This is a genomic window from Pseudochrobactrum sp. XF203 (assembly GCF_020341615.1).
Lineage (GTDB): Bacteria > Pseudomonadota > Alphaproteobacteria > Rhizobiales > Rhizobiaceae > Pseudochrobactrum > Pseudochrobactrum saccharolyticum.
Window position 1 is genome coordinate 2,648,015 of the sequence record NZ_CP084392.1, and the last position, 115,343, is coordinate 2,763,357.

108 protein-coding genes, 2 tRNA genes and 1 other annotated feature (2 of these 111 running past the window's edge) are annotated in these 115,343 nt (G+C 50.9%); of the genes, 51 read left to right on the top strand and 59 right to left on the bottom strand.

Annotated features, from left to right (window positions below; all coding sequences use genetic code 11):
* Window positions 1–979 carry the 3' portion of a DNA recombination protein RmuC gene (locus LDL70_RS12025; protein ID WP_370637671.1) on the top strand. It extends 209 nt beyond the left edge of the window, so the window shows 979 of its 1,188 coding nt (coding positions 210–1,188); the start codon falls outside the window, past its left edge; the stop codon is at window positions 977–979.
* Between the two features lie 575 nt (window positions 980–1,554).
* Here the strand turns inward: LDL70_RS12025 and LDL70_RS12030 are convergent.
* Window positions 1,555–1,806 carry a SelT/SelW/SelH family protein gene (locus tag LDL70_RS12030; protein ID WP_116088892.1) on the bottom strand — a complete coding sequence of 84 codons (252 nt, stop codon included), beginning with the start codon at window positions 1,804–1,806 and terminating at the stop codon, window positions 1,555–1,557.
* A 170-nt stretch (window positions 1,807–1,976) separates the two neighbouring features.
* Window positions 1,977–3,785 carry a translation elongation factor 4 gene (gene lepA, locus LDL70_RS12035; RefSeq protein WP_022712466.1) on the bottom strand — a complete coding sequence of 603 codons (1,809 nt, stop codon included), beginning with the start codon at window positions 3,783–3,785 and terminating at the stop codon, window positions 1,977–1,979.
* Between the two features lie 261 nt (window positions 3,786–4,046).
* On the opposite strand from lepA, the gene LDL70_RS12040 reads away from it, so the two are divergent.
* A complete protein-coding gene (locus LDL70_RS12040; RefSeq protein ID WP_225685150.1) occupies window positions 4,047–5,036 on the top strand; it encodes a complex I NDUFA9 subunit family protein in 990 nt (329 codons plus the stop codon).
* 66 nt (window positions 5,037–5,102) lie between these two features.
* Here LDL70_RS12040 and LDL70_RS12045 read toward each other — a convergent pair whose 3' ends face one another.
* Window positions 5,103–5,909, bottom strand: a complete 807-nt coding sequence (locus LDL70_RS12045; protein WP_022712464.1) for an undecaprenyl-diphosphate phosphatase — start codon at window positions 5,907–5,909, stop codon at window positions 5,103–5,105.
* Window positions 5,910–6,361: 452 nt separating this feature from the next.
* On the opposite strand from LDL70_RS12045, the gene LDL70_RS12050 reads away from it, so the two are divergent.
* From LDL70_RS12050 to LDL70_RS12105, 12 genes are all read left to right on the top strand, one after another.
* On the top strand, window positions 6,362–7,054 hold the full coding sequence (locus LDL70_RS12050; protein ID WP_075657062.1) for a glutathione S-transferase family protein: 693 nt from the start codon (window positions 6,362–6,364) through the stop codon (window positions 7,052–7,054).
* Window positions 7,035–8,234, top strand: a complete 1,200-nt coding sequence (queG, locus tag LDL70_RS12055; RefSeq protein ID WP_370637672.1) for a tRNA epoxyqueuosine(34) reductase QueG — start codon at window positions 7,035–7,037, stop codon at window positions 8,232–8,234. The genes LDL70_RS12050 and queG overlap by 20 nt, the downstream gene beginning before the upstream one ends.
* Window positions 8,234–9,145, top strand: a complete 912-nt coding sequence (locus LDL70_RS12060) for an NAD-dependent epimerase/dehydratase family protein (RefSeq protein ID WP_225685151.1) — start codon at window positions 8,234–8,236, stop codon at window positions 9,143–9,145. Before queG ends, LDL70_RS12060 begins: the two co-directional genes overlap by 1 nt.
* Window positions 9,146–9,237: 92 nt before the next feature.
* Window positions 9,238–10,248, top strand: a complete 1,011-nt coding sequence (gene mepA, locus LDL70_RS12065; RefSeq protein ID WP_225685152.1) for a penicillin-insensitive murein endopeptidase — start codon at window positions 9,238–9,240, stop codon at window positions 10,246–10,248.
* Window positions 10,249–10,400: 152 nt separating this feature from the next.
* Window positions 10,401–11,414 carry a glucokinase gene (locus LDL70_RS12070; protein WP_225685153.1) on the top strand — a complete coding sequence of 338 codons (1,014 nt, stop codon included), beginning with the start codon at window positions 10,401–10,403 and terminating at the stop codon, window positions 11,412–11,414.
* A gap of 157 nt (window positions 11,415–11,571) precedes the next feature.
* Entirely contained in the window at window positions 11,572–13,380 is a 1,809-nt protein-coding gene (locus LDL70_RS12075) for an ABC transporter ATP-binding protein (RefSeq protein WP_225685154.1), read from the top strand.
* 3 nt (window positions 13,381–13,383) lie between these two features.
* The gene (dapB, locus tag LDL70_RS12080; RefSeq protein ID WP_225685155.1) at window positions 13,384–14,226 is read left to right on the top strand and encodes a 4-hydroxy-tetrahydrodipicolinate reductase; all 843 of its coding nucleotides are present in this window, start codon (window positions 13,384–13,386) and stop codon (window positions 14,224–14,226) included.
* Window positions 14,227–14,264: 38 nt separating this feature from the next.
* The gene (locus tag LDL70_RS12085; RefSeq protein ID WP_022712454.1) at window positions 14,265–14,885 is read left to right on the top strand and encodes a 2,3-bisphosphoglycerate-dependent phosphoglycerate mutase; all 621 of its coding nucleotides are present in this window, start codon (window positions 14,265–14,267) and stop codon (window positions 14,883–14,885) included.
* 224 nt (window positions 14,886–15,109) lie between these two features.
* Window positions 15,110–15,196 (top strand) — tRNA-Leu (locus LDL70_RS12090).
* 109 nt (window positions 15,197–15,305) lie between these two features.
* Complete coding sequence (locus tag LDL70_RS12095) at window positions 15,306–15,515, top strand: hypothetical protein (protein ID WP_225685156.1); 210 nt, start codon at window positions 15,306–15,308, stop codon at window positions 15,513–15,515.
* A 174-nt stretch (window positions 15,516–15,689) separates the two neighbouring features.
* Complete coding sequence (locus LDL70_RS12100) at window positions 15,690–16,742, top strand: sensor domain-containing diguanylate cyclase (protein WP_225685157.1); 1,053 nt, start codon at window positions 15,690–15,692, stop codon at window positions 16,740–16,742.
* Between the two features lie 185 nt (window positions 16,743–16,927).
* Entirely contained in the window at window positions 16,928–17,770 is an 843-nt protein-coding gene (locus LDL70_RS12105; RefSeq protein WP_175576120.1) for an endonuclease/exonuclease/phosphatase family protein, read from the top strand.
* Here LDL70_RS12105 and cls read toward each other — a convergent pair.
* A complete protein-coding gene (gene cls / locus LDL70_RS12110) occupies window positions 17,767–19,239 on the bottom strand; it encodes a cardiolipin synthase (protein ID WP_075657070.1) in 1,473 nt (490 codons plus the stop codon). The genes LDL70_RS12105 and cls overlap by 4 nt on opposite strands.
* A 267-nt stretch (window positions 19,240–19,506) precedes the next feature.
* Here cls and LDL70_RS12115 point away from each other — a divergent pair, with 267 nt between their 5' ends.
* Both LDL70_RS12115 and LDL70_RS12120 read left to right on the top strand, forming a co-directional pair.
* Window positions 19,507–20,076, top strand: a complete 570-nt coding sequence (locus LDL70_RS12115) for an HdeD family acid-resistance protein (protein WP_022712447.1) — start codon at window positions 19,507–19,509, stop codon at window positions 20,074–20,076.
* 132 nt (window positions 20,077–20,208) lie between these two features.
* Window positions 20,209–21,798 (top strand): peptide chain release factor 3, encoded by a 1,590-nt coding sequence (locus LDL70_RS12120; protein ID WP_022712446.1) that lies wholly within the window; start codon window positions 20,209–20,211, stop codon window positions 21,796–21,798.
* A 96-nt stretch (window positions 21,799–21,894) separates the two neighbouring features.
* Here the strand turns inward: LDL70_RS12120 and LDL70_RS12125 are convergent, their stop codons facing one another.
* The 4 genes from LDL70_RS12125 to ubiE form a co-directional block, all read right to left on the bottom strand.
* A complete protein-coding gene (locus tag LDL70_RS12125; protein ID WP_225688548.1) occupies window positions 21,895–23,067 on the bottom strand; it encodes an ammonium transporter in 1,173 nt (390 codons plus the stop codon).
* A gap of 447 nt (window positions 23,068–23,514) precedes the next feature.
* A complete protein-coding gene (gene coaBC, locus LDL70_RS12130) occupies window positions 23,515–24,894 on the bottom strand; it encodes a bifunctional phosphopantothenoylcysteine decarboxylase/phosphopantothenate--cysteine ligase CoaBC (RefSeq protein ID WP_225685158.1) in 1,380 nt (459 codons plus the stop codon).
* Window positions 24,895–24,978: 84 nt separating this feature from the next.
* Window positions 24,979–26,547 (bottom strand): 2-polyprenylphenol 6-hydroxylase, encoded by a 1,569-nt coding sequence (gene ubiB, locus LDL70_RS12135; protein ID WP_225685159.1) that lies wholly within the window; start codon window positions 26,545–26,547, stop codon window positions 24,979–24,981.
* Window positions 26,548–26,623: 76 nt separating this feature from the next.
* The gene (gene ubiE, locus LDL70_RS12140; protein WP_022712442.1) at window positions 26,624–27,451 is read right to left on the bottom strand and encodes a bifunctional demethylmenaquinone methyltransferase/2-methoxy-6-polyprenyl-1,4-benzoquinol methylase UbiE; all 828 of its coding nucleotides are present in this window, start codon (window positions 27,449–27,451) and stop codon (window positions 26,624–26,626) included.
* Between the two features lie 411 nt (window positions 27,452–27,862).
* Between ubiE and upp the strand changes: the two genes are divergently transcribed.
* Window positions 27,863–28,489, top strand: a complete 627-nt coding sequence (upp, locus tag LDL70_RS12145) for a uracil phosphoribosyltransferase (RefSeq protein WP_183956655.1) — start codon at window positions 27,863–27,865, stop codon at window positions 28,487–28,489.
* 45 nt (window positions 28,490–28,534) lie between these two features.
* On the opposite strand, the gene deoA is transcribed toward upp, so the two are convergent.
* The 7 genes from deoA to LDL70_RS12180 all read right to left on the bottom strand — a co-directional run bounded on the left by deoA (window position 28,535) and on the right by LDL70_RS12180 (window position 35,468).
* Window positions 28,535–29,848, bottom strand: a complete 1,314-nt coding sequence (gene deoA, locus LDL70_RS12150; protein ID WP_225685160.1) for a thymidine phosphorylase — start codon at window positions 29,846–29,848, stop codon at window positions 28,535–28,537.
* A 19-nt stretch (window positions 29,849–29,867) separates the two neighbouring features.
* The gene (locus LDL70_RS12155; protein WP_022712439.1) at window positions 29,868–30,677 is read right to left on the bottom strand and encodes a purine-nucleoside phosphorylase; all 810 of its coding nucleotides are present in this window, start codon (window positions 30,675–30,677) and stop codon (window positions 29,868–29,870) included.
* Between the two features lie 4 nt (window positions 30,678–30,681).
* Complete coding sequence (locus tag LDL70_RS12160; protein ID WP_022712438.1) at window positions 30,682–31,074, bottom strand: cytidine deaminase; 393 nt, start codon at window positions 31,072–31,074, stop codon at window positions 30,682–30,684.
* 176 nt (window positions 31,075–31,250) lie between these two features.
* Window positions 31,251–32,222, bottom strand: a complete 972-nt coding sequence (locus LDL70_RS12165) for an ABC transporter permease (protein ID WP_220160214.1) — start codon at window positions 32,220–32,222, stop codon at window positions 31,251–31,253.
* 5 nt (window positions 32,223–32,227) lie between these two features.
* Entirely contained in the window at window positions 32,228–33,364 is a 1,137-nt protein-coding gene (locus tag LDL70_RS12170) for an ABC transporter permease (protein WP_225685161.1), read from the bottom strand.
* Complete coding sequence (locus LDL70_RS12175; RefSeq protein ID WP_022712435.1) at window positions 33,361–33,918, bottom strand: cysteine hydrolase family protein; 558 nt, start codon at window positions 33,916–33,918, stop codon at window positions 33,361–33,363. Before LDL70_RS12175 ends, LDL70_RS12170 begins: the two co-directional genes overlap by 4 nt.
* A complete protein-coding gene (locus LDL70_RS12180) occupies window positions 33,918–35,468 on the bottom strand; it encodes an ABC transporter ATP-binding protein (RefSeq protein ID WP_122093547.1) in 1,551 nt (516 codons plus the stop codon). The genes LDL70_RS12175 and LDL70_RS12180 overlap by 1 nt, the downstream gene beginning before the upstream one ends.
* Window positions 35,469–35,722: 254 nt before the next feature.
* Between LDL70_RS12180 and LDL70_RS12185 the strand changes: the two genes are divergently transcribed.
* Window positions 35,723–35,935, top strand: a complete 213-nt coding sequence (locus LDL70_RS12185) for a SlyX family protein (protein WP_022712433.1) — start codon at window positions 35,723–35,725, stop codon at window positions 35,933–35,935.
* A 70-nt stretch (window positions 35,936–36,005) separates the two neighbouring features.
* Here the strand turns inward: LDL70_RS12185 and LDL70_RS12190 are convergent, their stop codons facing one another.
* The 3 genes from LDL70_RS12190 to LDL70_RS12200 all read right to left on the bottom strand — a co-directional run bounded on the left by LDL70_RS12190 (window position 36,006) and on the right by LDL70_RS12200 (window position 38,249).
* Entirely contained in the window at window positions 36,006–36,998 is a 993-nt protein-coding gene (locus tag LDL70_RS12190) for a BMP family protein (protein WP_225685162.1), read from the bottom strand.
* Between the two features lie 187 nt (window positions 36,999–37,185).
* Window positions 37,186–37,830, bottom strand: coding sequence for a peptide-methionine (S)-S-oxide reductase MsrA (msrA, locus tag LDL70_RS12195; protein WP_210246333.1), 645 nt, complete (start codon window positions 37,828–37,830; stop codon window positions 37,186–37,188).
* Between the two features lie 110 nt (window positions 37,831–37,940).
* A complete protein-coding gene (locus LDL70_RS12200) occupies window positions 37,941–38,249 on the bottom strand; it encodes a hypothetical protein (protein WP_022709275.1) in 309 nt (102 codons plus the stop codon).
* A 517-nt stretch (window positions 38,250–38,766) separates the two neighbouring features.
* On the opposite strand from LDL70_RS12200, the gene LDL70_RS12205 reads away from it, so the two are divergent.
* The 10 genes from LDL70_RS12205 to arsK all read left to right on the top strand — a co-directional run bounded on the left by LDL70_RS12205 (window position 38,767) and on the right by arsK (window position 47,848).
* A tRNA-Ser gene (locus LDL70_RS12205) sits at window positions 38,767–38,856 on the top strand.
* A gap of 80 nt (window positions 38,857–38,936) precedes the next feature.
* Window positions 38,937–40,295: a DUF6538 domain-containing protein gene (locus LDL70_RS12210; RefSeq protein WP_225685163.1), complete on the top strand. Its 1,359-nt coding sequence runs from the start codon at window positions 38,937–38,939 to the stop codon at window positions 40,293–40,295.
* Between the two features lie 750 nt (window positions 40,296–41,045).
* The gene (locus tag LDL70_RS12215; protein ID WP_151160139.1) at window positions 41,046–41,738 is read left to right on the top strand and encodes a hypothetical protein; all 693 of its coding nucleotides are present in this window, start codon (window positions 41,046–41,048) and stop codon (window positions 41,736–41,738) included.
* A gap of 97 nt (window positions 41,739–41,835) precedes the next feature.
* Window positions 41,836–41,891: a sequence feature (sul1 is cis-regulatory element that is thought to sense ions involved in sulfur or methionine metabolism; They are found in Alphaproteobacteria), on the top strand.
* A 61-nt stretch (window positions 41,892–41,952) separates the two neighbouring features.
* The gene (locus LDL70_RS12220) at window positions 41,953–43,440 is read left to right on the top strand and encodes a SulP family inorganic anion transporter (protein ID WP_151160140.1); all 1,488 of its coding nucleotides are present in this window, start codon (window positions 41,953–41,955) and stop codon (window positions 43,438–43,440) included.
* 113 nt (window positions 43,441–43,553) lie between these two features.
* A complete protein-coding gene (locus LDL70_RS12225; protein WP_225685164.1) occupies window positions 43,554–43,922 on the top strand; it encodes a helix-turn-helix transcriptional regulator in 369 nt (122 codons plus the stop codon).
* Between the two features lie 30 nt (window positions 43,923–43,952).
* The gene (locus tag LDL70_RS12230; RefSeq protein WP_151160142.1) at window positions 43,953–44,477 is read left to right on the top strand and encodes an arsenate reductase ArsC; all 525 of its coding nucleotides are present in this window, start codon (window positions 43,953–43,955) and stop codon (window positions 44,475–44,477) included.
* Window positions 44,477–45,526, top strand: coding sequence for an ACR3 family arsenite efflux transporter (arsB, locus tag LDL70_RS12235; protein ID WP_151160143.1), 1,050 nt, complete (start codon window positions 44,477–44,479; stop codon window positions 45,524–45,526). The genes LDL70_RS12230 and arsB overlap by 1 nt, the downstream gene beginning before the upstream one ends.
* Complete coding sequence (gene arsC / locus LDL70_RS12240; RefSeq protein WP_151160144.1) at window positions 45,526–45,939, top strand: arsenate reductase (glutaredoxin); 414 nt, start codon at window positions 45,526–45,528, stop codon at window positions 45,937–45,939. Before arsB ends, arsC (LDL70_RS12240) begins: the two co-directional genes overlap by 1 nt.
* Complete coding sequence (gene arsH, locus LDL70_RS12245) at window positions 45,936–46,646, top strand: arsenical resistance protein ArsH (protein ID WP_255618317.1); 711 nt, start codon at window positions 45,936–45,938, stop codon at window positions 46,644–46,646. Before arsC (LDL70_RS12240) ends, arsH begins: the two co-directional genes overlap by 4 nt.
* Complete coding sequence (arsK, locus tag LDL70_RS12250; protein WP_151160146.1) at window positions 46,643–47,848, top strand: arsenite efflux MFS transporter ArsK; 1,206 nt, start codon at window positions 46,643–46,645, stop codon at window positions 47,846–47,848. The genes arsH and arsK overlap by 4 nt, the downstream gene beginning before the upstream one ends.
* Window positions 47,849–47,902: 54 nt before the next feature.
* Here arsK and LDL70_RS12255 read toward each other — a convergent pair whose 3' ends face one another.
* Entirely contained in the window at window positions 47,903–48,163 is a 261-nt protein-coding gene (locus tag LDL70_RS12255; protein ID WP_022709229.1) for a helix-turn-helix domain-containing protein, read from the bottom strand.
* A 221-nt stretch (window positions 48,164–48,384) separates the two neighbouring features.
* Here LDL70_RS12255 and LDL70_RS12260 point away from each other — a divergent pair, with 221 nt between their 5' ends.
* The 3 genes from LDL70_RS12260 (at window position 48,385) to LDL70_RS12270 (ending at window position 49,987) form a co-directional block, all read left to right on the top strand.
* Window positions 48,385–48,699, top strand: a complete 315-nt coding sequence (locus tag LDL70_RS12260; protein ID WP_210215520.1) for a hypothetical protein — start codon at window positions 48,385–48,387, stop codon at window positions 48,697–48,699.
* Window positions 48,700–48,747: 48 nt separating this feature from the next.
* Complete coding sequence (locus tag LDL70_RS12265) at window positions 48,748–49,521, top strand: outer membrane protein (protein ID WP_151160147.1); 774 nt, start codon at window positions 48,748–48,750, stop codon at window positions 49,519–49,521.
* A gap of 82 nt (window positions 49,522–49,603) precedes the next feature.
* Window positions 49,604–49,987, top strand: coding sequence for a YbhB/YbcL family Raf kinase inhibitor-like protein (locus LDL70_RS12270; RefSeq protein WP_075657090.1), 384 nt, complete (start codon window positions 49,604–49,606; stop codon window positions 49,985–49,987).
* Window positions 49,988–50,053: 66 nt separating this feature from the next.
* Here the strand turns inward: LDL70_RS12270 and LDL70_RS12275 are convergent, their stop codons facing one another.
* A complete protein-coding gene (locus tag LDL70_RS12275) occupies window positions 50,054–50,674 on the bottom strand; it encodes a recombinase family protein (protein ID WP_225688556.1) in 621 nt (206 codons plus the stop codon).
* 202 nt (window positions 50,675–50,876) lie between these two features.
* Here LDL70_RS12275 and LDL70_RS12280 point away from each other — a divergent pair, with 202 nt between their 5' ends.
* The 5 genes from LDL70_RS12280 to arsC (LDL70_RS12300) all read left to right on the top strand — a co-directional run bounded on the left by LDL70_RS12280 (window position 50,877) and on the right by arsC (LDL70_RS12300) (window position 55,666).
* Window positions 50,877–52,208, top strand: coding sequence for a hypothetical protein (locus LDL70_RS12280; protein ID WP_225685165.1), 1,332 nt, complete (start codon window positions 50,877–50,879; stop codon window positions 52,206–52,208).
* Window positions 52,209–52,224: 16 nt separating this feature from the next.
* Window positions 52,225–52,560, top strand: coding sequence for a nucleotide pyrophosphohydrolase (locus LDL70_RS12285; protein ID WP_225685166.1), 336 nt, complete (start codon window positions 52,225–52,227; stop codon window positions 52,558–52,560).
* Between the two features lie 2 nt (window positions 52,561–52,562).
* Window positions 52,563–53,747: an HNH endonuclease gene (locus tag LDL70_RS12290; RefSeq protein ID WP_225685167.1), complete on the top strand. Its 1,185-nt coding sequence runs from the start codon at window positions 52,563–52,565 to the stop codon at window positions 53,745–53,747.
* A gap of 254 nt (window positions 53,748–54,001) precedes the next feature.
* Window positions 54,002–54,946 (top strand): metallophosphoesterase, encoded by a 945-nt coding sequence (locus LDL70_RS12295; RefSeq protein WP_225685168.1) that lies wholly within the window; start codon window positions 54,002–54,004, stop codon window positions 54,944–54,946.
* Window positions 54,947–55,252: 306 nt separating this feature from the next.
* On the top strand, window positions 55,253–55,666 hold the full coding sequence (gene arsC, locus LDL70_RS12300) for an arsenate reductase (glutaredoxin) (RefSeq protein WP_225685169.1): 414 nt from the start codon (window positions 55,253–55,255) through the stop codon (window positions 55,664–55,666).
* Between the two features lie 62 nt (window positions 55,667–55,728).
* Here arsC (LDL70_RS12300) and LDL70_RS12305 read toward each other — a convergent pair whose 3' ends face one another.
* The 14 genes from LDL70_RS12305 to LDL70_RS12370 form a co-directional block, all read right to left on the bottom strand.
* Window positions 55,729–56,940, bottom strand: coding sequence for a lactate oxidase (locus LDL70_RS12305; protein ID WP_225685170.1), 1,212 nt, complete (start codon window positions 56,938–56,940; stop codon window positions 55,729–55,731).
* A gap of 31 nt (window positions 56,941–56,971) precedes the next feature.
* Window positions 56,972–57,538, bottom strand: coding sequence for a YceI family protein (locus LDL70_RS12310; RefSeq protein ID WP_225685171.1), 567 nt, complete (start codon window positions 57,536–57,538; stop codon window positions 56,972–56,974).
* Window positions 57,539–57,890: 352 nt separating this feature from the next.
* Window positions 57,891–58,481: an NTP transferase domain-containing protein gene (locus LDL70_RS12315; protein WP_225685172.1), complete on the bottom strand. Its 591-nt coding sequence runs from the start codon at window positions 58,479–58,481 to the stop codon at window positions 57,891–57,893.
* A complete protein-coding gene (locus tag LDL70_RS12320; RefSeq protein ID WP_225685173.1) occupies window positions 58,474–59,397 on the bottom strand; it encodes an XdhC family protein in 924 nt (307 codons plus the stop codon). Before LDL70_RS12320 ends, LDL70_RS12315 begins: the two co-directional genes overlap by 8 nt.
* A gap of 76 nt (window positions 59,398–59,473) precedes the next feature.
* Window positions 59,474–60,736, bottom strand: a complete 1,263-nt coding sequence (locus LDL70_RS12325; RefSeq protein ID WP_116088920.1) for a cytochrome c — start codon at window positions 60,734–60,736, stop codon at window positions 59,474–59,476.
* Complete coding sequence (locus LDL70_RS12330; protein WP_022710574.1) at window positions 60,733–61,272, bottom strand: (2Fe-2S)-binding protein; 540 nt, start codon at window positions 61,270–61,272, stop codon at window positions 60,733–60,735. The genes LDL70_RS12325 and LDL70_RS12330 overlap by 4 nt, the downstream gene beginning before the upstream one ends.
* A complete protein-coding gene (locus LDL70_RS12335; protein ID WP_225685174.1) occupies window positions 61,269–64,025 on the bottom strand; it encodes a xanthine dehydrogenase family protein molybdopterin-binding subunit in 2,757 nt (918 codons plus the stop codon). Before LDL70_RS12335 ends, LDL70_RS12330 begins: the two co-directional genes overlap by 4 nt.
* Window positions 64,026–64,528: 503 nt before the next feature.
* Entirely contained in the window at window positions 64,529–64,852 is a 324-nt protein-coding gene (locus LDL70_RS12340) for a GNAT family N-acetyltransferase (protein ID WP_022710576.1), read from the bottom strand.
* Between the two features lie 30 nt (window positions 64,853–64,882).
* On the bottom strand, window positions 64,883–65,533 hold the full coding sequence (locus tag LDL70_RS12345) for an NADPH-dependent F420 reductase (protein ID WP_225685175.1): 651 nt from the start codon (window positions 65,531–65,533) through the stop codon (window positions 64,883–64,885).
* Between the two features lie 121 nt (window positions 65,534–65,654).
* Window positions 65,655–66,692, bottom strand: a complete 1,038-nt coding sequence (locus LDL70_RS12350; protein WP_022710578.1) for an LLM class flavin-dependent oxidoreductase — start codon at window positions 66,690–66,692, stop codon at window positions 65,655–65,657.
* A 75-nt stretch (window positions 66,693–66,767) separates the two neighbouring features.
* On the bottom strand, window positions 66,768–67,442 hold the full coding sequence (locus LDL70_RS12355; protein WP_225685176.1) for an FMN reductase: 675 nt from the start codon (window positions 67,440–67,442) through the stop codon (window positions 66,768–66,770).
* Window positions 67,443–67,505: 63 nt separating this feature from the next.
* Complete coding sequence (locus LDL70_RS12360; RefSeq protein ID WP_075657102.1) at window positions 67,506–68,633, bottom strand: LLM class flavin-dependent oxidoreductase; 1,128 nt, start codon at window positions 68,631–68,633, stop codon at window positions 67,506–67,508.
* 114 nt (window positions 68,634–68,747) lie between these two features.
* A complete protein-coding gene (locus tag LDL70_RS12365) occupies window positions 68,748–71,177 on the bottom strand; it encodes a PIG-L family deacetylase (RefSeq protein ID WP_225685177.1) in 2,430 nt (809 codons plus the stop codon).
* 24 nt (window positions 71,178–71,201) lie between these two features.
* Window positions 71,202–72,431: an ROK family protein gene (locus LDL70_RS12370; protein WP_225685178.1), complete on the bottom strand. Its 1,230-nt coding sequence runs from the start codon at window positions 72,429–72,431 to the stop codon at window positions 71,202–71,204.
* A 306-nt stretch (window positions 72,432–72,737) separates the two neighbouring features.
* On the opposite strand from LDL70_RS12370, the gene LDL70_RS12375 reads away from it, so the two are divergent.
* From LDL70_RS12375 to LDL70_RS12400, 6 genes are all read left to right on the top strand, one after another.
* A complete protein-coding gene (locus tag LDL70_RS12375; protein ID WP_225685179.1) occupies window positions 72,738–73,985 on the top strand; it encodes an extracellular solute-binding protein in 1,248 nt (415 codons plus the stop codon).
* A 229-nt stretch (window positions 73,986–74,214) separates the two neighbouring features.
* Complete coding sequence (locus LDL70_RS12380; RefSeq protein ID WP_022710584.1) at window positions 74,215–75,138, top strand: carbohydrate ABC transporter permease; 924 nt, start codon at window positions 74,215–74,217, stop codon at window positions 75,136–75,138.
* Entirely contained in the window at window positions 75,135–75,986 is an 852-nt protein-coding gene (locus tag LDL70_RS12385; RefSeq protein WP_075657105.1) for a carbohydrate ABC transporter permease, read from the top strand. The genes LDL70_RS12380 and LDL70_RS12385 overlap by 4 nt, the downstream gene beginning before the upstream one ends.
* Before the next feature lie 10 nt (window positions 75,987–75,996).
* Window positions 75,997–77,511 (top strand): argininosuccinate lyase, encoded by a 1,515-nt coding sequence (gene argH / locus LDL70_RS12390; protein ID WP_225685180.1) that lies wholly within the window; start codon window positions 75,997–75,999, stop codon window positions 77,509–77,511.
* Window positions 77,511–78,557, top strand: coding sequence for an ABC transporter ATP-binding protein (locus tag LDL70_RS12395; protein ID WP_225685181.1), 1,047 nt, complete (start codon window positions 77,511–77,513; stop codon window positions 78,555–78,557). The genes argH and LDL70_RS12395 overlap by 1 nt, the downstream gene beginning before the upstream one ends.
* A complete protein-coding gene (locus LDL70_RS12400; protein WP_225685182.1) occupies window positions 78,554–79,468 on the top strand; it encodes a carbohydrate kinase family protein in 915 nt (304 codons plus the stop codon). Before LDL70_RS12395 ends, LDL70_RS12400 begins: the two co-directional genes overlap by 4 nt.
* A 20-nt stretch (window positions 79,469–79,488) precedes the next feature.
* Here the strand turns inward: LDL70_RS12400 and LDL70_RS12405 are convergent, their stop codons facing one another.
* From LDL70_RS12405 to LDL70_RS12445, 9 genes are all read right to left on the bottom strand, one after another.
* Window positions 79,489–80,268 carry an SDR family oxidoreductase gene (locus tag LDL70_RS12405; protein WP_225685183.1) on the bottom strand — a complete coding sequence of 260 codons (780 nt, stop codon included), beginning with the start codon at window positions 80,266–80,268 and terminating at the stop codon, window positions 79,489–79,491.
* Between the two features lie 27 nt (window positions 80,269–80,295).
* Window positions 80,296–81,444, bottom strand: coding sequence for a galactonate dehydratase (dgoD, locus tag LDL70_RS12410; RefSeq protein WP_225685184.1), 1,149 nt, complete (start codon window positions 81,442–81,444; stop codon window positions 80,296–80,298).
* Window positions 81,445–81,456: 12 nt separating this feature from the next.
* Window positions 81,457–82,362 (bottom strand): aldose 1-epimerase, encoded by a 906-nt coding sequence (locus tag LDL70_RS12415; protein WP_225685185.1) that lies wholly within the window; start codon window positions 82,360–82,362, stop codon window positions 81,457–81,459.
* Window positions 82,363–82,374: 12 nt separating this feature from the next.
* Window positions 82,375–83,253, bottom strand: coding sequence for an SMP-30/gluconolactonase/LRE family protein (locus tag LDL70_RS12420; RefSeq protein WP_225685186.1), 879 nt, complete (start codon window positions 83,251–83,253; stop codon window positions 82,375–82,377).
* The gene (locus LDL70_RS12425; protein ID WP_370637676.1) at window positions 83,246–83,887 is read right to left on the bottom strand and encodes a 2-dehydro-3-deoxy-6-phosphogalactonate aldolase; all 642 of its coding nucleotides are present in this window, start codon (window positions 83,885–83,887) and stop codon (window positions 83,246–83,248) included. The genes LDL70_RS12420 and LDL70_RS12425 overlap by 8 nt, the downstream gene beginning before the upstream one ends.
* Window positions 83,888–83,903: 16 nt before the next feature.
* Window positions 83,904–84,827: a 2-dehydro-3-deoxygalactonokinase gene (locus LDL70_RS12430; RefSeq protein ID WP_370637833.1), complete on the bottom strand. Its 924-nt coding sequence runs from the start codon at window positions 84,825–84,827 to the stop codon at window positions 83,904–83,906.
* A gap of 3 nt (window positions 84,828–84,830) precedes the next feature.
* The gene (gene araH, locus LDL70_RS12435; RefSeq protein ID WP_225685188.1) at window positions 84,831–85,781 is read right to left on the bottom strand and encodes an L-arabinose ABC transporter permease AraH; all 951 of its coding nucleotides are present in this window, start codon (window positions 85,779–85,781) and stop codon (window positions 84,831–84,833) included.
* A gap of 3 nt (window positions 85,782–85,784) precedes the next feature.
* Entirely contained in the window at window positions 85,785–87,320 is a 1,536-nt protein-coding gene (gene araG, locus LDL70_RS12440; RefSeq protein ID WP_225685189.1) for an L-arabinose ABC transporter ATP-binding protein AraG, read from the bottom strand.
* A 94-nt stretch (window positions 87,321–87,414) separates the two neighbouring features.
* Entirely contained in the window at window positions 87,415–88,416 is a 1,002-nt protein-coding gene (locus tag LDL70_RS12445; RefSeq protein WP_225685190.1) for an arabinose ABC transporter substrate-binding protein, read from the bottom strand.
* 274 nt (window positions 88,417–88,690) lie between these two features.
* Here LDL70_RS12445 and LDL70_RS12450 point away from each other — a divergent pair, with 274 nt between their 5' ends.
* Window positions 88,691–89,416: a FadR/GntR family transcriptional regulator gene (locus LDL70_RS12450; RefSeq protein WP_122093514.1), complete on the top strand. Its 726-nt coding sequence runs from the start codon at window positions 88,691–88,693 to the stop codon at window positions 89,414–89,416.
* Window positions 89,417–89,461: 45 nt separating this feature from the next.
* On the opposite strand, the gene LDL70_RS12455 is transcribed toward LDL70_RS12450, so the two are convergent.
* A complete protein-coding gene (locus tag LDL70_RS12455) occupies window positions 89,462–90,220 on the bottom strand; it encodes a gamma-glutamyl-gamma-aminobutyrate hydrolase family protein (protein WP_225685191.1) in 759 nt (252 codons plus the stop codon).
* A gap of 373 nt (window positions 90,221–90,593) precedes the next feature.
* On the opposite strand from LDL70_RS12455, the gene LDL70_RS12460 reads away from it, so the two are divergent.
* Window positions 90,594–90,848, top strand: a complete 255-nt coding sequence (locus LDL70_RS12460; protein ID WP_028233546.1) for a YjhX family toxin — start codon at window positions 90,594–90,596, stop codon at window positions 90,846–90,848.
* A 40-nt stretch (window positions 90,849–90,888) separates the two neighbouring features.
* Here LDL70_RS12460 and LDL70_RS12465 read toward each other — a convergent pair whose 3' ends face one another.
* From LDL70_RS12465 to lysA, 6 genes are all read right to left on the bottom strand, one after another.
* Window positions 90,889–91,575 carry an amino acid ABC transporter permease gene (locus tag LDL70_RS12465; RefSeq protein ID WP_225685192.1) on the bottom strand — a complete coding sequence of 229 codons (687 nt, stop codon included), beginning with the start codon at window positions 91,573–91,575 and terminating at the stop codon, window positions 90,889–90,891.
* 4 nt (window positions 91,576–91,579) lie between these two features.
* Complete coding sequence (locus LDL70_RS12470) at window positions 91,580–92,278, bottom strand: amino acid ABC transporter permease (protein ID WP_022710602.1); 699 nt, start codon at window positions 92,276–92,278, stop codon at window positions 91,580–91,582.
* A 107-nt stretch (window positions 92,279–92,385) separates the two neighbouring features.
* Window positions 92,386–93,195 carry an ABC transporter substrate-binding protein gene (locus LDL70_RS12475; protein ID WP_151160177.1) on the bottom strand — a complete coding sequence of 270 codons (810 nt, stop codon included), beginning with the start codon at window positions 93,193–93,195 and terminating at the stop codon, window positions 92,386–92,388.
* A gap of 95 nt (window positions 93,196–93,290) precedes the next feature.
* Window positions 93,291–94,037 (bottom strand): amino acid ABC transporter ATP-binding protein, encoded by a 747-nt coding sequence (locus LDL70_RS12480; RefSeq protein WP_022710604.1) that lies wholly within the window; start codon window positions 94,035–94,037, stop codon window positions 93,291–93,293.
* A 140-nt stretch (window positions 94,038–94,177) separates the two neighbouring features.
* Window positions 94,178–95,092 carry a diaminopimelate epimerase gene (dapF, locus tag LDL70_RS12485; RefSeq protein ID WP_225685193.1) on the bottom strand — a complete coding sequence of 305 codons (915 nt, stop codon included), beginning with the start codon at window positions 95,090–95,092 and terminating at the stop codon, window positions 94,178–94,180.
* A gap of 116 nt (window positions 95,093–95,208) precedes the next feature.
* Window positions 95,209–96,486: a diaminopimelate decarboxylase gene (gene lysA / locus LDL70_RS12490; protein ID WP_225685194.1), complete on the bottom strand. Its 1,278-nt coding sequence runs from the start codon at window positions 96,484–96,486 to the stop codon at window positions 95,209–95,211.
* A gap of 169 nt (window positions 96,487–96,655) precedes the next feature.
* On the opposite strand from lysA, the gene LDL70_RS12495 reads away from it, so the two are divergent.
* Together LDL70_RS12495 and LDL70_RS12500 are read left to right on the top strand one after the other, a co-directional pair.
* A complete protein-coding gene (locus LDL70_RS12495; protein WP_121992349.1) occupies window positions 96,656–97,579 on the top strand; it encodes a LysR substrate-binding domain-containing protein in 924 nt (307 codons plus the stop codon).
* Window positions 97,580–97,725: 146 nt separating this feature from the next.
* Window positions 97,726–98,886 carry an aminotransferase gene (locus LDL70_RS12500; RefSeq protein ID WP_225685195.1) on the top strand — a complete coding sequence of 387 codons (1,161 nt, stop codon included), beginning with the start codon at window positions 97,726–97,728 and terminating at the stop codon, window positions 98,884–98,886.
* Between the two features lie 6 nt (window positions 98,887–98,892).
* Here the strand turns inward: LDL70_RS12500 and LDL70_RS12505 are convergent, their stop codons facing one another.
* Window positions 98,893–99,498: a CDP-alcohol phosphatidyltransferase family protein gene (locus LDL70_RS12505; RefSeq protein WP_225685196.1), complete on the bottom strand. Its 606-nt coding sequence runs from the start codon at window positions 99,496–99,498 to the stop codon at window positions 98,893–98,895.
* 110 nt (window positions 99,499–99,608) lie between these two features.
* Between LDL70_RS12505 and LDL70_RS12510 the strand changes: the two genes are divergently transcribed.
* The 4 genes from LDL70_RS12510 (at window position 99,609) to LDL70_RS12525 (ending at window position 104,364) form a co-directional block, all read left to right on the top strand.
* Window positions 99,609–101,384 (top strand): bifunctional alpha/beta hydrolase/class I SAM-dependent methyltransferase, encoded by a 1,776-nt coding sequence (locus LDL70_RS12510; protein WP_225685197.1) that lies wholly within the window; start codon window positions 99,609–99,611, stop codon window positions 101,382–101,384.
* Window positions 101,384–102,676, top strand: a complete 1,293-nt coding sequence (locus LDL70_RS12515) for a phosphatase PAP2/dual specificity phosphatase family protein (RefSeq protein WP_225685198.1) — start codon at window positions 101,384–101,386, stop codon at window positions 102,674–102,676. Before LDL70_RS12510 ends, LDL70_RS12515 begins: the two co-directional genes overlap by 1 nt.
* Window positions 102,677–102,776: 100 nt before the next feature.
* On the top strand, window positions 102,777–103,439 hold the full coding sequence (locus LDL70_RS12520; RefSeq protein ID WP_022710611.1) for a 1-acyl-sn-glycerol-3-phosphate acyltransferase: 663 nt from the start codon (window positions 102,777–102,779) through the stop codon (window positions 103,437–103,439).
* Complete coding sequence (locus tag LDL70_RS12525) at window positions 103,432–104,364, top strand: phosphatidate cytidylyltransferase (protein WP_022710612.1); 933 nt, start codon at window positions 103,432–103,434, stop codon at window positions 104,362–104,364. Before LDL70_RS12520 ends, LDL70_RS12525 begins: the two co-directional genes overlap by 8 nt.
* Here the strand turns inward: LDL70_RS12525 and LDL70_RS12530 are convergent, their stop codons facing one another.
* From LDL70_RS12530 to LDL70_RS12545, 4 genes are all read right to left on the bottom strand, one after another.
* The gene (locus LDL70_RS12530) at window positions 104,365–105,189 is read right to left on the bottom strand and encodes a helix-turn-helix domain-containing protein (protein WP_221720091.1); all 825 of its coding nucleotides are present in this window, start codon (window positions 105,187–105,189) and stop codon (window positions 104,365–104,367) included.
* 10 nt (window positions 105,190–105,199) lie between these two features.
* On the bottom strand, window positions 105,200–105,595 hold the full coding sequence (locus LDL70_RS12535; protein WP_225685199.1) for a hypothetical protein: 396 nt from the start codon (window positions 105,593–105,595) through the stop codon (window positions 105,200–105,202).
* Window positions 105,596–105,784: 189 nt separating this feature from the next.
* A complete protein-coding gene (locus LDL70_RS12540) occupies window positions 105,785–107,413 on the bottom strand; it encodes an MFS transporter (RefSeq protein ID WP_213599024.1) in 1,629 nt (542 codons plus the stop codon).
* Window positions 107,414–107,660: 247 nt separating this feature from the next.
* Complete coding sequence (locus LDL70_RS12545; RefSeq protein WP_225685200.1) at window positions 107,661–109,868, bottom strand: TonB-dependent receptor domain-containing protein; 2,208 nt, start codon at window positions 109,866–109,868, stop codon at window positions 107,661–107,663.
* 327 nt (window positions 109,869–110,195) lie between these two features.
* Between LDL70_RS12545 and LDL70_RS12550 the strand changes: the two genes are divergently transcribed.
* Entirely contained in the window at window positions 110,196–111,311 is a 1,116-nt protein-coding gene (locus LDL70_RS12550; RefSeq protein ID WP_225685201.1) for a hypothetical protein, read from the top strand.
* A gap of 42 nt (window positions 111,312–111,353) precedes the next feature.
* Here LDL70_RS12550 and nadE read toward each other — a convergent pair whose 3' ends face one another.
* From nadE to asnB, 4 genes are all read right to left on the bottom strand, one after another.
* Window positions 111,354–112,346 (bottom strand): NAD(+) synthase, encoded by a 993-nt coding sequence (gene nadE / locus LDL70_RS12555; protein WP_225685202.1) that lies wholly within the window; start codon window positions 112,344–112,346, stop codon window positions 111,354–111,356.
* The gene (locus LDL70_RS12560; RefSeq protein ID WP_225688559.1) at window positions 112,339–113,901 is read right to left on the bottom strand and encodes a class I adenylate-forming enzyme family protein; all 1,563 of its coding nucleotides are present in this window, start codon (window positions 113,899–113,901) and stop codon (window positions 112,339–112,341) included. Before LDL70_RS12560 ends, nadE begins: the two co-directional genes overlap by 8 nt.
* Before the next feature lie 21 nt (window positions 113,902–113,922).
* Complete coding sequence (locus tag LDL70_RS12565; protein ID WP_022710621.1) at window positions 113,923–114,177, bottom strand: acyl carrier protein; 255 nt, start codon at window positions 114,175–114,177, stop codon at window positions 113,923–113,925.
* A gap of 156 nt (window positions 114,178–114,333) precedes the next feature.
* Window positions 114,334–115,343: the 3' portion of an asparagine synthase (glutamine-hydrolyzing) gene (gene asnB / locus LDL70_RS12570; protein ID WP_225685203.1), read on the bottom strand. Its footprint extends 919 nt past the window's final position; the window shows 1,010 of its 1,929 coding nt (coding positions 920–1,929); the start codon falls outside the window, past its right edge; it ends in the stop codon at window positions 114,334–114,336.

Sequence of the window (115,343 nt, forward strand, 5' to 3'; positions counted from 1 at the left end):
GATCCTGAAAAGTCAGGCAGAGATGCAGGGCCGGATGCAGACAATGGCAGAGCTTTTCGGCGCCAGACAGGCAGAGCTCAATAAATCTATCCGCGACCGGCTCGACGGCATGACCAGTCATCTTGGCCGCAGCATCAATGAACAGACCCGCTCGACCCATGAAAACTTAAGCAAGTTGCAGGAGCGGCTGGCGGTGATCGACACCGCGCAGAACAACATCCAGTCGCTCGCCGGTCAGGTTGTGCAATTGCAAGCCATCCTCGCCAATAAGCAAACGCGGGGTGCTTTCGGCCAGTCGCGGATGGAAGCAATTATTGCCGACGGTCTGCCAATGGGTGCCTATGAATTTCAGGCTACACTCTCCAATGGCATGCGCCCTGATTGTCTGGTACGGATGCCCAACGGCACAGCCTCATTAGTGGTCGATGCCAAATTCCCGCTGGAAAGCTGGAATGCATTGAAGGCCTCGGAAACACCGGAAGCCAAACGTCATTACGAACAGCTGCTCCGCCGTGATATGGAGGTACATATCCGTGACATTGCCGCCAAATATTTCATCAGCGGAGAAACACAGGATACGGCTTTTCTGTTTGTGCCGTCAGAATCGATCTTTGCGGAAATTCACGAGAATTTTGAGATGATTATCCAGCGGGCGCACCGCTCACGGGTGGTTATCGTCTCGCCTTCCCTGCTGATGCTCTCCATTCAGGTCATCCAGTCTGTGCTCAAAGATGCGCGGATGCGGGAACAGGCGCATCTCATTCAGGGAGAAGTTGTGCGGCTGATGGATGACGTATCACGCCTTGATGAGCGTGTGCGCAAATTACAAACCCATTTCTCACAGGCCAGCCGCGACATTGACGATATTCTGATCTCATCTTCCAAAGTCACCCGTCGTGGTGCGAAGATTGAGGCATTGGAACTCCCTATTTCTGGTACAACGGAAGGGCAACAATCATTCAGAGAAGTTAGAAATTAAAATAAGCTTGGAGCGTGTCCATATCGCTCCAAGCAAAAAAATTAACGAGTATGACACTCAAGCGAACAATGTCTGCAACCATCGGCGAGGTAATAATATTTTTTTGCTTCCATTACAGCGGCTTGGCACCCATAAAAATCCCCTAAATATTTTTTATTTTCAACTGATGGCATCCAAAAACAGCCCTCCTTATGAACCTCACGATCCCCATTAATCTGAGCATTTTTATTCATATAATATTTCAAGTCACAACTCCTAAATAAGAATGAAACTTCAATATAACAGCAATGTATATTTAAACAAATAATTTCACTTAAATAATATTTAATTAAATTAAACTTAAATATAAAATAATTACTTGTATTAACCTGCACAAAAATCGACAACCATTAAAATAAATTGAGATTTTTAGAGCCCCCCGCTACAGCAATACAACAAAATATCTATCTTAAATTATGCCCGCAACACTTTGCCCGACAAATAAAAAAGCCGGACGCACATTGCATCCGGCCTTAATTCTACAATAAAAATCAGTAGTTTATGTCTTTATATATTACATAAAGACCAGAGCCTGATCAGCCCTTCATTGTCTCACGAATACGGGCAACCAGCGCATCACTTTCCGGAAAGCCGTTTTCAGCTTTACGATCCCACACCACCTGCTCATTCAGACGGATGATGTAATTGCCGTCGCCGCCCGGAATAAGCGCGATCTCACCGACTTCATCACCGAATGCCTGCAACAATTCCTGAGCCGCCCATGCAGCACGGAGCATCCAGTTACACTGGATGCAATATTCAATGGTAATACGTGGTTTAGCAGTCATATCGAAATATCCTATATTAAGTAGAGCGTTCCCGTTCATATTGAATCGTTAGAACCACTCTACTCTTTTGTTTTACGCATTTTCCTACGCAAAACCGGTTCCCACTTTTGCTGGAAATGCTCTAAAACAACCCCGCCGGAAGGCGGGTCTGCTCGAAATCTATGAAGTGATTATTCATCACCCATTTTAAGCGCCTGAATAAAGGCTTCCTGCGGAATTTCCACCTTACCGAACTGACGCATGCGCTTTTTACCTTCCTTCTGCTTTTCCAGAAGTTTGCGCTTACGCGAAACGTCACCACCGTAACATTTCGCCGTCACGTCCTTACGCAGAGCCGAGATCGTCTCACGCGCAACAATACGTCCGCCAATTGCCGCCTGAATCGGAATTTTGAACATATGCTGCGGGATCAGGTCTTTCAGCTTTTCACACAGCACACGGCCACGTTTTTCAGCGGCAGAACGGTGTACCAGCATGGAGAGTGCATCAACCGGCTCGTCATTGACGAGGATCGACATTTTCACCAGATCACCTTCTTTATATTCCGACAGATTATAATCGAAAGAAGCATAGCCTTTGGAAATCGACTTCAGGCGATCGTAGAAATCGAACACCACTTCGTTGAGCGGCAGTTCATAGGTCACCATCGCACGCGGGCCGACATAAGACAGATCGACCTGAATACCACGACGCTCCTGACAGAGTTTCAGGATCGAACCGAGATAATCATCCGGCGTCAGAATCGTCGCTTTAATCCACGGCTCTTCAATGGACGTGATTTTCACCACATCCGGCATATCTGCCGGATTGTGCAGTTCCTTCACCGAACCGTCGAGCATATTCATGCGATAGACAACGGAAGGTGCAGTAGCGATCAGATCAAGATCAAATTCGCGGGAAAGGCGTTCCTGAATGATTTCAAGATGCAACAGCCCGAGGAAACCGCAACGGAAACCAAAGCCCAAAGCGGCCGATGTTTCCATTTCAAAGGAGAAGCTCGCATCATTGAGACGCAGCTTGCCCATGGCAGCACGCAAATCTTCAAAATCAGCCGCATCAACAGGGAACAGACCGCAAAAAACCACCGGCTGTGCAGGTTTGAAACCCGGCAGCATGGTTGTTGTCGGACGCTTATCCTCGGTGATCGTATCACCGACGCGGGTATCTGCCACTTCCTTGATCGAAGCGGTGATAAAGCCAAGCTCACCCGGCCCCAGATCTTCAACAGCCACCATTTTCGGTGTGAATACGCCGACGCGCTCCACCGGATATTTGGCACCTGTGCCCATCATGCGGATGGTCTGACCTTTTTTCAGCACACCGTCGATGATGCGCACCAGTACGATTACGCCGAGATAGGTGTCATACCAGCTATCCACCAGCATGGCTTTGAGCGGTGCATCACGATCGCCTTCTTTTGGCGGCGGCAGGCGCTCAACAATCGCTTCCAGCACATCCGGAATACCCAGACCGCTTTTCGCGGAGATTTCCACAGCATCCGATGCATCGATACCGATCACATCTTCAACCTGTTCTTTCACGCGCTCAGGATCAGCCGCAGGCAGATCAATCTTGTTCAGCACAACAACCAGATCATGATTATTGTCAATCGCCTGATAAACATTGGCCAGCGTCTGCGCTTCCACGCCCTGAGAAGCGTCCACCACCAGCAGCGAACCTTCACAGGCCGCCAGTGAACGGGAAACTTCATAGGCAAAGTCAACGTGGCCCGGCGTGTCGATCAGGTTGAGAACATAGTCCTCACCGTTTTTCGCACGATAATTCAGGCGAACGGTCTGCGCCTTGATCGTGATGCCGCGCTCGCGCTCGATATCCATCGAGTCGAGCACCTGCTCTTTCATTTCACGATTATCAAGGCCGCCGGTTGCTTGAATCAAACGGTCGGCAAGTGTCGACTTCCCATGATCAATATGGGCGACGATGGAAAAATTCCGGATATGGTCAAGTGGTGTGCTCATGCGCGCGATTTAGCAGCAGATTTGCGCAAAGGCAAAGGGGATTCATGCAAATCGGGGCAAAACAAAGCTTAAAGTGTAATCTTTCGGGGTATGGTGCATTATGTCCCCTTTGCGAAACGGCAAAAAACCAGTAAAGCGTGACCCCAAAGCTGGCAGAACGCGCAAGACATCGCGGGGCAGCACTGGAAAGTTCACTGCATAGAGATGGACACATCGCTAGCAGTTATCATGCCGCAATAGGACCGGCGCAGGAGACAGGTCATGGACACGCAAACGCTTAATCACCGCACAACACCAAAGCTGGTTACAGTTTTCGGTGGTTCAGGTTTTGTAGGGCGTCATGTTGTTGATGCACTGGCACGGCGCGGTTACCGTGTGCGTGTTGCTGTGCGCAAACCGGAAATTGCCTATTATATGCAGCCGCTTGGCAATATCGGTCAGATCCAGCTGGTTCAGGCCAATATCCGCCATCGCTGGTCAATTGAACGTGCCGTCAAAGGCGCGGATTATGTTGTTAATCTGGTTGGTATTCTGACTGAAGGCGGCAAACAGCGTTTCAACACTGTTCATGCCATCGGTGCAAAACATGTAGCTGAGGTTGCTGCCGCTGCCGGTCTGCCACTGCTGCATATGTCGGCACTCGGAGCAGATCTGAAAAGTGCATCCGAATATGCCCGCACCAAAGCCGAAGCAGAACGTCAGGTACTGAGCGTAAAGCCGGATGCAGTTATTCTGCGCCCGAGCGTCATTTTCGGCCCTGAAGACCAGTTCTTCAACAAATTCGCCAGCATGTCCCGCTTCTCCCCGTTCATGCCTCTGATCGGCGGCGGCAAGACCCAGTTCCAGCCGGTTTATGTCGGCGATGTGGCTGAAGTGATTGCCCGCGCGGTTGAGGGTAAATTGCAGGCAGGCAAAGCCTATGAACTGGGTGGCGCTGAAGTGCTGACCCTGCGTCGTTGCATGGAAATTTCGCTGGAAGTGATCGGCCGTAAGCGCGCCTTCATCAACCTGCCTTGGTGGGTTGCCAGCCTGCAGGGCAAGATTCTCGGCCTGCTGCCAAACCCGCCGCTGACCAGCGACCATGTTAAATTGCTGAAGAGCAATAATGTGGTTTCACAGGAAGCTGCGGATGCTGACCTGACACTGGAAGGTCTTGGCATCAAACCACAGGCAATTGATGCAATCCTGCCATCCTATCTCTGGCGCTACCGTGTGCTGGGTCAGTATGACAAGGCAAGCCTTGCCCGCTAAGCCATTCATAAATTGAATAAAATAAAGGCCCCTTTCGGGGCCTTTTCTGTTTCATATATTTGAAGCTTACCCCCAGACCATCAATGCGGCCAAACCGGCGGAACCGACGATCAGTCGCCACCAGGCAAATAATGCAAAACCGTGGCGGGAAACATAATCCAGCAAATAACGCACAACAATCACACCGGAGATGAAAGCCGCAACAAAGCCGATACCAATCTGCGCCATATCATTCGTTGAGAGCAGCGCATGATTTTTATAGAGATCATAGGCAAAAGCACCGGCCATTGTCGGCATTGCCAGAAAGAACGAAAATTCTGCAGCGGAACGCTTATCCGAGCCCATCAGCAAAGCACCGACAATGGTCGAACCGGAGCGGGACACCCCCGGAATCATTGCCAAGCACTGCACAAGACCGATCATGAAGCACATTTTCAGCGGATATTGCGTCACATCATTATAGCGCGGACGCAGCGGCAGACGATCCACCCACAGAAGAACAAAGCCGCCGACAATCAGCATCGAACAGACCAGCACCGGCGTTTCAAACAAAACCTGCTTGATATAGCTATGTGCCATTGCGCCGATCACGGCCGCCGGCAAGAAGGCCAATATGATTCCGGTTGCGAAGCGCCTTGCACCCGCATCCCGAGGCAGATCAGTCAGCAGCTTCCACAAACGTCCGAAATAAACACTTAAGATTGCGAGAATAGCTCCAAGCTGAATCAGCACCTCAAAAGTGCGGCCGGTTGATTCAAAGCCAAGAAAATGTCCTGCCAGCAAAAGATGGCCTGTAGACGAAACCGGCAGAAACTCGGTCAGACCTTCCAGAAGACCGAGAATCGCAGCCTCGAATATTGCCCATGCGTCCATAATGCTGAATACCTTTGTCTGCGTTATATAAAAATTGCTGCCGGTTCTGACAGGCTTTAAACATCTGATTTATGCAGACATCCTGTCAGCAAGCTGAACATGAGCAGAAAAACAATCGCCCTGCCTTAAATTCAGCCTGTTGAAATGTTTTTACTCAAAATGCAATGCATCTTTATGTAACTCACCCGTCCTAACCAATTATTTATAGGAAGCCTGTATAATTACGCAAAATGCTCTACAACCGCATTTTTATTGCGTCTGATGTTTTAATCTAACCCCTCATCTGCCGCTCAGGTTTAACCCTCTGCCGGACCGGAACCTTCTGTAAGGTCTGACTCTTTTGCAGATCGGCTACAAGCTGGCAGATTATTCAGTCCGATTACCGGCTCACCGGTGGCAATGTCCCAGACCATGCCGCTTCCAAGCCACACCTGAAAGTACTATCGAACCACATGCTCACGCTGTTTCACCATCCGATGTCTACAACCTCCCGTTATGTCCGTCTGATTCTCAATGAATATGGCGTGGAAGCGGAAATGATTGAGGAACGTCCGTGGTCACGCAGAAAAGAGTTTCTGGCACTCAATCCTGCCGGAACTTTGCCGGTTTTGCTGGCCGAAAATGACTGGCCGGTTGTCGGCGCCACAGTGATCGCCGAATATATGGATGAAACCCGCGGCGCGCTGAAGCGCAATCGCCGTCTGCTGCCGGAAACCCCGATGGAGCGCGCTGAAGTGCGCCGTCTCGTCGACTGGTTTCTGATTAAATTTGAAAATGAAGTCACCCGTCATCTTGCCCGTGAACGCGTATTCAAATTGCAGATGTCGCAGGAAATGGGCTCATCCGCGCCGGATTCCACAGCAATCCGCGCAGCCCGTGCCAATATCCGCCAGCATCTGCGCTATACAGACTGGCTGGCCGCGACCCGCAACTGGCTGGCCGGTGATACACCAAGCTATGCCGATATGGCAGCGGCTGCCGGTATTTCCATTCTCGATTATCTGGGGGAGATTGAGTGGGCAGAACACCGCGCTACCCGCGAATGGTATGCGCGCATGAAATCCCGTCCTTCTTTCCGTCCGCTTCTCGCTGATCGTGTGCGCGGCATTTTTCCGGCATCCCATTATGGCGACCTCGATTTCTGATCGCGCTCCAAAGAAACCTCTGCCGAAAAGCGATGAGCCTCCTGCTGTCCGTCTGAAGCGCTTCTTAATGGAAGAGGCCGCAGCGGTCGGTTTTGACGTTGTGGCGATTACGACGCCGGACGCCATTCCGCAGGCACCGCAGCGGTTGCGCTATTTTCTGGATCATGGCCGCCACGGCTCCATGGAATGGCTGGAAGAAACAGCTGACCGGCGCTCGAACCCGTCTGAGCTTTGGCATGAAGTACGCTCCATCGTCATGCTGGCGATGAATTACGGCCCAGACCACGACCCGCGCACTCTGCAAAGCAAAAAAGACTGCGGGGCGATCTCGGTCTATGCGCAGAACCGCGATTATCACGATATTATCAAAGGCAAGCTCAAACATATGGCCAGCCGCTTTGCGGCACGAACCGGCCATGAGGTGAAAGTCTTTGTCGATACGGCTCCGGTGATGGAAAAGCCGCTGGCGGTTTCCGCCGGCATGGGCTGGCAGGGTAAACATACTAATATGGTGAGCCGCGAATATGGCTCATGGCTGTTTCTCGGCTCGATTTTCACCACGGCTGATCTTGAACCCGATCGTGCTGGCAAAGACAGTTGCGGCAAATGCCGCGCCTGTCTTGATGCCTGCCCGACAGATGCCTTTCCCGCCCCCTATCAGATTGATGCGCGGCGCTGTATTTCCTATCTCACCATCGAGAATAAAGGCCCTATCCCGCACGAATTTCGCACCATGATGGGCAACCGTATCTATGGTTGTGATGACTGTCTGTCGGCCTGTCCGTGGAACAAATTCGCGCAGGTCTCCAGAGAGGCCAAATTACAGGCTCGGGAAGAGCTGAAAGAACCGGCTCTTGATACTCTGCTGCAACTCGATGATCCCGCTTTCCGCACGCTGTTCAGCGGCTCGCCGGTCAAGCGGATCGGGCGTGACCGCTTTATCCGTAACGTGCTGATTGCAGTTGGGAATTCAGATAATCCGGCCTATCTCCCAATGATTGAGCAATTACTGAGTGATCCCGCACCGGTCACACGCGGGGCTGCTGTCTGGGCACTATCTCAACTGGCTGATGTGCAGCAATTTCTGCATCAGAAAAACCAGCATCTTCCCCTTGAACAAGAGGCCGAAGTGATCGAAGAATGGCTGACTGCCGCAGCGCAAATTGAGAGAAACAAATAATGCATATTTTTCTGTTCGGCTCCGGCTATTCCGCTCATTATTTTATCGAAGCACTCAAGCAAAATCCGGCAGCAAAAATCAGCTCAATCACCGGAACTGTCCGCCGTCCGGAACAGGCAGAAATTTTACGCAAAAACGGTATCACACCTGTTTTCTTTGATGCGGAACAAGGCCTCAGCGCAGCATTGCGCGATGAATTGCAACAGGCAACGCATATCGTCTCGTCTGTCGCGCCATTAACCGGCAGCGCGGATGAAACAGACCCGATCCTGCGGCTGATGCCGGAAGGCCTGCCCTATCACGCGCCGAATGCGCGTTTCATCAGCTATCTGTCCACCATCGGTGTTTACGGCGATTATCAGGGCGCATGGGTGGATGAAACATCAGAGCTGAAACCGCTTTCTGCCCGCTCTGTCGCCCGTGTGACCGCCGAGAAGGAATGGCTGGCGCAGGTAGAAGGCACAGATATTGCCTGTGCCATTTTACGGATTGCCGGAATTTACGGCCCGTCTTTTCAGGGGCAGGCACGCAATGCTCTGGCCAATATCAAACAAGGCCGTGCGCATCGCCTGATTAAAAAAGACCATGTTTTCAACCGTATTCATGTGGAAGATATTGGCGGTGCATTGGCACATCTGGCACTGAACAATCAGGGCGGCATTTATAATCTTGCCGATGATGAACCGGCACCGGCACATGAAATCATCTCCTATGCCGCAGAATTGTTGGGCGTTACTCCGCCGCCAGCCATTGATTATGAAACGGCTGAGCTTTCTCCGATGGCGCGTTCGTTTTATCAGGAATGCAAACGGGCTTCCAATGCCGCATTGAAAGCAACCGGCTATCAGTTGCTTTATCCGGATTATCAGGCAGGGCTGAAAAAACTTCTGCAAAGCGGCAAAGGGCTCTGAACCCGCCGCGACTGTGATATTTTTACGCTTGTCAGCCAAGGCAACTCAGTCGATGCTGTCCGCGAATTTATAAATGACCGGAACCTGTTCTGATGACGTTTCGCCCCCGTATATTATCCGCATTGTTTTTAAGAGTTGGACTGGCTGTTGCCCTCTCAGGCAGTGCATTATTCTCCGCACAGGCTGATGCACCCGCCAAACAGGCTTTTGGCTCGGTCAAACTACCGTCAGTCACTGCACCGGAATCCTACGGATTTTATTCCAAAGGCTGCATCAGCGGTGCGGTTGCATTGCCGGTTGACGGGCCAAACTGGCAGGTTATGCGCCTGTCCCGTAACCGCAACTGGGGTCATCCGAACCTGATTGCGCTTTTGGAGAAACTCTCCCGCGATAGTGCTAAAACCGGCTGGAACGGCTTGCTGGTCGGGGACATTTCCCAGCCACGCGGCGGCCCTATGCTCACCGGCCACGCTTCCCATCAGGTCGGGCTGGATGCTGATATCTGGCTGACGCCGATGCCAAACCGCCGCTTCACCAATCAGGAGCGTGAAGATGTGAGCGCGGTTTCCATGCTCAAAACAAATTCGCTCTATGTGGATCAGAACAAATGGACACCGTCACGCACGGCACTGCTCAAACATGCGGCCGGCTATCCGGAAGTAGAACGGCTTTTTGTGCATCCCGGCATTAAAAAACAACTCTGTGAAACCGTAACCGGTGACCGCAGCTGGCTGGCAAAAGTGCGTCCTTATTGGGGGCATCATTATCATTTCCATGTGCGACTGCGCTGTCAGGCCGGATCACCGGACTGCAAACCGCAGGAACCAACCGGCAAAGATGACGGTTGCGGCAAATCCCTCGACTGGTGGTTTACTGACGAGCCGTGGAAACCGGCAAAACCTGCGAAACCCGGTGAAAAACCAAAGCCGCCAAAGATCATGATGGTATCGCAACTGCCGCAGGCCTGCGCATCCCTGCTGAATGCACCGGCTCCGGCTTCTGTACAAGACGTGACTTTTGGTCTGAAGAAAGGCGGCAATGCCAGTGCCTTTGCACCGGAACAGGCACCGGCCTCTGTGCCATTGCCCGCGCAGAAACCGTAATCGTAAAATCTGTCACACTATTGCGCTTTTCTTCAACCAACGCATCCGATATAGAATTAAAACGATTTAGAGGCAGAGCAGACAGCAATCATCGCTTGGCTCTTTCTCTGCAACAATAAAACAAACATTCAGAGTGAGAAGCAGTATTAACAATGCCTAATATCGATCCGAACTTTGTTTTTCCTGTCCTTATCGGTGATATCGGCGGCACCAATGCCCGCTTTGCTATTCTGGTTGATTCCTACGCCGAGCCAAAAGAATTTCCGGTTCTGCTGACCAAAGATTTCGCAACGCTGGAAGATGCAATCCAGACTGTTGTTCTGGATCACACATCCATCCAGCCGCGCTCGGCAGTGATTGCCATTGCCGGTCCAGTCGAAGGCGATGAAATTCCGCTCACCAATTGCCAGTGGGTTGTGAAGCCGCGCCAGATGATGGAACGCTTCAACCTGCAGGACATCACCGTCCTCAATGATTTTGAAGCACAGGCACTGGCTGTTGTCTCCCTCGACGATCACCATCTGGAAAATATCGGCGGTGCAACCGCTCATCCGAACGGCAAACGTGTGGTTCTGGGGCCCGGCACAGGGCTTGGTGTTGCAGGTCTGATCCGCTCGCGCCAGACATGGGTTCCGGTTCCGGGTGAAGGCGGCCATGTGGATTTTGGCCCGCGCTCTGAGCGCGATCTGCAGATTTTTCCGTTTATTGAAAAGATTGACGGCCGTGTTTCTGCAGAGCAGCTGCTTTGCGGACGTGGTTTGCAGCATATTTACAAGGCAATCTGTCAGGCCGATGGTGTAAAACCGTCCCTCGTTACACCGGCTGAAATTACCGATGCGGCGCTGGACAAAAGCAATGCACAGGCTGTTGAAACTTTAGAGCTTTTCGTGATTTATCTCGGCCGTCTCGCCGGTGATCTTGCTCTCATTTTCATGGCACATGGCGGCGTTTATCTGTCAGGGGGCATTCCGCAGCGCATTATTTCCGCCTTGCGCACCGGCAGTTTCCGCGCTGCTTTTGAGGACAAAGCACCGCATCAGCTGATCCTCAAATCCATCCCTGTCTATGTCATCACCCATCCGCTGGCAGCTATTGCAGGGCTTTCGGCCTATGCACGCACCCCTGCCCGTTTTGACATTCACACAGACGGTCGTCGTTGGCGCTAATTTTTGAGCCATAATAAGTCATAAACCTTATTGACCATGCTTTCGCGCAAAGAGCATGGTCAAATGCTTTATACAGCTTTATAGAAAAGGAATGACGACAGGCGCAACAAACCCTGCCGATGCTTACAGATAACCAGCAGCAGGATTTTCCCTGACCGTGACTTTATTTAAAAAGAAAAAAAAGATTGATCCCGCAGAAACCACACAGATGATCCGTCGTGTGCTTTCTGAAAATTTTTCCGATCATAAATTATCCTATGCCAAAGCCATTGCCGGTTCCCTGATGATTTCCGGCGCTACCGTTTTTGTCGGCTATATTATGCGCGATGTCATTAATGACATTTTCTACAAGCAGCGCGCCGATCTGATCGCCTATATTGCCGGATCTATCCTGCTCGCTTTTGTTTTGCGCGGATTGGGCAGCTATATTCAGGCAGTGCAACTGGCCAAGATCGGTAACAATCTGGCCGCGATCTATCAGAAACGTGTCTTCGCCCATCTGATGAAGCTGGGGCTGAATTTCTATAATGATCACCGCTCCGGTCATCTGGCAGCGCAGATCAATCAGAATATCGGCGGTATGCGCGATCTGATGAATATGACGATCACATCGCTGGCGCGTGATGCGGTGATGCTGGTCGGCCTGATCTGTATCATGGTCTATCAGGAACCGTATTTATCGCTTTATTCGCTACTGATTGCACCGCCGCTGATTCTGACCGTGACCTATGTGTCACGCCGTATCCGCACGGTCACGCGTGAGGTTGTGCATCTGAACTCCCATCTGCTCGGTGCCATGCAGGAAACCACGCAGGGTATCGCCATTGTGAAAGCCTTCACGATGGAAGATCAGTTGCGCGGTAAAATCAACGGGCTGATCGAACTGGCTGAAACCCGTTCCAACAAAATCGCCAGCGTTTCCGAGCGTGTAACTCCGATTTCCGAGATTCTCGCCGGTATCGCTATCGCTTCCGTCATTGCTTATGCCGGTTACCGCGCCATCGCTGAGCAGCAGCCACCCGGCACAATGTTCGCCTTCATCACGTCGATGATGCTGGCCTATGACCCTGCGCGCCGCCTTGCGCGTCTGCAGGTCAGTCTGGAACGTGCGCTCGTCAATGCCCGTATGATCTATGAAATTCTTGATCTGCAACCGGCACAGAGCGATCGTCCCGATGCCGTTGAACTGAAAGTGCAAAACGGAACTGTCCGTTTTGAAGATGTCCAGTTTGCCTATCATGCGCAGGGCACACCTGAGCATCAGCAGGTTCTCAAAGGCGTCAGCTTTATCGCAAAAGCCGGAGAAACAACGGCCATTGTCGGTGCGTCCGGTGCGGGTAAATCCACACTGATTGCGCTGATCCAGCGTTTCTATGATGTCAATGACGGGCGTATTCTCATTGACGATCAGGATATTGCCGGTATGACTGTCAATTCACTGCGCCATTCCATCGCCTATGTTTCGCAACAACCATACCTGTTTGAAGGCACCATTGCCGATAATATCCGTTATGGCCGCCCCGATGCGACAGAAGAAGAAATCATTGAGGCCGCGAAACTCGCCAATGCCCATGAATTCATTATCCGTCAGCCGCAGGGCTATGACAGTCCTGTCGGTGAAAACGGTGTGACACTTTCCGGCGGTCAGCGTCAGCGTCTTTCCATTGCCCGTGCAATTGTGCGCAATGCACCGATCCTGCTGCTCGATGAAGCCACATCCGCCCTCGACAATGATTCTGAAAAACGGGTGCAGCAGGCTCTGGAAACCATCATGAAGGACCGCACCACAATTGTGATTGCCCATCGTCTTTCGACTGTGGTCAGTGCGGATAAAATCATCGTCATGGAAGCGGGTAATATTGTTGAAGAAGGCCGTCATACCGATCTCATCTCCATCGAGAACGGGATTTACGCCCGCTTCTACCAGTTGCAATCCGCACCTGAGAATGAAACCCTGATCGGATAAGTCATGACCTCAACTGTTTCAGCCATGCAGACTTCTTCATCCCCGATGCGCCTTGTTGTCACCGGCGCAGGCGGACGTATGGGAAAAGCACTCATTCGTGCCATTGCGGAAAATCCGGAGACTGTTCTTTCAGGCGCGATTGTGCGTGAAGGCTCCCCGCTGATCGGACAGGATGCCGGTGAAATAGCAGGCTGCGGTAAAAACGGCATCCTCATCTCTGCCGATCCGCTGCCGGTTTTTGCCGAGGCGCAAGGTGTGCTGGATTTCACCACACCCGCTTCGACGCTGACCTATGCAGCACTTGCCGCGCAGGCACGCATTGTCCATGTGATCGGCACTACAGGCTGCTCGGAAGATGATGAAGAAAAGATCCGCGCCGCCGCCCGTCATGCGACAATTATCAAGTCCGGCAATATGAGCCTCGGCGTCAATCTCCTGTCTGCATTGGTGGAACAGGCTGCACGTGCGCTCAGCCCTTCCGCTTTCGATATTGAAATCTTCGAAATGCATCACAAGCATAAAGTCGATGCCCCTTCCGGCACAGCACTGCTTCTGGGTGAAGCGGCAGCAGATGGCCGCGGCATTACACTGAAAGATCACAGTGTCCGTGTGCGCGACGGCCATACCGGCGCACGTGAAGACGGCACAATCGGTTTCGCTTCTTTGCGCGGCGGTTCTGTTGTCGGGGATCATTCTGTGATTTTTGCCGGTCTTTCAGAACGCATCACTTTATCCCATCAGGCACAGGACCGCTCCGTCTTCGCACAAGGTGCGGTAGCAGCCGCATTATGGGGGCACGGCAAAAAACCGGGTCTTTATTCAATGCGTGACGTTCTCGGCCTCTGACCCAGTTTTTATTTGTCTATCTAACCGGAGATAAACTTATGTCCCGCACCCTTGTTCTTGTCCGCCACGGCCAAAGCGAATGGAATCTGAAAAACCTGTTTACCGGCTGGCGCGATCCGTCCCTGACCGAACAGGGTCATGCAGAAGCCAAAGCCGCAGGCCAGCGCCTGAAAGATGCCGGTCTGAAATTTGATATTGCTTACACATCCGATCTGTCCCGTGCACAGATCACCTGTCAGCATATTCTTGACCAGCTTGGTCAGTCTGATTTGCAGACCATCCGCAATGTTGCGCTGAATGAGCGCGACTATGGCGATCTTTCCGGCCTCAACAAGGATGATGCCCGCGCCAAATGGGGCGAAGAACAGGTTCACGTCTGGCGCCGTTCCTATGATGTGCCGCCTCCGGGCGGGGAAAGCCTGCGCGATACCGGCGCACGCGTCTGGCCTTATTATCTGCACACAATCCAGCCGCATGTATTGCGCGGTGAAAAAGTGCTGGTTGCCGCTCACGGCAATTCCCTGCGTGCTCTGATTATGGCTCTGGAAGGCCTGACCAGCGATGAAATCATTGCGCAGGAGCTGAATACCGGCGTACCGATCATTTATGAACTGAATGCAGACAGCACAATCGCTTCCAAGAAAGTGCTGAGCGCATAATCAGAGCCATTCGCTCAGAGTGATTCAAAGCCGGATACATCCATGTGTCCGGCTTTTTTCTTTGCATAATGTGGAAAACAACACACGTCTAAGGTGTTGAAATGATTTTATTTTCCATCCTGAGACGAAAAAACAAAAAAACTTCAAAAAAATACAAATTTTCTGCAATTTTCGATGAAATGCCGTTGACATGAATCACTCTGCCCTTTAAACGGTCACTCAACGCCCAGATGGCGGAATTGGTAGACGCACCAGCTTCAGGTGCTGGCGCTCGCAAGGGCGTGGAGGTTCGAGTCCTCTTCTGGGCACCATATAAAGACTACTACCAAGGTCTTTAACAAAAACACCCGCGCAAGCGGGTTTTTTTGTATCTGCATTTCATCCGCACAATATCCCCCCTCTCCTCAGCAGGAAACACCCATGGAAACTGTCGCAATTGACAATCGCAGCGAATTTGCTCTCTGGGCTATTCAGCGCGCGCAGGAAATCGTTACACAGCAAGGCGCCGCACTGGCGATGGCGGCACGCGATATGAATGAAGAAGAACTGGCCAGAACTGCCGCCGATCTCGGCTCAGCAATTTCAGATGCCTTGATTGATGTTTTCGACGGATTAATGGTTTCGGAATAATTCGGATATTTTTTATCAGATTATCCCGTTTCCTTTTTTGTAAGAGCGCACTAATATTATTGTAACATCTGCTGGCGAAACGAAAAAACACCAAACACGACCAGCAGCACTGCCGTTTATACGACCCGTCTTCGCATGCCACCTTTCTTATAAAACAGAAATCTGGAACTTATCTTGATCAGTCAGAATGCTACCCGGCCATTTGAAATCCCTGCGAATGAAGCTGAACGTCTTGTATCTGTTCGCAGTCTGCTTCCTTCTCAGTTCACAATTACAGATGAGCTGAACATTCTCACAACGCTTGTCAAAAATATTTTCCACGCGGCATCCTGCGCCGTGACGATTATTGATGAAGACTGGCAACGCATCGCCTCAACGGCAGGTATCAAGGCGGAAGATTGTCCGCGCGAGCAATCTGCATGTACCTATGTCGTTAAATCCGGCCGTCAGTTTATTGTGCAGGATATGACGCGCGATCCCGCTTTCAACAGCAAAAACTATGTTACCGGCGATCCGTCCTTCCGCTTTTATGCAGGGTTTCCGCTGGAGATTGATACAGGGCTGACATTGGGTGCCTTGTGCATCATTGATACAAAGCCACGTACACTGAGCGATGATGATTGTGAGGAGATGCGCCGCTTTGCCCTTCTCGCCAGCGCCCTGCTCCGGCTGCAACGCAAGAATGTTGTTTTGCAAAATGACAAAACCAATTTATGGAAAAATTCTCTGACTGATCCGCTGACGCAGCTCTACAACCGCCGCGCATTGAAGGAATATGTCTCGCCGTTTCTTCGTCAGCATTTTGATGAAAAACGCTCTGCCGGCATTCTGCTGCTGGATATGGATAATTTCAAAACCATCAATGACACGCACGGACATCCGGCCGGTGACAGATTGTTGCGGCAGGCGGCAGAAAGAATCCGTTCCGTTCTGGGGTCTGATGATATTCCCGTCCGTATCGGCGGCGATGAATTTTGTATCATTCTGCCGGAAACACAAAGCGATGATACGTTGAAAACGATTGCCGACTGTCTGGTTGATGCATTCCGCATCCCGTTCAAAATCAACGGGCATGATATTCATTCAGCCGTCAGTATCGGCACTTTATTGGTACCCGAGGACGGCCGCACCAGCGAGCAAATGTCCCGTCATGCGGATAAAGCACTTTACACAGCCAAAGCCCGTGGCCGAAATTGTGCCGTCCGTTTTGACAAGTCGATGCTTTAGACCTGTTTAAACCGTATTCCTGGACTATAAATATATGAAAGTATCATCTGCGGGTCTGGCAAAAATCACGCATGATATTGCTCGGGGGTGCTCAGCACCCTATATACACGATCTCTGACTGCACTATTCCGGCACCTTAACAACATCCGGAGATGCTCTAGTGATCTGCAATGAGGAAACTGCGCTTGCGTAAGAAATTGCATGACAGGAAATTACCCCAGACGGTTCTGAGAGCAATACGCAACCGGCGCGGCTACCGGCCGCTGGCAGATAATAATCCGAGCGGCGATACAATCGTTGCCTCTTACAATGTCCATAAATGTATCGGCATTGACAAAAAATTCGACCCCGAACGCACGGCTCAGGTCATCTCCGAACTAAATGCCGATATCATCGCTATTCAGGAAGCGGACAAGCGTTTTGGTGAGCGCCACGGCCTGCTCAATCTGCAACATCTGGAGAGAGACAGTGGCTTAGTGCCAGTGCCGATCCAGACTATGTCGCCCAACGGCCATGGCTGGCATGGCAATCTGCTGCTGTTCCGGCAGGGGCTTATCAGAGATATTCACCAGCTGAAATTACCGGGTGTGGAGCCGCGCGGTGCCGTGGTTGCAGATATTGATCTGGAGGAAGGCCCGCTGCGGATTATTGCCGCGCATTTCGGCCTGCTGAAACATTCCCGTTCCCGTCAGGCAGAAACCCTGCTCTCGATGATCCGTGAGGATAATGAGCGTCCGACTATCCTGATCGGCGATCTCAATGAATGGCGCGTCGGCAAAGGCTCCTCGCTGGCAACTTTGCAACCGGTGTTCAACCTCACAGCGGGTGCCGTTCCGAGCTTTCCTTCAAGATTTCCGGTATTGGCGCTGGATCGTATCCTCAGCAGCCCGCAAAAGCTTGTTACCTCGGTCGAAGTACATAACACGCCGCTTGCCCGTATCGCATCGGATCATCTGCCGATCAAAGCCCATCTCGACCTGAGAGCACTGGATTTACCCAATCCGATGCAAGCGCGCTTTTCTGCTTAAAGATAAGGCGACCCCAGCCAGACAATCCGCTCCAGCAAACGGCGGGAGAACGGCCGCGCCTTCAGATCGGCCAGCTTGACACCTGTACCCAGCGCCACATGCTGATCGATGCGTCTGGAAATGGATTTTGCCGTTCCGGCATCATAGACTTCAAGATCGATCTCAAAGTTCAGACGCAGAGAACGCGGGTCAAGATTGCTGGAGCCGACATAAGCCCAGACATCATCGACGCTCATCAGCTTTGAATGATTGAACGCGCCTTTGGCGCGCCAGATCCGGCAACCATCTTTCAGCAACTGGTCGAACTGCGCCGTCATCGCCATATCCACCAGCACCAGATTATTCTGCGCAGGCACAACAATATCAACCGTAACGCCACGCCGCGCAGCCGTTACCAGCGCACTGACCAATTCACGATCCGGCAGCAGATAAGGCGTCATGATACGGATATGTTTTTCAGCGACGGAAAAAGCGCCCATCATGATTTTATGATTGGTTTCAAGACTCTTATCCGGCCCCGAAGGCACAGCACGCACCAGCAGCCCTTCACCGGGTGAAAAAGCCGGTGGCGTCACAGACCATGCAGCACCGCTTAAATGCTCATCAGTGGTAAAGCGCCAGTCCTCGGACGCCGTATTGAACAAATCTGTCACGACCGGCCCTGTGAGACGGAAATGTGTATCCTGTGCCGCATGATCGCGGGCAAATTCTGTCGTGAAGCCCGCACGGATATTCATGCCACCGGTAAAAGCAATTCCCCCGTCAATAATCAGGATTTTACGGTGCGTACGCAGATTGGCATAAGGCAGACGCAGCCCCATAATCAGCTTGCCGTTAAACACCTCTGCCTGCACGGTCTTGGAGCGCAGCAAACCAACGATACTCGGCGTGGAATAACGGGCGCCGACAGCATCCACCAGCACGCGGACTTCCACACCGCGGATAACGGCCTTGCCAAGCGCCTCGGCAAATTGCTTGCCGATTTCATCATTATCAAAAATATAGGTTTCCAGCAGAATGCTGCGTTTTGCTCTGCTAATCGCTTCCAGCATGGCTGCATAGGCGATATCACCGCTCTGCAAAACTTCAATATTATTGCCCGATGTCAGATTACAGCGACTGACAACATCGCCCAGCCGTTTCATCGCAATAAAATTATTGCCGCTGGCATCGCGCACTTCATCCGGCGAGGCGTCATAATGCGACAGATGATAGAGCTCAATATCAGTCATGCCTGCGCGCTGCATACTCAGCGAGGTTCGTCTGATACGGTTCACACCGGCAATGGCATAGACCACGGCACCGATAATCGGCGACAGCATGATAACGCCGACCCACCCGAGAGCGGAGCGGACTTCCTCTTTGGTCATCGTCGCATGAATGGCAGCAATCGCACCGATAATCAGCGAAAAACCAAGCACAATATGCGGCCAGTAAACCGGCCAATATGAAATCAACGCGTCAAACATGCAGGCAAATTATCAGCAATCACCGAGCTTTGGCAAAAGAATTTCGCGCCTGATTTATAATACACAGCTTGCCGGATAAAAATTCAGATGCACTTTAAAAACACAGAGCAAAACCTGCAGTTTCTAACCCGTTTTTCAGCCGCACTAAAGATCCTGATTTTAATATAGTGAAGCAGGATCACATTATAATCATTTGAATTTTGCAATAAATTTAATATGATCATCTTTTAATAAGAGTTGCGTTACTTCATCAACAGGATGACACTCATGTCTTTATCATCAGATATTAAAACTCCGGCACAAGCCATCAGCTCCCTCACTCATAAATGGGGCTGGTTTATCGTTCTGGGCATTGTCATGCTGATGCTCGGTGGTATTGCTTTCGGTAATCTCGTTTTTGCGACCGTGGCATCGGTCTATTACGTAGGTATCACTATTCTGATTGCTGGTATTGTTGAAATCATCCATGCATTCAGTGTTCAGACATGGAAGAGCTTCTTCTTCTGGATGATCAGCGGTGCGCTTTATGCGGCAGCCGGTGTTCTGACCTTCCTCAACCCGCTGCTCGCATCCAGCATTTTCACAATCTTCATCGCCGCAGCACTGCTTGGTTCGGGTGTATTCCGTATGTGGGTCGCATTCCAGAGCCGCAGCGTTAAAGGCTGGGGCTGGATGCTCGCCGGTGGTCTCATCACTGCCCTCGCCGGTATCGTTATTGCAATCGGCTGGCCGGTCAACAGCCTGTGGATTCTCGGCATGTTCCTTGCCATTGATCTGGTCTTCCAGGGCTGGGCAATGATCGCACTGGGCTTTGGCCTCAAGACTATGCGCGGCTGATAAAACCGCTTTATGAAAAGGGCGTTTTCTGCTTTCAACGGCAGAAAATGCCCTTTTGCATTTCAGGTCGACGAACTGCCACGATGCTGCTAGAAGGCACACCTGTCCAATTTTATATTATCCGAGCTCTTTATGCCTGAACAAACGACCCCCGCCTCGCATCGTCGCACATTCGCGATCATTGCGCATCCGGACGCCGGTAAAACCACGCTGACTGAAAAACTACTGCTATTCGGCGGCGCTATTCAGCTTGCCGGTGAAGTTAAGGCAAAGAAAGACCGCATCCAGACCCGTTCCGACTGGATGAATATCGAGCGCGACCGCGGTATTTCCGTCGTCACCTCGGTGATGACCTTTGAATATAAAGACTGCATCTTCAACCTGCTCGATACACCGGGTCACGAAGACTTTGCCGATGATACCTATCGCACGCTCACAGCCGTTGACAGTGCTGTCATGGTGATCGATGCCGCAAAAGGTATCGAACCGCGTACGCTGAAATTGTTTGAAGTCTGCCGTATGCGCGACATTCCGATTGTCACTTTCATCAACAAGATGGACCGTGAAGCCCGCGACCCGTTTGAGATTCTCGACGAGATCGAAGAAAAACTGGCGCTGGATACCGCACCGATCACATGGCCGATCGGTTCCGGCAAAAGCTTTGCCGGTACCTATGATCTGCACAATAACACCATCCGCCGTCAGGATACCGAAGAGCAGCCGACACCGGTCAGCGGCCCTGACGATGCGCTGGCTGCCGGTCTGCTGCCGGAAAATGAACGTGAAAACTTCATTGAAAGCGTGGAAATGGCACGCGGCGTCTGCCGTGAATTTGATCTGCAGTCGTTCCGTGAAGGTCATCTGACACCGGTTTATTTCGGCTCTGCGCTGAAGAAATTCGGTGTGCGCGATCTGATTGAAGCTTTCTGCGATTACGGCCCGAGCCCGCGCGCACAGGATGCCGATACCCGCCGCGTTGAAGCCGATGAAGAAAAAATGACCGGCTTCGTCTTCAAAATTCAGGCGAATATGGATCCGAACCACCGCGACCGCATCGCCTTCCTGCGCGTCTGCTCCGGCAAATTGTCCCGTGGCATGAAAGCCAAGCTGGTGCGTACCGGCAAGCCGATGAGTCTTTCCGCTCCGCAGTTCTTCTTTGCCCGCTCGCGTCAGATCGCCGATGAAGCTTTTGCCGGTGACGTGGTTGGCATTCCGAACCACGGAACTCTGCGCATTGGTGACACGCTGACCGAGGGTGAAGACCTGCTGTTCCGTGGTGTACCAAACTTCGCGCCGGAAATTCTGCGCCGCGTGCGTCTTGATGATGCAATGAAGGCCAAGAAACTGCGTGAAGCTCTCCAGCAGATGGCTGAAGAAGGCGTGGTGCAACTGTTCCTGCCGGATGACGGCTCTCCGGCGATTGTCGGCGTGGTCGGCGCGCTGCAGATCGACGTTCTGACCGAGCGTCTCAAGATCGAATATTCATTGCCGGTCGGTTTTGAAATGTCGCGCTTCAGCCTGTGCCGCTGGATTTCTTCCGATGATCCGGCAGAGCTGAACCGTTTCATCGCTACCCATCGCGCTGATATTGCTCATGATCTGGATAATGATCCGGTCTATTTGACGCCAAATGCATTCTCGCTGAATTATGAAGCAGAACGCTGGAAAGCCATCAAATTTGCCGCGATCAAAGATTATCAGGTTCGCGACATTAAGAAGTAACCCAAAAATCCGCGCAACCGGTTTCTGCTGTCATCTTCTACGGATGGTCTGACAGAGCCGGTTACGCGGCAGCCCCTCTGCGGCTGAACTTATTGTTTATGAATGCACAGTCTCGCCGTGCAGATTGATATCGAGACCTTCGATTTCCGTGGCCTTGGACACTCTCAGCCCCATGAATATTCTGATGACAAAAACAATCAGGGCAGTCATCAGCGCCGTATAAAGCATGGTCACCACCACACCATAAAGCTGCTTGAGAACCGTCGCGCCTTCCGAGAGCGGATTGATCGCCGCATCTGCAAACAGGCCGGTGAGAAGCGCGCCGATAATACCGCCGACACCATGCACACCAAAAGCATCCAGACTGTCATCATAGCCGAGCCAGTGCTTGAGCTTGACCGCCGCGAAATAACAGCCTGCACCGGACGCCACGCCGATTATCAGCGCCCCTGCCGGATTAACAAAGCCTGCAGCCGGTGTAATCCCCACAAGACCAGCCACCGCGCCGGAAATAATACCCAGCACACTGGGCCGCTTTGTCGCCAGCCATTCCACAACCATCCAGCTCAGCGCAGCCGCGGCAGCGGCAACCTGCGTATTCACCATGGCCACGGCAGCAATACCATTGGCACCACCGGCAGAACCGGCATTGAAACCAAACCAGCCAACCCAAAGCAGCGATGCACCAATCAGCGAATAGACCAGATTATGCGGTGCCATATTCACCTGTCCGTAGCCGTCACGCTTGCCCAGTATCAGCGCCACAACCAGACCGGCAATACCCGAATTGATATGCACGACCGTGCCACCGGCAAAATCCAGCACGCCGTCACCACCGAGAAAACCGCCGCCCCACACCCAATGCGCCACCGGCACATAGACAATGAACAGCCACAAAATGGTGAAGATCAGCAGCGCTGAGAATTTCATCCGCTCGGCAAATGCACCGACAATCAGTGCAGGCGTGATGATCGCAAATGTCATCTGAAAGGTGATAAACACATATTCAGGAATTGTGCCGGTCAGGGATGCCGGTGTGACACCCGCAAAAAACGCTTTCGACAATCCGCCGATAAAAGCATTGGCACTGCCGCCGTCACTGAAAGCGAGCGAGTAACCGGCCACCATCCACAATACGGAAGCCACACAGGCAATTGCAAAACTTTGCATAGTGGTTGCAAGCACATTCTTACCGCGCACCATGCCGCCATAAAACAGTGCCACACCCGGTATGGTCATCAGCAAAACCAGCACTGTGGAGGTCAGCATCCACGCGGTATCACCGGTGTCTGCTACAGCTGTCGCATCCTGCGCAAATGCCTGCGCATATGGAAAAACTATCAATACAGCCAAAGCACCAAATGCAGCCTTGATTGAACTGCGTGCTGATAATCTGGGCTCTCTGAAAATAAGCATCAAAATCTCCCGTATCTGCCGGAAGCCCCGCAACAGGCAGGCTTCTGTGGCTCAACAGAGACACAGCAATTTTCATGCCAAACTGTGAAAAATCATTAATTGGGAGCAGGGTTAAAATAATAAGCTGCTGATTTTTATTTAAAAATATTTCCGCTTAAAAAATGGATTATTTAACGACAAGTAATATTGATATTCGTTGAGCACAAAGAGCAGACACTCGTCAAAAGCAGATTTGCCTAAAAATAAAGCAGCACATATATGCAAGCCTTATTTTTAGGCAATCAATTTAAAAATAATTATTCAGCTTAAAGCAGCAGCAATCTTTTCAGCCAGCCGCAATGCCACTTCATCCTTATCCAGCAGCGGCCATTCGTCCACGCCATCACGGCTAACCAGCAGCACCTGATTATGATCGCCACCCATCACGCTGCCGCCATCTTCAGAAAAACTCACATTATTCGCGACAATCCAGTTCGCGCCCTTTTTATCCAGTTTCTTGCGGGCATTTTCGACCACATTTTGCGTCTCAGCAGCGAAACCGACAACGAGACGCGGACGCTGTTCGTGATGACCGATCGTCGCCAGAATGTCGGGGTTTTCCACCATCTGCAAAGACGGCGCCGCTTCACCTGCCTGCTTCTTGATCTTCTGATCCGCTGCATTGGCTGTGCGCCAGTCTGCAACAGCCGCAACCATCACCGCCGCATCAGCAGGCAATTGCGCCTCAACCGCATCGCGCATTTGCTGCGCAGTTTCCACATGGATGGTTTTAACACCTTGCGGATCAGAAATAGTCACCGGTCCAGCTACCAACCGCACATCCGCACCAAGCCGCGCCAGAGCCGCAGCAATTGCATGCCCCTGCTTGCCCGACGAGCGATTGGCAATATAGCGCACCGGATCAATCGGCTCATGGGTCGGACCCGATGTAATGATGATCTTCTTTCCAGCCAGCGGCAAAGACTGCACGGGTAACAGCAATTGCTCGATCTTCGCCACGATCTGCAAAGGCTCACTCATGCGCCCTGTGCCTGCCTCGCCTTTCTCAGCCATTTCACCACGCTCAGGGCCGATAAAATGCACACCATCCTGATGCAGCACTTTCACATTGCGTTGTGTTGCCGGATTATTCCACATCGCCGGATTCATTGCAGGCGCTATCAATATCGGCACTTTGCGCGCCAGCAGAATAGCCGCTGCCAGATCACCGCCTAGCCCTGCCACCATCTGCGCCATACGATCAGCCGTCGCAGGAGCCACCACAATCAAATCAGCATCACGCGCCAACCTGATATGGCCGACATCCTGCTCATCCTCGCGGGAAAACAAATCCGTATAAACATGGTCGGCAGCCAAAGCACCGACAGACAGCGGCGTAATAAAAGCCTGCGCTGCTAGCGTCATCACCGGCCGCACCTGCGCACCACGCTCTTTCAAACGACGGATCAGATCAAGCACCTTATAGGCAGCAATCCCGCCGCCGATAATCAGCAAAATCCGCTTACCTTTAAGGCTCTGCGCTACAGGATCAGATGCCGGAACCAAAGGAGCAGGCACTTGTGTTTCGCCCGACAACAGAACCCGCACCTCTTCTTCCATTGAGCGGCCATTGGCTGCCGCCTGACGGCGCAGTGCTTCTTTTACATCTTCATCAAGATTACGGATTGTGATGCTGGCCATAGAACCCTCCAACAAAAAAGCGATATTCCTTTCAGAATACCGCTTTTAAACTCAAATTTGCAATCATTTATGCAATCAATGCAATCAAAAGAGCAGTTTTACCGTCAGGATCACCACACAGACCGCCATCACAATCTGGGCAATCCGGCCTGAGCGCGTATGCCGTGCTTCTGCTTTGCCAATAGCTGCAGCGGTCGCATCATCAAAACGCAGACCATTGGCAGCCATATTGTCCAGTTCACCGGAAAGCCGCTCCAGCCGCTTGGTCAGTTCCGGTGTCTGACGCATAAAATGCAGCAATGCCATGCCGCTTTCTTTCACATCAGCCGCAATACCGACAGGCCCCAGATTTTTACGAATCCAGCCACCGACAACCGGCTCTGCCGATTTCCACATATTGAAATTCGGATCGAGTGTACGCGACACACCTTCCACCACAACCATGGTCTTTTGCAACATAATCAGTTCAGCACGGGTTTCCATGTCGAAAAGCTCTGTTACTTCAAACAGCAGGGTCAAAAGCTTGGCCATAGAAATGGTTTCCGCAGGCTGTCCATGGATCGGCTCGCCGATTGCGCGGATTGCCTGCGCAAAGCTCGCCACATCATGATGATGCGGCACATAGCCCGCTTCAAAATGCACCTCGGCCACACGGCGATAATCGCGCGTGATAAAACCATAGAGAATTTCTGCCAGAAAACGGCGCTGCTGCTTATTGAGACGGCCGGTAATGCCAAAATCCACTGCAACAATTGTGCCTTTTGCATCCACAAACAGATTGCCCGGATGCATATCCGCATGGAAAAAACCATCGCGCAGCGTATGGCGCAGGAAGGACTGGATCAATGTACGCGCCAGTTTCTGCAGATCAAAACCGGCAGCACGCAGGCCATCGACATCCGACATTTTAATGCCGTCAATCCATTCCATGGTCAGCACATCGCGGCCGGTGCGCTCCCAATCCACGGCAGGCACACGAAAACCTTCGTCACCCTTGATATTTTCGGCAATTTCAGACAATGCCGCCGCTTCCAGCCGCAAATCCATCTCGATGCGTGTGGTTTGCGCAAGCGTTTCAGCCACCATGACCGGACGCAGACGGCGTGTCACCGGCACAAAGCGCTCCTGCAGGCGTGCGACCATGAAGAAGCCTTCGAGATCCTGCGCGAAACGCTGACGCACACCCGGACGAATGACTTTCACCGCAACTTTGCGCGTACTGCCAACAAAAGCCGGATGCACCTGCGCCATAGAGGCGGCAGCAATCGGCGCATCAAATTCCGTATAGAGATCATCAATTGTGCGGCCGAGCGAGCCCTCAACCGTGCGCTTTGCAGCCTCTTCAGAGAAGAAATCCATCCGGTCCTGCAAAAGCTGCAAATCATCCGCAACTTCCTTGCCGACGAAATCCGGTCGCGTTGCCAGAAACTGACCAAGCTTTACATAAGACGGTCCCAACCGGTTCATCGCCCGCGACATGCGTTCTGAACGCGCTGTATCGCGCGAGCGTTTACGTGCCAGAGCCCCTGCAACACGGTGAGCAAAAGCAGGTAAACCGCTCAGGCCTTCTGCCGGCAATGCGCTGATTACACCTTCACGGGTCATCACCCAACCGGCATGGATCAGTCGGAAACTAGCAGCAATGCGGCCCATAACTCACTCACTTTACAGAGCGCATTCCGGAAATCCTGTAGTAATTTCCGGAATTAAAATGCGCGGGAAATAATAATCAGATTTTCCAGCCAGAATGCAGGCTGGCAATACCGCCGGTGAAATTACGCCATGTCACGCGGGAGAAGCCGGCCGCTGTGATCATATTGGCAAAATCCTGCTGTTTCGGGAATTTGCGGATGGATTCAACCAGATATTTGTAGGATTCCGCATCACCGGTCACCATTTTGCCAATGGCCGGAATGGCATGGAACGACCATTGGTCATAAATCTTATCCAGCAGCGGCATTTCCACTTCGGAAAATTCAAGGCAGAGGAAACGGCCGCCCGGTTTCAGCACGCGGAAAGCCTCCTCCAGCGCCCAGTCAATATGCGGCACATTGCGGATACCGAAAGCAATCGTATAGGCATCAAAGGAATTATCGTCGAAAGGCAGTTTTTCGGCATTGGCCTCGACAAAATCCACATTATTCAGCAGGCCTTTTTTGGCAGCCCGCTCCTGCCCGACAGCCAGCATGGAACCATTAATATCAAGCACAGTTGTATGCGCCTGACGGTCTGATGCTTCAACAATACGGAACGCAATATCACCGGTACCACCGGCCACATCGAGCGAGCGCCAGTTCTGAATATGCGACGGGATTTTCGGCGGTGCCAGCCAGGCAACCATTGCATCTTTCCATGCACGGTGCAGACCGGCGGACATCAGATCATTCATCACATCATAGCGCTTGGCTACACTGTGAAAAACTTCATTCACCAGCCCCTGCTTGGACTCTTCATCGACTTTCTGAAAGCCGAAAGAATTCTCCATACCACCATGGGCACCGACACGGCTCTCATCTGCACCCTGATCCACGGTAGAATTTTCGTGTTGCTGGCTCATTTATTTATCCTGTCCTGCCCGCCCAACTTACCCGTCGGAACCAAAGCACTGCATAGAGACCCGAAACTGCAAATTTCAAGCTATGCCTGATGAAACATCTGCCCAGTAGCATATAAAGGCTGGGTGCGATGTTACAAGTAAATACGGCAAAGTTTGATATGACTTAACAAAATTTGCGTCGCAAAGCGCCGGTAATAATGATTCTTTTGGCACATAAAACCCGTCACAGTTTCGTGTAGCTCTGCGCATTCATCCATAAAGCCTGCATTCTCTTTGAGAGAATTGTATAAAACGGGATAAATTTAAGCCCTGCTGCTTTTCCATACCCGTATTTTCGCTTATTGCGGTCTGGAAAATTCATCGGCTTCGGCTAATAATGCAAAAAATAAATTTTGAAAGCAGCGGGATATTATGAGCGTTACGGTAGTTAGTCATCCGCTTGTTCAGCACAAGCTCACCATTATGCGCATGAAAGAAACTTCAACCGCCAGCTTCCGGCGGTTGCTGAAAGAAATTTCCCTTCTGCTTTGCTATGAAGTGACCCGCGATCTCGATCTGACAACCACCATGATCGAAACACCGATGCAGCCGATGGAATCGCCGATCCTCGACGGCAAAAAACTGGTTTTCGCATCCATCCTGCGTGCCGGTAACGGTCTGCTGGAAGGTATGCTTGATCTGGTGCCTGCGGCACGCGTTGCCCATATCGGTCTCTATCGCGATCACAAGACTTTGCAGCCGGTGGAATATTACTTCAAAGCACCGGAAGATATCGTCAACCGCCTGATTATTGTGGTTGATCCGATGCTGGCAACCGGCAATTCCGCCGTTGAAGCGATCACCAAGCTGAAAGAACGCGGCGCAAGCAATATCCGCTTCCTCTGCCTGCTGGCAGCGCCGGAAGGCATCAAGCATTTTGCGGAAGTGCATCCGGATGTGCCGATCTACACAGCGGCCATTGATGAGAAGCTGAATGAAGACGGCTATATTGTTCCGGGTCTTGGTGATGCCGGTGACCGTATGTACGGCACCAAATAAACGACACATAATCTAATAAAAAACGGCGCTCAAAGCGCCGTTTTTTTATGCGGTTACGGTTTCATAAATCACCGGATTGAGCTGCGGTTCACTATCACTCAGCATCATCGCCTGCCGCACCATCTGCACCGCCTGATCCGCTTTGTCTTGCGTCTGTGCATGAACCAGTGCCAGCACATCACCAACTTTGACTTCGCTGCCCAACGGCAGAATATTGGTCACACCGACAGAAGGATCGATCTGATCCTGCGGGCGCATACGCCCGCCGCCAAGCGCGACAACACTCATCCCGACTGCGCGTGTATCAATGGCGCTGATGTAGCCATCACGTTCAGCACACACCGGCACCTGAAGAGGCGCAACCGGCAGATAATGCGCGACTCTTTCAACGAAGTCTGCAGGCCCGCCAAGGCCTGAAACCATACGGCCGAATTTTTCTGCTGCACGGCCATTATCCAGAGCCGTTTGCGCTTTTGCCAAACCATCAGTAACAGTTTGAGCCAGCCCTGCTGTTACCAGCATATGGGCGGCAAAATTCAGCACAACTTCCGCGAGACGCGACTGCCGCTTGGCACCGGTCAGAAAATCAACCGCATTACGCACTTCCACTGCATTACCGGCGCAATCGGCCAATGGCTCATTCATATCGGTAATCAGTGCACTGGTCGGTAACCCCGCACCATTGGCCACCTGCACCAGACTTTGCGCCAAAGCCTGCGAAGCTTCAAATGTCGGCATGAAAGCACCGCTGCCGGTTTTCACATCCAGCACAAGCCCGCCAATACCGGAAGCCAGTTTTTTCGAGAGAATAGAAGCGGTAATCAGCGGAATGGATTCCACCGTCGCCGTCACATCACGCACGGCATAGAAACGCTTATCCGCCGGAGCGAGGTCGCCGGTCGGACCGATAATCGCGCAACCGCAATCGCGCACAACTTTGTCGAACAAAGCTTTATCAGGATAGCTCTGATAACCGGGAATGGCATCCATTTTGTCCAGCGTACCACCGGTATGGCCAAGGCCGCGACCGGAAATCATCGGCACATAGGCACCGCAGGCAGCAACAATCGGTGCCAACATCAGCGAAACATTATCGCCCACACCGCCTGTCGAATGTTTATCCACCACAGGCCCGTCAAGATCGCGCCATTCCAGCACATCGCCGGAATATTGCATCGCCGTTGTCAGCGCCACAGCCTCATCACGGGTCATACCATTGAAATAAACCGCCATGCCAAAGGCAGCAATCTGCCCTTCACTCACACTGCCATCGGTAATACCGCGCACAAATGCCTTGATTTGCTCCGCACTCAAAATCTGCTTATCGCGTTTTGCCCGAATGATTTCCTGTGGCAGCATAGCGGCACCTTTTTAACGATCAGCCGATTTCGCCAACCAGTATCTTGATAATTTTTTGCAGTTTCTGGCCGCCCAAAGGTGCCATAGTCTTGGTTTCATGGTGGGAGAGTTCATCCCCGCTCATGCCTGCACCATAATTGGTGATGACCGAACAGGCGGCAGCCCGCAGCCCCAGAAAACGCGCCAGAATGACTTCCGGCACAGTGGACATGCCCACAGCATCGGCACCCAGCACCCGCGCCATACGGATTTCTGCCGGTGTCTCAAAAGACGGGCCGGAGAACCACATATAGACACCTTCATACAGCTTTTCACCCGCTGCACGTGCCGCATCGCGGAAAGCCTGCTTCAGCTCTGCATCATAGGCCGCTGTCATTCCGGTAAAACGCGCATCCGTATGTTCACCGATCAGCGGGTTCATACCGGAATAATTAATATGATCGTCGATCAGCATCACGCTGCCGGGTGCCATCTCCTGCACCACAGAACCGGCGGCATTGGTCAGGATCAGGGTTTCAATGCCAAGTGCTTTCAGTGTCTCCAGCACAGGGCGCATCGCTGCTGCATCGCCCTGCTCGTAATAATGTGCACGCCCTGCCAGCACCATTACCAGCCTGCCCATTAGCCGACCGACAACCACCTCGCCTGCATGGCCGCTGACGCCGCTTTTCGGAAAGCGAGGCAGGTCGGAATAACGGATATGCACCGGATCATCGAGTTCGCTGACCAGTCCGCCAAGGCCGGAACCCAGCACAATAGCAACTTTCAGCGTTTCACCGGCAAAAGCTTCATTCAAACGGGCGCGTAAAATCAAAGCTGCTTCGGTCATGGCCTTAACCAATCACATCGGTCTGAAAACTGAATGGCAGCAATTCGCGCATCGTCACAGTCTGCACAACACCGGAACTGTCGCACAAATGCAGCGGCACATCGGCACCCGCAAATTCTGCCAGACGCTGACGGCAACCGCCGCAAGGGGAGCATTTTTCCAGTTTCTCAGCCATCACCAGAATTTCGGCAATCTCACCACCACCGTCCATCACATAATGCGACAGCATAGTGGTCTCGGCACACCAGCCTTCGGGGAAGGAAATCACCTCAATATTGCAGCCGGAATAAATCCGTCCGTCTTTGGTGCGCAATGCGGCACCAACCGGAAATTTCGAGTAAGGGGCATGGCATTTCTGCATTGCAGCATAAGCTGCATCAAATAGATCCTGAGCCATATCAGCCCCTCCTCATTTTTCACATTTGGTTTCAATACCTGAATTAAAAAGCAGCAGGCCGTGACGAAAATAGTGATTTCCGAGTAACGGAGCGCAGCGTACTTAATGGTACGTGAGCACCGGAACACAGAAAATTGCTATTTGCAGGCCGGTCTGGTGTCTTTTGAAACAGGCATTTAGCGTTCTTTCACGTATGGAATACCACCCGCTTTCGGCGGAATGGCCTTGCCGATAAAGCCTGCCAGCAGGATAACCGTCAGAATATATGGCAGAGCCTGCATGAACTGCACCGGTACATCACCGATCAGCGGCAGCGACTGGCCTTGCAGGCGAATGCCCAGCGCATCGAGAAAGCCGAACAGCAAACAAGCATACATCGCCTGTACCGGACGCCATTTGGCGAAGATCAGTGCGGCCAATGCAATATAACCTTTACCGGCAGTCATATCCTTCACAAAGCCTGCGCCCTGTGCTGTCGCCAGATAGGCACCGGCCATACCGCAGAGCAGGCCGCAGATAATAACTGCGCGATAACGCAGCCATGTCACCGAAATACCGGCTGTATCCACTGCCGCAGGATTTTCACCCACCGCACGCAAACGCAGACCAAAGCGGGTGCGATACAAAACCCACCATGTCAGCGGCACCATCAAGAAAGCCAGATAAACCAGAATGGAATGACCGGAAATCAGCTCCGCATAAAGATAGCCGACAACCGGCACGTCTTTAACGGCTTCCGCGCCCGGAAAATTAATAGATGTAAAACGGGCGCTGTTTGGCAAAGACGGTGTTCGGCCACCCTGTCCGAACCATGCCTGACCGAGAATGATTGTTGTACCCGCAGCAATAAAGTTGATCGCCAAACCGGAAACGATCTGATTGCCGCGATGGGTGATCGAGGCAAAACCATGCACCAGCGACAACAGCATTGAAACCAGCAGAGCCGCGCCAAGACCGGCAAGAGCTGAGCCGCTGATGGCGGCAACGGTACCGGCCGCAAAAGCACCGGCCAGCATTTTACCTTCAAGACCGATATCAACAATCCCTGCGCGCTCTGAATAGAGCCCCGCAAGACAGGCAAACAGCAAAGGCGCAGACAGGCGCAAAGTTGAATCAAGCAGCTGAATAAGAGTTACATAGCTATCCATGGCGCTTACTCCCCTGCTTTCGTGGCTGCACCGGCAGCATTTCGCGATGCAAAACGCATGAAAAACCGCTGGAAAGCAGGACGGAACATATGCTCCATCGCACCGGCAAACAGGATCACCAGACCCTGAATAATCACAATCATGTCGCGGGAAATATTCGGCATATCAAAAGCGATTTCCGCACCGCCCTGATAAAGCATACCAAACAGGATCGCCGCCGGAATGATCCCCACCGGATGCGAGCGCCCCATCAGCGCCACCGCAATCCCCACAAAACCGGCACCGGCAACAAAGTCCAGCTGCAGGCGATATTGCGCACCCATCACCGGATTAAGCGCCATCATACCGGCCAGCGCACCGGAAATCAGCATAGTGATAATAATCGTTCTCGACGGATTGATACCGGCATATTCAGCGGCACGCGGGCTGTGACCCATCGTGCGGATTTCATAGCCGATTTTAGTACGCCAGATCAGCAACCACACCAGATAACAGGCCAAAAGCGCCAGCAAAAAGCTGATATTCAGCGGTGCCGAACGGATTTCCATACCGAACAGGTTCATCAGCCAGTCGAGTTTCGGCAGTTGCCCACCTTCTGCAAAGCCACGGCTTTCCGGTGCCATCACGCCAATCGGCTTGATGAAATTGATAATCAGATAGACCATCAGGCTGGCGGCGATGAAGTTGAACATAATCGTGGTAATCACGATATGCGAACCGCGTTTTGCCAAAAGCCATGCCGGTATCAGCGCCCACAGCGCACCGAAAATAGCACCGCCAAGCAATGCCGCAATCATGGTAATCCACCACGGCATGGATGCATCCAGCCAGAGACAGATCAGCGCCACGCCAAGACCACCGATATAAGCCTGCCCCTCACCGCCAATATTGAACAGCCCGCAATGAAAAGCGACGGCAACAGCCAGACCGGCAAAGATAAAATTCGTGGCATAAAACAGCGTATAGCCAATGCCTTCACCGGAACCGAAGGCACCTTTAAACATCAACAGCGCCGCATCCAGCGGATTTTCTCCGACCAGCAGCACCACAAGTCCGGCAACCAGAAACGCAACCAGCAGGTTCAGTGTCGGGATCAGACCGTAATCCACCCAGCGCGGTAATTTTGCAAAAGGCTGGCTCATGGCAACATTCCGATCACGGCGTCAGTGGTTTTTACCTGCGCATATTCGCCCTGCAACACGGCCAGCGTCAGCGCATGCACATCTTCCGCGCTCCAGAGACGGCCCTGCAGGTCTGTGCGATCTGTACTCGCAACAGCATCTTCCGGCACAATCACCTCAAAACCGAGATTAGCAGCCATGCGCACTGTTGCATCAACGGAATTTTCAAGCAGCACACCGCCGACAACCAATGTGCGGATTTGCAACTCATCCAGCACATCCATCAGATCTGTGCCGATAAAAGCGCTATTGGTGCGCTTGTCCACGACCGGTTCACCGATCTGCGGCTCAACTTCTGCTTTGAAGTCATTGCCTGCCGTTCCCGCGCGATAAGGCGACTGCGGATCGGTTGAATCATGGCGCACATGCACCACAGGCAGACGACGCTCGCGCCATGCTTCCAGAAGGCGCTGTAAATTTGCCTCTGTCTGCGGTTGTCCGCGGCGACCCCATTTCGGATCATCAATAGCCTTTTGCATATCAATGATGAGCAATGCCGGTGTTGAGCTAATCATCAATGCAGGCCCTTTTCGGTTTTCTTATTATCTTCATTCTGAATACCCGCCATCAGCAGGCCGATTTCCCCCTCACCGGCTTCCGGCCCGCACTCGCCGACAACACGTCCGGCAAACATCACCAGAATACGGTCGGACAGCGAGCGGATTTCGTCCAGCTCAACAGAAATCAACAGCACGGCCTTACCGGCATCGCGCATTTCAATAATACGTTTATGAATAAATTCGATCGCACCGACATCCACGCCGCGCGTCGGCTGCGCCACGATCAGCACATCCGGATTACGTTCCATCTCACGCGCCAGCACGATCTTCTGCTGGTTACCACCGGAGAAATTCGCAGTTTTCAGACGCGGATCGGCAGGGCGGATATCATATTGCGCAATCTTGCCCTTAGCATCCTGCATGATCGCTTCAATATTCAGGAACGGGCCCTTGAGATAGCGCGGATCATCATGATAGCCGAGAATGGAATTCTCATATTCCTCATAGGCCAGCACCAGACCCATATGGTGGCGGTCTTCCGGCACATGGGCGAGACCGCGACGGCGCAATTCTGCCGGATGCGCATTACCGGTCACATTGACCGGCAGGCTGTTCAGCATCACCACACCGCTCTCGGCACGGCGAATACCGGCAATCACTTCGATCAGCTCTGACTGGCCGTTACCGGCAACACCGGCAATGCCGACAATCTCACCGGCGCGCACATCAAAAGACACCGTATCCACGACTGTGGTTTTCTGCGCATTACGCACGACAAGGTTCTTCACCTGTAAAACAGGTTCACCGGGTGTCGCAGCCTGCTTATTCACGCGCAGCAAAACACGGCGGCCAACCATCAGTTCAGCCAGTTCTTCCACGCTTGCTTCAGCGGTTTTGCGGGTGGCAACCATCGTGCCCTGCCGCATCACAGAAACATTATCCGTCACTGCCATAATCTCGCGCAGCTTATGGGTAATCAGAACAATGGTTTTGCCCTGATCTTTCAGCTGCCGCAAAATGCGGAACAGATGGTCAGCCTCTGATGGTGTCAGCACACCGGTCGGTTCATCAAGGATCAGAATTTCCGCGCCGCGATACAGCGCTTTCAGAATTTCCACGCGCTGCTGCAGACCAACCGGCAGATCTTCGACCACCGCATCGGGGTCAACATCCAGCGCATATTCTTTTTCGAGCGCTTTCAGCTGCTCGCGTGCTTTTGCAATGCCGGCGGATAATAAAGGCGCACCTTCCGCACCCAGCATCACATTTTCAAGCACTGTAAAATTATCAACCAGCATAAAGTGCTGATGCACCATACCGATGCCCGCAGCGATTGCCGCATCCGGATTGGATATATGCACCTGCCGGTCATTGACTTTGATCGTGCCTTTATCCGGCTGATAGAAACCGTAGATAATCGACATCAAAGTCGATTTTCCGGCGCCGTTTTCGCCGATAATCCCGTGGATGGTTCCCTTTTCGATCCGCAGATCAATAGCACGGTTTGCGTGCACAGCGCCAAAACGCTTATCAATTCCTGTCAGTTCAAGTGCAGGCTGCGCCATTATCCCATCCGTTAATCATCGACATCGCATTGCCGGAGCATTTTTATCAAATAACATATCGCGAACATCAAATGAAAACATCTGACATGTTCTGCTTTAACTGATTCCGCTACGCAGTTAACAATATATGCTATTGCATAAAGCTGTGTGTAAACCACCACAAAGCCGCATTTCACCCCTCATAATAGCGTGAAATATCACTTCCGTGCACTATATGAATACAAAACACCCTCTGATCTGTCAGGAAGCCACCCATGTCTGAAAATCTGTCCGACCGGCTTACAGAGCTGGAAATTCGCAATGCGGAACAGGAAAAGACAATTGAAGACCTGTCCGGTGAGATTGCCGAGCAATGGAAGCTGATTACCGCGCTGAACAAAAAGCTCAGCGCGCTGACTGATCGCTTTCTTGAGCTGGAAGAACAAACAGCGCCGGAAGTCTCCGTGACCAAACCGCCCCACTGGTAAGCCACAAAGAAATTTCAAATGGAAAAGGGCAGTGTCACCACTGCCCTTTTCTATGAATAGCCCTACCGGATTAGTAAGGGCACTTATTGTCTGTGGTGTAATCATGCACCTTGATTTTACCGGAGATGATGTCGGCCTTTGCAGCTTCAACCGCGGCCTTCATTTCAGGTGTAATCAGCTTGGCGTTGTTTTCATCCATCGCATAACTCACACCATCATCTTTCAGACCCATCTGAACGATACCGGCTGTGAATTTATCAGCGGCAACATCTTCAAAAGCCTTATAAACGGCAGTATCAACGCCCTTAACCATCGAGGTCAGAACATGGCCCGGATGCAGACCGTTCTGGTTGGAGTCAACGCCGATGCCGAGCTTGCCCGCATCAGCAGCAGCCTGCAACACGCCGATACCGGTACCACCGGCAGCATGATAAATCACGTCAGAACCCTGATCGATCTGGGCTTTGGTGATTTCGCTGCCTTTAGCCGGATCATTCCACGCGGCAGGTGTATCGCCGGTCCAGTTATTCAGAACTTTTGTGCCTTCTTTACCGGCTTTTGCGCCACCGGCATAACCGCAATAGAAACGACGGATCAGCGGCACATCCATACCACCGACAAAGCTTACAGTGCCGGTTTTAGAAGCCATCGCTGCCAGCATACCAACCAAATAGCCGCCTTCTTCTTCTTTAAACACAACGGAGCGCACATTCGGCGCTTCCACGACAGCATCAATGATTACGAATTTCGTATCCGGAAATTCCTTTGCAACTTTCTCAATTGCGGAAACAGCCGAGAAACCGGCAATCACAACCGGTGAGTTGCCATCCTGTGCAAATTTACGCAGAGCCTGTTCACGCTGCGCATCGTTCTGAATTTCAAATTCACGATAACTAGTACCGTGATCTGCTTTATATTTGGCTGCGCCATTATAAGCGGCTTCATTGAAAGACTTGTCAAATTTTCCGCCAAAGTCATAAACAACAGCCGGCTTCAGTTCTGCCGAATAAGCTGCTGAAACACTCAGGGTCGCGGCCAACAGGCCCATAACTATACGCTTCATTACCACTCACCTCCGATAGCGCAGTAATTCTGCGCGAGAAAATATCCACCCGTGCTCGGTAAATTATGCTGTTTTTTACCGCCCGCTCAGATTTTAATAATCGGCAATCTGGCACGGTCCGGAACTTTTTTCATCTTAAATTTATGCGCTTACACATATTTCATTGCCGGAACACACCGCGCCGCCCTTAAATCACACAGGAAACGCCTGTCCCGCGCAAGCCGCAATAACCCTGAGGGTTTTTCGCCAGATATTGCTGATGATAGCCTTCAGCATAATAAAAATCAGAAGCAGGCAGAATTTCCGTCGTAATTGCGCCAAGACCACGGGCGGTCAGCGCCTGCTGGTAAGCTGCTTTACTCGCTTCAGCAGTCTTCAGATCTTCATCCGAATAAACATAAATCCCTGAGCGATATGTTGTGCCTATATCATTGCCCTGCCGCATACCCTGCGTCGGGTCATGTTCTTCCCAGAAAATCTGCAAAAGCTGTGCCAGCGTCACCTCGGCCGGATCATAGACCACCTGCACCACTTCATTATGCCCTGTCAGGCCCGTACAGGTTTCCTCATAGGTCGGGTTTGGCGTCAGACCGCCGCTATAACCGGCAGCGGTGACATAAACACCGGGCACCTGCCAGAACAAACGCTCCACGCCCCAGAAACAGCCCATACCGAACAGAATTTTCTTCATATTATGCGGCCATGGCCCGTGCAGAGGAAGTCCGGAAACAAAATGGTCTTCGGAAGTCGCAATCGCCTCAGTACGACCGGCAAGCGCCTCGTTACTGGTCGGCATACGCAACTTGTGTTCGGGATATTGTCTGAACATCATCATAGTCCCTGTCTGATGCATTTCCGGCTTAAACAGCAACAACGGAAATGCTGCATACTTGTTAGTTTTAACGGCAGGCAGCCGGAACAGGCTTACACATATCTGTACTCTTAACGTGCATAAGATTTACGCCCAATCGTTCCGACAGCAAAACACACTATACTCAGCACTAAAAATAAGAACCATCCGGGCATATTCAACACCGGAACCATCCAGTTGTCCCAAAAGCCGTTCCAGAAAACCTGCCGTATAAAACCGGCAAAAGCAGCCAAATATTCAGGCAGATAATCCTGCAAACTCTGCAGAAACGGCGTCACAACCAAACGAAGCTGCGCAATTGATCGCGCAATATCAAAAACAGCAAATAACAAGCTGACACCCAACGACCAGAGCGCCAGAAAATTAAAAAATACACGCATAATAACCCATATCCGTCTTCTGAAATTCAGAACTCAAAAAACAACTCTGAATATCATTCTATCACAAGGAGCTTTCCTGACAGACAGGCTATTAAATTTTTCTAATATAAAATTATAATTCACGGAAAAGTCTGTAACTTCCCTCCGCCGTTGAACAAAAACATTTGCCCTTTCGGACATAAGATTCGACCAGTTTCGTCACGAATTTCAGCCAGATCAGTCCAAAACACTCAAAACCAAGCTCTGGCGGCACGAAATTCGACGATATTTTCCACAGAGCCTCAAAAATATTAAAATCAATAAATTCAATAAGTTAAATAAATAAAGCATTCGATTTTTCATATAATTTCACTGTTTTTTGCCTGTAAAATCAAATGAATTCAGTGAAACACGAAATAATGGTTGAACATCCGTCTTTTATAGCTATATTCCGCGCCGAAACGGTCGTTTAACAGCTGACCACTGTTTGAAGATACGCCGTTGTGATTGATATCACTTATAAATATCAGTCTTGAGTGGAGAGGTGGCCGAGTGGTTGAAGGCGCACGCCTGGAAAGTGTGTATACGGGGAACCGTATCGCGGGTTCGAATCCCGCTCTCTCCGCCATTTTGCTAATATAAGCCATTGAAATCATTGATTTTCCTCATGTTCCATAATATTATGGTACAAAAGGTGGTACAAAATCATTGAAAAAATACTCCCCTGACATCCCGCATTTGTACGTCCGACGAAAGACTTTCGTCTTTCGTCTTGTCATACCTGTACATCTGCGCAGCCTTGCAGGGAAATCAGAATTCAAAGCTTCACTGAAAACCAAAGACCTTTCAGTTGCCATGAAGCAATATGGCGAAGTCGAACCATATTATCAAAGCCTTATGGAAAAACTTCGCAATGGTGAAGACCTGACCAACTATTCAGAGCTAAGCTACGAAGAACTTATGCGTATGGCACAAGTCACCGGACGAATTTACAAATCGCTTGATCAGCTTATACAAAATCCAGCACAATTAATACAGACCCACAGCGAATGGACAAAAGCAGGCAAACCGAAAGGGCGCGAATTTTCAAGCTACTTTGGCACAGCCGAAGCTACCATGAAGCTGTCCAACCTAGTCGCATTCTACGAAGATGATCAGGTGCATGTGCTGAGTTCTTTAAATGACAGAGAAAGATCGAAAAAACTAACCCCATTGAAGAATGCCGTTACGCAGTTAATGTCCTTCTTAGAAAAAGATATCGATCTGCCCTCCTTAGATCGTCAACAGGCACGAAATTTCCACAGACACTTAAAGAACAAGATTGCAACGCAAGAAATTAAAGCAAACACCGCTAGTAAGTATATTACACACTTACGCGTCCTTATCAAAACCTACAAAAACGCACATGATGACGAAACAGAAACTGTCTTTGATGGACTAAACTTCAAAGCACAAGAGAATGCGCGACCTCCGTTTACAATCGACTTCTTAAACGAACGCTGGTTCAAAAAGGATGCATTCACACAATTAAACCCGTGTGCAAAGGCACTTCTTTTTGCTGTGATAGACACGGGTTGTTCATTTAAAGAACTCTGTGGCCTCGATCCAGAAAAAGATATCCGCCTCAACGTCGCTATTCCACACATTATCATTCAGGGAAATGAACATCGGCAGTTAAAGACTACACATCGCAAACGTACTATCCCGCTTACAGGGTATTCCTTGCAGGCCTTTAAGACTTTCCCAATGGGTTTCACACAGTACGCGACAGACAATGGCCCATCAAATGCATCAGGCCTGATAAATAAGTATATGCAGAACAATGGGCTTTTAGAAACCGATAAACACTCCGTCTACAGTCTACGCCACACGTTTAAAGACCGCTTGAGAAAGCACGGCATCCCTGAAGAACTACAGCACGACTTAATGGGACATAAAGATCAAGGAATGGGTTCCCATTACGGAAATGGTTATCCGCTAGAAGAAACCGTGACATATTTACAACGAATGAGTGCCGATTGGAAATATCTCTCTTTGAATGATAAAGAAAATCGACTTCCTAGATAAATACTTTTGTTAGCAGGCTCTGCAGGTCATTCACCCTCATCGCACAACCATTCGTGATGAAGACCAACATCAGGACTGCATAACAGAAGGGACATCGATGCATTGATCAATGCATGATAAATACAAACACATTGACCTTGATAACTATAAAGCATGCCTGCAAGAAGTCGGGGATATGCTCAGAAAAAATAATGATCATAACGGTTTTCGAAAAATCACTGCTGAATGGAACGCAGTCAAAGCCTATGAAAACTCGATGATTGCACCATGGGATTAATACGCTTCCCGTAATTCATGCGTATTCGTTGCCTGATAATACCTTCCGAAGGCAACACACAGCAAACCACTCTCACCGATAAATACCAGACAGAGGAACTTTGTCTCTGCAGCATGATCACATGTGATTTCTGGTCGGTGCAGCACGATAAATACAACGTAGATGTTCGGCAGAAGTACTTGATTTCTTCCTGTATACTTGCCTCGTCACACAATAAAGTTCTCTTTGTCGTTCATAACAGAACAGAAAAGCAAGAGACTAATATCATCATAGCCCAATGCGTCCTGATAAATCAGAGTCACATCATTCATTACTTCTGCAAATAATTCAGATCAATGTATGAGCGGCACAAGCTATTTCCAATAGCAAGTATCGAAGGCAAAAATGCATCGAGAACGTGGAAACAGATTTCATTTTCATTCAACAGTTCAAGGATTTCCTTGCACTGATGGTAAACTATTATGAGAAACAATATGAGAAAAGAATTTTTACATGAAGAATTAGTAACGCACATTCCGAACTTGATGAATGCATACGGACGATTTCAGTACCATTCAGAACCAGACAAAATATGGTCACTGGGGAATGAAATTGATCACCAAAAACACGTTTACGAACTCACCGCATATTTTAACAACACTGATAGAAGAACGACTGAATTACAGTTCGGTCTGGATAAGATGTGCTGTGACTTTCACAGCCATTTAAGTCGCTCACTACTGGGAAACAACTGGACTATTACTAAGAACCTTCATAAGCAGCCAATGCTGGTATGTTTCTTTGACCACGAAGGTACAAGACAACGTCAAACCCTAGCACGCAGCGTATACCCACATATTCATGGCCTGTTGCTCATTCATGATACCACCTTCGAAAAGTTCATAGATATTACAGAAAAACGACCCAACGAACGAAGGTACTTACTGCAAAAGCCATGGGCTTTCAAAGAAGTGTCATTCAAACCGACGTTCAACGGCGTCGAAGGAATGAAGGAGTTTGTAAGTTACGCGTTGAAGTTTGACAAAACCAGTGCGAAATCTGGCAACAACCTGTTCCCATGGGATATCTATCCAAAATCCAACAAGAAATGGAACTCCGCTCTGAACGAAATTCCAGAGGACGAACTGAGATATTATAGCAGTGCACTGAAGCGATACCGGAATTAATAATCAACAGACATCATCGCGCAACCATAGCAACGAATAAATACTCAGTGGGATATAATTGCAAAATACAAGATTTCCGATATTTATGGGGCATTAACAAGGACTCGGTGCAATTCCGAGTGGCTCTTCTGGCCGCCTATCCGCCAGACAACACTGCAACGGCATTCTTAAAAGCCAAATTTTCAGTTCGTTGCATCAGTGTGTAAAATTCCCAATGCTAAGATTAAAAGAATACCGCAGTCAGTGGTTTTCAAACATTCGTGGCGATATCTTATCGGGTATCGTTGTTGCTCTCGCTCTTATTCCTGAAGCGATAGGGTTTTCTGTTATTGCAGGCGTGGACCCCAAAGTTGGTTTGTATGCTTCATTTGCAATTGCATGTGTGGCAGCTTTTACCGGTGGTCGCCCTGCAATGATTTCAGCGGCTACAGCGGCCACAGCTGTCGTCATGGTATCACTCGTTAAAGAACATGGTCTGCAATATCTTTTCGCAGCCACAATCTTAATGGGTATTCTTCAGATACTTGCCGGAGCATTAAAGTTGGCGCGGGTAATGCGTTTTGTTTCCCGTTCCGTCATTACCGGCTTTGTAAATGCACTGGCCATTTTGATCTTTATGGCTCAGCTACCGGAACTGATCGATGTTCCGACACAAACCTACTGGATGATTGCAGCCGGACTGGGGATAATCTATCTTTTCCCTTATCTGACCAAAGCAATCCCCTCGCCATTAATCGCAATTGTCGTACTGACGGTCATTGCATGGTCAACTGGTATGGAGTTACGGACAGTCGGTGATTTAGGGGAACTCCCTTCAGCATTTCCGATTTTCGCGTTGCCACAAGTACCCCTCACCTTCGAAACTCTGCAGATCATATTCCCATATTCCGTAACACTGGCAGCTGTTGGCTTGCTTGAATCATTGCTGACAGCTCAAATTGTTGATGACATGACTGATACGCCCAGCAATAAAAATCAGGAATGCTACGGACAAGGAACAAGCAATATAGCTTCTGCACTTATCGGCGGAATGGGTGGCTGTGCCATGATTGGCCAGTCCGTGATCAATGTGTCGTCAGGCGGTCGCGGCAGACTCTCAACATTTGTAGCAGGCGCGTTTCTTCTTTTCCTGATTGTTGTGCTTAACGATCTTGTCAAAATCATTCCAATGGCAGCACTTGTTGCAGTAATGATTATGGTTTCAATCGGAACATTCTCTTGGCGCTCTGTGCTTGATCTGAGACGCAATCCACTGCCTTCTTCAGTCGTCATGCTTGCAACAGTGGTAACAGTCGTAACAACACATGATTTGGCAAAAGGCGTCATCGTCGGAGTGCTTTTATCAGGCATATTCTTCGCCGGAAAAGTGGCTAAACTTTTTACTGTTTCCAAACAAAACGACGAGAGCATAAACACACTCACCTATAGGGTTGAAGGGCAGATTTTCTTCGCTTCAGCTGAGAGCTTTATCCATTCTTTCGATTTCAGCAGCACACACGCCCATATTATGATTGATGTCAGCCGAGCGCATTTGTGGGACATAACTGCTGTTGGAGCTCTTGATAAAGTCGTTTTAAAGCTTCGATCTTCCGGAGCACAGGTCGAAGTACGCGGTTTTAACCGTGCAAGCGCAGATATGATCGACAAGTTTGCTCTGCACGACAAAGCAGAACGACAAGCCTCCAGTAATTCGCTTCATTAAAAACAATGCTGGCATAGTTGAAAACTATGCCAGCATTCCCCCCTCAGGTTGCCCCCCATAATAATATTTATCATTTGTGTTGACATAGTCCATATATCCATTATTCTGGATATATGGAAAATGTAACAGCAATCACGGCACTCGCGGCCTTAGCACAGACCACACGACTGGAAACTTTCCGGCTATTGGTCAAACACGAACCGAACGGTTTACCGGCAGGCGAACTGGCACGTGTATTGGATGTACCCCAGAATACAATGTCAGCCCATCTTGCCACATTATCACGAGCAGGATTGATCAAAGGAGAACGTCAGAGCCGGTCGATCATTTACCGTGCTGATCTTGATGTATTTCGGGAACTGACGCTTTTCATGATCAAGGATTGTTGTGGAGGCAATGCCGCGCTTTGCAAGCCTCTAATTGTAAACCTTGCGCAATGCACTGATGACAAAACAAAAAATCCAGAAACAATGATCAATTAACTTTAGCTATCAACTAGACGGACACATGTGATGACTGACAAGGTCTATAACGTGCTCTTTTTGTGCACGGGCAATTCCGCTCGTTCAATTTTAGGCGAAGCCATACTTAACATGGACGGAGAAGGTCGGTTTCGTGCCTTTTCTGCTGGTAGCAAACCCAAAGGCGAAGTTCATCCACTCGCGATAAAAGAACTTCAGGCTATGGGTCTTCCCACTAATCATCTCACATCAAAAAGCTGGGATGTATTTGCCGGTTCAGATGCGCCGAAAATGGATTTCATTTTTACCGTGTGTGATAGTGCTGCAGGAGAGTCTTGTCCTGTATGGATCGGCCATCCAATGACTGCGCACTGGGGCATTGAAGACCCAGCGGCAGTTGAAGGCAGCGAAACCGAAAAGCAACGTGCTTTTGCTCTTGCAGCGCGTTTTATGAAGAACCGAATATCAGCGTTCCTCAATCTTCCACTAGGTTCAATTGATCGCATGTCAATACAAAACCAGCTGAACCAAATTGGTTTGATGGAAGGTAATATTGGCACACCAAGGAAGCTATAATGTCTGTCTTTGAACGATATCTGACACTCTGGGTTGCCCTATGTATCATCATCGGGATTGCCTTAGGGCATTTGTTTCCTGCAGCCTTCCATATGGTCGGCGCAGCAGAAATCGCTAAGGTCAATATACCTGTTGCCATACTGATCTGGCTGATGATCATTCCCATGCTGCTTAAAATCGACTTCTCAGCGATGCGTCAGGTCGGCCAGCATTGGCGTGGCATCAGCGTGACACTCTTCGTCAACTGGGCGGTTAAACCCTTCTCTATGGCCTTGCTGGGCTGGCTGTTCATCGGTTGGCTGTTCAGACCATATCTCCCGCAAGATCAAATTGACTCTTACATAGCAGGCCTGATTATTCTTGCCGCAGCACCATGCACCGCAATGGTTTTTGTCTGGTCGAACCTGATTAAGGGTGAACCCCATTTCACGCTATCTCAGGTGGCACTGAATGACGCAATCATGGTCATTGCCTTTGCCCCGATTGTCGGCCTGCTTTTAGGATTATCAGCGATCACAGTGCCGTGGAATACACTGATTTTCTCAGTGGTTTTGTACATCATCTTTCCCGTCATCATCGCACAACTGATACGGCGCAGCCTGCTTTCCAAGAATGATGGACAGTCCCTAAACAAGCTGCTGAAGGCATTACAGCCATTATCGCTGGTCGCACTTCTTGCCACACTTGTTTTGCTCTTTGGTTTTCAGGGAGAACAGATCATCGCCCAGCCACTGATCATCGCCATGCTTGCTGTACCGATCCTGATCCAAGTCTATTTCAACTCCGGTCTGGCCTATATCCTGAACCGGATGTCGGGCGAACAACATTGTATTGCAGGCCCGTCTGCCATGATCGGCGCTTCAAACTTCTTCGAATTAGCCGTGGCCGCAGCGATCAGTCTTTTCGGCTTCAGTTCCGGTGCCGCGCTTGCAACAGTTGTCGGCGTCTTGGTGGAAGTCCCCGTTATGCTCTCCGTTGTCTGGATCGTGAACCGGTCTAAAGGCTGGTACGAACAAGGCAAAAATCAAACTAAAACAGGTGATATCTGATGTCCGTTATAATCTATCACAACCCTCAATGCGGAACTTCACGCAACACACTCGCCATGATCCGCGCCAGCGGTGAAGAACCTGCCATCATTGAATATCTGCAAACACCGCTATCCAAAGAGCAATTGTCAGAACTTGTTGATGCCATGAAAATATCAGTACGAGATTTGCTGCGAGAAAAAGGCACGCCTTTTGCTGAACTCGATTTATCCAATACGAAATGGTCAGACGATCAGTTACTGGATTTCATTGTGCAACATCCGATCCTGATGAACAGACCGGTTGTAGCGACACCTCATGGCACAGCCCTTTGTCGCCCGTCAGAACGTGTTCTTGATCTTCTGGAAAACCCCGCTGTCAACTTTACCAAAGAAGACGGGGAACAGATCACTTATGAACGGAAGGACAGATAATCGTGACACTGCCCAATCTTGACCTGCGGGCGTTTTGCTCACCCGATTACGATAAGCTCCAAACGCCTTTACTGACACATAAACCGCGCATCCTGCTTCTATACGGGTCGCTAAGAGAACGTTCTTACAGCCGCTTCTTAACGCTTGAAGCACAGCGCCTGTTAGAATTTATGGGGGCTGAAACACGAATATATCATGCCGACGGCCTACCATTGCCAGATGACAGCACTGCTGATCACAGCAAGGTTCAGGAGCTACGTGAAGCAATGGTGTGGTCAGAAGGGCAAGTCTGGACCAGCCCTGAACGCCACGGCGCAATGAGTGCCGTCATGAAATCACAAATTGACTGGATACCTTTAGCGGGCGGTTCTGTACGCCCGACGCAAGGTCGCACACTGGCGCTGATGCAGGTTTCCGGCGGCTCTCAGTCTTTCAACGCTTTGAATCAAATGCGTGTGCTAGGTCGATGGATGCGCATGATTACAATCCCCAACCAATCATCTGTCGCCAAAGCATGGCAGGAGTTTGATGAAGCCGGACGTATGAAGCCCTCTTCATTCTACGAAAGGGTCGTTGATGTGATGGAAGAACTTATCAAGTTCACCATCCTGACACGGGGCATTTCTGACCACCTGACCGACCGTTACAGTGAACGGAAAGAAGCCGCAGAGAAACTGGAAACCCGTGTTTCGTTGAAATCCATATGACCGACCAGCGCCTTCCTGTTTATGCAATCCTGAGCCTTGGCCTTACACAAATCATCGGCTACGGCACACTTTACTATTCATTCAGTGTGCTGGCTCCGTCCATTGCGGGTGGCTTTCAGGCGACAACGGAATGGGTCTATGGAATATTATCCATAGCACTGCTAGCAGGTGGTGTGCTGGCACCGTGGCTGGGCAAACTCATTGACCGCTTAGGTGCTGCACAAATTATGACAGTCGGCTCTGCTTTTGCAGCGCTTGCTCTCATCCTTTGCGCAACATCCCCCAATTCGCTGGCGTTCATTGTAACGCTTACAATTGTGGAGATTGCTGCCAATCTCGTACAATACGGAGCCGCCTTTGCACTGCTTGTGCAGATCAAACCAATGGTTGCTCAGCGCAGCATTGTCTATCTGACACTGATAGCCGGTTTTGCATCCACCATCTTCTGGCCACTCACATCATTGCTTCTGCAATGGCTGACATGGCAGCAAATCTATCTGGTCTTTGCCGGTCTGCATCTGGTGGTATGCCTCCCGCTGCATTATTCCCTGACACGCACCAGTAAAACAACTCATGACCAACGTAAGAATGATGACAAAGAAATAGCTTCTGTAGCCGGTGCATTGCCTCAGGCATCAAGACGTATGGGCTTCACAGTACTTCTGGCAGCATTTTCCTTACAGGCATTGATATCCTCTGCAATCCTTGTCCATATGATCCCGCTACTGTCGGTACTGGGATTAGCAAAGTCAGCAGCCTTTATTGGCGCTGTGTTCGGACCATCGCAAGTTGCCAGCCGCATGATCAATATGATGGCGGGGAAAACCCTATCCCCCGTAAACTTAGCCATCATCGCAGCCTCATTCATTGCCTTATCCGTTATGATATTGATGATCGGTGCACCCTATATCCCTGCGGCGATATTATTCGCCTGCCTGTTTGGTTTCGGGAATGGTCTGTTCAGCATTATAAGCGGCTCACTTCCATTATTCTTATTTGGAAGTACCGGATATGGTGCGATGCAGGGAAAACTGATGTCTGCGAGATTGGTGCTATCCGCCATCGCACCCTTTGCAATGGCCTTCGCGTTGAAGAATACAAGTGTTTACATCACTCTGGCGATAATCATCGTCGTATCGATTGCGGGAGGCGGTCTGTACTTCATAATAAAGCAAGACTTACAGAGCAGAGCTTTGAATTGAGCCTATTACGCACTTAGTCTGTAAGCTAGGCCACATAGCATAGCACATTTCCAATTATTTATATTTTCGCCCCGCCTTCATTGGCTGCGGTGGCAGTGCGTCTTTATCAGGAACTTCAAAAAGCTCACTGACTGTCACTTGCAGTGCATCAGCCAATGCTTCCAGTGTCGAAATCGTGACGTTCTCTGTACCCCGTTCGACCCTCCCTACATATGACCTGTCAACATTTGACTCCAAAGCTAACCGCTCCTGAGAGAAGCCTTTAGCCACGCGAAGTTTCCGTAAATTCCAACCGATAATCTGTCTTGCGTTCATAGAACGATTAACAGTATAGACGGCTTGACAATCGACGGACTGCTGGGCACATATTAATTTTCAGCACACGTTAGTGAATCCAATGGATTCACATAACAATGTCGGGGGCAAATGAAGTGCAGAGCGAAGCGATCAAACGTATCGGGTCAATCAGCCAATCAGCTGCAACCCATCAGAAACATACGCAACACGACTAAGGTCGGAAAACAAAGGTCGCTTCGATGGCATACCCAATTCAAATGATAGAACCAGTTACCCATAGAACAGCAGTTGGTTTCAAAGGAATTTCTTGGACCTGCTTATTCTTTGGTCCATTCCCCGCATTGTTTCGCGGTCACTTTGTTGGTTTCTTAGTCATCCTACTTGCCGTTCTCTGCACCTTAGGCCTTGCAAGCATTGTGTTTATGTTTGTTTACAACAACTGGCATTACAATTGGCTTGTATCAAAAGGTTTTAAACCAGCGGGCGCCGCTATGGGCATGGGAATGATGGCCAATCAGAACATGATCAATGTTCATGTTGCCGAGTCCAAATAATACCTAACCAGACAACTTTCGAACTAAACAACTCAAGCAGGGGCAATAATGAAAATCCTCCTACTCGCAGCAAGTGCACTTTCAGTTTCAACCACATTTGCAGTTGCAGCTGACGCTATTGTAGCACCAATCAATGAACCGGCAGCCATTACGACAGATTCACCTCGTTGGTTTATTGATGCAGGCGTCGGTGGTGCATGGTCAAATGCAAATGCACTCCACTTCATCAACCCAATTGGCACAGCTTTTACTGACAATGTAGTATCAGGCGACCGTATCCACCTGAACGATGTTGATAAAAAAGACAGCTCCGTCGGAGCAGTATTTAGCGTAGGCTATATGCTGGCACCTAACTACTACGTTAAAGGTTCGTATCGTTATTTCGGTCAACACGACTATAGCGGAAATGCGACCTTCGGTGGCGATGACTACGATCAAGACCTTCGCGTTCGCGCACATGGAGTATTCGTAGGCGCAGGTTATATCCATGACCTTACAGACCGTTTTTATGTTGATGCATTCGGTGAAATCGGCGCATCTTTCTTAAAAGCTTCTGCCAAACAGGGCGAAAACCTTTATCCTGACGATTTCGCTTCATTCCCATCTAAGAGCCAGACAAACTTTGCTGGCGGGCTTGGTCTCGGCATTGGTTATAAAGTTACAGAAAACGTAGACTTCACTGTTACAGGTACTTACCACTGGCTCGGCAAAGCTGAAACAAACAAGGCACTTAACGTTCAATATATGAATGACGGGGAAATGCTGAAAGCCAAGAACATTGGTGTCGCAGGTGTTACTGCCGGTATTCGTGTGAAATTCTAATAACTAAAATGGGCAGTTTAACTGCCCATTTTCATATCATGTTTTGGCATGTAAACCTTTCGCATAATCACAAGAGAACATCATGCATAAATTGCTATTGATAAGTGCCGCAACATTCATTGTTTCAAGCAATGCTTTAGCGGCAGATATAGGTGTTACCTTTGAATGGGGCCCAACAAAAAAGTGCTTTGATTCAAAGTCACCGCCAATCAAACTCTCCAATGTTCCACAAGGCACGGCAAAACTCTTGATCAAAATGATAGATCAAAATGCATCGAGTTTTGATCATGGCGGCGGCAGCGTAGCCTTCAAAGGACAGTCACAACTTCCTTATGGCGCCTTTAAATACAAAGGTCCATGCCCGCCATCAGGAACGCACTTCTATAAAATCACAGTAAAAGCTGTTGATGCATCCGGTAAGACTTTAGGCTCTGGTTCGGCAACTCAGCCCTTTGCAAAGAAATAATCTCCCCCTCCCCCTGCATATTACTGGAGGGGGGGGGCATACCCATTGATAATCCATAATAAACATTTACAACAAGACTTGAGTATTATTCTTCAGCCGCGAAAGGGTTGATCTGGAACATCCGGTTGCCTGTATGATGCTATTCCAGCTTTGGCCGTTTTCAAGCATTTTCAATATAGCCTGATTACGGGATTTATTCTCCGGACGCCCTTTATACAGCCCCTGCTCTTTAGCCTTGGCTATTCCCTGCTTCTGCCGTCTACGACGATCTTCATAGTCTTTACGGGCAATGGCCGCGATCATGTCCAGCATCATATTATTAATGGCTTCTGACATACGGGCAGTGAATTCATCTGTACTTGAAACGGCCATTCCCCATGATGTCGGCAAATCAAGAGCAACCACTTTAACCTGTCTGTCACGAATTTCAGACTTCAAACGCTCCCAGTCTTTAGCATTCAAACGACTTAAGCGGTCCACTTGCTCTATCAGCAAAATATCACCTGCCTGACAGTCAGATAACAGACGAAAAAGTTCCGGACGGTTTAGCGATGCGCCACTTTCATTTTCAATATACGTGGCTGCAATCTTCAGACCTTTATCGCTAGCGAACTGAAACAAATCGTCTTTCGCCCTGCTGGCATCTTGTTCTTTCGTCGATGCACGAAGGTAAGCTCTCACAAACATACGAACCACCATAAAGTTCCATTTACATGGTTCTATTATAGGTGGTTCGTTTTAAGTTATCAAATGATGTTTATGGAACCAAGATCAGTATGGTTCGCTTAAGGCATACTCAAATATATATCGGAGAGATTTCAAAAATTAGATTGAGAATATTAATAAACGAAATAGGATTATAGAAATTTTAACGGTTTACGAGAGTGCAATGAATTATAAATATCTTCCATTAGAAGTGCTTTCTGTTAATCCTACGAATGATCGCCACGGTGAGTTAGAAAATGAAACGGCTGCTATTGCTTGGCTATTCTCACACAACCGACAACACATGCAAAAACTTGCTGCAGATATAGTGTCCTCAGGTGGCAACTATGAACCACCTTTGGTGTTTCCTACTGGAAATAGCTATACTGTTCACGATGGCAATAGGCGAACCACCTGCCTAAAATTAATAGACAACCCCAAAAGAGCCCCAACCGCAGAACTACAGGATTTTTTTTCAAAATTAAAAGAAAACTGGAAAGGAGACTTTCCAAAGAAAATCCTTTGTCGCGTAGAAACCAATATTGATCAGATTGATGAGATTCTTTTTAGGCGGCATACTGGCAGTCAAGGAGGAGTAGGTCAGAGTACTTGGGATGGCCGCATGAAAACCACCTTTATAAATCGAACCGGCAAAGGTGGAAAGCTCAATCTCGCCGATGAAATTGAGAAAAAATTAGAGACTGCAGGCTTACTGCCAATGAATGGGCGTATTCCCCGCAGCAACTTAAATCGCCTTCTTTCATCCGAGGCTTACCGTAATCGCGTTGGCATAACAACCACAAGAGGGCGCCTTGAATATCTCCGCAAAGAGAGCGTCACTCTAAAAGCCTTAGCAAGAATAGCAGACGATCTGGCCCAGCGTAGAAAAACACTCGATGACGTATGGGATAATGACCGTAAACATGCATATCTAGATGAATTAGAAACCGCAGGCGTTCTCCCAACGGCTGCAGATGTATTTATCCCAAACCCCAAACCACATGACACCATCACAAGTCAGCCAGTACTTTCATCGACTCCACCTTTAAAAGTTAGTAAACCAAAACAACAAACTAACCTTATATCTCATATGGATCATAAAATTAACTGGACAGCAGATTTGCGACGGCAGCGCGCTGTCTGGAATGAATTACAATTTAAATTAAGTATAATCGACCATCCGAATGCAACTGCAGTATTATTTCGCGTCCTGCTTGAATTATCAGTCGACAACTATATCAGCAAATCCAAATTATCGAACATCAAAGAGAGTGATTCATTAATTAGAAAAATCATAGCGAGCGCTGAAGATTTAAATAGAAAAAATAAATTACAAAAAAGATATTTAGAGGTTATTAGAAAATCTAGAACGATGGATGAAATTATCTCCGTGGATACACTTAATAAATATGTTCACTCATCGAATCTCTCTCCTTCAGGAGAACATCTAGTAGCTCTATGGGATACATATCAAGAATTAATAATATTATTTTTAAACACAGAAATAATTAAATAAATCAGGACGTACTTCAATGACAAAACTTATAGTAAAATTAAAAAAATTTGTAGATGACAGAGAGTGGGATCAGTTTCATAATCCAAAAGATTTATCCATATCCATAAGCATTGAAGTAAATGAATTACTAGAGATATTTCAGTGGAAATCTGAAAATACCCCAATAAATAAAAATGATATTGAAAAAATAAAAAATGAAGTTGCAGATATTTATATTTACTTGTTGCTTCTATGTGAAAAATTAAACATTGATCTAGAAAAGGAAACTGCTAACAAAATATCCCGCAATGAGAAAAGATTTCCCATTGAAACATCCTTAGGGATTGCGAAAACAACAGATATGGATAAGTAATAATGGAATCTGCATCGTCATTTTATGTCTTTGATAAATGGCTGGATGCTTCTAAGCACGCCTTTGGCAGCCGAAACCAACTATCTACAGTGCCCAAAGAGGATAAAGAAGAGTATTATAACATATACTCTGAAATTTTTAATAATATAGAATATATTAAAAACAATTACGATCCAAACAATAACTTTGAAATTAAAACTGTAAATTACTCAAAAGAATTCGGAGCACGCGGACACCGACCAGTTGATTTATGGGTATCCCTATATGGAACAAAGACAAAATTATTAGCAAAAATGCCACAAATTTATATAATTGCCTCCCATAGAGGCATAGAGATAGGTTTTGCAGCATCCATAGATGAAGCCGATTACCATGACCCAGACGTAAAGGCTCGCAACCGTCAAATTATTCCAATTTTAAACTCTAAACTACCCTCTGCTAACGCACTTTTTACGAAAGACCTCGACGAGAAACTGCGTTTCCAAAAAAACTGGCATTTTAATACAAAAACACGTCTCAAAAAATCTGACATAGGTTTTGACCAATACAGTTCAGCCGCTGATTTATTCGATCACCTTAAAGGCTCCCAAAACTCAAGCGGAGGCGGAACTATTTGTAGAATATTTTCTAAGACAGAATTAACCAATCTCGATCTTAAAGAGCAAATATATCTAGCATTTAAAAATTTTTCTCCGCTAATTATTCAAAGCTCTCCTTCGTCTTGGGAGATCGATGTTGTGTCCGCACAGGACGCTGTACACAAATTAGCCGATAAATTTCAGTTCGACCCCATCAATCAAGAAGACGCACGCAATAAAATATTTGCTGAAATAGCACAACGACAAGGTCAAGCAAAATTTCGAAAAGAATTACTTAAAGCTTACAATGGGAAGTGTGCGGTAACAGGTACGGCTGTCCCTGCCGTACTTCAAGCAGCACATATTACTCCTTACCTAGGACCCAAAACAAACCATGTAACAAATGGTATTTTATTAAGAGCTGACCTACACAATCTTTATGATCTTGGCCTTATTAAAATCAATCCTGACACCAGAACCATAGAAGTCTCTGCAAGCCTACAGGGGACAGATTATATTCATTTAAATGGTATCAAAATCTCTGAAACCATTCACAAAAAACAGCAGCCAAGCTATTTTGCCTTAAGACAGCAATATCTTAAAGAATAAGAAAACAGTCTCAGAATTACGCGCACGTTACAACTTGATATCAATCAAGCAGTCCATATGATCATTCAGATAACCGATACCAGACCGCTGTCCTGACCATAGACGGCCTGATAAATAATAACGTCAAATGCAAGAAACACATCAAATATCATATTTACACAAAAAACAGCAATTTTTATTGAAAATAAAAAAATACATATTTCTATAATAGAATCTCGTAATTTATTTATTATGAAATATAAAAAGGAATTGATATGCCATTTAGTGGCTATGATATTATAGGTGACATTCACGGCTATAGTGAAAAATTACATGGCTTACTCCAGAAATTAGGATATACTAAAAAAAATCATTCCAATGGGTACACCCATACTGAAAGAAAAGTAATTTTCCTTGGCGATTTCATTGATCGCGGACCACAGCAACTTGATACTGTCCTGACAGCCAAAGCTATGATTGAAAGCGGCTCTGCATTAGCGGTAATGGGTAATCACGAATACAATGCCATTTGCTATGCCACACAAAATCCACATCAGCCCAACGACTATTTACGCACCCATTCGGGGAACGCTGGCAAAAAGAACTTTCAACAACACGCTGCATTCCTGAATGGGGTCCAGCACGATGCCGTTCTGTATAATGAACTTATTTCGTTCTTCAAGACACTCCCCCTCTGGCTTGAAGTTGATGACATCCGAGTCGTTCACGCCTGCTGGAATGCACAAAAGCAAAGACAACTAAAGCCGTACTTAACCAACGACAACTGTTTGACACAGTCAGGGATCATTGAAAGCGCCAAAGAAGGCAGCGCAGCCTTTGAAGCAACTGAATTGTTATTAAAAGGATTGGAACTCCCCCTTCCCAACGGCATTAAGTTTCACGATGCGGACGGTCATGAACGCCAATCAGTACGGGTAAAATGGTGGGATAACATCGCCAATGATTATGCATCACTTGCGCTTTTGCCGGAGACAATAACCCAAACCCTACCAAAGGATAAAATCCCAAACCTTGATGCATATCGCTACAATGAAGACGCCTTACTTTTCATCGGTCATTACTGGTTAACGGGTAAGCCGAAGCCATTATCATCCAATGTCATTTGCGTCGATTACAGTGCAGGCAAAGGCGGTGATCTTGTTGCTTATCGCCATGATATCGGACAACCATTTTCTCACCACAACTACGTATCAGCCTAATTAAGACGTAACAAATTTGGTACAAAATATGGTACAAAAATACATATTGCTATTATAATTTACATATTAAAATCAATGAATTAAAGATGCAGCACCAAAGAAACGAATCCCGCTCTCTCCGCCAGAACCATTTTGATGGTATTTCTCAGATAAAAATCCACGAGCTAAGTATTGCTGTTTACATCAATCATCTAGTGCGTTGATCCCGATATTAGGGCACCTTATGCTTTCATGATCAAGATGATTAACCGGCCAAAAAACTGGTATATGTAAGGCAATGATCGAACCAAGGCAGGTCAATCTCTGATGTCCGTTACAATTTATCATAACCCTGCATGCGGTACTTCACGCAATACACTCGCCATGATCCGCGCCAGTGGTGAAGAGCCTGTCATCATTGAATATTTGCAAACGCCACCTTCCAAAGAACAACTGTCAGAGCTTCTTGCAACCATGAAAATCCCGGTGCGTGATTTATTGCGGGAAAAAGGAACACCTTTTGCGGAGCTGGATCTGGCAAATCCCAAATGGTCTGACGACCAATTGCTCGGTTTCATAGTACAGCATCCCATCCTGATGAACAGACCGATTGTCGTGTCACCACGTGGCGCTGCGCTTTGTCGTCCGTCAGAGCTTGTTCTCGATCTGCTGGAAAATCCGGCTACCAGTTTCACCAAAGAAGACGGCGAACAAATTACTCATGTCATTTCTCAATTGTGACCTGCAGACATAAAAAGGCGGCCGGAAAACCGGCCGCCTCATGCACTGCATATCGATAATAATTATTCGAAATCTTTATCGCTATAGAGCTTTGTTTTCTTCACTTCTTCAATGTTTTTCACACCACCCAGCATCATATTGATGGTCAGCTCTTTATTCAGCTGCTGTATCACGGAGTTGACACCTTCCGAGCCGCCGAGATTAAGACCATAGAGGATCGGACGGCCAACAGCGACCACATCCGCACCGCTTGCCAGTGCCTTAAACACATGTGAACCGCGACGCACACCACTGTCGAAAACAATCGGAACGCGCTTATTCACGACCTTGGCAATCGAAGGCAGAACATCAAAAGAAGCAGGACCACTGTCGAGCTGACGGCCACCGTGGTTGGAAACCCAGATACTGTCTGCACCGGCTTTAATCACCACGTCAGCATCTTCCGGCGACTGAATACCTTTCACAATCACCGGCAAACCGGTCATGTCTTTTACATATTTAATATCGGCTGGTGTGAATGCCTGTTTGGCCTGTGCATAGATTTCACTGATGCCTGCACCTTTACCGGTTTTGGAACCATCATCATTCTGCTTGGCAAACAGTTCCAGATTGGCAAAGCCCAGCGGGAACTGGAAGTTATTCTTGATATCGTCTTCACGATAACCGCCGACCGGTGAGTCAACAGTCAGAATAATCGCCTTGGCTCCGCTGTCCTTGGCACGTTTCAGAGTAAACTCATTAAACGCTTCATTCTTGCTCATATAGAGCTGGAAGAAGAACGGATTACCGTCGGATACCGCAGCCACTTCTTCAATGGTTTTATTGCCATAGGTGCTCAGCGAGAAGATCGAACCCGCTTTTGCCATGCCTTTGGCCGTAGCGATTTCACCATCCTGATGTGCCAGCCCCTGTGCCGCCATCGGTGCCTGAATAACAGGGGTTTTCAGATCAATCCCAAGATAATTGGTCTTCAGATCAATATCTGACAATTCAATGCCCTGCATGACGCGCGGCATAATATATTTCTTGTCAAACACCGATGTGTTGGAGCGCAGATTCTGCTCGTTTTCTGCACCGCCACGGATATAACCGAAGGCGCCTTTATCCATATTGGCCTTAACCTGAGCTTCAAGTTCACCCAGATTGGCGATCTTGACAGGGCCTTCCGCGGTGCTGGCTTTATAGTCTGCGGCATGAGCAACCCCGAGGGAAAGAGCAAGCGCAATTGCGCTCAGCGATACTGCATATTTTTTGCTAAGAAATGTTTTCATCATACAAACTCCCGGCTTCGCGCCGATTGACTGTTTACTGTTTGACAGCTTCTGCCTGAATTTTCAGAGTGACCATTTTCTCCATGCCTTCTTTGACAAGGAAATCCACGCCCCATTTGGTGCGGTCGATTGTGACTTCGAAGTCACCGCCACAAACTTCAGCATTCAACATCGGGTTCTGGTAGCAGTTGAACTTGGTCGCTTTGAGCTGCACAGGATGTGTCTGGCCTTTGATGGTCAGATTACCGTCAACCGAAACCAGCTTGTTATCAGCGACATTCCATTTGGTAGATGTAAAGTCGATTGTCGGATACTTCGCTGCATCAAAAAGATCAGCGCTTTTCATATGCGCATCGAAACCCTTGATACCTGTATTCAAAGTATCGACAGGAATAGACACTTTCACAGAACCGGTCTGCGTTTCCGGTGAATAGCTGATGTCTCCTTTAATACCGTAGAAGCCACCGGTATTGGTGGAGGTATTAAAGTGATCAATATAAAATACTGCCTTTGTATGATCGGGATCCAGCTTATAGTCAGCCGCCTGCGCAGCAGAAACGGTCAGCAAAGAAGCAAGAAGCGGCAATATAATTTTCTTCATTTTTGTTATTCCTGTTTTAGGCATTCGAAAATTAGTACAGCAAATGCGATCTTCAACCGGCGTGTGACGTAAAACAGAATGAGTCACTCTGCTTTGTTATCATCCGGTTCAAACCTGCATTTCGACATGCACTGTTTTCTGTGGTGGAGAGCTAGGGAATGAACTGAAAACCAGTTCCGCTCGTATGGCTAAACAATAGGCCTCTGACGCGCTGCTGAGTAGAGCGGATTTTAATAAGCACTGTTCTAAAAACAGGACAATTATTCAGTACAGACTAATAAGATCAGGAATTCGACCTGTACGGATGATAAAAAAGCGCCAAAATGCGCTTTCTATAGGGGTAAAAGAGCTGTCAGAGCGATGCCTGTAAAATCTGCCGGATCTGCTCGAAATCCGTCATCGTATCAATATCGGCAAAGGCCGGTGCAGCCATTTCTGCAAATTCTGCCTGAGGTAAAAGACTGCGCGCTCCACCCTCACCTGCAAGCGGCAAATTTCTCAAATGCTCTGTCAGGCACAAGGCCGGAGGGCCGCTATAATCACCGGATGAAGATGCAATCACCGGCGCTGTGCTGCTCGCAGCCAAATGCAATAAATGCTCAATATGGGAGTGCGGCACCAGCGGCATATCCGCAAGACAAATCAGCACCCGTGACTGCGCCTGAATTTCCGCCAGACCGCGATGCAGGGAGCCAAGCATGCCTGCCTCAACATCTTCTGTCAGCGCCAGCGTAAAGCCTGCATCCGCATAGGCATTCGTCCACGGTGCAAAGCTGCGGCAGGTTACAATCCGTTTGCCCCATGAAAAACCGTCAAGCACCTGCAATATGTGATGCGCCACAGGCTTGGTGCCGAGCATGGCATTCAGCTTATCGCCATCCGTATAGCGCGAACCTGCCCCTGCCCCCAGCACCAGAACAGCAACCGAAGACGCATCAACCATGGCGTGCATCCTTAGCCTGCTCTGTCTTACGCGCCATAATTTCAGCCAAAACCGATACAGCCAAAGAGCCTGCATCCCGCACGGGACCAAACAGGCCTATTGGCGCGGACAACCGCGCAATCTGCTCTTGTGAAAAACCGTCTTTCAGCAATTGCGTGCGTCGCACTTCATGGGTGCGCCTGCTGCCGAGACAGCCGATATAAAAAGCACGGCTGTTCAGTGCCTGTTTCAGCAGCGGCAGCTCTTTATCAAGATCATGCTGGAGAAACACCACGGCCGTCGCATCATCTGTATCCGCAGGCAGTGTATCGCGCACAGCCTCGATATTCAGTGCTGTCGCAGCCTGGTAAAGCACTTCACTTTCCAGCCCCTGCCCCAGCAACACAAGACGCAATGCAGGCGGCAGAGCAACGGCGAACTGGCCTTCATGCCAGCCGGTGTTGCACGATATTTCGGAACAGGTCAAAGACTGGTGCTGAGGGTGATAGAGCAATGCTGCGCTCTGTCGGCGCGCATGATAGCCCAGCACCGCATCCAGTGCCTGCGCATCCCGCAGCACATGGATAGCCAGCACAATCCCGCCGCCGCAGGGCAGCACCACATCAAAATAGGAAGACCCTTTGCCGAGCCGCAATATTCTGTCCTGCTGCTCTGCCAACGCCTGCACAGCCTCGCGTGCAACGACACCTTCAACACAGCCCCCGGAGACCATACCGCAATAACCGCCAGTCGCAGTAACGGCCATCATCGCACCGGCAGCGCGGGAAGATCCGCCGATAATTTCTGTCAGCATAACCAGCGCGCAAGGCTTGCCCTGCTGCACAGTTTCATGCGCAAAACGCAGCACATCAATCGTCTGATCTGTATGAAATAAGCGATGCACATCGACTTTATCGGGTACGATACCATCGTCCATAGCAATGATGCCTTATAAAAATTATGTCTCAAAAACAGACCGGCGGATTTGCACCCGCCGGTTTAAACAAGCTGATTTAGTGGCTTGCTTTTTCTATGTCCTGCACGGTGATATTGGCAGGTTGGCCGCCCCATTCAGCGCGCATATAATTGACGAGATCAGCAATTTGCTGCTTTGTCAGCGCATCTTTGAAGCCCGGCATCGCCTGCATCACTTCACCATTGCCAAGGCGCTGCTCGGCAATACCATCCACAATCACATGGATCAGATTGCTCGGATCAGCCAGCATCGCACTGGTATTGGTCGTCATTGCCGGTGCAATATGCGGCTTGCCTTCACCATCCACACCATGGCAACCGGCGCAGACAGCCATATAGGCATCACGACCGCTCTGACGCAGTGCAGCATCAATCGCAACCGGTGTCTGCTCAGGTGCTGCCGGAAGCTTGTCGCCGGTCAGATAGGTCTGAATAGCGGCAATATCCTCATCCGTCATATATTGGGATGAGTGCAGCAATACCGGATACATTTCCAGTGTCATGGTGCCCTGTGGCGACATACCGGTCTTGAGGAATTTACGCAGATCCTCCGTCGTCCAGCCACGGGCAGCAAGCGCTTCAGGCTTCAGGCTCGGGCCTGTAATTTTGCCCAGCACACTGCCTTCATAGGCTGACGCCAGTTTCAGACCGCCGATCGCATTACGCGGCGTATGACATTCCTGACAATGGCCGAGAACATCGGTCAGATAAGCTCCATTGGCCTGTTCCGGTGTGGCATTGGCAGGCATTTGCAGCTTCGGATTGACCAGATTCCAGTAAGACAGTGCCCAGCGCTGATTAAACGGGAAAGACAGGCCCAGTTCCGGATTGGCGCGTTTTACCGGCTGCTGATCCATCAGATAGGCATAGATCGCATCGGAATCTTCCGGACGGATTGTGTGATAGGACACATAAGGCATCGCCGGATAAACCCGTTTGCCGTCTGCCCGTACACCATCCACCACCGCATGATAGAAATCAGCCGATGTATAATTGCCGATACCGGTTTCTTTATCCGGCGTAATATTGGTGCCGTAAATCACACCGAAAGGCGTTTCAATCGGATGGCCACCGGCATAAGGCGCACCGTCCGGCGACTGGTGACAGGCCGCGCAGTCTGCTACAGCGGCAAGATATTTACCGCGCTTGATAAGCTTGGCTTTATCTTCACCACTTACAGCCAGACGCTGTTCGGCCGCCTTATCATCATAGGCAGATTTTGCCGGCCAGAATGGCACGGAGGCAGCAACCACACCGCCGACAACACCAAGCCCGAGAATCCATTTGATTACTGGTTTCATTTAACAAGCCCCGGCGTGTTCATGACAACATCATGCACCGCACTGTAATAACGGACATAGCCGGTGCAGCGGCAGATATGATCATTGAGGGAATCTTCGATGACCTGCTTCACGTCTTCTTTTGCCACAGGCTCTTTCTGCAAACGCTCCACCAGAACGGTAGCAGCATTCACAAAGCCCGGTGCGCAATAGGAGCACTGGAAGGAGAAATGATCGAGGAAAGCTTCCTGAATGGCAGAAAGCTTCAGCTGACCGTCTTCGCCCTTGGTCGCGTGACCTTCAACTGTGCGGATAGAACGGCCGTTGAAATAATGGGCACCGGTAATGCAGGTGCGCATTTCGCGGCTGGTACCATCCGGCTCGTCCACAATCACGGTGCAGGCGCGGCAAAGTCCCTGTCCGCAGCCAAAACGGCTGCCGGTCAGGTCTGCATATTCATGCAGGAAATCCACCATCGACAATTCTTCAGGAACCGTCATCGGCCCTACCTGCTGACCGTTGATGTTCAGCTTGATTTCGCGTGTCGGGATACTCATGACAATGCCTCTTTAATCTTTTCTTCCGTCAGCGGGAGTTCGCGCAGATATTTGCCAACGGCATGCGCAACCGCATTTGCGACCGCAGGAATGGTTGGAATCTGCACCACTTCTGCAATGCCTTTCGGATGATCTTCCTGTTCTGTAACCGGCAGAATATTTGCCGTCTGGTTCCAGACCGCCACATCTTTACCGCGTGGCAGACGATAGCGGTTGAAGTTCCAGTCACCGCTGCCGGGACCGTCTTCATAGAGCGGCATGCCTTCATAAAGTGCATGACCGACCGACATCCCGATACCACCCTGCAACTGGCCGGATACGAATTCCGGAACCAGCACACGGCCGCAATCCATGGAGGAATGATGCGACAGAATTTTCACTTCGCCGGTACCGCGGTTAACACTGACTTCAATCAGTGCCGATGCCGGTGCAAAACGTGACCAGCTGGCATTATCTACCTGCGGGTCCATGTAATGCACGTTGCGACGCTCAATACGCTGCCACTGATCGGAACCGGTCTGAATTGCCAGACCATCAATCGGACGGCGGCTGGTTTCACCGAGAATATCGTAATCGGCTTCACCCCAACCCCAGCGGTCAAAGGCGTGAACCATCGCGCCGGTAATGCCTTTCAGCTCATAGGCTTTGGCGGCAAGTTCTGCCAGCGTCAGCGCACGGCCATCGGCAAGCATGAATTTCTCATCTTTCCACGAAGCAGCGGCTGCCTCTTCCAGTGAGACATTCCACAATGCCGCTGCCGCAGGCAAAATACCGCGCTCATAAATGAGACGACCTGCTTCATGGGTACCATGGGTAAAGTAGAATGCACTATTGGTGGCACTCGATGCCGAAGCCATTGCCGGTGTCCAGCGCGGATCCGGTGACATCTCATCCTGATGGGCTTTGTCCATCACAAACGGATTGAGCGTGGCAAACATTTCCAGCGGCGCCCAGTCAAGAGCAGCACTTTCAATCTCATCGGCCGGTTTACCCAACCAGCGCGAGCACATCAGTGCCTGCGTGCTGACTGCACCGGTGCCGATTTCCACGGCAATATGATGCAGACGGATTTTACCTTCCGGTGTCAGAACAATCGACGCTGCCACAGCTTCGTTGGAGTTACCGAAGCCCTTTTTGGCTATCGCATAGCCGACACCATATTTCAGCGCAGGGTTTTCTGCTTCGAACTCGGCTTTGCGCTTAGTGCGGTTTGCCCAGACCGGATGCGCACGATCAGCTTCGATCATTTCACGCATACGGCACAGGCTCAGCGGGAATGCACCGGCAGAGCTGCGTTCGCCGTCCTGCAACGCATTGATCAGACGCAGTTCCATCGCGTCCACGCCCAGCTCTTCAGCCAGTTCTTCAACCAGCATTTCTGTGCCGAACTGTGCTTCCAGCGAGCCGAAACCACGAACAGAACCGGACATCGGCGCACGGGATGAATGGGCAATGGCGGCAATATCGTTTTTAGGGAAGTAATAAATTCCCTGCGCCGCACCGGCAGCAACCTGTGTGACCGGTGTGGTATAGTTCTGGCGGCCGCCGCCATCCAGTTCCAGATCAGCCGCAAGAGCCTGCATTTTCAGTGTCTTGCGGTTGATGCCCAGACGATATTTCATGCGCAGCGGGTGACGCTTGATTGCTGTCTGGAAATGTTCTTCACGATCCAGCGCCAAACGCACCGGACGACCTTCAGCAAAGAGTGCAGCAACAATACCGTAATAAGGGAACGGGCTGTGTTCCTTGGTACCGTAACCAACAGTATAAGCCGGATGGCCTTTCAGCTCGCGCACATCAAAGGTGCTTTTCTTGAGCATGGCAGCGGTGCCGGTCATCACTTCATGCGGGCTCTGGCTCGCCATAACAATTTCAAGTTTGCCGGATTTTGCATCATACCAGCAATTGCAATTGTCCGGCTCAAGCGCTGCCGCATCAATGAACGGCGAATAATATTCGCGCTCGATCACATGCCAGTCTTCAGGCGGCGTGTTCAGCTCTGCGCGAATACCCTCAGCATAAGCCATGCCGCGTCCCATTGCATCGCCGGATGCATCAGCTTTCGGCCAGTTGACATCATTCTTGTCATAGGTTGCAAAAACATAGCCGTCATCGACCGGATTAAACAGGTCTTTCTCGGCCTTCGCACCACCTTCGCCCTCAACACGGACAAAGCGGAAATTGGCCAGCGGGCCCTGCTCAACAGGCGCGGTTGTTTCACCATAGCGGATGATCTCATCACGCTTGGTTTTATAAATGCGCTTGGCAACAGAGAAACGGGCAAAATCACGATAAATCAGAATTGCCAGCGGGTGACCGAGAAACAGCGGTACTTCGCCTTTCGGCGACAGCATTTTCTGGCCGTAAGTATAAGGATCGTAGAAATCCAGACCGGCTTTAACCGTGTCTTCGGCGGTTACCAGATAATCCGGCTGCAGATCTTCACCCAGCAAAGACAGATCAAGATCAAGAAACGGTGCATCGGCTCGGGTCGACCAGACCACGAAAGCATGCGCCTGATCTTTCGGCCAGCCTGTCATATCCTTGGCGCGGATATCACGGGCAAAAACCTTGGAACCTGTCACCTTTGCCACGCCGTCAACACGACGCTTGAGCTGGGTTGTGCCTTGCGGGAGTGGTAAGTCCAGAATCTGTTTTTCAAACAATGCAGCACGGGCTGCACGGATCGGAAGAATAGTGACCGCAATTCCGGACGCTGTAAACTTGAGAAAGTCCCTGCGTGTCGGTGTCATATGAATTACTCCCAGCGTTACTTACAATATTACAAAACAATCTTTGTCCGAACCGGCTCTTCCGACGAAGAAACGGTGAATTCAGATCTGAATTTTACTGAAACTACTCAACATTACGTAGTATTAAATATCCGGAATTAGAGCACAGACAGATTAAATCAATGCCTGCATATTTATCCGCCCGGATATAGATTTGGTGTATTTATGCCTTACTCAATCATCATTCTTCAAACGAAATTACCATCGACGAGAATGAGTGAAATCTGCGCAAACCCGACCAATATTCAGCTAATATAATAGGGCTAACACATTTTAGAACAGTTTCAAGATCACGAAAACGAGAACATTTAACACGTTGATTTTAAATCAGTTTTCCATAAAAAATAGCCTTATATTCCTATGAATATAAGGCTATTTTTGACAATCGAATCTAAAAATCACGAACAATCAGGTATTCTGGACGTCAAAACAATTATACTTGAGTAAAATTATCCAGTATTATTTTAAAGTGACGGCTCTTCACCCGGTGCCAGCGTCATAACATCCGCCCAGTCGGGATGGCGGCGATATTGCGCCCGCACATAAGGGCAAAGCGGCAGAATGCGAAAACCATTTTTACGTGCATCTTCAACCATATAGGTCACAAGTGCGGCAGCCGCACCGGTACCGCGCATGGAATCCGGCCCGCCGGTATGATCCGCACTGATAACGCCGTTCGCGCGGCGGGTAAAAGTAATCTCGGTTTCGCCTTCAACACCGTCAACACGCGCCACATAGCGCCCGTGGCGTGTGTCTGTGTCTTCCTTGCTCATTCGAATATCAGTCATTCAACCCTCTCCTTTTGAACTTGTGGTCTGTCAGCTTGCCTGTTTCAGAGTAAGTGCTTCCAGCATATCCGCACGGGTAAACGGCGCACCGAAAACCGGTGTACCGGTATCAAACATCCGGCTTTCAATCAGAAGCCCCGCATCCACCGGATCAAACCCAATCCGGTCGATAAATCCGGCAACCTGCCTGCGGGCCTCCGCATCATTACCGGCAATGGCCAGCGCACGGCGTTGCGGGTCACCGCTTGGTCGGGCTTCCTCATCAATCTCATGATAGCCCATATGGTTGAAACTGCGCACCAACCGCGACCGCGGCAGGAATTTCTGGATCACTTCGCTACTCGAAGTTCCTGTTTCAAACTCAGCAAGAGTTCCGTCTGTCGGTGCCCAGTAATTCATTGCATCAATAACGATTTTGCCCGCCAGCAGTTCCGGCTGCAGTTGACGATATTTGGACAAAGGCAGCGCAAGGATGACGATATCGCTTTCTGCAATCACGTCCTGCGCGGTTGCAGCAACGGCACCCGGCACCATGATTTCGAGCAACAGCGCAATCTCTGCCGGTGATTTGGATGTCGCAATCTTCACCGCATAACCCGCCGCAATCGCGCGACGGGCTATAGCGGTGCCGACACGGCCGGCACCCAGAATACCAATTGTTTTCACTTCGGTGATATGCATATCAGCAATCTCCTGCTATTCAAAAGCGTATCCCGAAAAGTGGGAACCGGTTTTCGGATAAGATACGCGCAGAAACAAACGGACGGAGTATTTCCAACAATTCGGTTTAAACCGAAAATACTCAATCCACGCCAAGCTCCGCATCAACCAGAGGCTTCACTTTGGTTCCCAGCAATTCAATCGAACGCAGAAAGTCTTTATGCGGCATCTGCCCCACATCCATCTGGAAAAACTGGCGCATATGCCCGAGCTGTTTCTGCAAGGTGATAATACGTTCTGCAATTTCTTCCGGCTCACCGGCAAAAATCGCGCCGCCGCCACTGGCTTCACTGTCATAATGCGAGCGTGGCGGTGGTGCAAAACCACGGATTTTGCCCAGCTGTTCCATCACCGCATGCCAGTGCGTCCAGAAAAAATCCTTGGCTTGTTTGGCATTCTCGCCAACAAAACCCGGCACTGCGACCGAGACTTTCAGCTGCTCCGGAGCAATCTCAGCCTGAGCGCCCGCACGGCGGTACAACTCGGCCAAAGGTGCAAAACGCGCAGCCTGTCCGCCGATAATCGCATAGGAAATCGGCAGTCCGAGAATACCGGCACGCACCGATGAATGCGGATTACCACCGGTTGCCAGCCAGATCGGCAGCGAGCCACTGTCAGGACGCGGCACAACCAGCGCCTCATTCAAAGCCGGACGGAATTTACCCTGCCATGTCACGCTTTCGCTCTCATTGATCTTCAGCAGCAGATCAAGCTTTTCCGCATAAAGCTCGTCATAATCATTCAGGCTATGACCGAAAAGCGGGAAAGATTCCGTCGAAGAACCGCGACCGGCTGTGATTTCTGCACGTCCGTTCGATACCGCATCCAGCGTCGCAAATTGCTGATAAACGCGTACCGGATCATCGGTGCTCAGCACGGTTACGGCGCTGCCCAGCTTAATGTTTTTGGTTGTGGCTGCCGCAGCACCAAGTATAACCGTTGCCGCAGAAGCAGGCATTTCCCGTGTATGGTGTTCACCAATACCGAAATAATCCAGCCCCACTTCATCGGCCAGCTGAATGGCTTCCAGAAGGTTGCGTGTTGCATCTGCCGTTGAGCCCAGCTCACCGGTCTGTGCATTTTTCTGTACGTCGCCGAAACTATAAACGCCAAGTTCCATAATACTGGCTCCTTTCAGTGCGGCATCTCAATGCCCGCACTTTGAATTTTCTAAATATGTGTCGCTGTCTGTTTATCAACCGGCTGTGCCGGTGCGTCCTTTGAGCAATTGTGCAAATGGCGTAACCGTCTGGCTGAGCTGCACACCGGAATCCCGTTTGCGCTGATCGCCGATATTCGGGACAAACCCACCGACACCGTTCTTTTCCGCTACAACCAGCGCTGCAAATTCACTAGCCGCACGTTGCACGCGCGAAGACAGATCATGTCCGGCTTCACCACTACCAAAATCTTCTGTCGCAGCGAAAACACCAGTCGGCACAACTGTCGCCCGCAGGTAAGAAAATAACGGCCGCAAAGCATGATCCAGCACCAGCGAATGGCGTGCGGTTCCCGCTGTTGCCGCAATAATCACCGGCATATTGTTCAGTGCATTGGTATCCAGACTGTCGAACAGCATTTTGAACAATCCGCTATAGCTGGCGGTGAAAACCGGCGTGACCGCGATCAGCCCGTCAGCCGCAGAGATTTTCTCTTTAACCTCTGAGAGATGCGGTGTCGGAATGCCACCGGTCGCCATAGTCGTGGCCAAGTCCATAGCCAGTTCACGCAGTTCGATGACCTCAATCTGCGCCTCTTCACCCCGCGCACCGATTTGCGCGGCTGTTGCCTGTGCAATCTGATCTGCCAGCATACGGGTTGATGATGGCTGTGACAGACCTGCACTCAATACAAGAATACGACGTGTCATAATTATCTCCGTTCATTGGCAGGGAAGGAGCAGAGATATCCCTGCCCCTTAATCAAACCTGCCTCAGGCTGGCTGTTCTGCGCTTTCAACCGGAATGACCTTACGGTGTTTGCCGCCCTCGCCCTGTGCACGCAGGCTTGCATGACTTGGCGGATCACTCGGAATATGCGCCGGACGCCGTGCTTCAAACTCTTTGCGCAATACCGGCACCACTTCCGTGCCGAGAAGCTCAATCTGTTCAAGCACCATCTCTTCCGGCAGACCGGCATGATCGACAAGGAACAACTGACGCTGATAATGACCGGCATAATCAGCAAAACTCAGTGTTTTCTCGATCACCTGCTCCGGCGAGCCGACAGTCAGCGGGGTCATTTCCATAAAATCTTCCATGGATGGTCCGTGACCATAGACCGGCGCATTATTGAAATAAGGCCGGAAATCACGAATGGCATCCTGACTGTTTTTCCGCATGAAAATATGCCCGCCAAGACCGACAATCGCCTGATCCGCACTGCCGTGACCGTAATGTTCAAAGCGTGAGCGATACAGATCAATCATCTGCTGGGTATGTTCCTTGTTCCAGAAGATGTGGTTTGCAAAGAAACCATCTCCGTAGAACGCAGCCTGTTCAGCGATTTCCGTACTGCGGATTGAGCCGTGCCATACAAATGGCGGCGTATCATCCAGCGGTGCCGGAGCCAGCGTAAAACCGCGTAAAGGCGTGCGGAACTGACCCTGCCAATCCACTGTTTTCTCACGCCACAAACGGCGCAGCAGATGATAATTCTCAATCGCCAGCGGAATACCCTCACGGATATCCTTGCCGAACCACGGATAAACCGGCCCAGTATTGCCGCGCCCCATCATCAGATCAACACGACCATCGGCCAGATGCTGCAGGATCGAAAAATCCTCGGCAATCTTCACCGGATCATTGGTGGTAATCAGCGTTGTCGAGGTCGTCAGCTGAATCTTGCTGGTTTTAGCCGCAATCCAGCCGAGCATGGTCGTCGGTGAAGACGGCACAAATGGCGGATTATGATGTTCGCCGGTAGCAAAAACGTCGAGACCGACTTCTTCTGCCTTCAGCGCATATTTCATCATCGACATCAGCCGCTGATGTTCGCTCGGGGTTTTGCCGGTTGTCGGATCAGTTGTTACGTCACCGACGGTAAAAATTCCAAACTGCATGAGTACACCTGTCCGTTTGTTCCTGTGTCAGGAATAAGCACCAAAGTGCGTTGTTGACAGAAACATAATCAGTTCAGATTTTTGCAGTAGTCAGTAGAATTGCACTAGACTGTCCTAAATATCAGACAAACTCTCATCATCAGCGCCACTCACCAGATTGGCCATCAGACGGAATGCCCCCGCAACCAGCCTGTCCATCTGGTGATGCAGCACAAGACTGGTATGTGTATGCCGCCCTTTGCCAATCCGTGCAGACAAAAGCGCACCGGTTAACGGCTGCTCATTGGCATCATGCATAGATAGCAGCGGTTGATAGGCCTCATCCCAATGAGAGGCGAAATACAGCCCGCGCTCTTTGTTCCAGCCCTGCCAGTCCTCATCTGTTATACAATTCGGCCAGTTGAGCAATCTGTGCTCCGGCGCCAGAACGGTGACAGTCGCTGCGGGATCAGTCACCCGCCAGCGCAGTGAGGGCGAGCCGATTTTCAACGGGCGCACCGGTGTTGACTGCGGGTTCCAGCCATCCGTCGGGCGATGATAAAGCGTCAGCAAATGACCGCCATTTTCAACATAGGCATGCAAGCGTGCTGTTGCCTCCGCCAGATCTTGCCTTATACCGAAAGCAAAAATACCGACAACGATACACGTAAACTGCTGCAAATCACCGGCCAGATGTTTCGGCTCCAGCTCTGTTACATCAAGCCCCATACGGCTCAACCACAGACCAACACGATCAGCGCCACCGCCGATATAACCGATGCGCGCGCCTTGCGGCAGTTTCAGATCCAGCACCAGCACATTCAATAATTCCGGCTCGCGATACATCACCCGCCCGATATGCGGATAGGCAATTGGCGTCTGCCGCACTGCATCACGACCGGCAATTTGTGCTTGTAAGCGGAACAGTCCGGCTTCCCGTTTTTCCGGCGCGTGAAGTATCGTGCTATCGGCACTCTGCACAGCCGACCAGCCACCATTGCTGATAAAGCGCACAGGCTGCGGATCACCACTGACAGTTACATTCACCGGCCATTGTGTTTTGTCTGCCGGATCAAGCGGAACAATCACCGCTTCCGGCTCAACCCGCACAGACTGGGCAGGCACCAGCGCAAACTGTTCCGCAAGATCGAAACTCGCTTTGGCCTGATAGTCCGAGAATTGTGCTGTCACACGCACATAAAAATCACCATTGCCTCCAAGCGAAGACCAGACCGGCCGGTAAAGCGGACTGAAAGCCGTCTCTGCTCCGGCCTTTATATCAAAGGACTGAGTGGTCGCGGTTGTCTCATGCACATAAGCCGCACAATGTTCCGATAAAACCGGTTCAACCTGCGCCTGATATTGCGCATGATCAGCGCCAAACCGGACTTGCAACAAAGCTTCACCGGCAGGTGACATCACCGGCGGGTTCAGCTCCGCACTGTCAAAAATCGCTGCAGCTTCAATCAGAGCAGCATCAATCTCGGTCTTCTTGCGTAAAAGACGATGCTCATGCGCGAGCAGAAAATCTGCCGGTGCATTAGCGCGGATAGTATCAATATTGCGCGCAGCCGATACCAGAGAAGCGATGATTGCATCACAGTCAGGGAACGCGGCAATGGCACTATCAATCGCTTTTTGCGCAGCTTGCAATGCTTGAACGATAGGTTCAGGCATCTCCGCATGAGCCGCTAAGGTTGCCAGATCAGCTGGCAGATTATCCAGAACGGAAACCTCCGCACCGGTCTTCTCTGCCAGCAGCAAATGCAGTGGCCATTGCGTTTTTGGCTGTTCCGGCCAATGCCCCATACCCTGCGACGCATGATAATAACGCGACCATTCCCCGATGCGGTCATAATCCGCACCCGTTGCCGGTTCACGCTTGTCAGCATGGACAATCACAGTCACTTCAGGTGGCGGCACTTCATCATCATAAGTATCACCCCCGCCAGACCATGCAGGCAGATAATATTTGGCGACCTGCCAAGGCTTCAGCCCTTGCGCAAAATGCTCAGGAAAAGCCTGATTGTCAGCAGCCAGCGCAATCGCTCGTTCCGCCGCGCGGGTCATCGCACGATGATGGCCATGCTGCCCCGGCACATCAAGAAATGTCGGAATTACAATATCCGGCCGCTCACTGCGATAGGCACGCACAAGACGCTCGACAATACGCTTCTCACCCCAGCGGTCAAAAGTCCGGTCACCATCTTTGGAAAAGCCAAAGTCATGCACCGCATCATCAGGCCCGTGACCAAGCCATGCAATATCGCAATCCAGTATCCGCGCGGCCTCTTCCATTTCACGGGAACGCATCAGCCCCAATGCACCGCCGTGTTCTGGCCCCAGTGCATTCTGCCCGCCCTCACCCCTTGTGGAACAACCGACAATCACCCGCATACCAATGCCAAAACGGAAATAAGCTAGTAACCCGCTTTGCTCGTCATCGGGATGTGCGCCGGTATTCATGATTGTCACAACCGAGCGCAACCGGCTCAGCGCATGATGCAGGCGCATAAGAGCCGGTGCCGATTTTTGTCGTTCTATACGTTGGCGGTCAGTCAGCACCGGATGCCTCCCCACAAAGATGAATTACAAGTCAGCGAGCGTATCTAGTTTCGGTGTCATCGCTTCAAACAAAGGCAGAGCTGCGGCACCCAAAGCCGCCGTAAATTGTCCGGTATGCCCGCGCAACACACGCGGCAAAGCACGGCTGCGGCGGCTGGCAACGGAAATCGGCAACTGCCCCATCCGTGCAATCAATCCGTCGATAATCGCATCGGGTAACATACCGCCCAGCACTACCGTTTCCGGATCGAGAATATTTTCGATCATGGCAATCATCGGCGCCAGATAGAGTGCGGCCTCGTCCATCCATTGCATCAGCACCGGATGAGCGCTGTCATGCAATTTCTGCAGATCATCAAAATCTGTTTCTGTAACGCCCGCCAAAGCCAGCTTTTCACGCAGGACATACAGTGAGGCGTAGCGCTCCAGACAACCGGACTGACCACAGGGGCAGGCTCTGCCTTTTGGCGCCACCACAATATGTCCGATTTCACCGGCATTGCCGAAAGCGCCGCGAAACGGCACACCATCCTGAATCATACCAAGACCGACACCGGCACCGAAATAGATCATCGCAAAGGAGGAAATGGCATGCCCCGCGCCAAACAGGCGCTCTCCCACCGCCGCCGCATTCGCGTCATTCTCGATGGTAACCGGTTCACCGCAAGCCTGACCTAAAATGGCTGCCGCATCCACATCTGACCAGCCGGGCAAAGTAGTCGGCCCGACAGAGGTCATGCCTTCAATATCGAACGGCCCCGGCATCACCACACCGACACCCAGCAACGGTGCGGAAAACTCCGCTTTCACAGTATCAACCTGTATACGCAACAAGCCGGAAAGCGCGTCAGGGCTGGTATCATGCACCGGTGTAATATGGCGGGAACGGGGTTGCCCTGTCAGATCAAGCACCGTCGTCACCATGTGATCGGATGCCATTTCAACACCCATCGTTACAGCGCCGTCAGGATTGACTGCGAATTGTTTAGGCGGCTGGCCGCGTCCGGATTTGAGCCTTCCGGTCTCCATCAACAGATTTTCACAGACCAGTTCATCGACAATATTGGCAATTGCCTGAGCCGTCAGATGCGTCAAACGCGCAATATGCATCCGCCCCAAAGAGCCGTGCTGACGCACAATATCCAGCACCACCCGACGATTGTGATCGCGGATTCGCTCGGGGTTTTTACCCAAAGTAATCAGCTGTGTGCCTGATTCTATGCCCGATTGTGTACCTGCCGGCTGTGCGCCCATGCTGCTCCGTCCTGCCCGTCTCAAAAAATGATAAGCGAGAGCCTTCATAACCGCAATAGATTAACTCAAGTAAATTATCTTATTGACAAAAGCCTGTAAAATAGTGACCGTAGAGGGCAGCTCTGCGGAGGAAAACGCATCTGAAGGGGCAAAGCTGCCAACCGGTCTTTGACGAGATGCAATTTCCGAACACTGATCGCTGACGCATGTCACCCCAAAACGGGCTGCCGTTTCGGAAACAACATGCACAAAACTGTATTTTTGCCTGATACCGGCAACAGCCGGAGGTCATAAGGGGAGGTTCACATGCGTAAACTATTATTTGCGGGATTGCTCGCAGGCTTCAGCACAATGGCGCTCAATGCAGCGCAGGCTGTTGAAATTGAATATTGGCAATATGTCTTTGAATCGCGCGTTAAAGCGATGGACAAGCTGATCGAGAATTTCGAAAAAGCCAATCCGGACATCAAGGTCAAGCACACCACCTTCCCTTATGATGATTATCAGACCCGCGTGATTGCAGCCAAAATGGCTGGCAACAGCCCTGATGTTATGCAGCTTTTCTACGGCTGGCTTGATAAATTCGTTGCAGGCGGAATTTTGCAGCCGCTGCCAACCGATACATTCCCGCATGATAAGATCGAAAGCGACTTCTTCCCGATCACCAGTGCGATGAAGCGCGGCGAAGACTATTATGGTCTGCCGACTGCCGTGCGCTCACTGGCGCTGTTCTACAACAAGAAACTGTTTGAAGAAGCCGGTCTGGATCCGAAAAACCCGCCGAAAACACTGGATGAGCTGGTTGCGGCGGCTGAAAAGACTGCCAAGCGCGATGCAAACGGCAATCTGACCACCGCCGGTATCACTCTGGATATGGCCGGACAGGATCACCATTGGTGGCGTGAAGTGCTGATCCGCCAGTATGGCGGCGCGCCTTACACCGACAATGACCGCAAAGTTACCTATGATTCCGAAGCCGGTGAAAAGGCTCTGAAATTCTACACCGACCTGCAGACAGAGAAAAAAGTCGGCGAGTTGAAATTCATGGATGAAGGTCAGGCTGCGTTCCGTGCAGGCATGGCTGCCATGACTGTTGACGGTACTTTCCGCCTCGGCGCATTCCGCACCATCAAGGATTTTGAATGGGGCGTTACCGAACTGCCAGCCAATGCTGAAGGCGTGCGTTCCAACTATGCCAGCTATTTTGCAAATGGTATCGGCGCCAATGCAAAAGGCGAAAAACTGGAAGCTGCCAAGAAATTCCTGAACTACATCTCCTCGCCGGAAGCGATGGAAATCTGGCTCAAGGAAGTTGGTGAACTGCCTGCACGTCGTGCGGTTGCCCAGACTGAAGCCAATCTGGCAGACCCGATCTACGGCTCGTTCCTCAGAGGTCTGGACTATGCGCACACCACCATGTTTGTGGATGAAGCAGCCCAGCGTCAGACCGCTATGGATATGGTGAACCGTGTGGTTCTGGAAAAACAACCTGTGAAAGAGTCGCTGGCTGAAGCTGCAAAAGCAGAACAGACCATCATCGATGATGCGCAATAATCTCTGAAAAAGACGGTGTGCCGCTGTCATCAATCGGCGGCACACCGGAATATCGTTTCATCATCTTCAGACTGCATGAAACTGCGGATGAGTTCCGTCTCTCCGCCAGAATATTTCCGGTATGTGCTGAACCTCCGGCTATATTCCCCAAATTTGTTTGACGCATAGTCCCGCAAAACCGCATCGCACTTTGCCGGATATGCTTCCGTACCATAAGGTATTTTGAACCATGACTGTGACGGCTGCCCGCTCCGGTGATACTTTCTGGAACCGCCTGCCCATGCGCACAAGGCGGCTCATCTGGGTGTGGAGCTTTCTCGCCCTGCCTATTCTGTTTTACACGGTCATCCGGTTTTATCCCACGGTTGAAGCCTTCTGGCTGTCGCTGACCAACTGGGATCTGATGAAACCGCCGAAATTTATCGGCCTTGCGAATTATGAGAAACTGTTCGCTGATCCGCAATTCTGGAAAGTGTTCAAAAACACATTCACTTACTTGCTTATCGGCACGCCGGTCAGCCTGTTTCTGGCTTTTGTGATCGCTTATTATCTTGACCGCGTACGTTTCATGCACGGGCTGATCCGTGGTCTGTATTTCCTGCCGTTTCTCACCACTGCCGCGGCAATGGGCTGGGTGTGGCGCTGGTTCTATCAGCCTGCTCCGATCGGCGTGATCAATAATATGCTCAATACCATCGGCCTGCCGCAGCAGACATTCCTGCGCTCGGTGGATCAGGCACTCTATTCCATTATGGCAACATCCATCTGGGCGGGCCTCGGTTTTCAGATCATCATTTTCATGGCGGGTCTGCGCGCTATTCCGAACACCTATTATGAAGCTGCCCGCATTGACGGCCTGGGTGAATGGGCAATCCTGCGCAAAATCACCATTCCGCTGCTGAAACCGACAACCGTGTTTTTGGTCGTCTTCTCGTCCATCGGCTTCCTGCGCATTTTCGATCAGGTCTATAACATGACCACCTATGATCCGGGCGGTCCGCTTGGCTCCACCAAGCCACTGGTGCTGATGATCTATCAAACCGCCTTCTCGTCTTACGCCATGGGCTATGCCGCTGCGCAGACAGTCGTGCTGTTCTCCATTCTGCTGGTTGTCTCACTGTTGCAGCTGTGGATCTTGAGGGAAAAGAAATGACCGCTGAAACCAAAACACCGGCACTCCCGTTTGCAAATATCCGGCCAGGCCGCGTCCTCACATGGACACTGCTGTTTATCGGCGGCATCATCATGGTCACACCGCTGGCCTATATGTTCTCCACCTCGTTCAAAACCGCCAGTCAGGTCTATGATCTGCGTCTGATACCGGCTGACCCGACTGTGCAGAACTATGTCACCATTCTGGCAGACGGCCGCTTCCTGCGCTGGTTCTTCAACTCGATGTTCGTCGCGGTTGTCGTCACATTATCCAATGTGTTTTTCGACAGTCTTGTCGGCTATACATTAGCGAAATTCCAGTTCCGTGGCCGTCATTTCATCTTTCTCGCCATTCTGTCAACGCTGATGATCCCGACCGAAATGCTGGTGATCCCCTGGTATCTGATGTCCAGCAAACTCGGCTGGCTCGACAGCTATTGGGGCATCATGTTCCCGGGCATGATGACGGCTTTTGGTACCTTCCTGATGAAGCAGTTCTTTGAAGGCGTGCCGAATGACTTCCTCGAAGCTGCCCGTGTGGATGGTCTGAACGAATTCCAGATCTGGTGGAAAGTGGCCATGCCACTGGTCACTCCGGCACTGTCGGCTCTGGCAATCTTCACCTTCCTCGGCAACTGGACAGCCTTCTTCTGGCCGCTGATCGTCACCACCAGCAAGGAACTCTACACATTGCCTGTCGGGCTTTCGAGTTTCGCGGTTGAGCAATCGATCCAGTGGGAAATGATTATGACCGGCGCCGCTATCGCCACCCTGCCAACCCTGCTCGTGTTCCTGTTGCTGCAGCGCTATATCGTGCGCGGCGTCATGCTGGCCGGCCTGAAGGGATAAGGATACTATAATGTCTGCAAACGATCCGCGCCTTGCCGATAAAAGCGTTTTCCCTGATCCGGTCTACAAGGAGACCGTGCTGAAACCGCTTTTTGACGGCGCTAAAACCCATCATGTCGAAAGTTTCCGCCGTATTGACCGCGCCCATCTGGTGATGTTGACGGAAACCGGCATTCTCGACGAAAAACAGGCATCGGCAATCGCCGGTGCGCTGGAACAGATCGACCGTGATATTGATCCGGCCTCCCTCACCTATACGGGTGAAGTTGAGGACTTCTTCTTCCTGATCGAGAAAGAACTGAAGTCCCGTCTCGGTGCGGATATTGCCGGTCGCCTTCATACCGCACGTTCACGTAATGATATCGACCACACGCTGTTCAAGCTCGGTCTCAAAGAACATATTGATGTTCTGCTGGCCAAGTCCCGTCATCTGCTCAATGCGATGATTGAAACTGCAAACCGCGAGCAGGCAACACTGATCGTTGCCTATACGCATGGTCAGCCTGCACAGCCTTCAACCTTCGGCCATTATCTGTCCGCAGCAATTGAAGTGTTGATCCGCGATATGCAGCGTTTTGCAACAGCGCGTGAAATCGTCAACCTGTCACCTATGGGCGCGGCAGCCATCACCACCTCAGGTTTTCCCATCGACCGCGCACGCGTGGCTGACCTGTTGGGCTTTGCCGCGCCTTTACGCAATTCCTACAGCTGTATTGCCGCTTCGGATTACATCACCTCAACCTATTCCGCGATTGAGCTGATGTTTATCCATCTCGGCCGTCTCATTCAGGACTTCCAGTTCTGGACGAGCTTCGAGGTTGGCCAGATCTATGTGCCGAATGCTTTTGTACAGATATCTTCGATCATGCCGCAGAAGCGCAATCCGGTGCCGATTGAGCATATGCGTCATCTGGCTAGCCAGACCATGGGACGCGCCCGCACTGTGCTGGATGTGATCCATAATACGCCTTTCACCGATATGAATGACAGTGAAGGTGAAACGCAGCAAATGGGCTATGAAGCTTTTGCTTCTGCCGGTCGTGTGCTTGATCTGCTGGCCGCCTTTGTGCAGGCCATTCGCATTGATCCGGCACGTGTTGCCGACAATATCCGCCGCTCCTGCATTACCATTACCGAGCTGGCTGATTCACTGGTGCGCATTGAAGGTCTGTCCTTCCGTCAAGCGCATGAAATTGCAGCAACCGTGGCCAAGGCTGTTGTTGCCAAAGGCGGCGGTCTGGCACAGGACGGCTATGAGCCGTTTCTTGAAGCCTTCAAACATGCGGCTGGCAGAGAGCCGTCTTTCGACCGCGCAAAGTTTGAAGAACTGGTTTCGCCGGGGCATTTCATCGCCGTGCGTGATCGTTTCGGCGGCCCTGCACCGGAACCAATGGCTGAGGCACTTGCAGCCTACCGCGATCAGGCCAATGCCTTTGCAAGCCTTGCAGACACACAAGCCGCAAACGAGGCCAAAGCCGCACGCGAGCTCAATGATAAATTTCAGGCCTTGGTGGAGAAACGCTGATGGCAACGATCGAACTGAACAAGCTGGTTAAACGCTATGGCAAGGTTGAGGCCGTGCGCGGCATTGACCTGCAAATTGCCGATGGTGAATTTGTGGTTTTCGTCGGGCCTTCCGGCTGCGGCAAATCCACGACGCTACGCATGATTGCCGGTCTGGAAGACATTTCCGGCGGCGCGCTGAAAATCGGCGATGAAGTCGTCAATGAGCGTGACCCGAAACAGCGTAATATTGCGATGGTGTTCCAGAATTATGCGATCTATCCGCATATGACTGTCCGTCAGAATATCGGTTTCGGTCTCTATACCTCCAAAATCTCCAATGCGGATAAAAATGCCCGTATTGAAGAAACCGCAAAAATTCTCGGACTTGAGCCATATCTGGATCGCCGCCCTGCTGCGCTCTCCGGCGGCCAGCGTCAGCGCGTTGCCATTGGCCGTGCAATGGTGCGCAATCCGTCTGCGTTCCTGTTTGATGAACCACTGTCCAATCTTGACGCACAATTGCGTGCCCAGATGCGTATTGAGATCAAACGTCTGCATCAGCGTCTCAAGACCACAACCGTTTATGTGACCCACGATCAAGTGGAAGCCATGACTATGGCTGACCGTATTGTGGTGATGCGCGACGGTAATATTCTGCAGACCGGCACACCAACCGAGCTTTATGAAAATCCGGTTGATGTCTTTACCGCCCGCTTTATCGGCAGCCCGTCGATGAACCTCATTGCAGGCCGCAAAAACGGTAACAACATCGAATTCAAACCGGATGGCGACATTCTGGTCGGCATCCGTCCGCATGATCTGATGGTTGTCACCGGCGGTGATGCCTCCGCACCGGCAGGCATTGAGCTGACCGGCACCGTCACCGCGGCTGAACCGCTGGGGCCTGAAACACTGGTGCATATTGATGTACAGGGCACAGCAGTTATCGCCACCGCATCGGGCAAATTCATACCGGCCACCGGCAGCACCCTGACTGCACGCGCAGCCAGTGGCAGTCTTTATCTGTTTGACAAGGCGACAGAGAAAAGTCTGGGCCGTCTATGAGTTTGAAAGACAATCAGCATCCGGCCGTTCTCAGCATCGGGCGGATTTACTGCGATCTGATTTTTACCGGTCTGGCAGCTTTGCCGGAACCGGGACGTGAAGTCTTTGCCGATAATCTGAAAATGGCAGCCGGTGGCGGTGCCTATATCACCGCCGCGCATCTGGCACATACCGGCCGCACAACCGCCCTTGTGGCACGGCTCGGCCTGGATGCTCTGTCCGCCGGTCTGTCACCGGAACTGGAGGCCGCAGGCATTGATCTGCAATTTCTGGAGCGTTCGAAAGATGCAGGCCCTCAGGTGACTGTTGCCAGCGTCATCGGCAACGACCGTGCCTTCCTGTCGCGTCGCGCAGGCAGTGCACTGCCTGCAACTTTGGATGCCGCGCTCACTTGGTCACAGGCTGGTCATTTGCATATTGCGGAATATGCAACGCTGCATGAGATTCCTGATCTTGTGCGCCGTGCCAAGGCACACGGCCTCACAGTCTCGCTTGATCCAAGCTGGGATGAGACCCTGATCTATGATCCGGCTCTGCTTACGGCTTGCGCAGGTATTGATATCTTCCTGCCCAATAAAGAAGAAGCGCTGGCGATTACGGGTTTTGAAGATCCGCAAGACGCTCTCGATAAACTCGCGGAAACCTTTCCCGTTGTTGTGCTGAAAGGCGGTGCGGAAGGTGCATGGCTGCGTTCAAAAGAGCATAATCTTCACGCCAAAGCTGAAAATGTACCGGTTATTGATACGACCGGTGCAGGCGATGCCTTCAATGCCGGTTTCATCAATGCATGGCTTTCAGGCGCAGATGCACAAACGGCACTCAATGCCGGTATTCAGTCTGGTAGTCTGGCTGTGCAGGCAGCCGGTGGCACAGCCTTCTTGCAAAAACAGGAGATCAGTCCGGCGGACTGATCTTTCACTCTTACGCACTATTAGACCGCGTGTTGCAAAACACTTAAACCGCCGTCGATTGTCAGGCAGGTTGCTGTCATAAACGGGCACTCATCTGAAATCATAAACACGGCCGCCATCGCGATTTCCTGTGTGCTGGCAATGCGCCCGCCCGGATGCAACCGCATAGTCTCAGCCTTTGCTGCCTCCGGATCAGAAAAACTGTTCCAATAATCCACATTCTTCTGCGTCAGCACATAGCCCGGTGCAATAGCATTCACACGTATCTGCTGCGGCGCATATTCCAGCCCCAGCGATTTGGTCATGCCGAGCAAAGCATGTTTCGCCAGCGGATAAGGAAATGTGTGCGGGATAATCGTGAAAGAATGGGTGGAAGCAATATTGAGAATAGCACCGCCACCCTGCTCAATCAGACGCGGCAGCACAGCCTTACAACAATTCCACGCGCCTTTCAGATTAACATCGAAGCAACGGTTCCATGCTTCATCATCCATTTCCAGCGGTTTGCTGAAGACATTGATCCCCGCATTATTGACCAGCGCATTAATCTGCCCGATTTCCGCATCAGCCTGAATAAAAGCATTTGCAATCGCTTTGGCATCGGAGATATCCGCCTGAGCAAAGCCCACCGTAACGCCGCTTTCCCGTAAGGCCAGCACCTCTTTTTCCAGCAATGCCCCGTCCGTATCAATCAGGAACAGCGCCGCGCCCTCGCGGCCAAAACATTGCGCAATCGCAAGGCCGATCCCCTGCGCTGCGCCGGTGACAACAATGCGTTTTCCGATCAGACGATCAGCCATGATATTTATCCTTTTCGAACGCCCGCATTACCATTCAGCAAAACTGCCATCTTCATGACGCCACACCGGATTGCGCCAGCGATGGCCGGTTTTAGCCCGTTCAATCACATAGGCTTCATCGACATCGACACCCAGACCCGGCCCCTGCGGAATAGCCACAAAGCCGTCCTTGTAATCAAACACCTCACGATTGGTGATGTAATCCAGAATGTCATTATCCTGATTATAATGGATATTCAGGCTCTGCTCCTGAATGAAGGCATTATAACTCACCGCATCAATCTGCAGGCAGGCAGCCAGAGCAATCGGCCCCAGCGGGCAATGCGGCGCCAGTGCAATATCATAAGCTTCAGCCATCGAAGCAATCTTGCGGCATTCGGTGATCCCGCCCGCATGGGACAAATCCGGCTGAATAATATCCACATAACCGCCGGAGAGAATAGTCTTGAAATCCCAGCGGGAATAAAGACGCTCTCCCAATGCAATCGGCGTGGACGTATGATTGGCGATCTCTTTCAGCGCTTCATAATTTTCGGATAAGACCGGCTCTTCAATAAACATCAGCCGGAACGGATTGAGCGCTTTGGCCAGCACTTTCGCCATCGGGCGATGCACGCGGCCATGGAAATCCGCCCCAATCCCGACATGCGGGCCGACCGCATCACGCACTGTACCAATCGTCTCGACAATCGCATCAATCTTGGCATAGCTGTCAACGATCTGCAGCTCTTCCGCTCCATTGAGCTTCAATGCTGTAAAACCGCGCTCCACCATTTCTTTCGCATTGCGTGCCACATCAGACGGACGGTCGCCGCCGATCCAAGAATAGACTTTAATCCGGTCGCGGCATTGTCCGCCCAGCAACTGATGCACCGGCACATTCAGCGCCTTGCCTTTAATATCCCACAGCGCCTGATCTATACCGGCAATGGCACTCATATGCACAGCACCACCACGATAAAACCCGCCGCGATACATGACATTCCAATGGTCTTCGATCAGAAACGGATCTTTGCCGATCAGATAATCAGACAGCTCATGCACAGCCGCTTCAACTGTCAGCGCACGACCTTCAACAATCGGCTCTCCCCAGCCGGAAATACCCTCATCGGTTTCCACTTTCACAAACAGCCAGCGCGGCGGCACAATATAGGTCGTGAGTTTGGTGATTTTCATTCTGTTACCCTTTTATAGACCTGATTTTTGAATGAGCTCAGGCTGCAAACGAATGGTTCCTGACAGGCTTTCAGCAGGCTGCAATATTTTCAAACCACCATAACCGTCACGGCAATGATCGCCCGCCATATGAGACATCGGCTCCAGACAAAAATAATCCGAGCGGGATTGTAACTCCGGCACACCATGCGGCGCATAGAGAAAGAACCGGTCAAACAACGGGTCGGCATTCATGGTCAGAGCTGTATTCTGTTTCGGCCAGACAAGTCGCGCAGTGCCGTCCCATCCCTCAAACCCGTTATTCACCCAATGATCGGGATTTTTTTTCATGCTGCTGAAATTCAGATCATCGGGAATATTGACACGGTTTTCCGGCAAGTAACCGGCCCCTTGCGTCCACATTTTCTGAGCGTTGAGCTGTAGCTGTGTTTGCTCGGTCAGATGAAAATAAGGATGCCAGCCAAGGCCAAACGGCATGGCTTTCTCCCCTTTATTTGTCACCCGCATGGAGAGAGTGAAACCGGTTTCATCCAGTGTAAAATTCTGTTCCGCTTCATAAATAAAAGCAGCATCGGCTTTGTTATGGGTAATGCGCAGTACAAGCCGGTTCTCTGACTGCTTTGCAATCTGCCAGAGACCTTGCCAGCTTTCGCCATGAATATAGAGCGGATCATCATCTGTATTTGCCTGAAAATGATAGTCGCGCCCCTCAAAACTGAAGTGATTTTGCGGAATACGGTTGCCGAACGGGATGAGCGGAAAACCACCGGTTTCAACCGGTGCTGCATCGGCATGTTTGGCTTCACGCAGCAGGGGAATAATCCGCCCCTGATCGTGCCACCACAAGCCATGTACCGTACCGCCCTGGCTAGCAATATGCGCTTCAAATTGTTGGTTTTTCAACATGATGATGCTCATGGCAGCCTCCGGTCAGATGATTTTGACATCGGTTTCAAACCTGCCCTGAAACGGCAGATCCATGACAAATATCGCCCCCGACGGCTCTTGCTGTCGCACTGCGTCATCCAGCCCGGCCCATGCGGATGTCACCAGCATCTGGCTGGCAGTTTTGCCGATAAAAGCAGGACAGCTCGGCTGAGAAACCGGCAGAGCAATTGAACGCAGAAAACTGCCATCCGGTGCATATCCGGCAATCTGCGAGCCACCCCACAATGCAACCCAAAAATTACCGTCCGCATCCACAACCGCACCATCGGGATTGCCTGCGGGAAAATCATGGAGGAACAGTTCCGACTCCCCGACCGGCAAACCATTCTCAGGGTCAAGCGGCACACGCATCACTTGACGTAAAGCTGTATCGGCAAAATATCCGACCGTGCCATCCGATGAAAAACAAATCGCATTGCTGATCGTGATATTGCCGTAAAGCTTGCGCAACTCACCTTTGAAATACCAGTAGATTGCACCTGCACCCTGCTCAGCCTGCCAGCCCATTGTGCCAAGCCAGAATGCCCCTGATGGATGCACCCGCGCATCATTGGAGCGGGTCAGTCGGTTATCCGCTTCGATTTCACAATGCAGAGACAAGTCGCCCGTTGCCACATCGCGCAGATACAGGCCGCGCTCTGTGAAAAGGAGCTGGCGATACTCATCCACCCGCGCAAGGGCACTGGCGGCAAAAGGCAGATCATGTTGCCTGCTTACACCACTTTGAAACTGATATTCGCAGAGTTTGGATTGCAGAATATCAAACCACCATGCTGTATCTGTGTGCGGGTCATAGACCGGCCCCTCACCCAGCTTACACAAAGGTGCATTCAACGCAGCGGGCACAAATATCTCAGCCATGCGCACCACCAAACACCTCATCATAGGCTGTGATTGTCAGACGGGCTTTTGCCTGCACGGTTTCCGCACTATCCTCTGGTTTATACAAACTGGAGCCTATGCCAAAAGTCCGCACACCCACGCGGGCATAATCTCCGAAATTCTGGTCGGAAACTCCGCCAACAGCCCCGACAACAGCATCCTTCGGCAGAATGGTTTTAATCGCCGCGATGCCTGAAGGGCCAAGGGAACCGGCAGGAAAGAATTTCAATGCGGAAGCGCCACTGCGGATCGCCAGCAGAGCCTCACTCGCCGTATAACAACCGGGCATGGTAATCAGCCCGCAGGAAGTTGCATGGCGGATAACATCGACATCCGTATTCGGGCTCACCATAATCCGCCCGCCAATATCTGCCAGCCGCTGCGCATCTTCTGTTGTCAGCACGGTTCCGGCACCGATCAGCACTTTGTCACCGAATAACCTCACCGCACGCTCAATCGAAACCCACGGCTCCGGTGAGTTCAGCGGAATCTCAATAATCTCGAACCCTTCTGTAATCAGAGCTTCAAGCACCGGCTCAACCTCATCATTGCGGATACCGCGAATGATCGCCACCAGTGAGCGTTTCAAATTCGGCCAGATGACAGATGACATTATGCTTCCCTCTCCATCACGCATGATGCACAACCGGCCACACTCTGGCCGCCGCCGAAAACAATCCCTGCCGGACTGCAATCTCGCCATCCAGAAGAGTGATGCTGAAACCGGCTCTTTCCAGCGCGGCCTGATACAACCGGCCGAGTTTTCCCGAAGCCACCAGCCCGATTGTACCCGCGCCATAAAGCTGTTTTGCCCTGCCGGCCTCTGCGCCGATCAGCAGACCGGAAAGATGCGCTGCGCCCTCAGACTGCTCTTCAAAACCAAGCAATTGTGCTGCACGGATACCAAAAACATCCTCGGCCATCCGTGCCGGTTCCGCGCATGTCTTTTCAACAGCACGGAGAAAAGCAGGTGTGTTTTCATCAAAAGCCACATCCGTATCCATCGCATGTCTGAGAATGGAATGTTGAGACAGTACTGCAAAAAACTCACCGGTCATGAAAGTCGCGAACTGCGTCACAACACCGTTTTCCAGTCTCGTCCACTTACTATGCGTGCCAGGCATACAGATCAGACCATCAGGCATCGATGTGGCAATACCCGCAAGCTGGGTTTCCTCACCGCGCATCACATTGGCTGCGGATGCATCACGCTGCGCAAGTCCGGGCAAAATACGGATATCGCGTGTCTGGTTTTCTAATTTGAGCGCATAATCTGCCAGACCATCAAGCGTAGCAGGCAGGCTGATATAAGGTGCCTCTGCCCAGCCTTGCCGTGCACCGGCCATACCGCAGATTATAACCGGCAGATCCGGTCCTGCTTCCAGCTTATGCAAATGCTTTTCCAGCACCGGTGCAAAACCCGTTGCAGCGCAATGCATCATACCTTCATCACTGCGGCTTTCACCCAGCACATGCCCCTGTGCATTTGTAATCCACAGGCGGAAACTGCTCGTTCCCCAATCAACCAATGCGTAAACAGCGTCATTCATCAGTGTTTACCCTCTGAACCCGATCATATTTGAGCGCAGATTATCCAACAGCACAGCAATGAGAAGAATGCAGCCGCGCACAACATATTGGTAAAATGCCTGAATATTCAGCAGGTTCATGACATTTTCGGCAATCCCCATAATCAGCACGCCAACAATCACGCCCAGCATTGCAGCACGACCGCCAGCCAGAGAAACACCACCAAGAACACAAGCCGAGATGACAGATAATTCAAGTCCTGTTGCCGCATTCGGCTGACCGGATGTGATACGCGATGCCAGCAAAATACCGGCAATACCGCAGACCAGCCCCTGCAAAGCAAAAATCCAGATACGCATGGAATCCACATTCACACCGGCTAGTCGCGATGCTTCGGGATTACCGCCGATTGCCAGTGTATTCTTACCGAAGACTGTGCGGTTGAGCACAAATCCGAAAATGACAAACAGCAGTCCCATCACCCAGATCGGCGTCGGAATGCCTAAAAATTTTGACAGTGCCAGCTGATAGAAAGACGGATCATTAATACCAACCGCGCGACCATCACTGGAGATCAGCGCCAACCCGCGCACAATCTGCATTGTCGCCAGCGTGGTAATCAGCGCATTGATACGAAATTTCGCAATTACAACACCATTGAACAGCCCGACGATAAAACCGCCTGCCAAAGCGGCCAGCAATCCGAGAACAATAGAACCGGTAGCATTGGACGCCATCACCGCAATCATGCCGGTAAAGGCGACAGTGGAACCGACGGAAAGATCGAAATCGCGCGATGCAAGACAGAACATCATCGTGCAGGCAACAATGCCGATGGTTACCACCGATTGCAGAAGCCCAAGCATATTCCGTTCAGTCAGAAAATTCGGGACTGTCAGCGCCACCACTGCAAAGGCCAGCAGAAAAATTACCACAAGCCCTTGTTCACCAAGCAGAATTTTTTTAATTGAAACCATCGTTCAGGATACCTTTTGTAATGATCCGGCTGCCGTTTCAGCGACGGTCTTATCCGGTAGTGCTGCCGTGAGAATGGCGCGGTCGTTAAAATCAGCGCGATCAAATCCGGCGGCAATCCGCCCTTCGCACATCACCATAATCCGGTCTGAGATGCCCATGACTTCGGGCAATTCGCTGGAGATCACCACAATCGCCATGCCGCTTTCAGCAAGCTGATAGAGAATTTCATAAATCTCTGCCTTGGCGCCCACATCAATACCGCGCGTAGGCTCGTCAATAATCAGCACCTTGATATTCTGCTCGGCCAGCCAGCGGCCGAGAATAACCTTCTGCTGGTTGCCGCCGGAGAGATTGACGATATTCTGTTTGCGCGACGGCGTACGCACCCGTAATTTTCCGATATAGGTTTCAGCCAGTTCCGCCTCTTTTTTCGGGCGGATCAAGCCAAACGGGGAAAAATGTCTGCGGGCAGAAATAGCGATATTTTCTTCAATCGAACGCCCTTGAACAATACCATCAAATTTACGGTCTTCAGGGCAAAGGACGATACCTGCACGGATGGAACTGCGCGGATCATCAGCCTTCACAACCTTACCATCAACATACACCGCACCGGTACGCCGGTGATCGGCACCATAAATCAGGCGGCTCATCTCGGAACGTCCGGCACCGATCAGACCGAAAAATCCTAAGATTTCACCGGCACGCACCTCAAAATTCACAGGCTCCGGTAATTTACTGCCGCTGAGATTTTCAACCTTCAGCAATATATTCTGGCGAATATCGCGACCGCGCCAACCCCAGATATTATTGATCTCCCGCCCCACCATTTCAGAGATAATCTGGTCGCGGGTAACATTCTCAAGACTCGGATGATGGGCGGCCAGTTTGCCGTCACGCAGCACAGTCAGACTATCGCAAAGCTGGAAAATCTCATCCAGACGATGCGAGATATAAAGAATGATCTTGCCCTCAGCCTTCAGACGGCCGATCAGGCGAAACAGGATTTCGCTCTCCCGAGATGACAGGGATGACGTCGGCTCGTCGAGCGCGATGATACGCGCATCCAGCATCACGGCTTTGGCGATTTCAACCATCTGCCGCTCACCGATTGAAAGCTGTGCAACCTTGGTGGCAGGGTCGATATCAATGCCTATCATCCGCAATTTTTCGCCGACATCACTGACCAGCGCTTTGAAACTGATAATTCCCGCTTTGGCAGGAAAGCGCCCGAGCCACAGATTTTCCGCAACACTCAGCTCCGGCACCAGTTGCAGTTCCTGATGGATAACGATCACACCGGCATGAAAAGCATCGCGCACGGATGCATACTTCTGCACCACACCGTCAATAATGATCTCACCGCTATTCGCCTGCTGATCGCCGGAAAGAACACGGATGAGCGTGGATTTACCCGCACCGTTTTCTCCCATCAGCCCGTGAACAGCCCCTTGAGCAACACCGAAAGACACATCTGTCAGCGCCTTAACACCGGGATAGAATTTTGAAATATTTTTAAACGTCAGAAAGTCAGCCATGCCGCACCTGTCTCTCAGCAGTGGTTGCACCACTTGAACAATAATTTCTGAGAAATGGGAGCCGGAACACTCAATGCTCCGGCTCCGTGCAGGATTACTCGATGCCGAGTTCCTTGCGGACTTCCGCGTAATTATCGCGCAAGGCTAGCTGACCGGATGTCAGAATGAGCTTTTCAGGCTCTTTTCCATCCGCCAGCCATGCATACATATTCATCGCTGTTTCATAACCATGACGCTTCGGTGAAATGATAACTGTGCCGTAGAAACCGGTCGGGCTTGGTTTTTTAAATTCATTAATCGCAGATTCCGCACCGCCGATACCAACCGCCACAACATTCTCTGACGGAATGCCAACGCTTTCCGTTGCGCGTACCGCACCAAGCACGGACTCATCATTGAGGCCAACAGCAACCCAATATTTGATATCCGCATTCTTGTTGAGAACAACAGTGGATGCATTCAGCGCGGCCTCAGTATCGGTTTTTGCCTGTGGCGCCGCAAAAATATTGGCTTCCGGCAATCCGTTTTCTTTCATAACAGAAAGCGCGCCTTCGACGCGGTCAACGGCAGTCGGCAACTGGTCATAGGAAACACGGATTGCACCGACATTCTTCCAGTCCCAGCCACGTTTTTTGACTTCTTCGCTGATGGCGCGGCCAACTTCCTCACCGATTTTGGTGGCGGAAATCCCCATATGCGCCACATCTTCCAGCGGTTTGCCATCCGCACCGACAAGACGATCATCGACAGTCATCAATTTCAGACCATTGGCCTCGGCCTTGGCAACGATACCCGGCCCGAGCTTCACATCCGGTGTACAGATGATCACACCGGTAGCGCCCTGTGCAGCCAGATTATCCAGTGCAGACTGCACCTTCTCACCGTCTTCCGCACCGATTTTGACCAGAGTGAAACCTTTTTCCTTTGCCGCTACATCGGCAAATTTCCACTCATCCTGAAACCACGGTTCTTCCGGCTGCTTTACAACAAAGCCGATTTTCACATCCGCCGCATAGGCTGCAGATGCTCCTGCAACAGCCGTGAAAACCACACCGGCCATTATTCCGGCTAAAGCAGCCGTTTTTAAAAAGCGCATATCTTTCCTCCCAAAGATTGCACGTCATCTCAAGCTCCCACAGCCTTGTCATGACGCTGATGTCCTCCATCGCCGGTCACGCTAAAACAAATCATCATACCAGTCAATAATTCTTGTATGATGATTTAAAATTGTTCATTATACATAATTAAACAACTGAGTGCCTTGCGGTTTCCGTCTGTCAAACCCTATGACTATGATCAGGGCCTGCATTAAAGCCGGAAACTGAACAACCGGATGGCCGGATTAAAACGAAAGAAAAGCCGTGACCGAAATGTCTGAACAGAGCCTGCATGCCCCTTCCCGCCCGACGCGGCCAAGGGTACAAAAAAGCATCACTGCGACGCTCGCCGCTGACATTCTCAACGGCCGCTTCAAGCCGGGCTCAATGCTACCCCGCGAAAATGATCTGTGTGAAGAATATGGTGTCAGCCGCACGGTCATCCGCGAAACGATCAAAACACTGGAGTCCAAAGGGCTGGTGCGCGGTAAGCCGCGTATCGGCACAGTCGTTTGTGAGCAGGATGAATGGAACCTGCTGGATCAGCAGGTGCTGGACTGGTTGGGGCCGCGCATCGTCGATCTGGATTTATTGCTCTGCGTTCTGGAAGCCCGCCGCGCGATTGAGCCGGTCGCTGCCGAACTGGCAACCCAACGCGCATCCGCCATGGATATTGCAGCGCTGGAAATAGCATGGAACCGGATGAATGAGGCGGGCAGCGATATTGAAGCCTTCACGCAGGGCGATGTTGACTTCCACATCGCTCTGTTGCGGGCAAGCCATAATCAGGTCTTTCGCCAGCTTTGCGGCATTATTGAAGCCGCATTGCGCTATACGCTTTACACATCCAATGATGCAGTTGCGAGCCGCGATGAGGCCATTTCCGAACATCTGGAACTGATTGAAGCCATACGGCTGCGCGATAAAGAGCGGGCGCGCAACAGTTCCAATAAAATGCTGGATCTTGCTGCACGCGATCTTGGTATGAAAGACAAGTAAAACGGCCAGCACAATTGAGCACAGGCCGTTATAAGCGAAAACAGCTCAGCGATTATGATAGGCTTCGGCAGCAGCGCAAAATGCTGCCAGCAGATGCACATCGCCTTCCATCTGTTTATATTCCGGATGCCATTGCACACCAATGGCGAAGCTCTTTTCCGTGTGCTCAATCGCTTCAATAATACCGTCTTCAGCCATAGCCGTCACACGCATCGGCGCCTTGACAGTACGCACCGACTGATGATGCGAGCTATTCACATGCTGACCGGTTGTGCCGACCAGTTTCGCCAGCAAGCTGTCTTCTTCAATTGCGATACTGTGCCCTGCACGTTCCTTACCACCGGCATTTTCAGTATCTTTCGAAACGGAATGTTCCAATGCGTCTGAGACTTCATCCGGAATATGTTGCACCAGTGTTCCGCCAGCAATAACAGCCAGCAGCTGATGACCGCCGCAAATCCCCAGCACCGGCATATCGCGCTCCAGCGCACCGCGCAGAACAGCCGCTTCAAATTCTGTCCGTGCCGGTTTCAGACGGATCGTGTCTGTGCGCGCTTCTTCGCCGAACATCGCAGGCGGCACATCAAAAGCACCGCCGGTTACAACCAGCCCGTCAATCATATTCAAATAGTTTTCAGCCAGTTCTGTGAGATGCGGCAAGGCAACCGGTGCAGCACCCGCCTCTTCAAGGCAGGACAGATAATTCTGACGGATTGCATACCATGGAGAATCCGAAAAACCGCCGCCCTCTTCGCTGTCGAGAGTCACGCCGATGATCGGACGAAATAGTGTTTTCTGTGTCATTGTGCCGTGCTTTTATAATGAAATTTCTGTGCCTGAATGAATACGTCCTGTTGAGCGAAAACAAGCGTTATTATCATCTGGCCTCATGCATTTTTGCGATCAACAACCGCCTTACCTGCACATCATAGTCATACTTGTTTTTATTACATTTTCGCATTATATTTCGTGCAGTCGTCTTAAGGAGATTTATGCGCAGCATCCTTCATCGTTGATCCTCTGCTTATGCAGAGCCGCCTGTCACACACAGGCTTACAACGGCTTGCGCCCGACTTTCTCTCCTTATCAGGACAATTCCCATGATGACTCAGATCATGCTGCCACGCGCTGGCGGTTTCTGTGCACTGTTCGTCCGTTTTCAAAAACGGAGACAGCCATGAATATTTCACGTTTTGAACGCCGTATTCTCGATATGCTGGCCAAAGGTGGCCGGATCGAGCCGGAAAAAGACGACAATGGCAAAATTATTGATGTCGATTTCATCTCCCGTGAGGGCTGGTTTCTTGACGGTACAGATTTACAAACCTTCAAAAAACTGCGCGCCAAACGGCTGATCGCCTCGTTTAACGGCAGTGCTTACCGCATTTCCAAACAAGGCATTCAAAGTCTGCAAATCGCCCGCAATGCATAGGTAAAAAGCGCAGCACCTCACATGCTGCGCTTCTTTATTTTTAATCTAATGACAGGCGCTGTGAACCGCTGATCTTGTTCTCCGCCCATTTGGAAAATTTGAGGATCGGATAACAATAGACGAAATAAACCAGCGCAATCAGACCATAGATAAACAACACATCGCGAGGGAAGCGCAGCATCGACACTTCGCCCTGACGGGTCAGTTCGGCAATCCCGATTACCGACAGAATGGCCGTGCTTTTGATGATAATCACATAGACGCTGCTCATCGGCGCAATTGTCAGCTTCAGCGCCTGAGGCAAAATCACATGCCACAATTTCTGCAACTGGCTCATACCGACCGCAGTTGCAGCCTCCCACTGGCCGCGTGGCACCGCATCAATAGCACTGCACACAATTTCAGCCACATAGCAGGAGGTATAGAGCGACAACGCCACAAAGGCCGCTGTGCTGGAATCCCAGCTCAGCCATTCAATCCCTGTATTCGGCAGCACGAAATAGAAAACATAGAGCTGCACCAGAAAGGGTGTGCCGCGCAAAATATGCACATAGCCGCCGAAGAGCTGTGTCAAAACAGGGATGCGATAACTGCGTATAATCCCGATCACCGTACCGATGATCGATCCCGCAAGAATTGCGACCAGCGAAACCGTAAAAGTCTCTTTGAACCCCTGCCAGAGAAATGGCATGACTGAGACTGTAAGTTTCCAATAATATTCAAACATAGTCTCAACCTTTCGCAGCCCAGGCAGGACCTGCCAGCTTCTTTTTCACATGATGCGAAAGGAACAGCATCACACAATAGATAGCGAGATATCCGGCAGCGATTGTCAGGAAGCTCTCATTCGGGCGCACGCGCTCACTGTTCAGCAACAGACCGGCACTGGTGAATTCGAACACCGTAATCAGCGACAACAGCGATGTATCTTTAATCAGCACGGCCGTCTGGCCGAGCACAGGCGGGATCACATTGGCAAAAGCCTGCGGCAATACAATATGGATCAGCCGCTGTCCGTAACTCATGCCCACAGCTTTGGCAGCTTCAACCTGTCCGCGCGGGACTGAACCGATACCGGTACGGATAATTTCGGACATATAAGGCGTACAGTTAATAACCAGCGCGGCAATGCCAAGCCACATTTCCGGCCATTTGGCAGTAAAGGGCAGCAGAACCGGCAGACCGAAATAGACCAGATAAATCTGTACCAGCAGCGGGGTCGAACGGATGAATGTGACATAAGCCTGTATCAGATTGCGCAGCACTTTCCACTGCGTAAACATGATAACAGCCATGATCGTGCCGAGCACAAAAGACAGCACAAAACTCACACCGGTTGCAATCAGCGTATTGCCCAGACCTTCTGCAAAGCGGTCGAGATACTGCGCAACGATGCGGTAATTGAAATAATCAAGAATGAATGATGACATTATCCGGTCCCGGATATTTCACGCAGGCAGACAGTCTGCCGCGGCGCAAAATATTTAAAACAGTAAGGCTCCTGCCCGCCCGAATGGCAGGCAGGAGATGGCTTCTGTTACTTGTGGTCTTTTTCCCACTCGGTGGTGTTCCACCAGTAATTGACCATCTGGTCGAGACGCTTGTCGGAGGTGATCAGTTCAACATAATTGTCGAGCCAGAACTTCAGATGCGCTTCATCAGGGCGCACGGCAAAGGCCAGCGGGTTTTTGACAATAATGCCGTCAAGAATTTTCAGATTACCGAATTCATTAACGAAATTGGTGACGTTACCGAGATCGGAAACGGTTGCATCAATACGACCAGCAGACAATGCCTGTGCCACGGCAGCAGTACCGCCGGTGAACTCTTTCAGCGTTGCCTTTGGCATGAACTTTTTAATGGCTTCACTGTATGAACTGGCCTGTGTCGAGCCGATATTCAGACCTTCCTGATTGAGGTCTTCCCATTTGGCCAGCGGTGAATCATTCTTCACAACCGCAACAGTTTCTTCGTAGAACATCGGGCGGGAGAACAGCAGCTGAGCCGCACGCTGCGGGGTCGGTGTCATGTCCGCGGCAATCATATCCACTTTGCCAGCCAGCAGTGCCGGAATAAGACCTTTCCAGTCATAATCCTGAAACACGACTTTAACACCGAGGTCTTCACCCATCATACGGGCAAGTTCTACAGCCAGACCGGTTTGCTTGCCATCTTTATTGATGAAGCTGACCGGCGCACCCTGCGTTTGCACAGCAACACGCAGCTCACCACGCTTCAGAATTTCTTCCATAATGTCTGCTTTGGCGGTGCTTGCTGCACCGACAGACATAGCAGCCACACCCGCCAGCATTCCGATCGACAGAGCGATTTTTTTCAGAAATTTCATAATGTTCTCCTCACTATTATATGGATTTACCCTTATTTACGGGCATTCATTTCCGTAACTTTCAACAGACGTCTCCCAACGTCTGCACACTCCCCTTAAAGTACCTGTTCGAGAAAATGCTGTGTGCGCTGATGAACCGGCTTGGAAAACAGCACATCCGGCGTTCCGGTTTCGACAATCTGCCCTTCATCCATGAAGATCACACGATCAGCCACCTCACGGGCAAAGCCCATTTCATGGGTGACAACCACCATGGTCATGCCGGATTTTGCCAGTTCTTTCATCAGATCGAGAATGCCGCCAACCATTTCAGGATCAAGCGCTGAGGTTGCCTCATCGAACAGCATCACTTTCGGGTTCATCGCCAAAGCGCGGGCAATCGCCACGCGCTGCTGCTGACCGCCGGAAAGCTGGCTCGGATAATGTCCTGCACGTTCCGCAATGCCCACACGCGCCAGCATATCCTGCGCAATTTTCAGCGCCTCCGCCTTTGAGCGCTTCAGCACCACAGTCTGCGGCAGAACCACGTTTTCCAGCGCTGTTTTATGCTGAAACAGATTAAAATGCTGAAACACCATGCCAATTTCCGAACGGGCATGATTGAGGTCGGTTTTAGGATCAGAAATTGCCAGATTATTGACGGTGATCGTGCCGCTGTCGATGGCTTCCAGTGCATTGAGCGTGCGCAGCAAAGTGCTTTTACCGGAGCCGGAAGGACCGATAATTACCAGAACCTCCCCCTTCTCTACGGAGAAAGAGACATCGCCCAGTGCACGGTGAGCCTTGCCGTTGCTGGTCGCAGGATAGGTCTTGCTGACATGCTCAACTGATATAAAAGTCATTATTTCCCCTCTCAAACAGTTTCAGGAAAAGTGGATACCGCCTTCGCAGGAAAATCAATTCACCGAATTGATTTCTAATCCCGCTTCGATCCGTCCGAAACTGCGTAATAATCAGAACTAACGCTGCCTCTAACGGGCGATTATGCGTTATCCTTATTGAATTCTGTTGATGCTTCCTCAGGCAGAAATCCGTAAAATGCGACAGCAACATCCCCTGTCAGGATAATTGTATCATCAGCACATAACTCGACCTGTAAAGCCCCGCCCGGCATTAAAACACGGAATTTTTTCTGATTTGTGCGTCCGCTGCGTACCGCCGCAACTGCCGCCGCACAGGCACCGCTACCACAGGCTTCCGTGAGAATACCGGGACGTTCATAAACCACCAGTTTCAGCAGCGCCTCTTCACCTTCAGACGGCAGCAGTTCAGCCACACCAATATTCGCCTGCTCCGGCAGATAGGTACTGTTTTGCACAATGGCAGCTTCAAGCGACACATCCACGGCATCAAAATCCGGCACAAAATATACCAGATGCGGATTGCCCATACTGACGGCAAAAGGTTCAGACAACGGGCCGTGGTTCAAGAGCCCGTCATGGTTCGCAAGCGGCCCTGCCAGCGGAATAGCCTGCCAGTCTGTAACAGCTGGCGCCAGATACAGGCTGATACGCGGCTGCCCGTTTTCTGCCTCTGCCATACGGGCTTCGATCAAGCCACCAAGCGTTTCTAAAATGACGGAATTTTTGCCTGCTTCCTGCATCCAGAGAAAAGCGGCACAACGGCTGGCATTAAAACAGGCCGGAGCCTCCATGCCATCCACATTATAGATGCGCATCCGCACATCAGCGCGGGCATTTTGCGGGGCTTCCAGCACCAGCAACTGATCGCCACCAACACCGCGATGACGATCACAAATCTGGGCAATTATTGCTGCCTGCGGCCGGAAAGACTTTTCCCGACCGTCAACAAGCACAAAGTCATTCCCCAGCCCGTGGGTCTTGACGAAGAAAATTCCTGCTGCGCCTGTTTGCGCCGCTTCGGAATATGGCCGCATATTTTCCCCCCTCTCTTCGGGCTACTTTAGCAGCAGCCTCAGGAAACGGCCTCCCAACCGTTCCCTTTATACTGGCCGGATCCTAGAGATCCCGTACCTCTTGTCTCCTTACGCGATCAAAGATCGCGTTCCAGCATAAGTGCATCTTCTACCGTCCACTGACGGCGAACCAGTCTGAATGTATCGCCCTCAACCAGCACTTCCTGAATAAGCGGACGCGCATTATAGGTTGAAGACATTGTTGCACCATAGGCACCGGCAACACCAAGCATCACCAGATCACCACGTTCCAGCGCAGGCAAACGATCAAACTCGCCGAATGTATCCGAGCTTTCGCAAACAGGGCCAACCAGATTGACCGGCAGGGTTTCCGCATCGGCTGCCGGTTCACGCACCGGCCAGACCGGATGCACGGCATCATAAAGTGCCGGACGCATCAGATCATTCATCGCTGCATCAACGATGGAGAATTTAGAATTACCCTGATTTTTGCCATAGAGAACTTTGGTCACCAACGCACCGGCTTCGGCAATGATGAAACGACCCGGCTCCATAGTCAGTTCGCAATCAATATCACCAAGCGTATCTCGGATTGTCTGTGCATAGGCATCGACATCAATGCCGGCAGAACCATCATAGGAAACGCCGAGGCCACCGCCGAGATCAAGACGGGAAATATTCAGGCCTTTGGCGCGGATTGCCCGTGTCAGCTGTGCCAAGCGTTCAAAAGTCTGACGATATGGCGTGACATCGGTAATCTGCGAACCGATGTGAACAGCAATACCAACCACATTGATTTCTTCACGGGCAGAGGCGGCCGCATAAGTATTCAGCGCATCAGCATAGGCAATGCCGAATTTGTTCTTGCTGGTGCCGGTGGTAATTTTCGGGTGGGTCAGTGCATCTACGTCCGGATTGATGCGCAGCACCACAGTTGCCACTTTGCCAAGCTGGCGGGCAACACGGGAAATCGCATCCAGCTCTTCGATGGATTCAATATTCAGCTGATGCACACCGGCATTGAGTGCCGCTGCAATTTCCTCATCGGTTTTGCCAACGCCGGAGAATACGATTTTATCCGCAGGCGAACCGGCCGCCAATGCGCGGTGCATCTCACCGCCGGAAACAATATCCATGCCGCAGCCCTCACCGACCAGCAGTGACAACAGCGACAGGTTGTTATTGGCTTTCACCGCATAGCAAATCTGCACATTGAGTCCGTTCAGCGCAGTGCGCAATCTGGCAACACGTTCACGCACTGCAGCCGCCGAATAGACATAAAACGGCGTGCCGTATTTTTCTGCAATTGCAGAGACAGCAACGTTTTCAACGCTTAAAGCCCCGTTTTTATAGCCGAAATGCGCAACATGCGGACGTGAGAACTCAGTGGTCATTCTACCCTCAAACACTCGAAGCGGAGGGTCGCACAAGACACACCGCTTCATCATTACTACCATCAAGCTATCAGACATCCATCTGCGGTCAAATTCATAATAATCTCTTTATTATTCATTTTCGATATGCTTAATACTGGGAAGGTCTTGCTGCCAAAGGGGAGATTTTATGCGTCTGACACACCGCCAGCTGGAAATTTTTCAGTCGCTGATGCACACCCTTAATGTTACTGAAACGGCAGATCATCTCGGCTCCTCGCAGCCAACCATCAGCCGCGAGCTGAAAGATCTGGAAGCAACACTCGGCTTTACGCTATTTCACCGTGATAACCGCCGTCTGAAGCCGACACAACAAGCTGCCGCGCTCAACGTGATTGTGCAGCGCTCCTTTGTAAGCATTGAAGAAATTGCCCGTACGGCACGCGCTATTCGCGGCGATAATTTGCAACGCGTATCTGTCGCCTGCCTGCCCGCCTATGCCCATGCGATTATTCCGCAGGCCACCAAACTGTTTCTCAACGAACATCCGCAAGCGTCTGTGAAAATTCATTCTCTGGAAGAAAGCGCCCTCACCCGCGACCTGTTGAGCAAATTCTTTGATGTCGGCATGGTAGAAGGCAATATTACCCTCAGCGCCTCCGCAACACGCGAGCTTTATACCGGTGATCTTCTGTGCATCATGCCTGCCGGTCATCCGCTGGCGGATTATGACATACTCGATATTGAGCAATTCTCCGGTCATAACTTTATTTATTATTCCGATGAGGATTACTATCGCCGTCAGGTCGATCAGTGGTTCAGCAATGCCGGTATCAGCCGTAAACTTATGATTGAGGCAACCACCGCGTCCTCCATCGGTTCTCTGGTAACAGCAGGTATTGGCATATCCGTTATCAACCCGCTAAGCGCATTAGCCTTTGAAGGGCAAAATCTGCTGATCCGCCCGATCCGCCATTCCATCCCTTATTATGTGAATGTCTGGCAGCCGGAAGATATCCGCCGCGGTGCACTTGGCGCAGAATTTGTGCAAGCAATCGTCAGTGCTGTTGAAGAACGCGTTGCAACACTGCGACAGCGTAATCTATGCACATGAACATTGCAGTATCAGGATAATATTCTCAAGAAACGACATCGCCGAGCAAGCAATACCAAACAGCGTCGTTTTTCCTGCACTTGCCTGCTTTCCTGTTTAAAAACAGAACTCTATATTACGGCAAATTCGAACCAAAGAGGATTATCATGGTCAATCCGGTTTTCGCAGCATCCGGCATATCTGTTTTTGAAATCATGTCGAGACTGGCCGCAGAAACCGGCGCCATCAATCTCGGACAGGGCTTTCCGGAAGGGCTGGAGCCGCAGGAACTGATTGCCGCTGCAACAGATGCTCTGCACAACGGTTCCCATCAATATCCGCCAATGCTTGGTCTTCCTGCCCTGCGCAAAGCTGTGGCTGACAATGCCCGTCGGTTCTTCAATATTGATCCCGATTGGGAAACGGAAATTCTCATCACCTCCGGTGCGACGGAAGCGCTGGCCGATAGTTTCTTCGCGCTGATTAACTCCGGTGATGAAGTGATTGTGCTGGAACCGGCCTATGATTCCTATAGTCCGGTGATCCGCCGTGCCGGTGGCGTGGTTGTGCCGGTGCGTCTTGCACCGCCCCATTGGGAATTGCCGTTACAAGCACTGAGCGATGCAATTACCCCGCGCACGCGCATGATCGTTGTGAATAATCCGATGAACCCGATCGGCAAGGTCTTTACCCACGAGGAGCTGAATTTCATTGCGGAACTGGCGGTGAAGCATAACCTCTTCATTATCGCCGATGAAGTTTATGAACATCTGACCTTTGATGACAATAAACATATCTCGCTGTTTTCACTGCCGGAAATCCGCGACCGTGTGGTACGGATCGGCTCTGCAGGTAAAAGCTTTTCGCTCACCGGCTGGAAGGTTGGCTATATCACCGCCGATGCACAATTGCTGAAAGTGATCTCCCGCGTCCATCAATATATGACCTTCACCACACCACCGGCCTTACAGACAGCGGTAGCGGTCGGTCTCAACTTGCCGGACGACTATTTCACCGGCCTGCGGGAAGAACTGGCTAAACGTCGTGATTATCTCGATGCCGGTCTGCGTGAAGCCGGTTTTAACATTGCCTCTGCGCCTGCCACTTATTTCGCGGTTGCCGATATCAATGATCTCGACAAAGATGGTGATGATCTCGCTTTTAGCCAGCGCCTCACCCGCGAGGCCGGTGTCACGCCGGTGCCGGTATCGTCCTTCTATTCAGAGCGCAATATCACCAGCCATGTGCGTTTTTGTTTTGCCAAAAAACTCGACACGCTGGAGACTGCCATTAACCGACTGCGTGACTGGCGTGAGAAACAGAGCTGAGCAATCTCAGCCCTTTGCAGCCTCTGCTAAACCTCTGCGAATACGATTGAAAATCGTCCACACTAACAGGGCGATCAGCAGCGGCTGCAACCAGACCATCCACTCTGGCAGAAAACCGTCAACGGCCAGCCAGCCACCGAGAATACCGAATAACAGAGCACGGTCGCTTTTGCCCATCGGCCCGTCATAGCGCCGCGATGCACCGATACTCAAGCCCAGCAATCCGGCAAATTCGGTGAGCAAAGCCAGCACAATAATCAGCCCCATCCAATGCGGCTGAAACGGTGCGATCCACAGAAACGGCGCAAACAGCGCAATATCCGAGACAAGATCACCCATCTCGTTGAGATAGGCACCCAAAGCGCTTTGCTGGTTAAATTCGCGCGCCAGCATCCCGTCGATGGCATTCATCGCCATGCGGATAAACAGCCATACGGGAATAAGCCAGAACCATATTTTGTTTTCAGCAATCACCAGCCATGAACCGACTGCCACAGAGATCAGCATCGCCGCAATAGTCACCTGATTGGCGGTCACACCCCACTGTGCCAATCGGCTGACCAGCGGGCGCAATAAATCCTGAAAACGGCTCTTAAGCTGATAAACAGACACGGTATAACTCTTTGCAAAATCACTTTTCTTAAACATCGTTTAGGCTAAAAGACTTACAATAAATAGCAAAACAACATCTATTCCTACGCCTACTTAAGAAAGACAGGCCTATGACTTCGGTAAAACGCGATTGCACTGAGCGGCATTTTATCAGCCATGACCGGCAGGAAATCTTTTTCCGCTACTGGCCAGCTTTGAGCGAAAAGCCGGAAGGTGCCATCATTCTTCTGCATCGCGGTCACGAACATAGCGGCCGTGTCGCGCATATTGTCGAAGAACTCGGGCTGGATAATTACAGCTTCTATGCATGGGACGCTCGTGGTCACGGCCTGACCCAAGGGCAGCGCGGCTATTCGCCTTCCTTTGCAACCACGGTGCGCGACCTTGACTGCTTTGCCCGCCATATCACCGAGACAGACGGTTTCGCCTTACAGGATATGGCGCTGATTGCACAAAGTGTCGGCGCGGTTATCGGTGCTACATGGGTGCATGATTATGCACCGCCGATCCGCGCCATGGTGCTGGCTGCACCGGCTTTTGACGTTAAACTTTATGTGCCGCTGGCCAAAGAAGGCATCTGGCTCTGGCAGAAGCTCAAAGGCACATTCTTCGTCAATTCCTATGTCAAAGCCCGCTTTCTCACCCATGATAAAGAGCGCATTGCATCCTTTGAAAATGATCCGCTGATTACCCGCCCGATTGCTTCCAATATTCTGTTGGAACTCTATGAAAATGCTGACCGGATTGTCCGCGATGCCCGTGCGATTACCACGCCGACACAGGTGCTGATTTCCGGTCGTGACTGGGTGGTTCGCGATGCGCCGCAACACCGTTTTTACGAAAATCTCGCAGGCCCGATTAAAGAGCGCCATGTGCTGAAAGGTTTCTATCATGACACGCTGGGCGAGCGTGACCGCGCACTGGCTTTTGCCAAAATCCGGCCTTTCATTGAGCAGCAGTTTGCCAAGGCTCCGCAACAAAGCTCACTACTTGATGCGCATATTCAGGGCTTTACCCGTGATGAAGCAGACCGTCTGTCCACACCTTTGGCGATTACCAGTCCGCGCGGGGCTTATTGGGGTATGACCCGTGCTTCTATCCGTATCGGCGGATTGTTCTCGGAAGGATTGAAAACCGGTATCCGCACCGGTTTCGATTCCGGTTCCACGCTCGATTATGTTTATCGCAATAAGGTGAAGGGCTTAGGCTGGGGCGGCCGCTATACCGATAAGACCTTCCTCAACGCTATTGGCTGGCGCGGTATCCGCCAGCGTAAAACCCATCTGGAAGAGCTGATCCGGCAGGCTATCACCCGTTTGCAGGATGACGGCAAACCGGCACGCATTCTCGATATTGCCGCCGGTCACGGACGCTATGTACTGGATGCACTCACCACCAAGGACGATGAAATCGCCTCGGTGCGCTTGCAGGATTATTCACCGATCAATGTGCTGGCCGGTCGTCAACTGATTGCGGAACGCAATCTCTCAAGCAAAGCCGAATTCCATGAAGGTGATGCGTTCGACACCAAAGCGCTCGCTGCCCTTGGCACAGACGCGGAGACAGCGCCCAACCTCGCAATTGTTTCCGGCCTTTATGAACTCTTCGCTGATAATGACCAGATCGCGCAATCACTGGAAGGGCTGGCACAAGCAGTTCAGAGTGGTGGTTATCTGATCTACACCAATCAGCCTTGGCATCCGCAGCTGGAAATGATTGCCCGTGCGCTCACCTCCCATCGTGGTGGACAGGCATGGGTGATGCGCCGCCGCACGCAGAATGAAATGGATCAGCTGGTGGAGGCCGCAGGTTTCCGCAAGATTGAACAGCGCATCGACCAATGGGGCATTTTCACCGTGTCACTGGCGCAACGTATTGAGCAATAATGCAGCTTAAATCCGAAGTGCATAAAACAGATCCGGCATTGATAAAACGGGGCGTGCTGTGGTTGCTCCTGCTTGCCCCACTATTCTATGCAACATACGGGCTGGCAAACTGGCTGGCATCGCAGCGTATTGCAGTGCCGGAGATTGTCTTTGACTGGGAACAGCAAATTCCGTTCTGGGGCTGGACGATCATCCCCTATTGGTCGCTCAACCTGTTCTACGCTGTCGCGGTTTTGGTCGCTACCGACAGGCAATCGCAAAACCGGCTGATCGGCCGCTATCTCACAGCGCAATGCATTGCCTTTGTCTGTTTCATCACTTTTCCGCTGACCATCACATGGGAAAAACCTGTCACAACCGGTTTTTCGGGTTGGTTATTTGCCATGCTCGGAAATTTCGATCAGCCGTTCAATCAGGCACCCTCCCTGCATATTGCACTGGCAATTATCATCTGGGATCATCTGCGTGACAGACTACCCGCACCTTGGCGCATGATCTGGCATGGCTGGTGCCTGCTGATTGCTCTGTCTGTTCTCACCACTTGGCAGCATCATTTCATTGATGTTCCGGCCGGTGCTTTGCTCGGTCTGTTTGCTCTGTGGCTGTTTCCCCGTGAAGGCGATGCCCCCTGGCAGAATTACCGTTTCACCCGCGATTCCAAGTCCCGTAAATTCATGCGTATCTATGGTGCTGCCGGTCTTGCGCTACTTGCACTCACATTCACCGGCGGGCATCCGGCAATTCTGCTCCTGCTCTGGCCTGCATTGGCCTTGCTGATGCTGAGCTTTGGCTATAGCGGCAGCGGCGCAAAAATCTTTCAAAAGCGTCCTGACGGCTCTGTCAGCCTCGCTTCCTTTTGGCTCTTTTTACCGCTGCGCATTTTTTTCAGGCTCAACCGTATCGCATGGACATGGCGCGAACCGTCAGCGGTCAAAATTATTGAAGGTCTCTATCTCGGGCGTTTCCCGAAACGCTCAGAAACACAAAATTATGCCTGTATCATTGATATGACTGCGGAGTGTATCGCACCACGCCATATCAAATCCCGCTGGCAGGCTTTTCCGCTGATGGATCTTGCAAAGCCGGAGCCTGCAACCATGCAGGCCGCAGTCATGGCAATGCATAATGCGCCGCGCCCGACACTGATCTGTTGTGCCTTGGGCTATCAGCGCAGTGCCAATCTCATTGCCCGCTGGCTGGTTGAAAGCGGCCATGTGGCGGACAGTCAGCAGGCCGAGGAACTGATCCGCAAAACCGGCAGGCCGGTGCGTCTTTATCCGGATCATCAATAAAACAGCGTAATTCACACAAATAAGAAATGATTGCGGAAAGTGCTTTTATTCTGTTACTTGCTGAATTTAATGTGAAGCAAAATAAAAACGACTGTTCTTCATGGCCGATCCGGACTCGCATTCAGTATTACAGATTTTCTCCGGCATGGTTCTGGCCTTTTTTTCCCGCGCCATTACCGGCGTGCGTCCGATCTGGAGCGGCACAGTTCCGTCCCGCAAACAGCGCATTTATTTTGCTAACCACACCAGCCACGGTGACTTCATCCTGCTGTCCTCCTCACTGCCCTTAGGCGAACGGGCGCGAACCCGCGCCGTTGCCGGTGCCGATTACTGGAACAGCAACCGCCTGCGCCGCTTCATTGCCACGCGGCTGCTCGGCACAGTGCTGGTGGAGCGGAACTGGATTGAGCGCAGTGAAGACCCGTTACTGGTGATGCTGCGTGCAATCGACAGCGGCCAGTCGCTGATCTTTTTCCCTGAAGGCACCCGCAATATGACAGACGATCCGCTGCTGCGTTTTCGCGCCGGTCTCTATCATCTCGCCAAAGCGCGGCCGGATGTGGAACTGGTGCCCTGCTGGATTGAGAATATGTCCCGCGTTTTGCCGAAAGGCACATTTCTGCCGGTGCCGCTATTATGCCGCGTGATTTTCGGTGCGCCGCTGCAATTGCAACCGGATGAAGAACGCAAAAACTTCCTGCACCGTGCACAACATGCCTTGCTGACACTCAGCCCCCATTCCGACGGAGAACATCGTGACTGAAGAAACCAATCTTCTGCTGATCGGACTGGTCGTGCTGTTATCAGTTGCAAGCCTTGCTGCCGCATTAATCAGCTGGCGCAGTGCCAAACCGCTGCCTTCCACGCTCAGCAATATCAATGCACGCATTCGTGCGTGGTGGATTATGATTGCCGCGATCAGCATCGCTTTTCTGTTTGGAAAGACCGGCGTCGTCATTCTGTTCGGACTGGTCTCTTTCGCAGCACTTCGGGAATATGTGACCCTCACCCATACGCATCGCAGCGATCACTGGCTGCTGCTCGGTGCCTTCCTCATTGTCATTCCGGTGCAATATTATCTGGTCTGGGTAGAATGGTACGGGCTCTATTCCATTTTCATTCCCGTTTATGTGTTTCTGGCCATGTCGGTTCTGACAGCACTCTGGGGCAATACCAGCCGGTTTCTCGAGCGTATTTCCGAGCAGCAATGGGGCATTATGCTCTCGGTCTATTGCATCAGCCATGTGCCTGCTCTCGCGACATTGCATATTGAAGGTTTTGAAGGCCGGCAAATGCTGCTGATTGCCTTTCTGATCGCCGTGGTGCAGGGCTGCGACGTGTTGCAATTCATCTTCGGCAAATTATTCGGCAAACACCGTATCTCGCCGAAAGTCTCCCCGTCCAAAACATGGGAAGGCCTGATCGGCGGCGTGGCCAGCGCATCTTTGCTTGGTGCAGCGCTGTCATGGCTCACACCTTTTTCCCCGCTACAGGCAGGCGGCCTTGCAGCCATTGCCTGTATCATGGGTTTCTTCGGCGGCCTTGTCGCTTCAGCGATTAAACGTGACCGCGGCGTAAAAGACTGGGGACATATGATTGAAGGCCATGGCGGCATGATGGATCGCGCCGATAGTCTGGTTTTCGCCGCGCCGGTGTTCTTCCACCTGATCCGTTATTTCTGGACGTAATTAATGTATAGCTGCGCCGCGAAACAGGTTCCATGACGAGCGCCGTTCGGCCAGAAAACGCCCCGGCGGTGTGCCGACTGCTTTGCGGAACATCGTGACAAAAGCACCGGCACTCTCATAGCCCAGATCAAAAGCCACCGACTGGATTGACCGCCCTTGTGTCAGCAATTGCACACCGGTTATCACATGCAATTGCCGCCGCCAGCGCCCGACACTCATGCCGGTTTCATGGCTGAATAACCGGCTCAGACTACGCTCGCTCATGCCGATACGATGCGCCCATTCTTCCAAGGTCGCGTGGCTTGCCGGATCATCCAGTAAAATATCGGTCAGCTTGCGCAAACGGCTGTCCGCCGGTATCGGCAGATGTAATTGCTCCAATGGTGCAGCCACCAATTCATCCAGCAACACAGTGATGAGCCTGCCCTCTGCACCGTCTTCATTATAGCAGGGGTCAAAGCCCGCAGCTTTTTCCAGCAGGCTTTGCAGCAAAGGCGAGACGGAAACGCTGCAACACGTCTCCGGCAAACCGTCAACGACGTCCGGCGCAACAAACAGACCGAAACCGCGTGCCTCGCCGGAGCTTCTGGCTTTATGAAATAACCCACCCGGTATCCATACAGCGCATTGCGGCGGCACAACCCAGACGCCGCTATCCGTTTCAACTGTCACCACACCACTGGCGCTGAATAAAAGCTGCGCTTTGCGATGGGAATGGCGCGGAAACTCCCAGCCATCAACAACCATCGATAAGCCCATGACAACCACGGGACGGTTGATCTGATCCGGCAAAGCATAATCAGGAAAATCTGTCGTGAAAAACATAAAATCACCGTTACTCTGATGATAATCCTAAAAGTTCATAGGCCTGTCTTACAGCCTCATCGCGGCTCTCCGTGACAATCATCGGATGCCCCCAGAACTTGCCGTAAATGACTGCAAAAGCTTTCGCCGCCAAGCGCTTCACTGCACTTGGCTCAACATAATACATCGCCTTCACGTAATCACGTAAATCAGCTTTGTGCTGTTTCATCCACAGAGAGACAGCACGGCGGTCAGCAACACTTTCACCCGGATCCTTGTCAAAATCCGCAGCCCAGCCAAGAAAGACAAAAGCTTGTTTGCGTTGCAGGCATTGCTCAAAAATCTGCAATGTTTCTTCAATACTCTGCTTACCTGCACCGGAATAATCCATCCGCACCAGCGGAAAATCCTGAATATCAATCTGCATATCTGCCTCATAAACTATACGCCTGTTATCGGCGTTAAAATATGAGATAATTCGTATAGTTTTATCATGCTGGCGTCATTCTGTCATGGTGCCATAAAATATTTCATTCCGGCCAACACAGTGGTGACAATAAAAAACGCCGGTCTGACGATCAGACCGGCGTTTTTAAATTTTCGACTGGCGTCCCAATCAGGTGATTTCAATATGCGGCTTCAGCGGCATATCATCATGCAAAGGCACAGTCTGGCGTTCAATCATACGATGCACCCGCGGTTTTTCCGGCCCTTTATGCAGCGACAGTAATTTCTCGGATACTGCAGCATCTGCATAGGTACGGCGCTGATTATGGCGGACATATTCCACCCATGTCGGCACATGATAAGTCTCTGTCCAGATGTCCGGATTTTCCAGATCACGCAGCAATGCCCATTGCTGTGCACCGTCACGAATGCGGATACGGCGGCGCGCAGCCATCGCTTCCAGAAAGGCATGAACATTATGATGTTCGATATGATAATCCACCATCACCATAATCGGACCACTGCGTGGGCGGATATCCAGACGCAATTGCGGCTCGGAAAATGAATTGAGCGGATCAAGATTGAGCTTGTCGAATTCCGGCAATTTGAACACCAGACCGACCAGCGCACCGCCAACCAGCGTGAAGGCTGCAACGCTTAAAGCCGTTTCAGGGCCGTAACCATCAGCCACTGAACCCCAGAGCCAGCTACCAGCGGCCATGCCGCCAAAAGTAGCGGTCTGATAAAGCGCCAAAGCACGTCCCACCACCCAGCGCGGCGTGGACAATTGCACGGTCACGTTGAACAGCGATAAAGCCAGCACCCATGACGCACCGGCAGGCAGCAATAACAGGCAGCTTAAAATAACCGAATGACTGTAAGACAGCAGATAGACGCTGATACCAAAAGCGATGAATGCACCGCGCACAATGGTTTCATTGGCGAATTTCTCGCGCAGTTCACCGGAGGTGAATGCACCGGCAATCGCACCAAGGCCGAATGCGCCGAGCATAATACCATAGGTCAGCGCCGTTCCCTGTACCAGATCGCGCGCAACCAGCGGCAGCAAAGCCAGCACAACAATGGCTGACAAGCCAAAAAGAAAGCCGCGAAACATCACCTTGATCAGATTGGGTGACATGGAAACATAACGAAGACCGGCGGAAACGGCACGACCAAAGGTCTCACGCGGCAGCGTGGATTGCGTCACCTGCGGCTTCCAGCGCAGCAGCGCAACAATCAACGGAATATAGCTGACAGCATTGATAATAAACGCAAAAGCGGCACCGGCAACGGCCACAATAAAACCACCGATCGCAGGGCCGATACTACGCATGGCATTAAAGCTCATGCTGTTGAGCGCCACCGCTCCCGGCAGATCAGAGCGTGGCACGATATCGCCCATCGAGGCCTGCCATGACGGATTATGCAAAGCGCCGCCGCAGCCGATCAGGAATGTAAAACTCAGCAAAAGCCATGGTGTGAGCCAGCCCATATAGCCGAAAATCGCCAGCATCAGCGACACCAGCAACATCATAAACTGGGCAATCAGCATGATACGGCGGCGGTCAAAATTATCAGCTAAAGCACCGGCAAACAGCGAGAAAAACATCACCGGCAAAGTGGTGGAGGCCTGTACCAGCGCCACCATATTGGAGGATTGCGCGATGGTCGTCATCATCCAGCCTGCACCGACTGTCTGGATCAGCCCGCCAAGATTGGAAGCAAGCGTTGCAGTCCATAAAGAGCGAAAAGCTTTATGTTTAAACGGGGCTAAAGGGGATACACTTTGCGACACCGCAGAATTTCCTATCCGAAGCAGATGCTCCATCATGCATGGTTCGGTGTAATAATCACACTGAAAAATTCAAACAGCCTGTAAAATCAATGTGCAAGCTGCCAGCGAACCTTATGCCCGTACCATAGGCAACATTGAAAAAAGACGTACTGGCTATTTTGACGCAACTGTGAAATTTTTTCTTCAAACAATAAAAAACCGCCGGAACTTGTCCGGCGGTTTTTGTAATCAGACTATCTGGCAAAGATCAGAATTTGGCACTGGCACCGAATATAAAGCTGCGGCCTTTTCCTGAATATTCATTCTCACCCAATGGGCCGGAAACAGCGACGCGGTAATTTTTATTGGCCACGTTCTCAACCGAGAAGAACAATTCCGCATTTTCCTTCAGCTTATACGAACCGTAGAGATCATAGAGAATATAGCTTGGCAGTGCGAATTTCTGGCCAAAATCTGTACCAAATCCGGCATAGCTGCTTTTGCCGAAATAACGTGCCTGCGCACCCAAAGTCAGCTTCTCGTCAAACAGACGGAAACCTGCATCAAGCGTGCCATACTGATCCGGTATCATGAAGGCATCACCATTCCCCGCACCGGCCCCCTCACCAATCGGCTGATCGGTCTTGGCTTTGGTATAAGAGACATTGGTATAGAAAAAGCCGAGATCGTAACTGCCTTCAATCTCCCAGCCATACATTTTGGTAATGCCCGGACGGTTGATCCACATTGCTGTCGGGCCGCGATTAGGCACATTAACAAAATCATTGACGACGAAATTCTCTATGGAATTGTGGAAGAAGCCGGTTTTGAGGCGGAACTTGTCATCGCTGCGCAGTAAACCGTCTTCTGTGAAGTTCACCCCGATATCCCAGCCTTTGCTATATTCCGGCTCAAGATTGAGATTATTGGCAATACCACTGCCGAGCCCTGCACCGATCGGGATCAGCGAGAAGAACATTTCCTGCACCGTCGGCGGGCGGAAAGTATGGGCATAGGTCGCATAAAGCTCCAGCCCGTCATAAGGCTGTGCGGTCAGAGAGACTTTCGGCAACCATTTGCCGCTGCTGCGCTCAATATCCTTGTTACCGCAGACAGGCCCGCCAGCAGGACAATCCCCTGTGCCTGCCGCATAGGCAGGCTGATAGCCTTCAACATTCCAGTGATCGTAACGCAGACCGCCGGTCAGCGTGAAAATATTCCACGACAAAGTTGCGTCGGTAAAACCGCTGGATTTCTTTAAGCTACCCGGAGGGTTCGCACCGCGATATCTGTTGATGACATATTCATCGCTGCCAAAAGACCCGCCATAGAACAGTTTGAGCTGTACATCATCATTCAGCATTGTTTTGCTGGTATTGGAAATGTCAAAACCATAGCCGCGATTATCGGTTTTGCGTCCGCGATAGCTGCCGCCGGTCGCCGCATAATCCATATTGGTGCGGTTATAATAGGCATTCACCTTCAGATCGATCCAGTCATTATCATCCGGCGTATAGGCATAATTGGCAGTGTATGACGCGTTCTTCAGATCCTGCTCGTAATTGGCATAGGTAAACCGGTTCTCATACCAGCGCGCACCAAGTTTAAGATTATGCTCGGCGGATGGTGCAATTTCAAATTTGATCAGCCCGCCACCCGGACGGTTGGTAGCATCGCGCCCGCTATCGACATAAACACCGTCACCATTTTTAAATGTACCGTAAGACGTGCGCGCAAAAGCTCCGAGAATACTGACATTGCTGGATTTATCATTGTTCAGATTGGCACGCGCGGCACCTGCCAGCATACCCGAGCCGCGGAACCCGTTGGTTCCGGCTTTCCAGCGTGTCAGCACACCGACATCACGCCCCGGCAAAACAATATCGTCAAAGTCAAGTGTGCGAAAATTTGCGGCGCCGCTCAGAGTCCCCATACCGGCGGCGCCTCCTACGGCACCTTTGCTCACATCAATGCCGCCAAGCAGTTCCGGCTGCACATAGAGCAAGGTACCGCCGGATGAAGCATGGCCTGCCACATTACGGAATGTCTGCGGCACACCATCAATCATCGCATTCACACGGCCGAAACCACTCATCCCGCGAATATTCACCTCAATGCCGGGCTGACTGGATTGCTGACGGGTGAATACACCGGGTGTCGAGCGCAATGCCGCTTGCGGATCGCCGCCAAAACGCTGCTGCAGCACATCACTGCTTACAGAACTGACTGGTGCGGGTGTGCGATATATTCCGTCACCCTGAGCAAATGGCCCGTTCAGACCACCGGTGACTGTAATTGTTTGCAGCTGTGTGGCGCTCCCCGCAGCTTTATCTTTTGCCGCATCCTGTGTGGTTGTTTCCCGCTGCTGTGCCGCAGCCATGCCTGTAAAAATTCCGAGACCGGTTATGCTCAAACCCGTAAGGCTCAAAATCGTACCGGCGAAAGATGCGCGCAGACAGTGCCTGACAACAGACATAGTACCCCCTTTGGCAGGCAGACGTCGTCTGTCCTGCCATGCATAATCATGACAAGTTTTGAAAAGCAGCAATTGAAGAGTAAGTTTCGCTCTTATGCCTCGGGAATAATAAACTTGATAAAAAGAGTCAAGTTTATATTGATCACAATTTTCTGCGGGACAGTCCCAACATTTAAGTAAAAGATTCTAAAGGGTTTATCCCGCATAGTATGATTATCAACCAAGAGCCAAGCGACAGCTGTCAGCAGCAGAAGCGGGAAGCAGAGCAGGTATAATGCGCAGATGAATGTGCAGAATGTCAGACTCTAACGACGGGATAAACTGACCATGACTGAAATCCGATCCTTAGCAGAAGCGGATATACCGGTAGTCGCTAAGCTTTTTCAAAAAATATTCCGAAAAAGCGACAAGGAACCGTCTGCTGAACTGATCGCCTATCTTCAGCGGCTTTATATCCGTTTTGCCGGAGAGACGGTGCCTGCCTCCAAAGTTCTGCTCGATAAAAACGGCAATGTCAGCGGCTTTCTCGGCGTGAATTATTTTGATTATTTTTGTGAGGCGACCAATAAAACACTGCGCACCGCCATTGTCAGTACATTGATGGTTGAGGATCATCAGCATAATCCTCTGGGTGGTGTCAAACTGATGCGCAGCCTGCAAAAAGACGGTTATGATCTGATGATAACCGAAACAGCCAGTGAGGTTGCAGCAGCGATCTGGAAAAAACTGGATGCGGTTCAGCTCACCAATTACAGCCTTGACTGGTTGCGGATTATTCGCCCGCTCAGCTTCATGACAGAAATCGCAGGCAGCAAGCTCAAACCTCTCGCGATGCTGCAACCCTTCGCCCGCAAATTTGATGATCGTAAACGCAATGCCATGCATGGTAAAAGCCTGCGCTGGTCAGCCACACCATCGGACTGGCCAACGGCTCAGCAACTGACCTGCACGGATATTGATGCAACAGAATTTGCTGAGCTCTACCAGTATTACGCGAAAAGCTTTTCCTGCCGGCCGCAATGGAATACGGAGCAATTGCTGAACCGTCTGGAAGATGCCCTGCAAAAGCCTGAATATGGCAAGGCCTATATGGTCAAAGCGGGTACTAAATCCGGCAAAAATCTCGGCCTTTTTCTCTATCACTTAGAATCTGGCAAAACAGCGCGTGTGCTGGAATTCTTCAGTGACCCGAAAGCAGCAAGCCAGATGATTGACACGCTGATCCATCATGCAGCCTCCAACGGTGCTGTCGCCATTCGCGGCCGCACACAACCGGACCTGATGGAAGCGATGCTCGGGAAACGCATTGCTTTCACTCATTTATGTTCAACAATGGTCTGGGCGCAGGATCCGGCTTTGTTGCCGCCTTTTGTTGAAGGGAAAGCCTTAGTGAACGGCCTTGCCGGAGAATTCTGGAACAGGCTCTATGCCAATCCGCTTTAAACACCGATAAAAAAAGCCGCCTCAAAAGGCGGCTTTTTCTTATTATGACAGAAAGTCCTTAACCGGCTCAACCAAGAGCGGTGGCTCATGCAGCGCCTTGGTGGTTTTGCGTTTAGCCGCAATATCCGCCCAGACATGCTGCACCTGATCTTCACCCAGATTGGTGGCTTTAGCTGTATCTGCCGCGCTGATATTGTGATTGAGCGCGTAAAGGCAAAGATCCATCAGACTATATGGCAGGGAGAAGTAGAACTCTTCCTGTGTCTGCGCCAGCGAGAAAGTATCCGTTGTCGGCGGACGCTGACGGATTTCTGCAGGCACACCCAGATAGTCTGCAAGCTGATAGACCTGCGTCTTATAGAGATGAGCAATCGGCTTCACATCCGCCGCACCGTCACCGTTCTTCACGAAGAAGCCCTGATCATATTCCAGCCGGTTCGGCGTGCCGACAACCGCAAAATTCAGACGATCCGCGTGATAATATTCAAACTGCTTGCGGATGCGCTGCTTCATATTGGTAGCAGCAACGATGCCTAAATATGCTTCCGGTGTCAGGCGGATTTTTTCCTGCTGACCATCCGGTGACTGCACCACCAGCGAGGAAATATTATAGCCGCCATTTTCAGAAGCATTATTGATCACCAGCTTCGACGCCCAGCCCTCTCCGTAAGCAGGCACAACCGAGCGGATAAAATCATCACGGCGGCGATAGCAGCCCATGGCAGCCAAGGCAGGGCCGATATCCTCAATCACTGTCTGTACACCAAAGGTGCCTGCAAGCTTTTGCCCCAGCGCCAGTGACAGCGGGTCGGAATCATTTTCCGGCATAAAAATACCGAAGACTTTATCCGCACCAACAGCACGTACAGCCAGTGCCGTACTCACACTGGAATCGATACCGCCGGAAATACCGACAACCAGACCACGGCGGCGCAGACCGCGTAGCTGACGACGCAAGGCAGCAGTGATTTTCTCCACCTCAGCTTCCGCATCAATCACCATCGTCTGTGCAGAAAATTCTTGAATCTTATTCATCCTGAAACTGCCTGTATTGTTTGGCCAATATTTCCGCCGCAAGACGACGGCTGACTTTACCTGTATCGGTTCGCGGCAATTCATCCGTAACCAGAACAAAAACCGGAACCATATAATCTTCCAGATGCTGGCGGCAGAACCGGATAATCTCCTTATCAGTCAGTTCTGCATCTGCGGTGGTCACCATCGCGGTGATCGCCTGCCCCAGCATTGTATCAGGCACACCGGCTACAACAGCTTCCCGAATAGCGGGATGCGTGTAAAGCACAGTCTCTACCTCTTTCGGCGGTACTTTTTCTCCGCGCGATTTGATGATGTCATCCTTGCGTCCGACGAAATAATAATATCCGTCTGCATCCATACGCAGCAGATCACCGGTATGCAGAACCTTTTCCCACGGATTGTGCCCGCTTCTCAGCACCACAGCACTGGCCTCGGGATTGTTCCAGTAGCCCTGCATCACATTCGGCCCGCGTATCACCATTTCACCGGCTTCACCCACAGGCACCGATCCGCCTTGTTCATCGATCAGATAGACTTCGCTATTCGGCAGTGCGATACCCACCGATTCCGGCTTCTCGCTGATCATATGCGGCGGCAGCCATGTGCAGCGTTTGCATTCTGTCATGCCATACATGGAATAAATTTCTGCATCCGGCACAATGCGTTGCAGAAACTCGATATGCGGCACCGGCAATTGTGCGGCAGTGTTGGTAACATAACGCAGATCGGGCAGAAAACCGGATGTCAGATCACGCATCTGCATCATAATCGCAGACATTGTCGGTACAATAGGAAATCCGGTTACCTTCTCCGCGCGCATCACATCAAACACCGCCTGCGGAAAGGCAAAGGACTTTTCCAGCACCAGCGTTGCGCCGAGCTTCACTGTCATCAGCAACTGATACAGCCCGTAATTGAAAGACAGCGGCAATACAGAGAGGATAATATCATCAGCTGTGTTTTTCAGCAGCCCTGTCAGAGAGGTCGCCGCCGCCTCAATATTGCGATGTGTCATCATCACGCCTTTGGGGCGACCCGTTGAACCGGATGTATAAATCAGCATGGCCAGATCAATATCAATGCCACCGCTGATAATTTCAGCCTGATTTTCCTGCGGCTCAACTGCAGTCTCGAATAGCAGATGCGGACGCTTGGAGCGGCTCGGGCCTTTAACGGCAATCAAAGCCGGTATTGCAGCAAAAGCCTCAGCCTCATCAACAACCGGCAATAATTTAGCCTGTGTCAGCAGAGCAGAGGGCGTGCAGTCGTTCAGAATATAACCGAGCTTATCTGCTTTGGTTGACGGATTCACCAGCGTGAAAACCGCGCCGGCCTTCAGAATAGCAAAAACCGATACCGCTGCCTGCCAGCAATTATCCATGAAAATGACAACGCGATCTCCGCGCTGTACATTCTGCGCCCGCAGACTATGCGCCAAAGCCTCAGCTTTGGCATTAAATTCCGCATAGGAAAGACGCACCTGTCCGGTTACCAGCACAGTCTTGTGGCTGGTATTGTGTGCATGGAATTTAAGATGGTTCTCGATACGCATCATCGGACAGATTGCCTGCTATCAGGCAGCTTTGCGGGCAGTTACATAGGCAGTGATTTTTGACAGGCTGTCGAGATTAGCCGGAACAATATCTGCATCCGCCATTTTGATCCCGAAGGCCTCATCAATGAAAGCAATCAGTTCCAGCACGCCTGTGGAATCCATCACATCATTATCGATCAGCGATGCATCATCTTCCAGCGCATAATCCGTGTCGCCAAAAAGAAAATTTTCAATAATGAACGCACGTAAGCGGTCTTTGATCGTATCACTCATGCTCATATCCTGTTTCGATCATTTCTGACACTCCCAGAGCTGCCGCAGCAACAATCTGAGAATACTCTAATGAAGTCCGTAAAATACTATACTTTATTCGCTGTCTTAACACATAACTTTGACAGTAAAGTCTATAGGATTCTTAAATTTTCCGAACTAGCTCAGTAAACTTGTAAATTTTTTCAGCCATATTTGTGTAGAAAGCACACCGACATAGGCTGTATTGTCACGGAAGCCAGTCAGACCTTGTTCTTTATTCTTATTGTATAATTTAGACACGGCTTTAGCGTTAAAATAGCCGCTCTCCTCAATGCGGTTTTCACTCATCAGATCACGGACATATTCCTTCTCACCCTTTCCGGTGAAAGAATGACTGTCCGGCGCACGATAAGGCTGTTTCTGCCGCTGTAAAACTTCCGCCGGAACACGCTGTTTTGCAACACGGCGCAGCAGATATTTCTCGGTCAGTCCATGCAGCTTCAGCGACGGATGCAGCCTTGTTGCAAATTCAGACAGACGATAATCCAGAAACGGAAAGCGCGTTTCCACACCATGCGCCATAGCCATACGATCTCCCTGACTGGAGAGAATATAGGATGGCAGCAGAAAACGACACTCCAGATATTGTGCCTGATGCAGCTCATGCCAGTGCCCGAACCGCTCCGGCAGTTTGGAAGCCAGCTCCTCACCCGCATCATAATCGCCGAGTTCCCGTTTCAGATCGCCGGAGAAAAACAATTTGGCAGCACTTGTCGCCTTAAAACGCGGCCGGTGCGAATAAAGCGGATCCGCCATATCAGTGCCGTGAATACCGAAAAAAGCAGCCAGAGTTTCCGGTGTCTGTGCTTTTAAGCCGGGCAAATAAGGATAGAGCTTGCGAAACAATTGCGGCCTGATGTGCGATTGCGGTTGCCGTGCGCAAAAACGGCGGACTTTTGCCTCGCGGAAAATATCATAGCCGGCAAAGACCTCATCCGCGCCTTCACCGGTCAAGACCGCCTTCATACCGCTTTCCCGCACCAATTGTGCAAGACGATAAAGCGGTGCCGGTGCGGTGCGTACCAGCGGCACTTCGGCAGCCTGAATAACATCGGGAAAAATCGCTGCAATATCATCTTCCGCGATAGAGATCGAATGATGTTTTGTATGCAATGCCTGCGCCACCA

Excerpts from the sequence above, each read along its gene's own strand:
- LDL70_RS12030 (WP_116088892.1), bottom strand. The coding sequence starts at position 1,806 with ATGACTGCTAAACCACGTATTACCATTGAATATTGCATCCAGTGTAAC.
- lepA (WP_022712466.1), bottom strand. The coding sequence starts at position 3,785 with ATGAGCACACCACTTGACCATATCCGGAATTTTTCCATCGTCGCCCAT.
- LDL70_RS12040 (WP_225685150.1), top strand. The coding sequence starts at position 4,047 with ATGGACACGCAAACGCTTAATCACCGCACAACACCAAAGCTGGTTACA.
- LDL70_RS12045 (WP_022712464.1), bottom strand. The coding sequence starts at position 5,909 with ATGGACGCATGGGCAATATTCGAGGCTGCGATTCTCGGTCTTCTGGAA.
- LDL70_RS12050 (WP_075657062.1), top strand. The coding sequence starts at position 6,362 with ATGCTCACGCTGTTTCACCATCCGATGTCTACAACCTCCCGTTATGTC.
- queG (WP_370637672.1), top strand. The coding sequence starts at position 7,035 with ATGGCGACCTCGATTTCTGATCGCGCTCCAAAGAAACCTCTGCCGAAA.
- LDL70_RS12060 (WP_225685151.1), top strand. The coding sequence starts at position 8,234 with ATGCATATTTTTCTGTTCGGCTCCGGCTATTCCGCTCATTATTTTATC.
- mepA (WP_225685152.1), top strand. The coding sequence starts at position 9,238 with ATGACGTTTCGCCCCCGTATATTATCCGCATTGTTTTTAAGAGTTGGA.
- LDL70_RS12070 (WP_225685153.1), top strand. The coding sequence starts at position 10,401 with ATGCCTAATATCGATCCGAACTTTGTTTTTCCTGTCCTTATCGGTGAT.
- dapB (WP_225685155.1), top strand. The coding sequence starts at position 13,384 with ATGACCTCAACTGTTTCAGCCATGCAGACTTCTTCATCCCCGATGCGC.
- LDL70_RS12085 (WP_022712454.1), top strand. The coding sequence starts at position 14,265 with ATGTCCCGCACCCTTGTTCTTGTCCGCCACGGCCAAAGCGAATGGAAT.
- LDL70_RS12095 (WP_225685156.1), top strand. The coding sequence starts at position 15,306 with ATGGAAACTGTCGCAATTGACAATCGCAGCGAATTTGCTCTCTGGGCT.
- cls (WP_075657070.1), bottom strand. The coding sequence starts at position 19,239 with ATGTTTGACGCGTTGATTTCATATTGGCCGGTTTACTGGCCGCATATT.
- LDL70_RS12115 (WP_022712447.1), top strand. The coding sequence starts at position 19,507 with ATGTCTTTATCATCAGATATTAAAACTCCGGCACAAGCCATCAGCTCC.
- LDL70_RS12120 (WP_022712446.1), top strand. The coding sequence starts at position 20,209 with ATGCCTGAACAAACGACCCCCGCCTCGCATCGTCGCACATTCGCGATC.
- LDL70_RS12125 (WP_225688548.1), bottom strand. The coding sequence starts at position 23,067 with ATGCTGACCTCCACAGTGCTGGTTTTGCTGATGACCATACCGGGTGTG.
- coaBC (WP_225685158.1), bottom strand. The coding sequence starts at position 24,894 with ATGGCCAGCATCACAATCCGTAATCTTGATGAAGATGTAAAAGAAGCA.
- ubiB (WP_225685159.1), bottom strand. The coding sequence starts at position 26,547 with ATGGGCCGCATTGCTGCTAGTTTCCGACTGATCCATGCCGGTTGGGTG.
- ubiE (WP_022712442.1), bottom strand. The coding sequence starts at position 27,451 with ATGAGCCAGCAACACGAAAATTCTACCGTGGATCAGGGTGCAGATGAG.
- upp (WP_183956655.1), top strand. The coding sequence starts at position 27,863 with ATGAGCGTTACGGTAGTTAGTCATCCGCTTGTTCAGCACAAGCTCACC.
- deoA (WP_225685160.1), bottom strand. The coding sequence starts at position 29,848 with ATGCTGCCACAGGAAATCATTCGGGCAAAACGCGATAAGCAGATTTTG.
- LDL70_RS12155 (WP_022712439.1), bottom strand. The coding sequence starts at position 30,677 with ATGACCGAAGCAGCTTTGATTTTACGCGCCCGTTTGAATGAAGCTTTT.
- LDL70_RS12160 (WP_022712438.1), bottom strand. The coding sequence starts at position 31,074 with ATGGCTCAGGATCTATTTGATGCAGCTTATGCTGCAATGCAGAAATGC.
- LDL70_RS12165 (WP_220160214.1), bottom strand. The coding sequence starts at position 32,222 with ATGGATAGCTATGTAACTCTTATTCAGCTGCTTGATTCAACTTTGCGC.
- LDL70_RS12170 (WP_225685161.1), bottom strand. The coding sequence starts at position 33,364 with ATGAGCCAGCCTTTTGCAAAATTACCGCGCTGGGTGGATTACGGTCTG.
- LDL70_RS12175 (WP_022712435.1), bottom strand. The coding sequence starts at position 33,918 with ATGATTAGCTCAACACCGGCATTGCTCATCATTGATATGCAAAAGGCT.
- LDL70_RS12180 (WP_122093547.1), bottom strand. The coding sequence starts at position 35,468 with ATGGCGCAGCCTGCACTTGAACTGACAGGAATTGATAAGCGTTTTGGC.
- LDL70_RS12185 (WP_022712433.1), top strand. The coding sequence starts at position 35,723 with ATGTCTGAAAATCTGTCCGACCGGCTTACAGAGCTGGAAATTCGCAAT.
- LDL70_RS12190 (WP_225685162.1), bottom strand. The coding sequence starts at position 36,998 with ATGAAGCGTATAGTTATGGGCCTGTTGGCCGCGACCCTGAGTGTTTCA.
- msrA (WP_210246333.1), bottom strand. The coding sequence starts at position 37,830 with ATGATGTTCAGACAATATCCCGAACACAAGTTGCGTATGCCGACCAGT.
- LDL70_RS12200 (WP_022709275.1), bottom strand. The coding sequence starts at position 38,249 with ATGCGTGTATTTTTTAATTTTCTGGCGCTCTGGTCGTTGGGTGTCAGC.
- LDL70_RS12215 (WP_151160139.1), top strand. The coding sequence starts at position 41,046 with ATGAGAAAAGAATTTTTACATGAAGAATTAGTAACGCACATTCCGAAC.
- LDL70_RS12220 (WP_151160140.1), top strand. The coding sequence starts at position 41,953 with ATGCTAAGATTAAAAGAATACCGCAGTCAGTGGTTTTCAAACATTCGT.
- LDL70_RS12225 (WP_225685164.1), top strand. The coding sequence starts at position 43,554 with ATGGAAAATGTAACAGCAATCACGGCACTCGCGGCCTTAGCACAGACC.
- LDL70_RS12230 (WP_151160142.1), top strand. The coding sequence starts at position 43,953 with ATGACTGACAAGGTCTATAACGTGCTCTTTTTGTGCACGGGCAATTCC.
- arsB (WP_151160143.1), top strand. The coding sequence starts at position 44,477 with ATGTCTGTCTTTGAACGATATCTGACACTCTGGGTTGCCCTATGTATC.
- arsC (WP_151160144.1), top strand. The coding sequence starts at position 45,526 with ATGTCCGTTATAATCTATCACAACCCTCAATGCGGAACTTCACGCAAC.
- arsK (WP_151160146.1), top strand. The coding sequence starts at position 46,643 with ATGACCGACCAGCGCCTTCCTGTTTATGCAATCCTGAGCCTTGGCCTT.
- LDL70_RS12255 (WP_022709229.1), bottom strand. The coding sequence starts at position 48,163 with ATGAACGCAAGACAGATTATCGGTTGGAATTTACGGAAACTTCGCGTG.
- LDL70_RS12260 (WP_210215520.1), top strand. The coding sequence starts at position 48,385 with ATGGCATACCCAATTCAAATGATAGAACCAGTTACCCATAGAACAGCA.
- LDL70_RS12265 (WP_151160147.1), top strand. The coding sequence starts at position 48,748 with ATGAAAATCCTCCTACTCGCAGCAAGTGCACTTTCAGTTTCAACCACA.
- LDL70_RS12270 (WP_075657090.1), top strand. The coding sequence starts at position 49,604 with ATGCATAAATTGCTATTGATAAGTGCCGCAACATTCATTGTTTCAAGC.
- LDL70_RS12275 (WP_225688556.1), bottom strand. The coding sequence starts at position 50,674 with ATGTTTGTGAGAGCTTACCTTCGTGCATCGACGAAAGAACAAGATGCC.
- LDL70_RS12280 (WP_225685165.1), top strand. The coding sequence starts at position 50,877 with ATGAATTATAAATATCTTCCATTAGAAGTGCTTTCTGTTAATCCTACG.
- LDL70_RS12285 (WP_225685166.1), top strand. The coding sequence starts at position 52,225 with ATGACAAAACTTATAGTAAAATTAAAAAAATTTGTAGATGACAGAGAG.
- LDL70_RS12290 (WP_225685167.1), top strand. The coding sequence starts at position 52,563 with ATGGAATCTGCATCGTCATTTTATGTCTTTGATAAATGGCTGGATGCT.
- LDL70_RS12295 (WP_225685168.1), top strand. The coding sequence starts at position 54,002 with ATGCCATTTAGTGGCTATGATATTATAGGTGACATTCACGGCTATAGT.
- arsC (WP_225685169.1), top strand. The coding sequence starts at position 55,253 with ATGTCCGTTACAATTTATCATAACCCTGCATGCGGTACTTCACGCAAT.
- LDL70_RS12305 (WP_225685170.1), bottom strand. The coding sequence starts at position 56,940 with ATGATGAAAACATTTCTTAGCAAAAAATATGCAGTATCGCTGAGCGCA.
- LDL70_RS12310 (WP_225685171.1), bottom strand. The coding sequence starts at position 57,538 with ATGAAGAAAATTATATTGCCGCTTCTTGCTTCTTTGCTGACCGTTTCT.
- LDL70_RS12315 (WP_225685172.1), bottom strand. The coding sequence starts at position 58,481 with ATGGTTGATGCGTCTTCGGTTGCTGTTCTGGTGCTGGGGGCAGGGGCA.
- LDL70_RS12320 (WP_225685173.1), bottom strand. The coding sequence starts at position 59,397 with ATGGACGATGGTATCGTACCCGATAAAGTCGATGTGCATCGCTTATTT.
- LDL70_RS12325 (WP_116088920.1), bottom strand. The coding sequence starts at position 60,736 with ATGAAACCAGTAATCAAATGGATTCTCGGGCTTGGTGTTGTCGGCGGT.
- LDL70_RS12330 (WP_022710574.1), bottom strand. The coding sequence starts at position 61,272 with ATGAGTATCCCGACACGCGAAATCAAGCTGAACATCAACGGTCAGCAG.
- LDL70_RS12335 (WP_225685174.1), bottom strand. The coding sequence starts at position 64,025 with ATGACACCGACACGCAGGGACTTTCTCAAGTTTACAGCGTCCGGAATT.
- LDL70_RS12340 (WP_022710576.1), bottom strand. The coding sequence starts at position 64,852 with ATGACTGATATTCGAATGAGCAAGGAAGACACAGACACACGCCACGGG.
- LDL70_RS12345 (WP_225685175.1), bottom strand. The coding sequence starts at position 65,533 with ATGCATATCACCGAAGTGAAAACAATTGGTATTCTGGGTGCCGGCCGT.
- LDL70_RS12350 (WP_022710578.1), bottom strand. The coding sequence starts at position 66,692 with ATGGAACTTGGCGTTTATAGTTTCGGCGACGTACAGAAAAATGCACAG.
- LDL70_RS12355 (WP_225685176.1), bottom strand. The coding sequence starts at position 67,442 with ATGACACGTCGTATTCTTGTATTGAGTGCAGGTCTGTCACAGCCATCA.
- LDL70_RS12360 (WP_075657102.1), bottom strand. The coding sequence starts at position 68,633 with ATGCAGTTTGGAATTTTTACCGTCGGTGACGTAACAACTGATCCGACA.
- LDL70_RS12370 (WP_225685178.1), bottom strand. The coding sequence starts at position 72,431 with ATGGGCGCACAGCCGGCAGGTACACAATCGGGCATAGAATCAGGCACA.
- LDL70_RS12375 (WP_225685179.1), top strand. The coding sequence starts at position 72,738 with ATGCGTAAACTATTATTTGCGGGATTGCTCGCAGGCTTCAGCACAATG.
- LDL70_RS12380 (WP_022710584.1), top strand. The coding sequence starts at position 74,215 with ATGACTGTGACGGCTGCCCGCTCCGGTGATACTTTCTGGAACCGCCTG.
- LDL70_RS12385 (WP_075657105.1), top strand. The coding sequence starts at position 75,135 with ATGACCGCTGAAACCAAAACACCGGCACTCCCGTTTGCAAATATCCGG.
- argH (WP_225685180.1), top strand. The coding sequence starts at position 75,997 with ATGTCTGCAAACGATCCGCGCCTTGCCGATAAAAGCGTTTTCCCTGAT.
- LDL70_RS12395 (WP_225685181.1), top strand. The coding sequence starts at position 77,511 with ATGGCAACGATCGAACTGAACAAGCTGGTTAAACGCTATGGCAAGGTT.
- LDL70_RS12400 (WP_225685182.1), top strand. The coding sequence starts at position 78,554 with ATGAGTTTGAAAGACAATCAGCATCCGGCCGTTCTCAGCATCGGGCGG.
- LDL70_RS12405 (WP_225685183.1), bottom strand. The coding sequence starts at position 80,268 with ATGGCTGATCGTCTGATCGGAAAACGCATTGTTGTCACCGGCGCAGCG.
- dgoD (WP_225685184.1), bottom strand. The coding sequence starts at position 81,444 with ATGAAAATCACCAAACTCACGACCTATATTGTGCCGCCGCGCTGGCTG.
- LDL70_RS12415 (WP_225685185.1), bottom strand. The coding sequence starts at position 82,362 with ATGAGCATCATCATGTTGAAAAACCAACAATTTGAAGCGCATATTGCT.
- LDL70_RS12420 (WP_225685186.1), bottom strand. The coding sequence starts at position 83,253 with ATGGCTGAGATATTTGTGCCCGCTGCGTTGAATGCACCTTTGTGTAAG.
- LDL70_RS12425 (WP_370637676.1), bottom strand. The coding sequence starts at position 83,887 with ATGTCATCTGTCATCTGGCCGAATTTGAAACGCTCACTGGTGGCGATC.
- araH (WP_225685188.1), bottom strand. The coding sequence starts at position 85,781 with ATGGTTTCAATTAAAAAAATTCTGCTTGGTGAACAAGGGCTTGTGGTA.
- araG (WP_225685189.1), bottom strand. The coding sequence starts at position 87,320 with ATGGCTGACTTTCTGACGTTTAAAAATATTTCAAAATTCTATCCCGGT.
- LDL70_RS12445 (WP_225685190.1), bottom strand. The coding sequence starts at position 88,416 with ATGCGCTTTTTAAAAACGGCTGCTTTAGCCGGAATAATGGCCGGTGTG.
- LDL70_RS12450 (WP_122093514.1), top strand. The coding sequence starts at position 88,691 with ATGTCTGAACAGAGCCTGCATGCCCCTTCCCGCCCGACGCGGCCAAGG.
- LDL70_RS12455 (WP_225685191.1), bottom strand. The coding sequence starts at position 90,220 with ATGACACAGAAAACACTATTTCGTCCGATCATCGGCGTGACTCTCGAC.
- LDL70_RS12460 (WP_028233546.1), top strand. The coding sequence starts at position 90,594 with ATGAATATTTCACGTTTTGAACGCCGTATTCTCGATATGCTGGCCAAA.
- LDL70_RS12465 (WP_225685192.1), bottom strand. The coding sequence starts at position 91,575 with ATGTTTGAATATTATTGGAAACTTACAGTCTCAGTCATGCCATTTCTC.
- LDL70_RS12470 (WP_022710602.1), bottom strand. The coding sequence starts at position 92,278 with ATGTCATCATTCATTCTTGATTATTTCAATTACCGCATCGTTGCGCAG.
- LDL70_RS12475 (WP_151160177.1), bottom strand. The coding sequence starts at position 93,195 with ATGAAATTTCTGAAAAAAATCGCTCTGTCGATCGGAATGCTGGCGGGT.
- LDL70_RS12480 (WP_022710604.1), bottom strand. The coding sequence starts at position 94,037 with ATGACTTTTATATCAGTTGAGCATGTCAGCAAGACCTATCCTGCGACC.
- dapF (WP_225685193.1), bottom strand. The coding sequence starts at position 95,092 with ATGCGGCCATATTCCGAAGCGGCGCAAACAGGCGCAGCAGGAATTTTC.
- lysA (WP_225685194.1), bottom strand. The coding sequence starts at position 96,486 with ATGACCACTGAGTTCTCACGTCCGCATGTTGCGCATTTCGGCTATAAA.
- LDL70_RS12495 (WP_121992349.1), top strand. The coding sequence starts at position 96,656 with ATGCGTCTGACACACCGCCAGCTGGAAATTTTTCAGTCGCTGATGCAC.
- LDL70_RS12500 (WP_225685195.1), top strand. The coding sequence starts at position 97,726 with ATGGTCAATCCGGTTTTCGCAGCATCCGGCATATCTGTTTTTGAAATC.
- LDL70_RS12510 (WP_225685197.1), top strand. The coding sequence starts at position 99,609 with ATGACTTCGGTAAAACGCGATTGCACTGAGCGGCATTTTATCAGCCAT.
- LDL70_RS12515 (WP_225685198.1), top strand. The coding sequence starts at position 101,384 with ATGCAGCTTAAATCCGAAGTGCATAAAACAGATCCGGCATTGATAAAA.
- LDL70_RS12520 (WP_022710611.1), top strand. The coding sequence starts at position 102,777 with ATGGCCGATCCGGACTCGCATTCAGTATTACAGATTTTCTCCGGCATG.
- LDL70_RS12530 (WP_221720091.1), bottom strand. The coding sequence starts at position 105,189 with ATGTTTTTCACGACAGATTTTCCTGATTATGCTTTGCCGGATCAGATC.
- LDL70_RS12535 (WP_225685199.1), bottom strand. The coding sequence starts at position 105,595 with ATGCAGATTGATATTCAGGATTTTCCGCTGGTGCGGATGGATTATTCC.
- LDL70_RS12545 (WP_225685200.1), bottom strand. The coding sequence starts at position 109,868 with ATGTCTGTTGTCAGGCACTGTCTGCGCGCATCTTTCGCCGGTACGATT.
- LDL70_RS12550 (WP_225685201.1), top strand. The coding sequence starts at position 110,196 with ATGACTGAAATCCGATCCTTAGCAGAAGCGGATATACCGGTAGTCGCT.
- nadE (WP_225685202.1), bottom strand. The coding sequence starts at position 112,346 with ATGAATAAGATTCAAGAATTTTCTGCACAGACGATGGTGATTGATGCG.
- LDL70_RS12560 (WP_225688559.1), bottom strand. The coding sequence starts at position 113,901 with ATGCGTATCGAGAACCATCTTAAATTCCATGCACACAATACCAGCCAC.
- LDL70_RS12565 (WP_022710621.1), bottom strand. The coding sequence starts at position 114,177 with ATGAGTGATACGATCAAAGACCGCTTACGTGCGTTCATTATTGAAAAT.